The organism is Azospirillum sp. ST 5-10 (assembly GCF_051225715.1).
Lineage (GTDB): Bacteria > Pseudomonadota > Alphaproteobacteria > Azospirillales > Azospirillaceae > Azospirillum.
Window position 1 is genome coordinate 346,170 of record NZ_JBPJSP010000002.1, and the last position, 90,041, is coordinate 436,210.

The 90,041-nt window shown below is 73.6% G+C and carries 77 protein-coding genes and 1 riboswitch (1 of these 78 only partly in view); of the genes, 42 read left to right on the plus strand and 35 right to left on the minus strand.

The annotated features are described in order from the left end of the window. Positions 1-190, plus strand: partial view of a 2Fe-2S iron-sulfur cluster-binding protein gene (locus ACSBPG_RS03940; RefSeq protein WP_435535803.1) — the 3' end only. The gene continues 926 nt to the left of window position 1, outside the view; the window shows 190 of its 1,116 coding nt (coding positions 927-1,116); its start codon lies beyond the left edge, outside the window; its stop codon occupies positions 188-190. A gap of 20 nt (positions 191-210) precedes the next feature. Here ACSBPG_RS03940 and betI read toward each other — a convergent pair whose 3' ends face one another. After that, positions 211-807, minus strand: coding sequence for a transcriptional regulator BetI (gene betI / locus ACSBPG_RS03945; protein WP_435535804.1), 597 nt, complete (start codon positions 805-807; stop codon positions 211-213). Between the two features lie 318 nt (positions 808-1,125). On the opposite strand from betI, the gene choX (ACSBPG_RS03950) reads away from it, so the two are divergent. The 3 genes from choX (ACSBPG_RS03950) to betA all read left to right on the plus strand — a co-directional run bounded on the left by choX (ACSBPG_RS03950) (position 1,126) and on the right by betA (position 5,355). Beyond that, positions 1,126-2,076, plus strand: a complete 951-nt coding sequence (gene choX / locus ACSBPG_RS03950; RefSeq protein ID WP_435535805.1) for a choline ABC transporter substrate-binding protein — start codon at positions 1,126-1,128, stop codon at positions 2,074-2,076. Between the two features lie 77 nt (positions 2,077-2,153). After that, positions 2,154-3,623: a betaine-aldehyde dehydrogenase gene (betB, locus tag ACSBPG_RS03955; protein WP_435535806.1), complete on the plus strand. Its 1,470-nt coding sequence runs from the start codon at positions 2,154-2,156 to the stop codon at positions 3,621-3,623. Positions 3,624-3,660: 37 nt separating this feature from the next. After that, on the plus strand, positions 3,661-5,355 hold the full coding sequence (betA, locus tag ACSBPG_RS03960) for a choline dehydrogenase (RefSeq protein ID WP_435535807.1): 1,695 nt from the start codon (positions 3,661-3,663) through the stop codon (positions 5,353-5,355). 166 nt (positions 5,356-5,521) lie between these two features. Here betA and choX (ACSBPG_RS03965) read toward each other — a convergent pair whose 3' ends face one another. Both choX (ACSBPG_RS03965) and betC read right to left on the minus strand, forming a co-directional pair. After that, entirely contained in the window at positions 5,522-6,442 is a 921-nt protein-coding gene (gene choX / locus ACSBPG_RS03965; RefSeq protein ID WP_435535808.1) for a choline ABC transporter substrate-binding protein, read from the minus strand. A 79-nt stretch (positions 6,443-6,521) separates the two neighbouring features. Next, positions 6,522-8,048: a choline-sulfatase gene (gene betC, locus ACSBPG_RS03970; RefSeq protein ID WP_435535809.1), complete on the minus strand. Its 1,527-nt coding sequence runs from the start codon at positions 8,046-8,048 to the stop codon at positions 6,522-6,524. Positions 8,049-8,204: 156 nt separating this feature from the next. Between betC and ACSBPG_RS03975 the strand changes: the two genes are divergently transcribed. After that, positions 8,205-9,122: a choline sulfate utilization transcriptional regulator gene (locus ACSBPG_RS03975; RefSeq protein WP_435535810.1), complete on the plus strand. Its 918-nt coding sequence runs from the start codon at positions 8,205-8,207 to the stop codon at positions 9,120-9,122. A 7-nt stretch (positions 9,123-9,129) separates the two neighbouring features. Here the strand turns inward: ACSBPG_RS03975 and ACSBPG_RS03980 are convergent, their stop codons facing one another. Beyond that, positions 9,130-10,242 carry a GlxA family transcriptional regulator gene (locus ACSBPG_RS03980; protein ID WP_435535811.1) on the minus strand — a complete coding sequence of 371 codons (1,113 nt, stop codon included), beginning with the start codon at positions 10,240-10,242 and terminating at the stop codon, positions 9,130-9,132. A 455-nt stretch (positions 10,243-10,697) separates the two neighbouring features. On the opposite strand from ACSBPG_RS03980, the gene ACSBPG_RS03985 reads away from it, so the two are divergent. The 8 genes from ACSBPG_RS03985 (at position 10,698) to ACSBPG_RS04020 (ending at position 21,256) form a co-directional block, all read left to right on the plus strand. After that, positions 10,698-11,825, plus strand: a complete 1,128-nt coding sequence (locus ACSBPG_RS03985; RefSeq protein ID WP_435535812.1) for a GlxA family transcriptional regulator — start codon at positions 10,698-10,700, stop codon at positions 11,823-11,825. 199 nt (positions 11,826-12,024) lie between these two features. Further along, on the plus strand, positions 12,025-14,070 hold the full coding sequence (locus tag ACSBPG_RS03990; protein ID WP_435535813.1) for an FAD-dependent oxidoreductase: 2,046 nt from the start codon (positions 12,025-12,027) through the stop codon (positions 14,068-14,070). Positions 14,071-14,073: 3 nt separating this feature from the next. Further along, positions 14,074-15,999 (plus strand): DUF3483 domain-containing protein, encoded by a 1,926-nt coding sequence (locus ACSBPG_RS03995; protein WP_435535814.1) that lies wholly within the window; start codon positions 14,074-14,076, stop codon positions 15,997-15,999. Further along, on the plus strand, positions 15,996-17,201 hold the full coding sequence (locus ACSBPG_RS04000; RefSeq protein ID WP_435535815.1) for an electron transfer flavoprotein subunit alpha/FixB family protein: 1,206 nt from the start codon (positions 15,996-15,998) through the stop codon (positions 17,199-17,201). The genes ACSBPG_RS03995 and ACSBPG_RS04000 overlap by 4 nt, the downstream gene beginning before the upstream one ends. Further along, complete coding sequence (locus ACSBPG_RS04005; RefSeq protein ID WP_435535816.1) at positions 17,194-17,982, plus strand: electron transfer flavoprotein subunit beta; 789 nt, start codon at positions 17,194-17,196, stop codon at positions 17,980-17,982. The genes ACSBPG_RS04000 and ACSBPG_RS04005 overlap by 8 nt, the downstream gene beginning before the upstream one ends. Positions 17,983-18,046: 64 nt before the next feature. Then, positions 18,047-19,366 carry a glycine betaine/L-proline ABC transporter ATP-binding protein ProV gene (gene proV / locus ACSBPG_RS04010; RefSeq protein WP_435535817.1) on the plus strand — a complete coding sequence of 440 codons (1,320 nt, stop codon included), beginning with the start codon at positions 18,047-18,049 and terminating at the stop codon, positions 19,364-19,366. A 3-nt stretch (positions 19,367-19,369) separates the two neighbouring features. After that, positions 19,370-20,254: an ABC transporter permease gene (locus ACSBPG_RS04015; RefSeq protein WP_435535818.1), complete on the plus strand. Its 885-nt coding sequence runs from the start codon at positions 19,370-19,372 to the stop codon at positions 20,252-20,254. Positions 20,255-20,377: 123 nt separating this feature from the next. Continuing rightward, the gene (locus ACSBPG_RS04020; RefSeq protein WP_435535819.1) at positions 20,378-21,256 is read left to right on the plus strand and encodes a glycine betaine ABC transporter substrate-binding protein; all 879 of its coding nucleotides are present in this window, start codon (positions 20,378-20,380) and stop codon (positions 21,254-21,256) included. 194 nt (positions 21,257-21,450) lie between these two features. Here ACSBPG_RS04020 and ACSBPG_RS04025 read toward each other — a convergent pair whose 3' ends face one another. The 11 genes from ACSBPG_RS04025 to ACSBPG_RS04075 all read right to left on the minus strand — a co-directional run bounded on the left by ACSBPG_RS04025 (position 21,451) and on the right by ACSBPG_RS04075 (position 33,899). Then, entirely contained in the window at positions 21,451-22,731 is a 1,281-nt protein-coding gene (locus ACSBPG_RS04025) for a D-tagatose-bisphosphate aldolase, class II, non-catalytic subunit (protein ID WP_435535820.1), read from the minus strand. Positions 22,732-22,769: 38 nt separating this feature from the next. Then, the gene (locus ACSBPG_RS04030) at positions 22,770-23,852 is read right to left on the minus strand and encodes an ABC transporter ATP-binding protein (protein ID WP_435535821.1); all 1,083 of its coding nucleotides are present in this window, start codon (positions 23,850-23,852) and stop codon (positions 22,770-22,772) included. 84 nt (positions 23,853-23,936) lie between these two features. Then, entirely contained in the window at positions 23,937-24,890 is a 954-nt protein-coding gene (locus tag ACSBPG_RS04035) for an SIS domain-containing protein (protein ID WP_435535822.1), read from the minus strand. Between the two features lie 31 nt (positions 24,891-24,921). Next, a complete protein-coding gene (locus ACSBPG_RS04040) occupies positions 24,922-25,794 on the minus strand; it encodes a carbohydrate ABC transporter permease (protein ID WP_435535823.1) in 873 nt (290 codons plus the stop codon). Positions 25,795-25,796: 2 nt separating this feature from the next. Further along, positions 25,797-26,696, minus strand: a complete 900-nt coding sequence (locus ACSBPG_RS04045; protein WP_435535824.1) for a carbohydrate ABC transporter permease — start codon at positions 26,694-26,696, stop codon at positions 25,797-25,799. 158 nt (positions 26,697-26,854) lie between these two features. Then, positions 26,855-28,105 (minus strand): extracellular solute-binding protein, encoded by a 1,251-nt coding sequence (locus ACSBPG_RS04050; protein WP_435535825.1) that lies wholly within the window; start codon positions 28,103-28,105, stop codon positions 26,855-26,857. A gap of 27 nt (positions 28,106-28,132) precedes the next feature. Next, positions 28,133-29,080: an N-acetylglucosamine kinase gene (locus tag ACSBPG_RS04055; RefSeq protein WP_435535826.1), complete on the minus strand. Its 948-nt coding sequence runs from the start codon at positions 29,078-29,080 to the stop codon at positions 28,133-28,135. Then, a complete protein-coding gene (locus ACSBPG_RS04060) occupies positions 29,077-29,883 on the minus strand; it encodes a DeoR/GlpR family DNA-binding transcription regulator (RefSeq protein ID WP_435535827.1) in 807 nt (268 codons plus the stop codon). The genes ACSBPG_RS04055 and ACSBPG_RS04060 overlap by 4 nt, the downstream gene beginning before the upstream one ends. Before the next feature lie 222 nt (positions 29,884-30,105). Beyond that, positions 30,106-32,016, minus strand: a complete 1,911-nt coding sequence (locus ACSBPG_RS04065; RefSeq protein ID WP_435535828.1) for a sensor histidine kinase — start codon at positions 32,014-32,016, stop codon at positions 30,106-30,108. Next, complete coding sequence (locus ACSBPG_RS04070; protein WP_435535829.1) at positions 32,017-32,694, minus strand: response regulator; 678 nt, start codon at positions 32,692-32,694, stop codon at positions 32,017-32,019. 170 nt (positions 32,695-32,864) lie between these two features. Continuing rightward, positions 32,865-33,899, minus strand: a complete 1,035-nt coding sequence (locus tag ACSBPG_RS04075) for a LacI family DNA-binding transcriptional regulator (RefSeq protein WP_435535830.1) — start codon at positions 33,897-33,899, stop codon at positions 32,865-32,867. Between the two features lie 178 nt (positions 33,900-34,077). Here ACSBPG_RS04075 and ACSBPG_RS04080 point away from each other — a divergent pair, with 178 nt between their 5' ends. Next, complete coding sequence (locus ACSBPG_RS04080) at positions 34,078-35,304, plus strand: MFS transporter (RefSeq protein ID WP_435535831.1); 1,227 nt, start codon at positions 34,078-34,080, stop codon at positions 35,302-35,304. Between the two features lie 2 nt (positions 35,305-35,306). Here the strand turns inward: ACSBPG_RS04080 and ACSBPG_RS04085 are convergent, their stop codons facing one another. Continuing rightward, complete coding sequence (locus ACSBPG_RS04085) at positions 35,307-36,056, minus strand: SDR family oxidoreductase (protein ID WP_435535832.1); 750 nt, start codon at positions 36,054-36,056, stop codon at positions 35,307-35,309. A gap of 235 nt (positions 36,057-36,291) precedes the next feature. Between ACSBPG_RS04085 and ACSBPG_RS04090 the strand changes: the two genes are divergently transcribed. After that, positions 36,292-36,624 carry a cupin domain-containing protein gene (locus ACSBPG_RS04090; protein ID WP_435535833.1) on the plus strand — a complete coding sequence of 111 codons (333 nt, stop codon included), beginning with the start codon at positions 36,292-36,294 and terminating at the stop codon, positions 36,622-36,624. Positions 36,625-36,629: 5 nt separating this feature from the next. Then, positions 36,630-37,865, plus strand: a complete 1,236-nt coding sequence (locus tag ACSBPG_RS04095) for an MFS transporter (RefSeq protein ID WP_435535834.1) — start codon at positions 36,630-36,632, stop codon at positions 37,863-37,865. Between the two features lie 61 nt (positions 37,866-37,926). Here the strand turns inward: ACSBPG_RS04095 and ACSBPG_RS04100 are convergent, their stop codons facing one another. Then, positions 37,927-39,726, minus strand: a complete 1,800-nt coding sequence (locus ACSBPG_RS04100) for a gamma-glutamyltransferase family protein (RefSeq protein ID WP_435535835.1) — start codon at positions 39,724-39,726, stop codon at positions 37,927-37,929. Between the two features lie 212 nt (positions 39,727-39,938). Then, positions 39,939-40,853, minus strand: a complete 915-nt coding sequence (locus ACSBPG_RS04105) for a helix-turn-helix domain-containing protein (protein WP_435535836.1) — start codon at positions 40,851-40,853, stop codon at positions 39,939-39,941. A gap of 247 nt (positions 40,854-41,100) precedes the next feature. Between ACSBPG_RS04105 and ACSBPG_RS04110 the strand changes: the two genes are divergently transcribed. The 13 genes from ACSBPG_RS04110 to ACSBPG_RS04170 all read left to right on the plus strand — a co-directional run bounded on the left by ACSBPG_RS04110 (position 41,101) and on the right by ACSBPG_RS04170 (position 54,394). Continuing rightward, positions 41,101-42,228, plus strand: coding sequence for a transporter substrate-binding domain-containing protein (locus ACSBPG_RS04110; protein WP_435535837.1), 1,128 nt, complete (start codon positions 41,101-41,103; stop codon positions 42,226-42,228). A gap of 41 nt (positions 42,229-42,269) precedes the next feature. Then, complete coding sequence (locus ACSBPG_RS04115; protein ID WP_435535838.1) at positions 42,270-42,926, plus strand: ANTAR domain-containing response regulator; 657 nt, start codon at positions 42,270-42,272, stop codon at positions 42,924-42,926. A gap of 272 nt (positions 42,927-43,198) precedes the next feature. After that, entirely contained in the window at positions 43,199-44,356 is a 1,158-nt protein-coding gene (locus ACSBPG_RS04120; protein ID WP_435535839.1) for a substrate-binding protein, read from the plus strand. Between the two features lie 67 nt (positions 44,357-44,423). After that, positions 44,424-45,260, plus strand: coding sequence for a branched-chain amino acid ABC transporter permease (locus ACSBPG_RS04125; RefSeq protein WP_435535840.1), 837 nt, complete (start codon positions 44,424-44,426; stop codon positions 45,258-45,260). Then, entirely contained in the window at positions 45,253-47,118 is a 1,866-nt protein-coding gene (locus ACSBPG_RS04130) for a branched-chain amino acid ABC transporter ATP-binding protein/permease (RefSeq protein ID WP_435535841.1), read from the plus strand. Before ACSBPG_RS04125 ends, ACSBPG_RS04130 begins: the two co-directional genes overlap by 8 nt. After that, positions 47,115-47,828 (plus strand): ABC transporter ATP-binding protein, encoded by a 714-nt coding sequence (locus tag ACSBPG_RS04135; protein ID WP_435535842.1) that lies wholly within the window; start codon positions 47,115-47,117, stop codon positions 47,826-47,828. Before ACSBPG_RS04130 ends, ACSBPG_RS04135 begins: the two co-directional genes overlap by 4 nt. Positions 47,829-47,841: 13 nt before the next feature. Continuing rightward, entirely contained in the window at positions 47,842-48,582 is a 741-nt protein-coding gene (locus tag ACSBPG_RS04140) for a DUF1028 domain-containing protein (protein WP_435535843.1), read from the plus strand. 20 nt (positions 48,583-48,602) lie between these two features. Then, on the plus strand, positions 48,603-48,812 hold the full coding sequence (locus ACSBPG_RS04145; RefSeq protein ID WP_435535844.1) for a hypothetical protein: 210 nt from the start codon (positions 48,603-48,605) through the stop codon (positions 48,810-48,812). After that, entirely contained in the window at positions 48,809-50,248 is a 1,440-nt protein-coding gene (locus tag ACSBPG_RS04150) for an amidase (protein WP_435535845.1), read from the plus strand. The genes ACSBPG_RS04145 and ACSBPG_RS04150 overlap by 4 nt, the downstream gene beginning before the upstream one ends. After that, positions 50,241-51,119, plus strand: a complete 879-nt coding sequence (locus ACSBPG_RS04155; protein ID WP_435535846.1) for a nitrilase family protein — start codon at positions 50,241-50,243, stop codon at positions 51,117-51,119. The genes ACSBPG_RS04150 and ACSBPG_RS04155 overlap by 8 nt, the downstream gene beginning before the upstream one ends. Before the next feature lie 201 nt (positions 51,120-51,320). After that, the gene (locus ACSBPG_RS04160; RefSeq protein WP_435535847.1) at positions 51,321-52,448 is read left to right on the plus strand and encodes a M20 family metallopeptidase; all 1,128 of its coding nucleotides are present in this window, start codon (positions 51,321-51,323) and stop codon (positions 52,446-52,448) included. Beyond that, a complete protein-coding gene (locus ACSBPG_RS04165; protein ID WP_435535848.1) occupies positions 52,445-53,746 on the plus strand; it encodes an amidase in 1,302 nt (433 codons plus the stop codon). The genes ACSBPG_RS04160 and ACSBPG_RS04165 overlap by 4 nt, the downstream gene beginning before the upstream one ends. Before the next feature lie 33 nt (positions 53,747-53,779). Then, positions 53,780-54,394: a glutathione S-transferase gene (locus ACSBPG_RS04170; RefSeq protein WP_435535849.1), complete on the plus strand. Its 615-nt coding sequence runs from the start codon at positions 53,780-53,782 to the stop codon at positions 54,392-54,394. 25 nt (positions 54,395-54,419) lie between these two features. On the opposite strand, the gene ACSBPG_RS04175 is transcribed toward ACSBPG_RS04170, so the two are convergent. The 4 genes from ACSBPG_RS04175 to ACSBPG_RS04190 are packed head-to-tail and all read right to left on the minus strand — an operon-like array spanning position 54,420 to position 58,783. Then, positions 54,420-55,211 carry an ABC transporter ATP-binding protein gene (locus ACSBPG_RS04175; protein ID WP_435535850.1) on the minus strand — a complete coding sequence of 264 codons (792 nt, stop codon included), beginning with the start codon at positions 55,209-55,211 and terminating at the stop codon, positions 54,420-54,422. Next, positions 55,208-56,248, minus strand: coding sequence for a FecCD family ABC transporter permease (locus ACSBPG_RS04180; RefSeq protein ID WP_435535851.1), 1,041 nt, complete (start codon positions 56,246-56,248; stop codon positions 55,208-55,210). The genes ACSBPG_RS04175 and ACSBPG_RS04180 overlap by 4 nt, the downstream gene beginning before the upstream one ends. Then, positions 56,245-57,264 carry an ABC transporter substrate-binding protein gene (locus ACSBPG_RS04185; RefSeq protein ID WP_435535852.1) on the minus strand — a complete coding sequence of 340 codons (1,020 nt, stop codon included), beginning with the start codon at positions 57,262-57,264 and terminating at the stop codon, positions 56,245-56,247. The genes ACSBPG_RS04180 and ACSBPG_RS04185 overlap by 4 nt, the downstream gene beginning before the upstream one ends. Positions 57,265-57,310: 46 nt before the next feature. Further along, positions 57,311-58,783, minus strand: a complete 1,473-nt coding sequence (locus ACSBPG_RS04190) for a cobyrinate a,c-diamide synthase (RefSeq protein ID WP_435535853.1) — start codon at positions 58,781-58,783, stop codon at positions 57,311-57,313. A 28-nt stretch (positions 58,784-58,811) separates the two neighbouring features. Between ACSBPG_RS04190 and ACSBPG_RS04195 the strand changes: the two genes are divergently transcribed. Continuing rightward, positions 58,812-59,939, plus strand: coding sequence for a cobalt-precorrin-5B (C(1))-methyltransferase (locus ACSBPG_RS04195; RefSeq protein ID WP_435535882.1), 1,128 nt, complete (start codon positions 58,812-58,814; stop codon positions 59,937-59,939). On the opposite strand, the gene cobM is transcribed toward ACSBPG_RS04195, so the two are convergent. Genes cobM through cbiE form a run of 3 tightly spaced genes read right to left on the minus strand, consistent with a single transcriptional unit; the run spans position 59,918 to position 62,321 of the window. After that, positions 59,918-60,679: a precorrin-4 C(11)-methyltransferase gene (gene cobM / locus ACSBPG_RS04200; RefSeq protein ID WP_435535854.1), complete on the minus strand. Its 762-nt coding sequence runs from the start codon at positions 60,677-60,679 to the stop codon at positions 59,918-59,920. The two genes, ACSBPG_RS04195 and cobM, sit on opposite strands and share 22 nt — an antisense overlap. After that, the gene (locus ACSBPG_RS04205; protein WP_435535855.1) at positions 60,676-61,080 is read right to left on the minus strand and encodes a cobalamin biosynthesis protein; all 405 of its coding nucleotides are present in this window, start codon (positions 61,078-61,080) and stop codon (positions 60,676-60,678) included. The genes cobM and ACSBPG_RS04205 overlap by 4 nt, the downstream gene beginning before the upstream one ends. After that, positions 61,077-62,321, minus strand: a complete 1,245-nt coding sequence (cbiE, locus tag ACSBPG_RS04210; RefSeq protein WP_435535856.1) for a precorrin-6y C5,15-methyltransferase (decarboxylating) subunit CbiE — start codon at positions 62,319-62,321, stop codon at positions 61,077-61,079. Before cbiE ends, ACSBPG_RS04205 begins: the two co-directional genes overlap by 4 nt. A gap of 32 nt (positions 62,322-62,353) precedes the next feature. On the opposite strand from cbiE, the gene ACSBPG_RS04215 reads away from it, so the two are divergent. After that, complete coding sequence (locus tag ACSBPG_RS04215; RefSeq protein WP_435535857.1) at positions 62,354-63,103, plus strand: cobalt-precorrin-6A reductase; 750 nt, start codon at positions 62,354-62,356, stop codon at positions 63,101-63,103. A 53-nt stretch (positions 63,104-63,156) separates the two neighbouring features. Here ACSBPG_RS04215 and cobJ read toward each other — a convergent pair whose 3' ends face one another. The 7 genes from cobJ to hutC form a co-directional block, all read right to left on the minus strand. Then, positions 63,157-63,921 carry a precorrin-3B C(17)-methyltransferase gene (gene cobJ, locus ACSBPG_RS04220; RefSeq protein ID WP_435535858.1) on the minus strand — a complete coding sequence of 255 codons (765 nt, stop codon included), beginning with the start codon at positions 63,919-63,921 and terminating at the stop codon, positions 63,157-63,159. Continuing rightward, positions 63,918-64,661 carry a precorrin-2 C(20)-methyltransferase gene (locus tag ACSBPG_RS04225; RefSeq protein ID WP_435535859.1) on the minus strand — a complete coding sequence of 248 codons (744 nt, stop codon included), beginning with the start codon at positions 64,659-64,661 and terminating at the stop codon, positions 63,918-63,920. The genes cobJ and ACSBPG_RS04225 overlap by 4 nt, the downstream gene beginning before the upstream one ends. Next, a complete protein-coding gene (locus ACSBPG_RS04230) occupies positions 64,658-65,296 on the minus strand; it encodes a precorrin-8X methylmutase (RefSeq protein WP_435535860.1) in 639 nt (212 codons plus the stop codon). The genes ACSBPG_RS04225 and ACSBPG_RS04230 overlap by 4 nt, the downstream gene beginning before the upstream one ends. Then, positions 65,289-66,671 (minus strand): precorrin-3B synthase, encoded by a 1,383-nt coding sequence (gene cobG / locus ACSBPG_RS04235; protein ID WP_435535861.1) that lies wholly within the window; start codon positions 66,669-66,671, stop codon positions 65,289-65,291. Before cobG ends, ACSBPG_RS04230 begins: the two co-directional genes overlap by 8 nt. 36 nt (positions 66,672-66,707) lie before the next feature. Beyond that, entirely contained in the window at positions 66,708-67,748 is a 1,041-nt protein-coding gene (gene cobW, locus ACSBPG_RS04240; RefSeq protein WP_435535862.1) for a cobalamin biosynthesis protein CobW, read from the minus strand. 304 nt (positions 67,749-68,052) lie between these two features. Next, positions 68,053-68,268, minus strand: a riboswitch (cobalamin riboswitch). Positions 68,269-68,434: 166 nt separating this feature from the next. Continuing rightward, the gene (locus tag ACSBPG_RS04245) at positions 68,435-69,562 is read right to left on the minus strand and encodes a THUMP domain-containing class I SAM-dependent RNA methyltransferase (protein ID WP_435535863.1); all 1,128 of its coding nucleotides are present in this window, start codon (positions 69,560-69,562) and stop codon (positions 68,435-68,437) included. 139 nt (positions 69,563-69,701) lie between these two features. Next, complete coding sequence (hutC, locus tag ACSBPG_RS04250; RefSeq protein ID WP_435535864.1) at positions 69,702-70,469, minus strand: histidine utilization repressor; 768 nt, start codon at positions 70,467-70,469, stop codon at positions 69,702-69,704. A gap of 269 nt (positions 70,470-70,738) precedes the next feature. Between hutC and hutF the strand changes: the two genes are divergently transcribed. The 10 genes from hutF (at position 70,739) to ACSBPG_RS04300 (ending at position 82,821) form a co-directional block, all read left to right on the plus strand. Continuing rightward, a complete protein-coding gene (gene hutF, locus ACSBPG_RS04255; RefSeq protein ID WP_435535865.1) occupies positions 70,739-72,118 on the plus strand; it encodes a formimidoylglutamate deiminase in 1,380 nt (459 codons plus the stop codon). Positions 72,119-72,146: 28 nt separating this feature from the next. Then, complete coding sequence (locus ACSBPG_RS04260; RefSeq protein ID WP_435535866.1) at positions 72,147-73,181, plus strand: ABC transporter substrate-binding protein; 1,035 nt, start codon at positions 72,147-72,149, stop codon at positions 73,179-73,181. A 143-nt stretch (positions 73,182-73,324) separates the two neighbouring features. Next, complete coding sequence (locus ACSBPG_RS04265) at positions 73,325-74,182, plus strand: ABC transporter permease (protein ID WP_435535867.1); 858 nt, start codon at positions 73,325-73,327, stop codon at positions 74,180-74,182. After that, the gene (locus ACSBPG_RS04270; protein WP_435535868.1) at positions 74,175-75,011 is read left to right on the plus strand and encodes a quaternary amine ABC transporter ATP-binding protein; all 837 of its coding nucleotides are present in this window, start codon (positions 74,175-74,177) and stop codon (positions 75,009-75,011) included. The genes ACSBPG_RS04265 and ACSBPG_RS04270 overlap by 8 nt, the downstream gene beginning before the upstream one ends. Then, positions 75,004-76,512, plus strand: coding sequence for an HAL/PAL/TAL family ammonia-lyase (locus tag ACSBPG_RS04275; RefSeq protein ID WP_435535869.1), 1,509 nt, complete (start codon positions 75,004-75,006; stop codon positions 76,510-76,512). The genes ACSBPG_RS04270 and ACSBPG_RS04275 overlap by 8 nt, the downstream gene beginning before the upstream one ends. After that, positions 76,509-77,732 (plus strand): imidazolonepropionase, encoded by a 1,224-nt coding sequence (gene hutI, locus ACSBPG_RS04280; protein ID WP_435535870.1) that lies wholly within the window; start codon positions 76,509-76,511, stop codon positions 77,730-77,732. Before ACSBPG_RS04275 ends, hutI begins: the two co-directional genes overlap by 4 nt. Then, the gene (gene hutG / locus ACSBPG_RS04285; protein WP_435535871.1) at positions 77,729-78,538 is read left to right on the plus strand and encodes an N-formylglutamate deformylase; all 810 of its coding nucleotides are present in this window, start codon (positions 77,729-77,731) and stop codon (positions 78,536-78,538) included. The genes hutI and hutG overlap by 4 nt, the downstream gene beginning before the upstream one ends. Further along, positions 78,535-80,208 carry a urocanate hydratase gene (gene hutU / locus ACSBPG_RS04290; protein WP_435535872.1) on the plus strand — a complete coding sequence of 558 codons (1,674 nt, stop codon included), beginning with the start codon at positions 78,535-78,537 and terminating at the stop codon, positions 80,206-80,208. Before hutG ends, hutU begins: the two co-directional genes overlap by 4 nt. A 60-nt stretch (positions 80,209-80,268) precedes the next feature. After that, positions 80,269-80,892: a HutD/Ves family protein gene (locus tag ACSBPG_RS04295; RefSeq protein WP_435535873.1), complete on the plus strand. Its 624-nt coding sequence runs from the start codon at positions 80,269-80,271 to the stop codon at positions 80,890-80,892. Positions 80,893-81,129: 237 nt separating this feature from the next. After that, the gene (locus ACSBPG_RS04300) at positions 81,130-82,821 is read left to right on the plus strand and encodes a methyl-accepting chemotaxis protein (protein ID WP_435535874.1); all 1,692 of its coding nucleotides are present in this window, start codon (positions 81,130-81,132) and stop codon (positions 82,819-82,821) included. On the opposite strand, the gene ACSBPG_RS04305 is transcribed toward ACSBPG_RS04300, so the two are convergent. Genes ACSBPG_RS04305 through ACSBPG_RS04315 form a run of 3 tightly spaced genes read right to left on the minus strand, consistent with a single transcriptional unit; the run spans position 82,808 to position 88,952 of the window. Next, on the minus strand, positions 82,808-84,013 hold the full coding sequence (locus ACSBPG_RS04305) for a sensor histidine kinase (RefSeq protein WP_435535875.1): 1,206 nt from the start codon (positions 84,011-84,013) through the stop codon (positions 82,808-82,810). The genes ACSBPG_RS04300 and ACSBPG_RS04305 overlap by 14 nt on opposite strands. Next, a complete protein-coding gene (locus tag ACSBPG_RS04310) occupies positions 84,010-87,447 on the minus strand; it encodes a response regulator (protein ID WP_435535876.1) in 3,438 nt (1,145 codons plus the stop codon). The genes ACSBPG_RS04305 and ACSBPG_RS04310 overlap by 4 nt, the downstream gene beginning before the upstream one ends. After that, entirely contained in the window at positions 87,444-88,952 is a 1,509-nt protein-coding gene (locus ACSBPG_RS04315) for a bifunctional metallophosphatase/5'-nucleotidase (protein ID WP_435535877.1), read from the minus strand. Before ACSBPG_RS04315 ends, ACSBPG_RS04310 begins: the two co-directional genes overlap by 4 nt. A 352-nt stretch (positions 88,953-89,304) precedes the next feature. On the opposite strand from ACSBPG_RS04315, the gene ACSBPG_RS04320 reads away from it, so the two are divergent. Continuing rightward, on the plus strand, positions 89,305-90,041 hold a 737-nt coding region (locus ACSBPG_RS04320; protein ID WP_435535878.1), incomplete at its 3' end, for an aldehyde dehydrogenase family protein.

The window sequence follows — 90,041 nt, forward strand, 5'->3', positions numbered from 1 at the left end:
GGCCGAGGCCGCCGGCATCCGGCTGCCGGTCTCGTGCTCGCAGGGGCTGTGCGGGACCTGCAAGACGAAGCTGCTGTCCGGCACGGTGGAGATGACCCACAAGGGCGGCATCCGCAAGCGGGAGGTCGACCAGGGCCTGGTCCTGCTGTGCTGCAGCCGGCCGACCAGCGACGTGGTGGTCGACCGCTGAGGTCATGCCGCCGGCCGGGATCAGCGGGCGCCGGCCGGCGCGGCGGTGTCGAGCTGCAGGGCAAGGTAGTCGTGCAGCAGCGCCCGGGCGCGCCGCGCGTCGACCTCGCCGGTCAGGGCGGAGCGCAGCCACACGCCGTCGATCAGCGCGCCCATACCGTGGGCGGTGGTCTCCGCCCGCTCGGCCGGCAAGAGGGCGCGCAGGCTGTAGAGCAGGTTGGAGTGCAGCCGCCGCACGTTGATGCGCTGCAACTGGGCGAGCGCCGGGACGTGGGGCACCTGGGCCCAGAACGCCAGCCAGGCGTTCACCACCCCGGGCGCGAACTGCTCCGTGGCGAAGTTGCTGTCGATCACCGCCGCCAGGCGCTCGTGGTGGGAGCGCGCGCCGGCCAGCCGGCGCACCGTGTCCATCCGCAGCTCCTCCATCATGGAGCGCATGGTGGCGGCGAGAAGCTGATCCTTGCCGCCGAAATAATGCTGGATGATGCCCGGCGACACGCCGGCGGCGTCGCTGATGGTGCGCACGGTCGTGTCGGCGAAGCCGCGCTCCCCCATGGAGCGGATGGTGGCCTCGATGAGCTGGCGCCGGCGGATCGGCTGCATCCCGACTTTCGGCATCGTGGTCCTCGCTGACGGCCCGTCTCCCTCCGGGCGGGCGGGAAGTCGGGAAGTCCTAGCACACCGGGCCGGCCGGGGTCTCCCGGTTCGGTGTCCGGGTTTTTCTTATTTGATCGTTCAAAAAAGATACGTTAATCTGCTCGGCGAATCAACGAACGGACAACGTTCGGCTCCGCGGCGCTCCGGCGCCGGGATCAAGGCGGTCGGCGAACGGCCGCGCGAACGGCGGGGTCCATGCCCGGACCGGTCCGCCCCGCGGGGCGGCGGGGCCGGGACCCGCCGTGCTTTCCGAATCCTCCGAACAGGGAGAGTGAGATCATGCTGAAGGCTATCCGCACCGTGGCCGTGGGGGCCGGTCTCGTCCTGGCGGGCGCGACCGCGGCCCAGGCGGCCGATCCGGCGTCGTGCCGGGCCGTGAAGATGGGCGACGTCGGCTGGACCGACATCGCCGCGACCACGGCGCTCGCCACGGTCACCCTGGACGCGCTGGGCTACGAGCCCTCGTCCAACATCTCCTCGGTTCCCGTGGTCTATCTCGGCCTGAAGACGAAGTCGCTCGACGTCTTCCTCGGCAACTGGATGCCGACGATGGAGAGCTTCCTGAAGCCGGTTCTCGAGGACGGCTCGGTGGAGGTGCTGCGCGCCAACCTCGAGGGGGCGAAGTACACCCTGGCCGTGCCCAGCTACGCCGCCGCCGAGGGGCTGGCCTCCTTCGCCGACATCGCCAAGTTCAAGGGCAAGCTGGACGGCAAGATCCACGGGATCGAGGCGGGCAACGACGGCAACCTGATCATCGACAACATGATCAAGAAGGACGCCTTCGGCCTCAAGGACTTCAAGCTGGTGGAATCCAGCGAGGCCGGCATGCTGGCCGAGGTGAAGCGGGCGACGCGCTCCAAGAAGTGGATCGTCTTCCTCGGCTGGGCGCCCCATCCCATGAACAAGCACTTCGAGCTGACCTATCTCGCCGGCGGCGACGACTGGTTCGGGCCTGACTTCGGCGGCGCCGTCGTCAACACCAACGTGCGCAAGGGCTATGTCGAGGAGTGCCCCAACGTCGGCCGCTTCTTCAAGAATCTCTCCTTCACCCTGGAGATGGAGAACGCCGTCATGGACGACATCCTCAACAACGACCTGCGCGCCAACGATGCCGCCGCCGCCTACCTCAAGGCCAACCCGGCGGTCCTCGGCGCCTGGCTCGACGGCGTCACCACCTTCGACGGCAAGGACGGCCTCGCCGCGGCGAAGGCCAAGCTCGGCGTGAAGTGACACCGCCGCCGCCCCTCCCCGGAGGGGCGGCGTCCGCCAGCCGCCCAGGTTTCCCACCGCTTGCGACGAGTGCACCGATGGCCCGGTTCGAACGGCAGACCCATTACATCCACGGCCGCCCCGACGCCGGCGAGGGCGCGGAGGCCTTCGTCACCACGAACCCGGCGACCGGCGAGGCGCTGGCCGAGGTCCCCCAGGCGACCGCCGCCGACGTCGACCGCGCCGTCGCCAGCGCCGCCGAGGGGCAGGCGGTGTGGGCCGCCATGACGGCCATGGAGCGCGCGCGCGTGCTGCGGCGCGCCGTCGACCTGCTGCGCGCCCGCAACGACGAGCTGGCCGAGCTGGAGACCCTGGATACCGGCAAGCCGATCGCCGAGACCCGCGCGGTGGACATCGTCACCGGCGCGGACGTGCTGGAGTACTACGCCGGCCTGACCACCACCCTGGAGGGCCAGCAGATCCCGCTGCGCGCCTCCTCCTTCGTCTACACCCGGCGCGAGCCGCTGGGGGTGGTCGCCGGCATCGGCGCCTGGAACTACCCGGTCCAGATCGCCCTGTGGAAATCGGCGCCGGCGCTGGCGGCCGGCAACGCGATGATCTTCAAGCCCAGCGAGGTGACGCCGCTGACCGCGTGCCGGCTGGCGGCGATCTACAGCGAGGCGGGTCTGCCCGACGGTGTGTTCAACGTGATCCAGGGCGACGGCCGCGTCGGCGCGCTGCTGAGCGCGCACCCCGGCATCGCGAAGATCTCCTTCACCGGCGGCGTGGAGACGGGCAAGCGGGTGATGGCGTCGGCCGGCGGTTCGACGCTCAAGGACGTGACCATGGAGCTCGGCGGCAAGTCGCCGCTCATCGTCTTCGCCGACGCCGACCCCGACCGCGCCGCCGACATCGCCGTCATGGCGAACTTCTTCAGCTCCGGCCAGGTCTGCACCAACGGCACCCGGGTGTTCCTGCACGCCGACATCCGCGCCGACGTGGAAGCGCGCATCCTGGAGCGGGTGGCGCGCATCCGCATGGGCGACCCGCTGGACCCGGACACCAACTTCGGCCCGCTGGTCAGCCTGGCGCACATGGAGAAGGTGCTGGGCTACATCGAGCGCGGCAAGGCCGAGGGGGCGCGCCTGCTGGCCGGCGGCGGGCGGGCGACCGAAGGCGCGCTGGCGCGCGGCGCCTTCGTGCGGCCGACGGTGTTCGCCGGCTGCACCGACGCCATGGCCATCGTGCGCGACGAGATCTTCGGGCCGGTCATGTGCCTGCTCACCTTCGAGGACGAGGCGGAGGTGGTCCGTCGCGCCAACGCCACATCCTACGGGCTGGCCGCCGGGCTGGTGACCCGCGACCTCGCCCGCGCCCACCGCGTCATCCACCGGCTGGAGGCCGGAATCTGCTGGATCAACACCTGGGGCGAATCGCCGGCCGAGATGCCGGTCGGCGGCTACAAGCAGTCGGGCATCGGCCGCGAGAACGGCGCCGCCACCCTGCACCACTACACGCGGCTGAAATCCGTGCAGGTGGAGCTCGGCGACTTCGCGTCCGTCTTCTGAGCCCCGCAGGCCCCCCTTTCGCCACGGAGGTGACCCCATGGCCCAGGCCACCGAGTTCGACTACATCGTCATCGGCGCCGGTTCGGCCGGCAACGTGCTGGCGGCGCGCCTCACCGAGGACGCGGACGTGCGCGTCCTGCTGCTGGAGGCGGGCGGGCCCGATTACCGGCTGGACTTCCGCACGCAGATGCCGGCGGCGCTCGCCTTTCCCCTGCAGGGCCGGCGCTACAACTGGGCCTACGAGACCGAGCCCGAGCCGCACATGAACAACCGCCGCATGGAGTGCGGCCGCGGCAAGGGGCTGGGCGGCTCGTCGCTGATCAACGGCATGTGCTACGTCCGCGGCAACGCGCTGGACTACGACGGCTGGGCCGGGCGGCCGGGGCTGGAGGACTGGTCCTATCTCGACTGCCTGCCGTACTTCAGGAAGGCCGAGACCCACTGCCTCGGCGCCGACGACTACCACGGCGGCGACGGGCCGGTGCACGTGGCGCGCACCGGCGTCAAAGGCAGCCCGCTGTTCGACGCGATGGTCGAGGCGGGGGTGCAGGCCGGCTACCCGCGCACCGACGACCTCAACGGCTACCGCCAGGAGGGCTTCGGCCCGATGGACCGCACGGTGACGCCCCGGGGCCGGCGCAGCAGCACCGCGCGGGGCTATCTGGACATGGCGCGCGGCCGGCCGGGCCTGACCATCGTCACCCACGCCCTGACCGACCGTGTCCTGTTCGCCGGCCGGCGCGCCGTCGGCGTCGCCTACCGCCACCGGGGGGAGACGGCCACCGCCCACGCCGCGCGGGAGGTGCTGCTGTGTGCCGGCGCCATCGCCTCGCCGCAGATCCTGCAGCGTTCCGGCGTCGGGCCGGCGGACGTGCTGCGCGAGCTCGACGTCGCGGCGGTGGCCGAGGTGCCGGGGGTCGGCGAGAACCTCCAGGACCACCTGGAGGTCTACATCCAGTACGCCTGCACCAAGCCGGTGTCCCTCTACCCGGCGCTGCAGCCGTGGAACCAGCCGGCGATCGGCGCGCAGTGGCTGTTCCTCGGCACCGGCATCGGCGCCAGCAACCAGTTCGAGGCCGGCGGCTTCATCCGCAGTCACGACGATTTCGCCTGGCCGAACATCCAGTTCCACTTCCTGCCGGTGGCGATCAACTACAACGGCACCGACCCGGTGAAGGAGCACGGCTTCCAGGCGCACATGGGCTCCATGCGGTCGCCCAGCCGCGGCCGGGTGCGCGCCCGCTCCCGCGACCCCCGCCAGCATCCCTCCATCCTCTTCAACTACATGGCCGACCCGCAGGACTGGCGGGAGTTCCGCGCCGGCATCCGCATCACCCGCGAGATCATGGCGCAGCCCGCACTCGCCCCCTTCCGCGGGCGGGAGATCAGCCCCGGCGCGCACCTGACCACGGACGCCGAGCTGGACGCCTTCGTGCGCGCCCACGGCGAGACGGCGTACCACCCCTCCTGCTCCTGCCGCATGGGGACGGACGACATGGCGGTGGTGGACGGCCAGGGGCGGGTGCACGGGGTGGAGGGGCTGCGGGTGATCGACGCCTCGATCATGCCGCTGATCACCACCGGCAACCTGAACGCGCCGACCATCATGATGGCGGAGAAGATCGCCGACGCGATCCGCGGCCGTCCGGCCCTGCCGCGCGCCGCCGTCGCCTATTTCGTCGCCGGCGATGCGCCGGCGCGCCGTCCGGCGGCGGCTGCCGCAGCGGGGTGAGGGGCCGGCGGGATGAGAAGAGGTCCTGCCTCGAAGCCGGTCACGGAAAGCGGTTGACCCGGGCCCCCACCCAACCCTCCCCCCGTCGACGATGGGGGGAGGTCGGGAGGGGGCCAACGCCACCACGGTTTCGTTGGCGGCGACCCGTGCCCGCCGTCGCGTGCGCCTACTTCAGGCCCAGCGCCGTCTTGACCGCCGGCAGGCCCGGCTTGCCGTCCAGGGTGGTCACGCCCTCGACCCAGCCGGCGATGGGCTCGGGATGGGCCTTGAGGTAGGTGGTGGCCGCCTCGCGGGCACTCTTGCCCTCGTCGATGGCGTCCATGATCGTGCTTTCCATCGCCACCGTGAAGCTGAGCTGCTCGAACAGCTTGGTGGCGTTGGGGCAGTCCTTGGCGTAGCCGTGCCGCGACAGGGTGTTGATGGTGGTGCCGCCGTAGTTGGCGCCGAAATACGCGTCGCCGCCGGAGAGGTAGACGAGGTCGAGCTTGGTGTTCATGGGGTGCGGCTGCCAGGCCAGGAAGACGATCCATTCCTTGCGGCGGTTCTTGCGGATGGCCTGACTCAGCATGCCCTGCTCGCTCGACGGCACGAGTTCCCAGCTCTTCAGGCCGAAGGCGCCTTCCGAGATCATGCGGTTGATGTTCTGGTTGGCCGGGGCGCCGGGATCGATGCCGTAGATCTTCTTCTCAAACTTGTCCGGGAACTTCTGCAGGTCGGCGAAGTCCTTGACGCCGGCGTCGGCGACGTAGGCGGGGACGGCCAGCGTGAACTTGGCGTTCTCCAGGTTGGCGTGGATCAGGTCCGCCTCGTTGTTGGCCAGCAGCGGCTCGGCCAGATGCTTCTGGGCCGGCATCCAGTTGCCGAGGAAGACGTCGATCTGATTGGTCTTCAGCCCCTGGAAGGTGATCGGCACGCCGACGGTCTCGACCTTCTGCGTGTAGCCCAGCGCCTCCAGGAGAATGCCGGCGATGGCGTTGGTGGCGGTGATGTCGGTCCAGCCGGGATCCGACATGCGGACCGTTTCGCAGGAGGCGGGGTCCGCCGCCTGCGCCGAACCGAACGCGACGGAGGCCACCAGGGCCCCCACCGCCACACTCCCGACAAAGCTCTTCCCTGTCATCGTTCGATTCCCTTCTTGGTTGTCGAGCCATCGGCCGGCGGGCGGGTCACCTCGTCGGCGTGGGACGGGGGAAGCGCGCCAGCGCCTCCAGATCGTCAAGGTCGATGTGGTTGCGCATGTACGCCTCGCTGGCGTCGCGGACCGGCTGGTGGTCCCAGGACCGGCGTGCACCCCGGCACAGCGAGTCGTACACCAGGCGCCGCCGCCGCTGACTGGCCAGCACCTGTTGGTGCAGGGCGGCGAGATCCCAGCGCTGCGCGACCTCCGCGCGGTAGGCGGCGACGGCCGGCGCGCAGGCCGGCGCCGCCGCCAGGTTCTCCAGCTCGTCCGGGTCGTCGGCGAGGTCGTAGAGCTGGTCGGGATCGGCGGGGGAGTGGATGAACTTCTCCGTGCCCCGCCGGATCATGACGACGGGCGCGATGGCGCCTTCGCCGAGGTACTCGCCGATCACCTCGTCGTGCCCGCCCGTGCCGTTGAGATGGGGCAGCAGGCTGCGGCCCTCAACGGGGGTGGCGTAGGGCACGGCCGGCGCGCCGTCGCCGGCCAGCTCGACGAGGGTCGGCAGCAGGTCCATGGAGGACACCGACGCCGCCACCCGGCCGGCGCGCAAGCGGCCGGGGGCGTGGACGATCAGCGGGATGCGGGTCGACGGCTCGAAGAAGCTCATCTTGTACCACAGCCCCTTCTCCCCCAGCATGTCGCCGTGATCGCCCACCAGCACGATGATGGTGTCGCCGGCCTGGCCGGTGTCCTCCAGCGCCTGCAGGATGCGGGCGATCTGGTCATCGACGAAGGAGACGGCACCGAAATAGGCATGGCGGGCGTTGCGGATCTGCTCCTCGGTGACCGGGGTGCGGTCCATGTCCGAGACGTGGCGCAGGCGGCGGGAGTGGGGGTCCAGAGCCTCCGGCGGGACGGCGACCCGCGGCAGCGGGATGTCCTCGTGCCGGTAGCGGTTCCAGTACTCCGCGGTGATGGCGTACGGGTCGTGCGGGTGGGTCAGGGACACCACCATGCAGAACGGCCGCTCGTCGCGGCCGCGGGCGAGGTCGAACAGCTTCTGCCGGGCGGCGAAAGACACCTCCTCGTCGAAATCGAGCTGGTTGGTGCGCACGCACACCCCGGCGTCGATGACCGAGCCCATGTTGTGGTACCAGGTGGGACGCCGCTCGAAGTCCTCCCAGTCCGGGGTCCAGCCGAAATCGGCGGGGTAGATGTCGGTGGTCAGCCGCTCCTCGAAGCCGTGGAGCTGGTCGGGCCCGCAGAAATGCATCTTGCCCGACAGGATCGTGCGGTAGCCGGCGGCCCTGAGGTAATGGGCGAAGGTCGGCACGTCGGCCGGCAGGTCGGCGGCGTTGTCGTACGCGCCGATGGCCGAGGGCAGCCGTCCGGTCATGAAGACGTAGCGCGACGGGGCGCACAGCGGGCTGTTGCAGTACCCCCGCTCGAAGACCACGCCGTCGGCCGCGAGGCGGTCGATCGCCGGCGTCTTCGCCGTCCCGCCATAGGCGCCCAGCACCCCGGGCGTCATCTGATCGGCCATGAGTATCAAGAGATTCGGCCGGCGCACCATCAGGTCTGCCCTCTTGCTCGATTGCGTGGAAAAAGGCCGGCGGCGCTTGCGCTCTGACGCATAAACATACCGATGTGCCCCGGCGTGGGGATAGAATCCGCTGGAATCGCGGGCCTGTGAACCCCGGGTTTGCTCATGAAGGTATGAGGACAGTTCATGGTTAACAGGCGCGCGTGGCTGCAGCCGCTGGCCTTTTTCGAGGCCGCGGGACGGCACCTCAACTTCAGCGCGGCGGCGCGGGAGCTCGGCGTCACCCAGTCCGCCGTCAGCCATCAGGTGGGATGGCTGGAGGCCGATCTGGGCGTGGCGCTGTTCCGCCGGCTGCACCGCGGCGTCGCCCTGACGGTCGAGGGGGCGCGCCTGTTCGACGTGGTGCGGCGGGGGCTGGACGACATCGACCGGGTGATGAGCGAGCTGCGGGTCGGCCGCAACAAGCGGGTGATGACGGTGGCCACCGATTTCGGCTTCGCCGCCTGGTGGCTGGTGCCGCGCCTGCCGCGCCTGCGCGAGCGCATGCCGGACCTCGACGTGCGCATCCTCACCACCCAGGAGATGGTGGACGTCCGGCGCGAGCCGATCGACGTGGCCATCGGCTTCGGGGCTGGCGCCTGGCCGGGGTGCCGGGCCTGGCCGCTGTTCCCGGAGATCGTCGTGCCGATCTGCAGCCCCGGCTTCCGCGACCGCCTGGCCGCCCGGCCGGGGGTGGCGGAACTCGCGGCGCTGCCGCTGCTGCATGTGGACAGTCCCGGCACCGCGGTGTGGCTGTCCTGGGCCGACTGGTTCGACCTGCACGGCATCGGCCGCCGCCGTGCCGGCGGCCTCGATCTCAGCTTCAACAACTATCCCCTCGTGCTGCAGGCGGCGATGATGGGACAGGGGGTGGCGCTGGGCTGGGTGCCGCTGATCGACACCCTGCTGGAGGGCGGGCAGCTCGTGACCCTGGCCGACCGCATCGTGCGGTCGGCCTACGGCTACTTCCTGGTCGAGGCCGACAGCGGCGGCGGCAGCGGCGGCCGGGGCAATCTGGAGGTCTTCCGCACGTGGATCCGGGCCGAGGCGGCGTCCGCGGCCTGACGTCCGGTCACAGCGCCGCCAGGGCGCCGTCCGGCGGTTCCGCGCACGGGGCATGGACCATGGCGGCCGGAGCGTGCGGCCGGGCGAGCGGCGGCAGCCCGGCGCCGCCGGTCCAGCCGCGGCGGAACAGCGTGGGATGGGCCGCCGTCGGACGGTGGCTCTGCTGGTCGTCGCGCGGCGGCACGCCGAAATGGTCGCGGTAGCACTTGCTGAAGTGGGTCGCCGAGACGAAGCCGCAGCTGACGGAGACCTCCATCACCGACATGCGGGTCTGGCACAGCAGCTGCCGCGCCCGCTTCAGCCGCAGATGCAGGTAGTACTTGGCGGGGCTGCAGTTCATGTATTTGCGGAACAGCCGCTCGACGTTGCGCCGCGACTGTCCCAGGGCGTTGGAGAGGGTGAGGAGGTCGAGCGGTTCCTCGATGTTCTTCTGCATCATGGCGACAGCGGCGGTCAGCTCCTCGTGGTCCATGGCGGGATTGCCCTGCAGGGTCTGCTGCCGGGTCTCGCCGGAGCGGATGTTGACGTGGAGGAGCTGCTCGGCCACCTCCACCGCGAGGGCCTCGCCGTGCGCCTGGGCGATGCGGTGCAGCATCATGTCGGCCGCCGCCGTCCCGCCGGCGCAGGTGAAGCGGTTGCGGTCCACCGTGAACAGCTCGCCGGTCGCCTCGATGTCGGGGAAGGTCTCGCAGAAGCTCGCCATGCTGTCCCAATGCACCGTGCAGCGGTAGCCGTTCAGCAGCCCGGCCCGGGCGAGGATGTGCCCGCCGGTGCACATGGCGCCGAAGGCGGTGCCCTGGGCGGCGGTGCGCCGCATCCACGACAGCACCGCGCGGTCGTCGTACCAGTGGCCGTCGATGCCGCTGCACACCACCACCGTGGGCAGCGGCGGCGCCTCGGCGAGGCTGTGGTCGACGGCGACGGGGATGCCGTTGCTCGCCCGCTCGCTGCCGCCGTCGCGGGACAGCAGCACCCAGCGGTAGAGCGTGCGGCCGCTGACGTGGTTGGCCAGCCGCAGCGGCTCGACGGCCGCGGCGAACGCGATCATCGAGAAGTCGGGCACCAGCAGGAATCCGACCGTCTCGCACCCCTCCAACCCCTGCGCGCCGGCGTTCGCCATGGACGGTATCCTTCATTTTCGTCAGGGCAATGTTCGAGCGGCGCGTGAGGAGGGGCGAAGTGTTGAGCCGCCATCGTTCCCCGCCCTGACCATAGCGGCCATTCCCTAAGCAGAACGTGCATGACATTTAAGCAGTGCATGATCTTTCCTGAGGCGATGGTGCTATCAGAACGATTGTGGCACCGCTTTCGTTTCCTTCCGGCCTTCTCGATCCTTAGACTATAACGCGCGAACGCGGGGGACCAGATTGAACGCCGTCGCCCACGTTCTTGAACCGATGCGACATCGCACCGCGCGGCGAAAGGACGCGGAGCCGGCGTCCCGGCCGGCCCCGTCCGGCCGCCCCCGCCGAGCCGGCCGACCGTGTGGCACGGGAATTGTTAGAGGACCGGCCGATGGGCCTTTATTGATCGGTTGAACAACTATAATGTAGACCGATCGTCAGGAGGGTACACATGGCACAGACGACCACGCTCGCCCGCCGCTCCACGGGCACCGGCACGTCCGCCGCCCCGCCGCAGCCGTCCTTGTCGGTGGGCTTCGTGCTCGCCAACAACTTCACGTTGACGGCGCTGGCCACCTTCCTCGACGCGCTGCGCCTGGCGGCCGACGACGGCGACGGCTCCCGCCAGATCCGCTGCCACTGGACGATCATGGGAACGCGCCCCGATCCGGTGCGCTCGAGCTGCGGCGCCTGCGTGGCGCGCTGGGAGCCGCTGCGGGCGCCGCGCGACTTCGACTACATCGTGGTGGTCGGCGGGCTGCTGCACCAGGGGCCGGCGCTGGACGACGAGACCGTGGCCTATCTGCGCGGCGCCGCCGCCCAGGGCGTCACCCTCGTCGGCGTGTGCACCGGCGGCTTCATCCTGAGCCGCATCGGGCTGATGACGAACCGCCGCTGCTGCGTCAGCTGGTACCATCACCGCGACTTCATCGAGGAGTTTCCCGATCTGGTGCCGGTGGCCGACCAGCTCTTCGTCGTCGACCGCGACCGCATCACCTGTTCGGGCGGCGCCGGCGTGGCCGATCTCGCCGCCCACCTGATCGAGCGGCATCTCGGCCGGGCGGCGGCCCAGAAGACCATGCACATCATGCTGATCGACAAGGCGCGGCCGGCCAACCAGTCGCAGCCGCAGCCGCCGACCGAGACGGAAATCGCCAACGAGCGGGTGCGCCGCGCCATCCTCCTCATGGAGCAGAACCTGACCGATCCGCTCAGCGTCGAGGAGATCGCCCGGCGCCTCCACGTCAGCACGCGCCAGTTCGAGCGGCTGTTCCGCGTGTCCACGGGGAGGAGCCCGGTCGCCTTCTACCGCCTGCTGCGGCTGCGCTACGGCTACTGGATGCTGCGCAACACGCGCCGCTCGGTGACGGCGATCGCCATGGAGGCCGGCTTCGCCGACTGCGCCCACTTCTCCCGCCAGTTCCGCGAGGAGTTCCACGTCAGCCCGTCCGCCGTGCGCGGGGCCGCCGGGACGGCGGGGGAGGGCGCGCCGGAGTCCGCCACGCCGCCACCCCCGGCGGTGTTCCGCTCCGGCGTCGGCCTGTCCATGGACCTGCCCGACCGCCGCCTGTTCGAGTGACCGGTCTCGCGTGACCGGTCCGGCCGCCTCCTGAACGCCGACCGCGCATCGCGCGGCCGGCGTTCCCGTGTCCGCGGCACGCCGGTGCGGGCGTCGTACGGGCGGTCGCAAAAGCGCACTTCTTCGTCGCGGGCGCACAGGTGACGCTGGGCGGAGCGGGCGATCATCGGGACAGTGCTGTTCACGGATGCGCCCGCTCATGCCCTCGCCCGCCGAAACCTTGCTCCGGCCCCTCCAGATCAAGCGTTTGACCATCCGCAACCGGGTGATGAGCACGAGCCACGCCCCCGGCTACGGGTCCGACGGCAAGCCCAAGGAGCGCTACCAGCTCTATCACGAGGAGAAGGCACGCGGGGGCATCGGCCTGACCATGTTCGGCGGGTCCTCCTCGGTCGCCGTGGACAGCCCGGCCGCCCCCTGGAACCAGATCTCGGTGGCCGACGACAGCGTGATCCCCTTCTTCCGGGAGTTTGCCGAGCGCGTCCACCGCCACGGCGCGGCGCTGATGATCCAGCTCACCCACATGGGGCGCCGCACCCGCTGGGACACCGAGAACTGGCTGCCCACCCTTTCCGCCTCGCCGGCGCGCGAGCCGGCGCACCGCAACACGCCCAAGGAGATGGAGGACTTCGACGTCCGCCGCGTCATCGCCGCCTTCGCCGCGGCGGCGCGGCGGTGCAAGCTGGGCGGGCTCGACGGCTGCGAGCTGTCGGCCGCGCACGGCCACCTGCTCGACCAGTTCTGGAGCCCGTCCGTCAACACGCGCACGGACAAGTACGGCGGCAGCCTGGAGAACCGCATGCGCTTCGGCATCGAGGTGTTCGAGGCGGTGCGGGCCGAGGTGGGGGACGACTACGTCGTCGGCCTGCGCATGTCCGGCGACGAGCTGCTGGAGGGCGGGCTGACCCACGAGGACTGCGTCGCCATCGCCCGCACCTACGCCGAGCGCGGCCTGATCGACTTCGTCAACATCCTCGGCGGCCAGGCGCGCGACCACATGGCCCACGCCGTCTCGCTGCCCAACATGGCGTTCCCCGTCGCCCCCTTCCTGGCGCTGGCGAGCGGCATCAAGCGGGAGGTCGGCATCCCCGTGTTCCACGCCCAGCGGGTGACCGACCTGGCCACCGCGGCGCGCGCGGTCGAGGAGGGGCACGTCGACATGGTGGCGATGACGCGCGCCCACATCGCCGATCCCCATCTCGTGCGCAAGATGATGGAGGGGCGGCTCGACGAGGTGCGCCAGTGCGTCGGCGCCGGCTACTGCATCGACCGCATCTACACCGGCGGCGACGCGCTGTGCATCCAGAACGCGGCGACCGGCCGCGAGGCGACGATGCCGCACGTCCACCCCAAGGCGCCGCGGCGGCGCCGGGTGGTGGTGGTCGGCGGCGGGCCCGGCGGGCTGGAGGCGGCGCGGGTGTGCGCCGAGCGCGGCCACGAGGTGGTGCTGTTCGAGAAGGCGGCGGCGGCGGGCGGCCAGATCGCCATCGCCGCCAAGGCGACCTGGCGGGAGGCGCTGACCGGCATCACCCGCTGGCTGGTCCAGCGGGTCACGGCGCTGGGCGTCGACCTGCGCCTCGGCGTCGAGGCGACGCGCGAGCTCATCGAGGCGCAGGCGCCCGACGTGGTGATCCTGGCCACCGGCGGCCGCCCCGACCGCGGCGCCTTCCCGGGCGCCGATCTCGCCGCCACCACCTGGGAGGTCCTGACCGGAACGGTCGAGCCGACGGGGACGGTGCTGATGTACGACGGCACCGGCCTGCACCACGCCGCGTCGTGCGCCGAGTTCATGGCCAGGCGCGGCGCCCTGGTCGAGATCGCCACCCCCGACCGCATGGTCGCCGAGGAGGTCGGCACCACCAACCAGCCGATCCACCTGCGCGAGCTCTACCGGCTCGGCGTCATCATGACGACCAACCAGCGGCTGATCGAGATCTACCCCGAGGGCAACCGCCGCGTCGCCGTGCTGCGCAACGAGTACACCCACGAGGAGGAGGAGCGGCTGGTCGACCAGATCGTCGTCGAGCTCGGCACCCTGCCCAACGACGCGCTGTACTTCGACGTGAAGGAGCACAGCCTCAACCGCGGCGAGATCGACCTCGACTGCCTGATCGCCGGCCGGCCGCAGCCGGTGCAGGCCAACGGGCACGGCGGCTACGCCCTCTACCGCATCGGCGACGCGGTGTCGGGCCGCAACATCCATGCGGCGATCTACGACGCCGCGCGCCTCTGCCGGGACATCTGAGCGGTGGCCGCGCCCGCCCTCCTCGCCGTCCTCGCCGCGGCGCTGTCGCTGGGGGTCGTGCTGGCGGCCCTGCGGGCGCGCCGCTGGCTCGCCGGCCGGCCGGCGGCGGTCGCCCTGGCGGCGGGGCTGCGGGCGATGCCGGCCCGCTACCTCGTCGACGTGCACGCGGTGGTCGGCCGCACACCCTTCAACGCGCGCTTCCACGCCCTGACCGCCGGCGGCTTCCTCGCCGCCCTGGCGCTGGCGCCGACCGCCGCCGCGCTGTCGCTGGGCGGGGCGGCGGCGGCCCGGCTCGTCTGGGGCCTCGCGGCGGCGGCGCTCGCCGCCATGCTGGCCGGTGCCCTGATGGTGCTGCACCGCCGGCGGCGACGGCGGCCGGCCGAACTGTCCGGCGGCGGTTTCGCCCGGCTGCCCTGGGCGCTGCTGGCCTGCGCCGGCGCGCTGCTGCCGGTGGCCGTCGACCGCGCCGCCGGCGGCGTGCTGCCCGATGCCCTCGCCCTGGCCCTGGTCGCGGTCGGCGGCGCCGGGCTGGTCCACATGGTCGCCGGCGTCGGGCGGGGGCCCCTGAAGCACGCCCTGAACGGCGCCCTGCACCTCGCCTTCCATCCGCGCCCGGCGCGTTTCCATGACGGGGCGGGGCGCGACACCGGGCTGCGGCCGCTGGACCTCGCGGACGCGGCGCCGGCCGCCGCCGGGCTCGGGGTCGAGCGGCCGCTGGATTTCGCGTGGAACCGGCTGCTCGGCTTCGATGCCTGCGTGCAGTGCGGCCGCTGCGAGGCGGCGTGCCCGGCCTTCGCCGCCGGCCTGCCCCTCAACCCGAAGAAGCTGGTGCAGGACATGGTCCTGGCGCTGGAGCCGGCGGCCAGCGACACCGCCTATGCCGGCCGCCACCACCCCGGCCGCGTCGCCGGGCAGGCGGCGGGCGGGCCGGCGCTGCCGCTGGTCGGGCCGGGCGCGATGATCCATCCCGACACGCTGTGGGCCTGCACCACCTGCCGCGCCTGCGTGCAGGAGTGCCCGATGATGATCGAGCACGTCGACGCGGTGGTCGACCTGCGCCGCTTCCAGACCCTGGAGCGCGGTGCCGTGCCGGCCAAGGCGGCGGCCATGCTCGACGAGCTGCGGGCCACCGACAACCCCGGCGGCCGGCCGCTCGCCCGCCGCCTCGACTGGGCCGCCGACCTCGGCCTGCGCCGCCTGGAGGAGGGCGGGGCGTGCGACGTGCTGCTGTGGCTGGGCGACGGCGCCTTCGAGCTGCGCGGGCAGCGCGCGCTGCGCGCGCTGGTCCGCCTGCTGCGCCGCGCCGGCGTCGACGTCGCCGTGCTCGGCGAGGCGGAGCTGGACTGCGGCGACGTCGCCCGCCGCCTCGGCGACGAGGCGACGTTCCAGGACCTCGCCCGGCGCAACGTGGCGGCGCTGAACGCCCGCCGCTTCGCCCGCATCGTCACCGCCGATCCGCACGCGCTGCACACCCTGCGCAACGAGTACCCGGCCTTCGGCGGCCGCTGGACCGTGCTGCACCACTCGGCGCTTCTGCTGGAGCTGGTCCGTTCCGGGGCGCTGCCGGTGACGGCGCCGCAGGCGATCGCGGTGACCTACCACGACCCCTGCTATCTCGGCCGCTACAACGGCGAGACCGAGGCGCCGCGCGCGCTGCTCGACGCCCTCGGCGTGGAGCGGCGGGAAATGGCGCGGGCCGGCCTGCGCGCGAGCTGTTGCGGCGGCGGCGGCGGGGCGCCGCTCACCGACGTGGCCGGCGAACGGCGCATCCCCGACGTCCGCATGGACCACGCGCGCGGCACCGGGGCGGCCGTCGTCGCGGTCGCCTGCCCCAACTGTGCGCTGATGCTGGAAGGGGTGGTGGGCCCGCGGCCCCAGGTGGCCGAACTTGCCGAGCTGGTGCTGGCGGCGACGGAGGGCACGGCATGACGGGTGCCCGCCGCCGCGTCGATCCGCGCGCCGTCCTGGCCGCCCGCGCCGTCGCCGGGAAGGGCCGGCCGCGTCTCGTCCTCGCCCCCGCGGCGGCGGTCGGCGGCAAGCGCCGCGACCCCCGGGCGGTTCTGGCCGCCGCGTTGGTGCGGGCGCGGCCGCGCCGCCGCTACGACTGGACGCAGGAGGCGCCTCCGGCGGTGCCGACGGCGGCGCCGGCCACGCCCGCCGCCGCGCCCGAACCGCCCCTGCGGATCATTCCCGCCCCCGCCTTCCTGGTGCTGGCGGTGCTCGACCGGCCGGGCGGAGACCTCACGGACCACGACCGGCAGGTGGTCGCCGCCGCCCGCCGGCTGGCCGACCCCGGCGGCGGGGCGGTCGTCACCGTGGCGACCGGACCGGAGGACGGGCTGGCGGCGGCCGGCGCGGACCGGCACGTCGCCCTGCCGGACGCCTGGGCCGCCGACTACTGCCCGGAGGCGCGGGCCGCCGCCGTGACGGCCCTGCTGGCGGACCTCGCGCCGCGCCACGCCCTGTTCCCCGAGACGGCCGACGGCGGCGACGTCGCCCGCCGGGTGGCGGCGATGGCCGGCGAGCGGCTGTGGGCGGGGGCGGAGAGCGTGTCGGCGGGCCAGGTCGCCCGCCGGGCGCGCGGCGGCACGGCGGAGCTGCGCCACGCGCCGCCGCGCCTGATCACCGTCGCCGCCGACGCGGTGGCGCCGCTGGCCGGCGTGCGGCACGAGGCGCGGCCCCTGGAGGCCACGCTTCCCCGGTCCATGCCCCGGCTGACCGGCCCGCGGCGACTCGCCGTGGACGCCGACGCGCTGCCCCTGGCCGAGGCCGATCTCGTCGTCAGCGCCGGCAACGGCGTCACCGACTGGAGCGGCTTCGCCGCGGTGGCGCGGGCGCTGGGCGGCACGCGGGCGGGCAGCCGGGTGGTGTGCGACGCCGGACACCTGCCGCGCGACCGGCAGGTCGGCGCGTCGGGCACCGTCGTGACGGCGCGCAGCTATCTCGCCTTCGGCATCGCCGGGGCACCGCAGCACCTGCAGGGGATCGCCGGGGTCGGGCACGTGATCGCCGTCAACACCGACCTGCACGCCGAGATGATCAAGCGCGCCGATCTCGCCGTGGTCGCCGACGCCCAGGCGGTGATGCCGGCGCTGCTCCGCCTGCTGGAGGAGGAGGGGCGCCATGGTTGAGGTGGCCGTCCTGCTCTCCGTCGGGCGCCATCCCGCCTCCGGTCGCGGCCGCCGCGCCGACACGGACGCCCGCGCCCTGGAGATGGCGCTGGGGCTCGCCCAGGACCCGGCCGTGGCGCCGGACGGCGCGGCGGTGCACGCGCTGCACGCCGGCGATCCCGCCGACGTGGCGCTGCGCGACTACCTCGGCATGGGCCTGCCCGCGCTGACCGTGCTCGGCCTGGCGTCGGGATGCGATCCGGTGGGGCCGCTGGTGCGCCACCTCGGCGCCCGCCGCCCCGGCATCGTCCTGGCCGGGCGGCGGGCGGAGGGCGGCGAGGACAGCGGGATGGTGCCCTATCTCGTCGCCCACGGGCTCGACGCCGCCCTGGTGCCGGACGTGATCGGCATCCGCCCGCAGGGGGATGGCGGCGCCGAGGTCCTGCAGGCGCTGCCGCGCGGCCAGCGGCGCGCCGTGCGGGTCCGCCTGCCCTTCGTCGCCACGGTGCATCCCGCGGCCCCGCCGCCGCGTCCCGTCGCCTACGGTCCGGCGCGCCGGGGCGTGATCGTGGCGGTGGCGGCGGAAGGGCCGGTGGACGGCTTCCTCGCCGCCTGCGAGGTCGCGCCGTGGCGGCCGCGGCCGAAGCTCATGGCCGCCGGCGGTGGCGGGTCGGCGCAGGACCGCCTGCGCGCGGCGACGGAGAACAAGGCCGGAAAAGGCCGACTGATGGTGGGGGTCGACCCGGAGGAGGCGGCCCGCGCCATTCGCGACAGTCTCGTCGAACAGGGGGTTTTGCGATGAACGAAGAACAGGGTCCGCCAACGCGCGGCGCGCCTCGGCGCCGCGACAGAGCGGAGAGCCGTCGATGACGGCGGCGGCTGGGCAACAGGCCGCGGCCGGGACGCCCCGCGCGGCCATGGCGGCGCCCGTGACGGCGCCCACGGCGCCCACGGCGGCAGGCGGCGCCAGGGCCGCCGCACCGGCCGCCGCGCCCGGCGAGATCCGGCTCGCCGTCCGCAACGTCTCCAAGGTGTTCGCGCCGGATCCCGGCCCGGCCCTGGCGATGCTCCGCGACGGCGCGGACAAGGCCGCCGTCCTCGAGCGGCTCGGCGTCAACGTCGGCGTCGTCGACGCCAGCTTCGACGTGCGCGCGGGCGAGATCTTCGTGATCATGGGCCTGTCCGGGTCCGGCAAGTCGACCATGATCCGCCTGCTCAACCGGCTGATCGAGCCGTCGGACGGCGCGATCCTGCTCGACGGGCGCGACCTCGTGCGCATGTCCAAGCGCGAGCTGGTGCAGGCGCGGCGCCGCGACATGAGCATGGTGTTCCAGTCCTTCGCCCTGCTGCCCCGCCGCTCCGCGCTGGACAACGCCGCCTTCGGCCTGGAGGTCGCCGGCGTGCCGAAGGCCGAGCGGCACAAGGCCGCCATGGCGGCGCTGGAGGCGGTGGGCCTCGGCGCCTACGCCGGACGCCTGCCGGGGGAGATGTCCGGCGGCATGCAGCAGCGCGTCGGCCTCGCCCGGGCGCTCGCCAACAACCCGACCATCATGCTGATGGACGAGGCGTTCTCGGCCCTCGACCCGCTGATCCGCACCGAGATGCAGGACGAGCTGCTGCGCCTCCAGCGCGAGCACCAGCGCACCATCGTCTTCATCAGCCACGACCTGGACGAGGCGATGCGCATCGGCGACCGCATCGCCATCATGGAGGGCGGGCGGATCGTGCAGATCGGCGCCCCCTACGACATCCTGCGCAACCCGGCCGACGCCTACGTCCGCTCCTTCTTCCGCAACGTCGACGTGTCGAAGGTGCTGCGCGCCGGCGACGTCGCCCGCTTCGAGGCGACCAACACCATCATCCGCATCCCCGGCGAGCTGATGCCGGCGCTGCGTCTCCTCCAGGAGAACGGCCACACCTACGGCTACGTGCGCGACGACGAGGGGCGGTTCCAGGGCGTGGTGTCCCGCGAGACGCTGGAGCGCGAGCTGCGCACGCCCCAGCCGCGCTTCCTGCACGCCTTCCTGTCCGGCGTGGAGACGGTGCCGAGCGCGGCGCCGGTCCACAACCTGCTGCGCGTCGTCGCCGCCACCGACTGGCCGGTGCCGGTGGTGGACGAGGCCGGCGCCTTCGTCGGCGCGATTTCCCGCGCCCTTCTTCTGAACACCCTGGATCGGGAGGGCTGAGCCATGGACGTCGAGATCCACATCGGCAACGTCGTCGAGGACCTTGTCGAGTTCATGCTCGACCACTTCCAGCCCACGCTCGACGTCATCGCCTCGATCGTCGACGGCTTCGGCGGCGCCATCGACGCCGTGCTGGTCGGCACGCCGGCGTGGCTGCTCATCGCGCTCCTGGTCGGCCTGTCGGTGTGGCGCCTCGGGCTCGGGTTCGGCGCCTTCGCGCTCGCCGCCCTCCTGCTCATCTCGGGCATGGGGCTGTGGACGGAGACGGCCGCCACCCTCGGCCTCGTCCTCTCGGCGACGCTGCTCAGCCTGGCCATCGGCATCCCGCTCGGCATCCTGATGGTGCGCAGCCGCGCCTTCGAGAGCGTGGCGAAGACCACGCTGGACTTCATGCAGACGATGCCGGCCTTCGTCTACCTGATCCCGGCGGTGATGTTCTTCGGCCTGGGCCGGGTGCCGGGCATCCTCGCCACCGTCATCTTCGCCATGCCGCCGGCCGTGCGCCTGACGGCGCTGGGCATCCAGCAGGTGCCGGGCGAGATCATCGAGGCCGGGCGCGCCTTCGGCTGCATGGACCGCCAGCTCCTCTTCAAGGTGCAGCTGCCCAACGCGCTGCCCTCCATCATGGCGGGGGTCAACCAGACCATGATGATGGCGCTCTCGATGATCGTCATCGCCTCGATGATCGGCGCCGGCGGCCTCGGCAACGTGGTGCTGCAGGGCATCCAGCGGCTCGACATCGCGCTGGGCTTCGAGAGCGGGCTGAGCGTGGTGCTGCTGGCCATCATCCTCGACCGCATCACCCAGAGCTTCGGCACCGGCAAGGCGACGCGGCCCGTGCCGGGAGCTTCCTTCCTGCGGCGTCTCATCCCCGTCCCGGCGCGCTGAGCCAGATCGCTTTTGGCCGATCCGGCCGAAAGCGATCTTGCTCCAAACATTCGAATTTAAGGCCAGACCGCCGCCGGGCGCCGGTTCCCCAGGCTCCGACCTCCAACGAAAGGACCATCACGCATGGGTGTTTTCCAAAGGATCGCGCACGCCCTGTCGGCGGCGGCGCTCGCCACCGGCCTGCTCGTCGGCACCGCGTCGGCGGCGGACACGACGGTGAAGATCGGCTGGACGGCGTGGTCCGACGCCGAGGCCGTCACCAAGCTGGCCGCGAAGCTCATCGAGGAGCGGCTGGGCACCAAGGTCGAGCTGATCATGGCCGACATCGGCATCCAGTATCAGGGCCTGGCCGCCGGCAAGCTGGACGCCATGCTGATGTCGTGGCAGCCGCTGACCCACAAGCCCTACCTGGACAAGGTGGGCAAGGATCTCGTCGATCTCGGCCCGCTCTACACCCGCGCCAAGCTGGGCTGGGCGGTGCCGGACTACGTCCCCGCCGCCGAGGTGTCGAGCATCGAGGACCTCAAGAAGCCCGACGTGATGAAGAAGCTGGGCAGCCGCATCCAGGGCATCGATCCCGGTGCCGGGCTGATGCAGGCGTCGGAGACGGCGCTCAAGGAGTACGGCCTGTCCGGCTACCAGCTCGTCTCGGCCAGCGACGCCGGCATGCTGGCGGCGCTGGAGCGCGCGGTGAAGCGCGACGAGTGGATCGTCGTCACCACCTGGTCGCCGCACTGGATGTTCGCCAACTGGAAGCTGCGCTACCTCGACGACCCCAAGGCGACGCTGGGCGGGCTGGAGAGCGTCAACGCCCTGGTGCGCAAGGGCTTCTACCAGGACCACCCGGAGGTCTTCGAGTTCCTGAACCGCATGGTGATGCCGATCGGCGATCTCGAGGCCATGATGTACGAGGCCAAGCAGACCAGCTACGAGCAGGCGGTCGACACCTACATCAAGAACAACGCCGCGCGCATCGACTACTGGGTGACGGGCAAGCTCTGATATGGTTCGCGGATGATCGGTTCGATCATCCGCAAACCGTAAAACCCGGCAGATCAATGCAATAGCATTGATCGAGAGGGGCATGCGAATGAAGCCTTCAGGCGGAATTCGTATGATCCCCTCGGGCGCCGCCGGGGCACGTCCGGCGGCGCCGCGGCAGGGCCGGCCGCCACGGCGCGGCGACCAGCCGATCGTCATCGGCAGGCGCTGAAATAGTCCTCCAGCACGATGTCGACCATGCCGATGGCGAGTTCGTGGGCCGTGGGCGTCACCGCGCCGCTGCGCACCCCCGCATAGCAGGCGCGAAGGTACTGGCTGACCAGCGTTTCGGGGACGGCAGCGCCGTCGAGGAGGGCGAACAGCGTGTCGACCGCCCGCGCCACCTCGGGCTGCGGCCAGTAGTAGCGGATGCGGTCCGAATAGCTGAAGTGCCGTTGCACGCGCTGCTCGTCGGCCGTCCCGGGGTAATATTTCGCCCAGTCGCCGGGACGGGCGAGCATCACCCGCTCCACGGTCTCCCGCAGCGTTTCCGCGCGCCGCCCCGGGAACAGCACCTCGGCGATCTGGTCGAGGCCGTAGACGGCCTCGCGCAGCGCGAACGTCAGCGCCGGCCCCACCTTGAGGATGGCGAAGCCGTCGTGAACCAGCGCCCTCAGCGCCGCGGGGGTCTGGTAGTCCGTGGAATGCGCCTCGAACACGAACCCCGGCAGCTCGTCGAGCACGGCGCTGAGGGCGGCGGTCCTGCCGGGATCGTAGGCGACGACGTTGTGGTTGCCGAATTCGACGCCCGGCTGCACCACCGCGGCGATGACGCGCTCGAAGGCGGCGGCGGCCCCCGCCGCCGCGAAGGCTTCGCGATGCCGGCGGACGGTCTCGCGCGCGGCGTCCGGCCGCGTGACGTCGAGCGCCGCGATGTCCTCCATCGCGCCGCCCGGGATCGGCACCTCGGTGCCGATCACGTAGACCGGCTTCACCGCCGCGTTCGCCGTCGCCGCCTCGGCGACCGCCGCCAGGCGTGCCGCCCGTTCCGCCGTCACGACGTCGCCGAGCGCCACGGGCTCCCCGGCGCATCCCATCGAGGTGTCGAGATGGAGCTTGGTGAAGCCGGCTTCGGCGAAGGCCCCGATCATCGTCTCGGCCTTCGCCATCGCCTCGTCCGCCGGCAGCGTCTTCCAGGGGTTGGGACCGAGATGGTCGCCGCCGAGGATGACCCGGTCGACGGGAAACCCGACGCGTGCGGCGACCGCCGCCACGAAGTCCCGGAAGCCCTTCGGCGTCATGCCGGTGTAGCCGCCGTCCTGGTTGACCTGGTTGCAGGTCGCCTCGATCAGCACCGGGCAGCCGCGGCGCGCCGCGTGCCGCATCGCCGCCTCGATCACCAGCGGATGCGCCGAGCAGACGGACGGCATGCCGCGCCTGCCGGACGGATGTGACCGCCGGGAGGCGGACAGGGTTTCGAGCGGGTTCGCGGTCATGGGAGAACCGTCCTTGAAGATGGTGGTCGCGGGTGTGGTCACGCCGTCGGCTCGATGCGTGTGCCGCTCGCCCGGTCGAAGAGGTGGATGCTCCCCGGCTTGAGGGTGACGAAGGCGTGGTCCAGGCCGGCGACGCGTCCGGTCTCGCTGACCACCACCTCGTGGCTGCCGAGCCGGCCGAACACATGGGTCTCGGCGCCGGTGGGCTCGATGAGGCTGATCGCGAGGGGGAGCGCGTCCGGCGCCGGCTCCGTCGCGAGGTCGAGATGCTCGGGCCGCAGCCCGACGGTGACCGGCGTTCCGTCGGCGATGCCGGCGTAACGGTCGAGCGGCAGGCCGAGCCCGTCGTCGGCCACCGCGCGAAGGCGGCCGCCGTCGCTGCGCACCGTCGCCTCGATCAGGTTCATCGCCGGCGAGCCGATGAAGGTCGCGACGAACAGGTTGGCCGGCCGGTCGTAGACGTCGAGCGGGGCGCCCACCTGCTCGATCCGCCCGCCGTTCAGGATGACGATGCGGTCGGACATGGTCATCGCCTCGATCTGGTCGTGCGTGACGTAGATCGCCGTGGTGCCGAGCCGCCGCTGCAGCGCCTTGATCTCGGTTCGCATCTGCACGCGCAGCTTGGCGTCGAGGTTGCTCAGCGGTTCGTCCAGCAGGAACACCTGCGGCTTGCGCACGATCGCCCGGCCCATGGCGACGCGCTGGCGCTGGCCGCCCGACAGCGCCTTGGGCAGGCGGTCGAGATAGGGCGTGAGGCCGAGCAGTTCCGCCGTCTCGGCGACGGCCCGCGCGATGTCCGCCTTGGGCACTTTGCGCAGCTTCAGGCTGAAGCCCATGTTCTCCGCCACGGTCAGGTGCGGGTAGAGGGCGTAGTTCTGGAAGACCATGGCGATGTCGCGGTCCTTCGGCGCGACGTCGTTGATGGCGCGCCCGTCGATGGCGATCGTGCCGTCGGAAATGTCCTCGAGCCCGGCGATCATGCGCAGCAGGGTCGACTTGCCGCAGCCCGACGCGCCGATCAGGGAGACGAACTCGCCGTCGCGGATCGACAGGTCGATGCCGCGGATCACCTCGACGGTGCCGTAGCGTTTGACGAGACGGTGGATGTCGACGGCGACCATGGCGGGTCAACTCCTGCAATACGGATCTTCGTGCCGGGGGCGCCCGGGGCCGTTGCCGTGCGCAACCGGCCCCGGGGCGGCGGTTCAGGCGAGCGTCACGACCTTCGTGAGGTTGCGCGGCGCGGTGCTGTCGATGTTCTTGGACTGGGCGATCCGTTCGCCGAGGATCTGCAGCGCCGGCAGCATTTCCAGCGCGCGCTGCAGGCCGCGCGTCCTCGTCGGCAGCGCGAGATCGCCGGGGCCGCCCAGGCCGACGACCTTGGCGCCCTTGGCCTGCAGGTCGCGGACGAGCCGGGCGTCGTTCTCCGGCGTGTCCTCGCCGTAGAGCACGACGGCCAGCATGGTCTCGTCGGCGAGGCTGATCGGTCCGTGCCGGTATTCCATGGTGTGGAACGGCTGCGAGACGCTGATGCTCATCTCCTGCAGTTTCAGCGCACCCTCGGACGCGACGCCGAAATAGGCGCCGGTGCCGAGGACGACGAACTTGTCGCGCCCGGCGACCAGGGCCGGGGCCGCGGTGCCCATGGCGTCCAGGTTGGCGCGCGCACCGGCGACGGCCGCGGCCTCGACGGTCTCGCCGGCCATGCGCAGGCCCATCAGCAGCATGAGGCTCGCCGACGACGACATGACGATGCCCTCGTCGGGATGGGTCGGCGCGAAGGCCACCACGTCGGCGATGCGCGCCATCGCGCTGTCCTTCTCGCAGGTGATGGCGACGACCGGCAGGCCGAGCTCGCGGCTCGCGCGGACCGCCTGCACCACCTCGGTCGACTCGCCGCTGCGGGACACCCCGACGACCGTCGCCCCCGCGAGGTCGGGCAGGTAGGCCTTGTGACGCTGGGCCCATTCGCTGCCGGGCACGGCGATCGCGCGCTTGCCGTTGAGGTTGAAGGCGGCCGCGAGGCTCTGCGCGATGTAGTAGGAGGTGCCGCAGCCGACGAAAACGCGGGTGTCGGCGTCGACCTCGGGCAGCGCGATCTCCAGCGCCTTCTCCCAGAAGGCAAACTGCTCGACGATGACGCGTTCGGTGGTGTTCATGAGACGAGGTCCTTGTTGAGGGGGTGCGCGATCACTTGGTCGCGCCGGCCATCAGTCCGCTGACGAGGTAGCGGTTGAGAAAGAGCACGAGCAGAACGGGCGGGATGATCGCGAGGATGCCGGCGGCGTTCATCAGCCCGAAGTCGATGTAGTTGCGGGTCACGAACTCGGGGATCAGCACCGTCAACGGCTTGGTCGCGAGCGTCGGGGAGAACACCAGGGGCACCATGAACTGGCCCCAGGCGCTCAGGAAGGTCAGGATGGCGCTGGCGATGAGGCCGGGCGTGGCGAGCGGCAGCACGATGTGGACGAGCGTGTAGAGCCGTCCGGCGCCGTCGAGCCGGGCGGCCTCCTCGAGCGAGACCGGCATCGCTTGGTAGACCGACCGCATCAGCCAGAGCGCCAGCGGCAGGAAGGCCGACACGTAGATCAGCGTGATGCCGAGATAGGTGTCGATGAGCCGCAGCGCGATCATCAGCCGGTAGAGCGGGATCATCACCGTGTAGGCGGGGATCGCCAATGTCGCGACCACCAGGGCGAACAGCAGGCCGCGCCCCGGGAACTCGAGGCGGACGAAGGCGTAGGCGCCGAAGGCGGCGACCAGGACCGTCACGACCGTCGCCGCGAGCGACGTGACGAGGCTGTTGACGAGGGCCGCCGAGAACTGCGGCCAGACCGACTGGACGGCGTTGCCCTGCGAGACGCTCGTCGCTCCCAGCAGCTTGCCGTAATGTTCGAGCGTCGGGTTGCGCGGCCAGAAGGATGGGGTGCCGACCAGGTCGACCGGCGGCGTCAGCGAGGTGACGAGCGACCAGTAGACCGGCCCCAGCGACCAGACGATCAGGACCGTCGCGGCGGCGGCGATGCCGGCGTGGCCGATCAGGGATGACGTGGCTTTGCGCATGGTCAGTCGAACCTCGTTTCGCGATAGACGCGCAGCACGTAGAGGAGCGAGACGAGCAGCGACGCGAGCATGGCCAGGATCGACAGGGCCATCCCGCTGGAGAACCGGAGGTTCTGGAAGGAGGTCAGGTAGACCTGGACGATCACCGACCGCGTGTCGAGGCTGGCCCCGGAGAGGATCCAGGCTTCGTCGAACAGGTTGAAGGCGAAGACGGTCGACTGGCTGAGCGCGATGGCGAGGCCGCCCGAGATCAGCGGCAGGGTCACCAGGCGGAAGCACTTGAACGGGCCCGCCCCGTCGAGGCGCGCCGCCTCGTAGAGATCGCGCGGGATGCTCTGCAGGGCGGCCAGCAGGATGACGGCGGTCAGGGGCATCATGCGCCAGACGTGCACCAGCGAGATCAGGAACAGCGCCGTCGCCTGGTCGTTGAACCAGACCTTGCGCTCGGACAGGAGGCCGAGCCCCAGCAGCACATGGTTGAGCAGCCCGTAGCTGGGGTTGAAGATCCACATCCAGACGACGGCGTTGACCACCGGCGGGAGGCACCAGGGCAGCACGGTGATGGCAAGCAGCCATTGCCGGCCGTAGCGGACGCGGTTGAGCAGCAGCGCCGCCCCCAGCCCCCCGGCGGTCTCCAGCGTCACGGCCATGGCCACGTAGGCGAGGGTGTTGATCCACGACGCCCGGACGTTGCCGTCCGTCACGAGGTCGGCATAGTTGCGCAGGCCCACGAAGGGCGTGCCCGGCCGCATCGGATCGATCCGGTAGAGGCTGTCCAGCGCCGATGTGGCGAGCGGCCAGAACACCAGGCCTCCCATGATGACGACGATGGGCACGACGAGGGCGGCGGCCAGGACGACCTCGTCCCGCTTGTAGCGGCGGCGGCAGGGTGGGCTCGGCATCGGCGTTTTCGCTTTTCGCGGCGTACGGCGCGGCGGCAACGGCCGCCGGTCCGGCCATCCGCCGGCGCCGTGGGAAGGAGGGACGGGGGGCGCGGCAGGGCGCCCCCCCCTCGGGTGCACGGCGTCCCCTGACCGGGTCCGCCTTTCACCGGACGACGTCAGTTCCTCTGCGCGTCCGCCGCCGCCTTGGCGATTTCGGCGACCGCCGCGTCGACGCTGAGCTGGCCCTTGGCGGCCTGGTTGATGGCGCTCGCCACCGCGGTCGAGAACTGCGGATACCAGGCGGGCGTGCCCTGCGCGAACAGCGGCTCGACCAGGGACGCCTGCTGGAGCAGCACGTCGCCCTGCTTGAGCTTGCCGGCCTCGTTGAGCCGCTTCAGCACCGACAGGCGCGGCGGCAGGTTGCCGAGGGTCTCGTAGCTGGCGATCTCGTTTTCCGGCTTGGCCAGCCACGCGATGAAGGCCTGCGCCGCCTTGGCGTTGGTCGAGCCGACGGGAATCCCCACCGCTTCCGGCAGGCCGAAGGTGCGCGACGTGCCGGTGACCGAGGGCATCAGCGCCGCGGCCACGTCGGCGGCCACCTGCGACTTGCCCGGATCGCTGTAGACCGCGAGGTTGCCGGCCCAGCCGGCGACGTCGAAGGTGATCTTGCCGCTCTTGAACAGCTCGTGCACCTCGACGTCCTTGAGACCGGTGGCGGCCGGGTCGATCAGGCCTTCCTTGAGCGCGGTCATCTCGAAGGCGAGCGCCTTGTAGCCGGCCGAATCCGGGCTGGTGAACAGCGGCTTGAAGTCCTTGTCGAAGAGGTCGCCGCCGAAGACCTTGGTGAGGAGGTACCAGGCGGTCGAGGTGCCTTCGGACGCCGACAGCGGCAGGCCGATCGGATGGTCGGCGATCTTCGCGGCCTTGACCGCCCTGGCCGCGGCGAGCAGCTCGTCCGGCGTCTTCGGCGCGGCGGCGACGCCGGCCTTGTCGAGATGGCCCTTGTTGTAGATCAGGATGCGGAAGTCGTTGGCGTAGGGGATGGCGAGCAGCTTGCCGTCGAAGCGGAAGATCGACGCGGTCGGGATGTCGGCGACCACGTCGGCGTCGATCTTGCCGTCGAGCGGCTGGTACCAGGACGCCGCGCCGAACTGGCCGACCCACGACCAGTCGACTTCCGTGGCGTCGGCGGGGGCGGTCCCGGCGATCATCGAGGTGATGATCTTGGTGCGGATCTCGTCCCAGCCGAGCGTCTGGGCGTCGAGCGACACGCCCGCTTCGGCGGCGAAGCGGTCGGTCATCTCCTTGGGCAGCGTGCCCCAGGGGGGCAGCAGGACCGTCAGCGTGTCGGCCGCGAGGCTTGCGCCGGCAAACGAGCCCAGGAGCGGAAGGGCCAGCGCCAAAGCCGCAAAATCACGTCTTCTCATTCTGTATTCCCCCTGTTCTTCGTCGTTTCATGGAGCGAAGGCCGTCCGGAGCGCCGCCGCGAGGCGGCCGATCCAGGCGTCGTCGATCGGCCAGCCCGCCTGTCGGGCGGCTCGCAGGACCGCCCCGCCGACCGGCGGCAGGCGCGGTTGCGTCGGCCGGACGCCGAGACGCGCGGCCATGCGGTCGGCCATCTCGGGCGCGTTGAAGACGCCGCCGGCGTAGCTCCAGCGCAGCGGCGCCGTGCCGCCGCACAGCCGCCAGGCGGCGGCGAGCTGCTCGCAGAGCTCGTCGGCCGCGCGGTCCATCAGCCTTTGCGCCGCCGCCTCGCCGTCGGCGGCGATCGCCGCCACGTGGCGCGCGAGCCCGGCGACGCCGGCGCGGCGGTTGGCGAGCCCGTAGCACCAGGCCGACAGCTCGTCCGGGCCGATCGCCATGGCGGCGAGCAGGCGCCCGGCGAAGCCGGGGGCCGGGGCCCGGCCGTCGACGTGGCGCGACAGCAGGGTCAGCGCCTCGCGGCCGATCCAGTAGGCGCTGCCCTCGTCGCCGAAGACATCCCCCCAGCCGCCGACCCGCACGTGCGGGCTGTCCGGACCGGCGAGGCTCGCCCACGCCATCGACCCGGTGCCGGACAGGCTGAGGGCGCCGGGACCGCACGCGAAGGCACCGTCGAACGCGATGCGGACGTCGTTCTCGACGGTCGCGCCCTCCGGAAAATGCCGGCGCACCGTCGCCCGCTGGGCGGACGAGAAGCGGTCGATCTCGCCGTGGAACGGCAGGCCGAACACGGCCGCCTCGATCCGCGGTCCGCCGGGGCCGGCGGCGAGCCGGGCGATCTCCTCCCGCCAGCCGTCGCCGGCCGTGGGATCGAGGCTCGCGAGCCGATCGCGGGAGAGGATGGTGGCGTCGGCCGCCACCACGACGGCCAGCGTCTTGGTGCCGCCGCCGTCCACCCCGAGGACGCCGCCCGCGGTCACGGCTCGTCCTCCTCGGGATCGGGGGCGTCGCCGGCGTCGGCGCCGACCAGCGTCGTCCGGCAGCCGGCGCGCTCCAGCGTCTCGACCCACGGCGCGGCAAGGCTGTGGTCGGTGATCAGTTCGAGCCGGTCGTCGAGCCGGATGACCCGATAGGTGGCCCGCCGCCCGAACTTGCTGGCGTCGGTCAGAACGGCGGTGCGCGCCGCCCGCGTCACCATGATCTCGTTGAGGCGCGCCTCGTGCTCGTCGGTCGTGTAGGCGCAACCGTCCTCGCCGATGGCGCTCACCCCGAGAAACAGCTGATCGAACCACAGCCGCTCCAGCGTTCCTTCGGCGAGCGCGCCCAGCAGGGACGCGTTCCGCGACCGCAGCCGGCCCCCCAGCAGAGTCACCGACACGTCGCGGACGTCCGTCAGGATCTGGGCGACCGCGAGGCAGTTGGTGAACACCGACAGCGGCATCGGGTTGATGCGGATGCGGCGGGCCACCTGGAGCACCGTCGTTCCGGCGTCGAGAAACACCGCCGTCTCCGGGCGCAGTCTCCCGTACGCGGCAAACCCGATGGCCCGCTTGGCGGCGATGTTGGCCTGCTCGCGCACCTCGAAGGCCGCCTCGATCTCGGCGATGTCGGTGATGCGCGCCCCGCCGTGGGTGCGCTGGATCGAGCCTTCGCTCTCCAGCGTCAGGAGGTCGCGGCGCACGGTGGGCAGCGAGGCCCCGACCGCCTCGGCGATCTCATGGATCGAGGCCGACGTCCTCTCGAACAGGTAGCGACGGATCGCCGAGCGGCGGTCGGTCCTCATGGAATGATCCTTTCTGATCGCACGGAGAAGTGTATCCGGCGAAGTGATCAGAAACAATCAAAATTGGACGCCATTTTTGATCGGTCCGCCGTATTGCCGAACGCCGCCCGGACCGCCGGCCGGTGCCGTCGCCGCCGGCGCCGGGGTGGGAACGGGCCGTCGCCGACGGCGTCGCGGCGGCAAGGAGCCGACGTTCACGGCATCGTGCGGTGGCAGGGGGCGTCAGGAGTGGGGCAGGCGTTCCGGCAGGTCCAGGACCACCATCGTTCCGTCGGGCCCGCTGCGGATGTCCAGGCCGGCGCCGAGACGCTCGGCGCGCCGCCGCATGCTGGACAGGCCGTAGCCGCCGTTCCGGCCGACGGCGCCGCCCCGGCCGTGGTCGCGCAGGGACAGGCGGACGCCGCAGCCCGGCCGCGGCGACGGACCCGCCGCGAAGGCCAGCGTCGCCGAGCCGCTGTGGCGGAAGGCGTTCGTCGCCGCCTCCTGCAGGATGCGGTAGATGGCGAGCACCTGTCCCGGCTGCAGGCCCTGCAGGTCCGGCACCCCGGCCGTCCGCCAGAGCAGCGTCACCCCGTGGGCGGCGGCCTGCGGCTCGATCCGCTCGCGCAGCACCGCCAGCATCACGCCGAGGTCGTCGCCGTAGTCCTCCAGCGAGGCGACGATCAGGCGCAGGTCGGTCAGGGCGGCGCCGACCGCGTCCGTCACCTCGTCCCGCTCCCGCCCCTGGAGCTCGCACAGCGACAGGATGGAGACGAGCTGGCCGGCAAGGCCGTCGTGCAGGTCGCTCATCAGCCGCACCCGCTCGGCCTGCACCGCCACGGTGCGGGCCTGCGCCTGCTCGCGCGCGAAGCTGCGGCGCAGGGCGTCCTCGGCCGCCGCCACCTCGCGCGCCAGCCGGGCGCTGAAGCGGTCCAGCGCCGTCATGGTCTGGGCGAAGCGCCACAGCAGCACGGCGCTGACGGCGGCGAGGACGATGGGCACGGCGAAGCGGCCGACCATCACCTGGCGGTCCCCCAGGTCCTGGCGCAGGATCAGCACGTCATGGCCGGCGGTCAGGAGCGACGTCAGGAACGCGCCGAACAACAGCGCCGCGGCGCTGTCGCGGCGGACGAGGGCGGCGCGCAGGACGACCGCGATGCCCCACGCCATGACCACGACGCCGCATGGAAGCAGCAGGGTGCCGACCAGCCAGAGATGGGCCTGGGTGGACACCAGGGGCTGCAGGGCGGCCACCGCCAGCCCCGGCACGACGAACCACCAGACGGGAACCGGCGGGCGGCGGCCGACGAACAGCCAGGCCAGCGGCAACACCAGGTAGCTGCTGATCGCCTTGCCGTGGTTGAGGAACCGGTACACGCCCTCGTCGACGCCGTCGCCCAGCAGCGCCGGCAGGGTCTGGGTGGCGTTGATCATGAACAGGACGCCGCACAGCAGGAAGATCGGCTCCTGCCGGCGGGCGAGCCACAGGACGAGGAGCGCCAACCCCATCGCCAGCTGCCAGCCGTCGATCATCCGCGGCAGCGTGGTGAAGAGGAAGGTGCGGCGGTCGTGGTCGGGACGCAGCCGGGAATCCGGCGCGATCGCCACCGGGCCGAGGAAGCCGGCGATCGTTCCCCGCTTGGTGAGGACGAGGTCGAACACGTTGTCGCCCGGCCGCAGCAGGGGCGGCGGCAAGGTGACCAGCATCGGGCTGGCGGCCGTGATGTCGGCGGCCGACCGCTGCCAGCGGCTGTCGGCGATGGCGACGCCGTTCAGGCGGACGGTCAGCCCGCCCAGGAAGGAAGGCACGTAGAGCGACCACAGCTCCCCGTCCGCCGGCTCGGCCCGGTGGACGATCCGCAGGGTGACGGCGCACCCGCCGGGGTCGGGCACCGCCGGGCAGTGATAGGGGAGGGCCACGGTCCGCCAGGACCCGGCGCCCCCGGCCGCACCGCCCGGAACCGCCATCGCCGCCTCCTGGCGGAACAGGGCGGCGAACGCCGAGGTGTCCGGGCGGTCCCAGAACAGGACGAGGGCCATCATCGCCGGGAACGCCAGGGCGACGGCGAGCGCCAGGCGCCACCGCCGGTCCTCGCGGCGCGCCGCCGGCCCTGCCCTGAGGCCGCCCCCGGCGGCGAGGCCGTCCGTCGACAATCAGGGGCCCAGGTTGATGATCTTGTGGTTGATGGCGGTGAACACCGCCTCCCCACGGGAATTGACCTCGAGCTTGCGGTAGATGTTCTTGATGTGGGTGAGCACGGTGTTCCGCGAGATGCCCAGCTGTTCGCCGATGTCGGCGTAGGTCAGGCCCTTGGCGATGCCCCAGAGGATGTCGGTCTCCCGCTCCGTCAGGGCCGGCAGCGGGCTCTCCCCGGCCGGGGTGTCGGGCGGCGCCTGCTGGATGCGGCGCACGATCGTGCGGGCGATCGAGGTCGAGATCGGCGACTGGCCGGCGACCAGGTCGAGCACCGAGCCGACGAGGTCGACCGGGCTGGTGTCCTTGAGGATGTATCCCGCCGCCCCCGCCTCGACGGCGGCCAGCACGCTGCGCTCGTCCCCCAGCACCGACACCACCATGATGTCCATGGCGGGATAGAGGCGCCGGGTTTCGCGGATGAGGTCGACGCCCGAGCCGTCGGGCAGCTTCAGGTCGGTGACCAGCACCCCCGGCACCTGGGCGGCGCAGAGCGCCCGCGCCTCCGTGACGGTCGCGGCGACGCCCACCAGGTCCAGGGCGTCGGAGCCCCGCAGGATCGCCGCCATGCGGTTGCGGATCGGCGCGTCGTCCTCCACCAGCAGGACGCGGATTCGGTGATGCTTCGGTCCGGACATGAACGGCTCGTCTCTCCGCGCGCCCGAGGCGCCGCCCCGCGGCATGGCCGAGGATAAGTGGCGGGAAAGACACCGCACAATACCCAACCTATGTGAGGGTCCGACCCCTGCGGGACCGTCCCGCCGGCGCCGTGCCGACGGCCGTCCGGCCGGCGCCCCGGCGGCCGGCCTCATCGCGGCGGGCCGGCCGGCCGGCGGGCGTGTCCGGAGCGTCCCGCGGTGCTGGACCGCTCCACGAGGACGGGGGCGACCGTCGCGGACGGGCCGGCGTCCCAGTCCCCGTCCAGCATGCCGACGGCGAGGCCGACCATCGTGTCGACGCGCTGGTCGAAGGTCGTCAGGTCGTAGGCGGGCCAGGCCGCCGCGTCCACGTTGTCGTAGCCGGCCACCAGCACGTCCCCCGGCACGGCGAGGCCGAATTCGCCGCGCAGCGCGTCGATCAGGCCGAAGGCGGTCAGGTCGTTCGCGCAGAACACCGCGTCGGGCGGGGCGGCGGCGGAGAACAGGGCGCGGGCCGCCGCCCGGCCGCCGCCGTGCCGGTAGTCGCCCGGGGCGCGGGCGCAATCGGCGATCCCCAGCCCGGCGAGCCCGCGGCGGAAGCCGGCTTCGCGCTGGCGTTGCGACAGGCTGTCGGCCGGGCCGGCGACGTAGCCGAAGCGCCGGCCGCCCCGGTCGTGCAGCAGCCGGGCGATCCGCTCCCCGGCGGCCTCGTTGTCGGAGATGATCGTCCCGCTCCAGGCGCTGGTGAGGGCGGAGTTGAGCGTGACCACCGGGATGCGCATCCGGTCGATGGCCGCCGCCACCTCCTCCGATTCGACCTCGTGCGCGCTCACCACCGCATCGACGCAGTAGCCGGCGAGCCGGCCGACCGCCTCGCCGAGGGTGCGCTCCGTGTCGGTCTGCACCAGCATGACCTGCTTCCCCGCCCGCTGGAGCGCGCGCGAGAACGCCTCCAGCGCCCGCGTGTGGTAGGGGTTGTCCAGGCTGCCGACGACCACCGCGACGATGTTCGAGCGGTGCTTGCGCATGATGCGCGGGATGACGTTGGGCCGGTAGCCGATGGCGTCGGCGGCCGCCATCACCTTCGCCCTGGTCGGCGCCGACACGCTGGCGCCCGGCGTGAAGCTCCGCGACACCGCGGACTGCGACACGCCCGCCAGCCTGGCCACGTCGATGGAGGAGGGTGGTTTTCCGGCCCTGGCCATGTCGGCCGCTCATCTCGCATCTGCAAAAAGTTTCTGGCCGGTCCGGTTGCCGACGGACGGCGCCGACAAATATGATGCGTCGGCGCATAGCTATGCAACCACTTGCATAGCTATGCAACACGGGATCGACGCCACGGCAGGCCGCCGCGCTGCCGTTCTGTAGCCGGAGATGAGAACGATGTCCTCTGTCGGTCGCGACGACCGCCGCCCCGCCGCGGGTGTCAGCCCGGCGGCCCATCCGGGACTGGTGCTTCTGGCGCTCGCCATGGGCGGCTTCGCCATCGGCACCACCGAATTCGCGTCCATGAGCCTGCTGCCCTACTTCGCCGACGGCCTCCGGGTGGACGAGCCGACGGCGGGGCACGTCATCAGCGCCTACGCCCTGGGCGTGGTGGTGGGGGCGCCGGTGATCGCCGTGCTCGGCGCCCGGCTGCCGCGCCGCACCCTGCTGATCGGGCTCATGGCCCTGTTCGCGGTCGCGAACGTGCTGAGCGCGCTGGCCCCCTCCTACGGCTGGATGATCGCCTTCCGGTTCCTGAGCGGCCTGCCGCACGGCGCCTATTTCGGCGTGGCGGCCCTCGTCGCCGCCTCCCTCGTGCCGCCGCACCGCCGCGCCCAGGCGGTGGCGCGGACGATGCTGGGCCTCACCGTCGCCACCATCCTCGGGGTGCCGCTCGCCAATTGGATCGGGCAGGCGCTCGGCTGGCGCTGGGGGTTCGGCGTCGTCGGCCTGCTGGCGCTGCTCACCGTCGCCCTGGTCTGGGCCTATGCGCCCAGCCAGGGCCCGCAGGCCGGCGCCAGCCCGCTGCGCGAGTTGGGGGCGCTGCGGCGCCGGCAGGTGTGGCTGACCTTGGGGATCGGCGCCGTCGGCTTCGGCGGGATGTTCGCCGTCTACACCTACATCGCGTCGACCCTGATGGCGGTGACCCAGGTGTCGCCGCACGTCGTGCCGATCGTCCTGTGCGTCTTCGGGCTGGGTCTGACGGCGGGAACCCTGGCCGGCGCCTGGGCGGCCGACCGCGCGCTCATGCCCACGATCGGCGGCATCCTCCTGTGGAGCGCCGGCGCGCTGGCGCTGTTCCCGTTGGCCGCCGGCGACATCTGGACGGTGTCGCTCGTGGTCTTCCTGATCGGCGGCGGGGGCGGCCTCGGCACCGCCCTGCAGACCCGGCTGATGGACGTGGCGGAGGACGCCCAGACGCTCGCCGCCGCGCTCAACCACAGCGCCTTCAACGCCGCCAACGCCCTGGGGCCGTGGCTCGGCGGCATGGCGATCGCCGCGGGCTGGGGGTGGACCTCCACCGGATGGGTGGGCTGTGCGCTCGCCCTCGGCGGCTTCTCCATCTGGGTCGTGTCGCTGTTGGACGAGCGCGCCGGCGCCGCCGCGTCGGAAGCGGTCGGCTGAGGCTACACCCCGCCGGACACCCGCAGCACCGCCCCGGCGACGTAGCTCGCCTTGTCCGACAGCAGCCACAGGGCGGCCTCGGCGATCTCGTCCGGCTCGGCGATGCGGCCCAGGGGCACGCGGGCGACGATGCGGGCGGGCCGGTCCGGCTCGCCGGCGGCGGCGTGGATGTCGGTGTGGGTCGTCCCCGGCGACACGGCGTTGACCCGGATGCCGGATGCCGCGACCTCGCGCGCCAGGCCGACGGTGAAGGCCTCGACCGCCGCCTTGGCGGCGGCGTAGTGGACGTACTCGTGGGCGGCGCCCAGGGTCGCGGCGACCGAGGAGACGTTGACCATGCGTCCGGGCGTGCCGCCGGCCTGCCACCGGCGCACCGCTTCCTGCGCGCACAGCATGGTGCCCAGCACGTTGACGTCGAGCACGCGGCGCAGGGTGTCGTGGGAGGCGTCGCGGAACGCCCCGATGGGGCCGGTCACGCCGGCGTTGTTGACCAGCGCCGTGACCGGGCCGAGGTCCGCCTCGGCCCGCTCGAACAGGGCGCCCGCCGCCGCCGGATCGGCGACGTCGCCGCGGACGGCGACGGCGCGCCCGCCGCGGCCGCGCACCTCCCGCAGCAACGCCTCGGCCGCGGCGTCGTCCCGTGCGTAGCTGAAGCAGACGGAATGGCCGTCCCGCACGGCGAGGCGGACGATCGCGGCGCCGATGCCGCGGCCGCCGCCGGTGACGATGAGGACGCGGGTGCCGTCGGTCATGGAGGCTCCTTCCGTTGGCGGCCAGGGGGCGACGTCGGGACCAGGATGGGGCAGCGGCGGCCGCTCGGCAAACGAGTTGCGCTGGGGTGTGCGGTGAGGGATCCTCACGCGAAGGCCGCCGGCAAAGCGCCGATCGATTGCGTCGGGCTGACGCGACGATGAGCCGTATTCGCTTGCCGCGGCCGCCGCCGCCCGTCCACGGTCGTTGCCGTCCCGCCCCGCAGCCGAGGTCCCGATGATCGAACAGGCCGCCCTGCCGCTCGCCGCCGCGATGGAGGCCCTGGCCGCCGCCGGCGGTCCCTTCCGGTCGCTGTACGCGTCCGGCCATCTGGAGGTCGAGCTCTATCGGCCGGAGGGGATCGACCGTCAGACGCCGCACGACCGCGACGAGCTGTACGTGGTGATCTCGGGCGAGGGCGACTTCCTGTGCGGCGGCGCGACGCGGCCGTTCGGTCCGGGCGACGTCCTGGTCGTGCCGGCCCACGTCGAGCACCGTTTCGTCCGCTTCGGCGCCGACTTCGCCACCTGGGTCATCTTCATCGGCCCGCCCCGGCCGCCGGCCGGCTGACGGCCGTGGACGCGACGCTCCTCGGGATCGGCCTCAGCCGGTTCGGCGCCGGCGTCGCCAAGATGGTCTACGCCGGTGCGCTGCCCGTGCTGATCGTCGCCTGGGACATGACGGCGACGGAGGCCGGCACGGTCCAGGCGGTGTTCAACGCGGCCTACGCCGTGTCGCTGCTGGTCGCGTCCTGGCTGGCCGACCGGATCGGGGCGAAGCGCGTCTTCCTGGCGTCGGTGTGGGCGACGGCGCTCGCCTTCGCCGCCTTCGCCGTCTTCGCCCGCTCCGCGGAGGGCGCGCTGGTGCTGCTCGGCCTGGTCGGCCTGTCCCTCGGCGGGTCCTACACGCCGGCCCTGATGATCGTGGCCGGGCACGCCGCCGCGGCCCGGCGCGGCCGCGCGGTGGGGTGGCTGCACGCCGCCTCGTCGCTCGGCTACTTCGCCGCCCTCGTCGTGGCGGGGACGGCACCGCTGTGGCCGTCCTACACGGTGATGCTGCTGGCCGCCGCCGCCGTCCCCGTCCTCGGCGCCGCCGCCGGCGCCGCGGCGGTCCGCGGGCTGTCGGACCGGGCGCCCGGCCACGGCCATGAAGACCGGCACGATGACGGGCTCGGCGACACCCGGCGGGGCGGCGCCGGCCTCGCGGCGGACATGCGCTCGCGGCGCTCGGTGCTGCTGACCGCCGGGTACGCGGCGCATTGCTGGGAGCTGCTGGGCGTCTGGGCGTGGGCACCGGCGTTCCTCACCCTGGCCCTCGCCGAGGGCACGCCGTTCGCCGGGCTCGGCGCCGCCGCGGCGGTGGCGGCGTCGCTTCATCTGACGGGCGCGGTCTCGACCTACGTCGCCGGAGCGGCGTCGGACCGCTTCGGACGCCGCCGGATCCTGGTCGCCGTGGCGCTGCTGGGCGCCGCCCTGTCGTTCGGCATCGGCTGGATGCCGGCGTTCGGGCCGGCCGTCCTGCTGATCGCCGCCTCGGCCTACGGCTTCGCCGTGATCGGCGACACCGGCGTCCTCTCCGCCGCCATGACGGAGGCGGTGGCGCCGCGCCATCTCGGCTCGGTGCTGGCGCTCCGGTCGCTGCTCGGCTTCGGCGCCGGGGCGCTGTCGCCGATCGTCTTCGGCTGGGTGCTCGACGCGACCAACGCCGCCGGGGCGCCGCCGACCCGGTGGGGCTGGGCGTTCGCCACGCTCGGCGTCGGCGGCGCCCTGGCCGCCCTGTGCGCCGCGCTGCTGCCGCGCCGGGGCGTCTAAAGCGGCCGATCCGGCAAAAAGCGATCTTGCTCCAAACAGTCGACTGTGGAGCGGTGGTCCGTCAGCAGGCCAGGGCCAGCGCCGGGAACACTTCCGACTTGGTTCCCCGCGGGTCGGCGCCGGCCTCCAGCATGCCGGTGCGCGGGTCGCGCTCGGCGGCGCACAGGAACCCTTCGGACCAGGACGGGGCGACGTCGACGTCATGCCCGCGCCGGCGCAGCTCGTCGAGCGCCGCCTCGCCGACCTCCGGCTCGATCCGCACCCGGTTCTCGAAATGGTCGTGCGGGGCGAAGATGCCGGGGAAATGCTCGCTGCTGAACTTCGCCGCCTCGATCGCCTGCTGGATCGGCATCTCGAAGACGACCCGGTTGAGGAAGAACTGGAGCTGCCACTGGTCCTGCTGGTCGCCGCCCATGCTGCCGAAGGCGAGCCACGGCCGGCCGTCGCGCACCGCCAGGGAGGGGCTGATGGTGGTCCGCGGCCGCTTGAAGGGGGCGACGAGGTTGGGGTGGCGGTCCGGGCCGAGATAGCAGTTGGCGAGGCGCACGCCCAGGGGAAAGCCGAGGGCGGGGATCACCTCCGAAGACCGGATCCAGCCGCCGCTCGGCGTGAAGGCGGCGACGACGCCGGCGGCGTCGACCGCGTCGACGTGGACGGTCCCCGGCCCCCACGCCGCACCGCCCAGCCGCTCCGGCACCGGCAGGAGCGCCGCGCCGGTCCGCGCGTCGCCCGGACGGATCTCCCGGTCGGCGGCGGCGCCGACGAGGGCGGCCCGGCCGGCGGCGTACGCGTCCGACAGCAGCACCTCCAGCGGCACGGCCACCTGCCGCGGGTCGCCATAGTACTGCTCGCGGTCGGCGAAGGCGAGCTTGATCGTCTCGATCAGAACATGCAGGTAGTCGGCCGAATTGTGCCCCATCGCCCGCAGGTCGAAGCGTTTCAGGATCGCCAGGGCCTGCAGCACCGCCGGGCCCTGGGTCCAGGGGCCGCACTTGTGCAGGGTGACGCCGCCGAACGTCGTCGACGGGCTGTCCTCGACGGGAATCGCGAAGGCGTCGAAGTCCGATCGCTCCAGCAGGCCGCCGCGCTCCTGCACGAAGGCGACGATCTCGCGCGCCACGTCGCCCTTGTAGAACGCGTCGAACACCGCCCTCAGGCCCCGCTCGCGGCTGCCGCCGGCGGCCCGCTCGGCGGCGGCGAGGTGCTCGTAGGTGCCGGCCAGGGCGGGGTTGCACAGCCGCTCCCCTTCGCCGGGCATCCGCCCGTCCGGCAGGTAGAGCGCGGCGGTGCCCGGCCAGCGCGCGCGGAACTTGTCGAGGTTGTCGCGGATGCCGAACTTGTGCTGGCGCAGCAGGCCGGAGTGCACGGGGAAGCCGTCGCGGGCCAGCTCGACCGCGCGGGCGCTGACGTCGGCGAAGCTCATCCGCCCGAAGCGGGCCAGCGCCTCGACGATGGCGCCCAGCGCGCCGGGGACGCCGGCGGCGAGCACGCCCTCGTCGGGGATCGCGGCGTGGCCGAGCGCGCGGAAGCGCTCCGGCGTCGCCGCACCCGGCGCCGCCATGTTGCCGTTGATGCTGACGACGCCGGCGCCGTCCGGCGCGCCGACGAGGATCGGCAGCTCGCCGCCGATGGAGTGCATCTGCTGGTTGACGACCCCCTCGACGAGGACGGCGGCGGCCGCGGCGTCCACCGCGTTGCCGCCCGCCTTCAGGACGTCGAGCCCGGCCTGCGCCGACAGGTAGTGGTGCGAGGAGACCGCGCCCCGCGTGCCGAACATGCGGGGGTAATGGGTGACGTCCCGCGTCGGTTCCGCGCGGAAGCTCCGCGCGCTCCGGTTACCGCCGGTGTGATGCTGGGCCATCGCTCGCCTCCGCCGCTGCCGCCTCCTGGTCGTGACCCGGATTAAGGAGGGCGGAAAGGGGGAGGGCTAGAACGTTCTTGCCCGAATCGTCCGCCTCAGCAGGCTTGCCCAGATCGGGCCACAGATGGCCCGGCCTGGGCAAGCCTGCGGACTCTCTGGTTTTGCAGGTTTTCCGAGCCCGCCCAAAGGTCGGCGGAGTTCGGAAAGCCTGCTTAGCCCGCGATGGCGGCGGGGCGGTCCGGGACGGCCCGCGGCGCGCCCGCCCGCCCGGTCACGCTGCGCTGGTATTCCGCCGGGCTGAGCCCGACGGTCCGCAGGAAGTGCCGGCCGAAATGGCTCTGGTCGGCGAACCCGAGCTCGGCCGCCACGTGCGCCGCCGACAGCCCGCCGGCCAGCAGCCGGCGGGCGCGGACCAGCTTGGCGCGCACCTGGTAGGCGTGCGGCGGCAGCCCGCAGGCGGCGGTGAAGCGCCGGACCAGGTGGAACTTGCTGAGCCCGGCTGCCGCGGCGACCTCGTCGAGGGTGAGGGCCTGCGACAGGTTCGCCTCGATGAAGGCGCGCGCCCGGTGGACGGCGCCGTGCCCCGGCGGGTCCGGCGCTCCGGCGGCGGGGCGGACGTGCCGTGCGACGAGCCGTTCGAGGAAGGCGTCGAGGACGGCCGCGGCGTCCGGGCCGTCCCGCTCCAGCCCCAGGTGGGCGGCGCGGTAGAGGGCCACCGTCGCCGGATCGGCGATCTCGAAGGCGAAGGACGGCGGGTCGTCGCGGCCGCGGACGTCGCGGTGCACCGCGACCAGCCGCTCGGTCTCCACGTGCATGGTCCGGAACGACGTGCCGTCGCGCGACAGGAAGCGGACGGCGTGCGGCTGTCCGGGATGGACGACCGTCAGGCGCTCGGCGCCGACCGAACGGGTCTCCCCCGGCAGGGTGAACGCCCGTGCCCCGGCCTCGACCAGGTCGAACTGGTAGAGGTCGTGGAAGTGGATGGGCAGGTCGTAGCCGACGATCGCCACGCCGGCCTGCAGCTCGATGCCGGGCGTCCGTTCCGGGCGCCAGAGCGCGTAGCGGGCGGCGGGGCCGGCGCCGCGCGGGCGGGAGGTGTGGGGGCTGTTCGCGGCGTGCGGCGTCATCCGCAGGCAGCGTAGAGGGGGGCGACGGTTTTGAGAACCGGTTTGTGCATCCCGGCGCCGGGATCAACGCGCAGGCAATTGCCTGCGCAATGGGCAGAATGGCGGCGCGGGACGGTGGCGGCGCCCCGCCGGGGCGGACGGTTGCGGCCGCGGGATGCGCGGCCGCCCCCGCCGCGCGCGCTCGATGGCACGGTGATTGCGACATGGCGGCTTCCGATCCGTTCCGGCGGAACACGAAGGACGCACGATGGCCCAATCCGGCGAGCCCTGGACCGTGGGGGTCCTGTTCTCCCAGACCGGCGTGACGGGGTTCGTGGAGCGCACGCAGCTCCAGGGCACGCTGCTGGCGGTGGAGGAGATCAACGCGGCCGGCGGCCTGCTCGGCCGGCCGATCCAGCCCGTCATCTACGATCCCGGGTCGGAGCCCGAAGGGTTCCGCCGCTACGCCACCAAGCTGCTGGCCGAGGACGGCGTCACCGTCATCTTCGGCTGCTGCACCTCGCGCTGCCGCAAGCCGGTGCTGCCGCTGGTCGAACGGCGCAACGGCGTGCTCTTCTACCCCGCGATCTACGAGGGGTTCGAGTACTCGCCCAACGTCATCTACACCGGCGCCGCCCCGAACCAGAGCAGCGTGCAGCTCGCCCGCTTCCTCACCGAACGCTACGGCAAGCACTTCTGCTTCGTCGGCTCCGACTACGTCTATCCCCGCGAATCCAACCGGGTCATGCGCGAGCTGGTCGAGGACCACGGCGGCGAGGTGCTCGACGAGATCTACATCGACATCCACGCCGGGCGGGAGGACTTCGACCCGATCGCCCGGCGGATCGTCGCGCGGCGGCCGGACGTGGTGTTCTCCACCGTCGTCGGCGAATCCACGGCGCACCTCTACGAGGCGTGCGCCGCCGCCGGCCTGGACGCCATCCGCACCCCGATCGCCAGCCTGACCACCAGCGAAGCCGAGGTGGCGCTGATGGACCGCGCGGCGGCCACCGGCAGCATCACCGCCGCCCCCTATTTCCAGAGCGTCGCGACGCCGGAGAACCAGCGCTTCGTCGCCGCCTTCAAGCGCCGCTTCGGGCCGGCCGCGACGACCAACATGAGCGCCGAGGCCGCCTACTTCCAGGTCCACCTGTTCGCCCGGGCGCTGGCGATGACCGGCAGCATGGACCCCGACCACCTGATCCCGGCCGTGCTCGGCCTGCAGCTCAACGCGCCGCAGGGGCGGGTCTCGGTCGACCCCGACAACAACCACACCTTCCTGTGGCCGCGGATCGGCCGGGTGAACGGCGACGGCCTGTTCGACATCGTCGAGGACGCCCAGCAGGCGGTGCGCCCCGACCCCTACCTCGTCAGCTACCGCTGCATCCCGGCGTGACGCCGATGCAGGGACGGACCCCAGCGGGAGGGCGTGACGGCATGAACAGCAAGGGCCTACTGCGGACGTTGCGCGAGCTGCGGGTGCTCGTGCTGCACCCGGAGGACCGGGACGGCGAGGAGCTCGTCCGCCAGCTCCGCCGCATCGGCTGCCGCACCCAGACGCAGTGGCCGCCGCCGGCGCGGATCGATCCGGCGGTCGACGTCGTGTTCCTGCTGATGGACCGGGCGATGCCGCCGCGCGACCTGCTGGGCGACGAGGCGGAGCCCTTCGCCCTGGTCGGCATCATCGACTACGAGGACCCGGCCGTGCTCGACCAGATGATCGACGCCGACGTCCGCGGCGTGGTGACCAAGCCGATCCGGGCCTTCGGCATCCTCAGCACCCTGGTCACCGCGCGCGCCGCCCACCGCCAGGCCACGCGGATGCACCAGCGCCTGCGCAAGCTGGAGGACACGGTGCGGGCCCGCCGGGAGATCGAGCGCTGCGTGCGCATCCTGATGGACGGCCAGGGCCTGTCCGAGACCGACGCCTACCGCCTGCTGCAGCAGAGGGCGATGGAGCAGCGCCAGTCGCTGGGCACGGTGGCCGCCAGCATCGTCAGCGCCCACGCCGTGTTCGCCAACCTCGGCCTGATGAGGGAATCCTCCGGGGAATCGGACGGATCAAGGCGCTTGACACGGCGCGCGGAAAAGTGACAGCATTCATACCGGCTTATGAAGTAAGCCGCCAGCGGCAATAGCGCCGTCGAAAATTCAGGCAATCAGGCCCCTCGGATCTCGCAGCCACGGCTGCGCGGATGGCGAGGGGTTTTGTTTTTGGTTCTCACGGGTTCCGCTTGAACGGACACCGGCTGGCGGAGTCTGCCTGCCGCCGATGGTTGGCGTCCATTTGCCAGGCATGCCCGCGAGCGATGCGAATTTCTTCATTGTGGCGACAGAGCGAAGGGGATCACGGAATGAACAGGAGCATGAAGCGTAGCGCCGCCGGGGTGCTGGTCACCGCCGCCCTGCTGGCCGCCCTGCCGGCCGGCGCCGCCGAGGACCCCATCCGGATCGGCGTGCCGGTCGGGCTGTCGGGCGCCAACAGCGTCGTCGCCCCGTCGGTGGTGCAGGCGTCGGAGCTGGCGGTCGAGGAGATCAACGCCGCCGGCGGCATCCTCGGCCGCAAAGTGGTGCTGGAGGTGGCGGACGACGGCAGCGGCGCCGCCGGGGCGCAGAAGGCGTTCGATTCCCTGATCTTCCAGAAGGAGGTGGACGTCCTGATCTCGATGGAGACCAGCGCCGCCCGCAACGCCGGGCTGCCCATCGTGGGGCGCGGCAAGGTGCCCTACATCTACACCTCCTTCTACGAGGGCCGCTCCTGCAGCCCGCAGATGTTCGTCAACGCCTGGGTGCCCGACCAGCAGGTGGCGCCGATCGTCGACTACTTCATGAAGGAGAAGGGGGCGAAGAGCTTCTTCCTGATCGGCAGCGACTACGCCTTCGGCCGCGGCATGCTGGAGTTCACCCGCCAGTACATCGAGGCATCGGGCGGCACGGTGCTCGGCGAGGAGTACCAGCCGATGACCGCCAGCGACTGGACGGCGGTCATCTCCAAGCTGCGCAGCGCCAACCCCGACGCCCTCATCACCTCCACCGCCGGGGGCGCCCCCAACGTCACCCTGACCAAGCAGCTCCGCGCCGCCGGCATCAAGGCGCTGTACGGCAACCTGGCGGTGGACGAGGGCACGGCCAAGAGCATGGGCGCCGACGCCGAGGGCATCTACATCTCCGCCTCCTACCTGACCAGCGTCGACACCGCCAAGAACCGGCAGTTCCTCGCCGCCATGGAGAAGAAGTTCGGGGCGGACCTGAAGACGCCCAACGACCTGTCGGTGCCGCAGTACGAAGGCGTCTACCTCTACAAGGCCGCCGTCGAGAAGGCCGGCAGCACCGACAACGCCGCCGTGCTCAAGGCGCTGCCGACGGTGCAGGTGGAGGGGCCGCGCGGCACCATCGCCATGTCGAAGCAGCATCATGCGCCGCTGACCATGTACCTGGGTCAGGTCCAGGGCGACGGCGGCGTGACGGTGCTGAAGAGCTTCAAGGACGTCGATCCCGGCGAGCAGTGCCCGAAGCTGAAGTGACGAGCGCCGGCCGGCGCCGCCGCGGCGCCGGCCGGGACACCCGACGCGCAACCTCCGCGAGACCGCCATGTCGGCCCAATTCCTCGACATCGTGACCACCGCCGCGATCCTGTACGCCGTCGCCGCCGGCCTGCTGATCATCTTCGGGGTCATGAAGATCATCAACTTCGCCCATGGCGGATTCCTGACGCTGGGCGGCTATTCCGCCCTGCTGGTGACCCAGGCCGGGTGGAACCCCTGGATGGCCCTGCCGGTGGCGGCGCTGTCCGGGCTCGTCGTCGGCGCCCTGGTCGAGCGGTTCGTCGTCCGGCCGCTCTACAACCGGCCGCTCGACGCCATCCTGGCGACCTGGGGGCTCGGCATCATCATCGGCCAGCTCATCACGCTCGGCTTCGGCCGCGAGGTGCAGTTCGCCCAGGCCCCGGTGCAGGGCACCGTCGAGCTGCTGGGCGGGAGCTACTCGCTCTACCGGCTGCTGCTGGTCGGCGGCGCCCTGCTGATCGGCGGGCTGCTGGCCGCCCTGCTGCACGGGACGCGGCTCGGCCTGCTGACGCGGGCGGTGATCATGAACGAATCCCTGGCGCGCGGGCTCGGCATCAACAGCGGCTTCGTCCGCTTCGCCACCTTCAGCCTGGGCGCGGCGCTGGCCTCGCTCGCCGGTGCGCTGATCACGCCGCTGTCCAGCGTCGATCCCGGCATGGGCGTGCCCTGGCTGGTCAACGCCTTCATGCTGGTCATGGTGTCCGGCGCCTCGCTGGTCAGCCTGATGCTCTCGACCGTGGTGCTGGGCGGCGCCCAGGTGCTGATCAGCGTCTACGGCAGCCCGGTCCTGGGCGGCCTGACCATCGTCGTGCTGGCCGCCGTCCTCCTCCGCATCCGTCCCCAGGGGTTTGCCCGTGATTGAGAGCAGCGACGCCCCATCCCGGCCCGCCCTGTCCCCGTCGGCCCTGTCCCCGTCCGGCGGCACGCTCGGCGGTCCGGCCCGGCGCTCCGGTCTGGCTCCGGTCGCCGCGGTGACCCTGCTGGCGCTGGCCGCGGTGGCCGCGGCGCCCTTCGTGCTGGACACCTACACCGTCAACATCCTGATCCGCTCCCTGCTGTACGCCACCGTCGCGCTGACGGTCGACCTGCTGTGGGGCTACGCCGGCATCCTCACCTTCGGCCAGTCGGCCTTCTTCGGCATCGGCGCCTACGCGCTGGGCCTCGCCTCCACCCATCTCGGGTTCGACGGCGGCACGATGCTGGCGGCGCTGGCCGGCGGCGTCGCCGTCGCCGCGGCGGTGGCGGCCCTGACCGGCTGGCTCGCCTTCGGCTACGGCGTCTCGCCCCTGTACATCTCGGTCGTCACCCTGGTGCTGCCGATCGTCGTCACCCAGCTCGTCTTCTCCGGCGGCACCTTCACCGGGTCGAGCAGCGGCCTCTCGGGGTTCGAGACGTTCGACCTGTCGCTCGAGGGCTGGTTCTGGGCCGCCGGCAGCGGGCTCGTGCTGCTGACCTCCGCCGCCTGGCTGTTCACGCGCAGCGACGCCGGCCGCCTGCTGGTCGCCGTGCGCGAGAACGGGCAGCGCTGCGACTATCTCGGCATCTCCACCGCCAAGGTGAAGATCCTGCTGATGGTCGTCGCGGCGATGATCGCCGCCGTCGCCGGCTACGGCTACGCCGGCTTCACCGACGTGGTGGCGCCCGAGCTGACCGGCTTCGTCTTCGGCACCGAGCTGGTGATCTGGGTGGCGCTCGGCGGCCGCGGCACCCTGCTGGGGCCGGTGCTGGGGACCATCGTCATCGACGTGACCAGCGCCTATCTCAGCGGCAGCCTGCCCTTCGTCTGGCAGCTCTTCATCGGCGTCGCCTTCGTCGCGGTCATCGTCTTCCTGCCGCGCGGCCTCCTGCCGGTGGCGGTCACCGGCTGGAACCGCCTGCGCGGGCGGACCGGCGAGGCACCGCGTCCGGTGCCCGCCCTGCGCCCGCTGGCCGAGGCGGCCGCCCCCGTCGGCAGCGACGGGCCGGCCCTGCGCCTGGAGGGCGTGGCGCGCCAGTACGGCAGCCTGCGGGTGCTGCGCGACGTCACCTTCACCGCGCGGGCCGGCGAGCTGCTCAGCCTGATCGGGCCGAACGGCGCCGGCAAGACGACGCTGATGCGCTGCATCAGCGACGGCCACGAGCGCAGCGGCGGGACGGTGGCCGTCAACGGCCACCTCATCGGCCGCCAGGGGCCGGAGCGCTGCGTGCGCTACGGCCTCGGCCGCAAGTTCCAGACGGCCAACGTGTTCGACAGCCTGACGGTGGCGGAATGCCTGCGGCTCGCCCGCAGCCGCCGCGAGCGGCCGAGCCTGTGGAGCCGCGCCGACGTCCTGCACCTGCCGCCGGCGGCCATCCGGGTGATCGCGGCGACCGGGCTGGCCGAGCATCTCGGCACCGCGGTGCGGCACCTGTCGCACGGGCTGAAGCAGGCGCTCGAGCTGGCGATGGTGCTGGCGCTGGAGCCGGACGTCGTGCTGCTCGACGAGCCGACGGCCGGCCTGACCAAGCCCGAGCGGCAGCTCATCGGCTCCATCCTCGTCGAGCTGACGCGCCGCGACGGCCTGTGCGCCCTTCTGGTGGAGCACGATCTGGACTTCGTGCGCGACATCAGCTCGCGCGTCATCGTCATGCACCAGGGCAGCATCGTGCTCGACGGCACCGTCGCCGACGTCGTCGGCTCCCCCCTGGTCAAGGCGATCTATTCCGGCGAGGACGCCGGCGCAGAGGAGGTGCCGGCATGACCGCCACGATCCCGGCGCTCGCCCTGACGCGGGTGCGCAGCGGCTATGGCGAGGCCACCGTCATCCGCGACGTCGACCTGACGCTCGGGCCGGGCGAGATCGTCGCCCTGCTCGGCAAGAACGGCATGGGCAAGAGCACGCTGCTGAAGACGATCATGGGCTACCTGCCGGTGATGGCGGGCGAGGTGGCGCTCGCCGGCGAGCGCATCAGCGGCCTGTCGCCGCACCGCATCGCCCGGCGCGCGGTCGCCTACAGCCCGCAGGACCAGCCGCTGTTCCAGGACCTCTCGGTGCTCGACAACCTGCGCGTCGTCTGCGCCGACGACCGGGCGCTGCACGAGACGGTCCGCCATCTCGGCCGCTTCTTTCCCTTCCTGCCGGAACGGCTCGCCCAGCGGGCCGGCACCCTGTCGGGCGGCGAGCAGAAGATGCTGCTGGTGGCGCGCGCCCTCGCGTCGCGGCCGAAGATCATGCTGATGGACGAGATCACCGAGGGCCTGCAGCCCTCCGTCATCCACCGCCTGACCGAGGTGCTGCGGGCGGAGCGCGCCCGGCTCGGCCTGTCGATCCTGCTGGTCGAGCAGAACGTCCGTTTCGCGCTGGCCGTCGCCGATCGCTACGCGGTGCTGAAACGGGGCGAGATCATCGACGCCGGCCGTGTCGACGACCCCGGCGCCGAGGCCCGCATCACCGACCATCTGAGCGTCTGAGCCGGGAGACCCCATGCCGGAACTCACCACCTTCTCCATCGTCGCGCGCTGTCCGCGCAGCGGCATGCTGGGCGTCGCGGTCGCCACCGCGGTGCCGGCGGTCGGCGGCCTGTGCCCGTTTCTGCGCAGCGGCGTCGGTGCCGTCTCCACCCAGTCCTGGGTCAACCCCTACCTCGCCATCGGCGTCCTCGACCGGCTGGCGGCGGGCGAGCCGGCGCCGGACGCGCTGGAGCGCGTCCTCGCCGGCGACGAGGGGCGCGACCTGCGCCAGATCGGCGTGGTCGACGCCGCCGGGCGCGCCGCCGCCTGGACCGGCGCCGGCTGCACCGGCTGGGCCGGGCAGATCGCCGGCGACGGCTGGACGGTCCAGGGCAACATGCTGGTGGGCGAAGCCACGCTGCGCGCCATGGGCGAGGCGTTCGACCGCGCCGCCCCGCTCGGCCTCGCCGAACGGCTGCTGCTGGCGCTGGAGGCCGGCCAGGCGGCCGGCGGCGACATGCGCGGCAAGCAGTCGGCCGCCCTGCGGGTGCACGGCGACGAGGACTATCCCTGGCTCGACCTGCGGGTCGACGAGCACCGCCACCCGGTCGCCGAGCTGCGCCGCATCCACGCCATCGCCGGTCTGCAGCTGCGGCCCTTCATCGACGGGATGCCGCGGCGCGGTGCGGCGGCCGGCGCCCTGGCGCCGGCGGTAAGCGCCATGCTGCTGACCCCGCCGCCCTTCCGGCCGGGCGGCGGCGGCAGCGCCCCCTGACGCGAACAGGAGCACGGACCATGACCGAACCCGCCGGGGGAGCGCCCCTCGACGCCTACCGCGACGTCCTCGGCGTCGCCCTGCCGCCGGAGCGGCTGGCGGCCGACCTGCGCGCCTACGCCGACATCCTGGAGGCGATCCGCGCCCTGAGGACGCTCGACCTCACCGACACCCATCCCGCGGTCGTCTTCGACCCGACCCTTCCCTACCGCGGCGGCGGCCTGCCATGAGCGGCACCCCCGCAACCCGTTCCCCGTGCGAGGAACCGATCGAGACCCTGGCGCCGCGGCTGCGCGCCGGCCGGCTGTCGCCGGTGACCCTGGTGGAGGCGTGCCTGGAGCGCATCGACCGCGAGGACGGTCGGCTCGCCAGCGTCGTCGCCCGCGCCGGCGACTCCCTGGAGGCGGCCCGCGCGGCCGAGCGCGAGATCGCCGGCGGCGGCTGGCGCGGGCCGCTGCACGGCATCCCCGTGGCGGTGAAGGACAACTACCAGACCCGCGACATGCCGACCCTCGCCGGTCTCGACGATCCCGGCGCCGCCTGGCCGCGGACCGACAGCCGGGCGGTGGAGCGGCTGCGCGCGGCCGGCGCCATCCCCATCGTCAAGACCCGGCTGCACCAGTTCGCCTGGGGCACCGTGACGCCGCCGACGCGCAACCCCTGGAACCTCGGCCGCGTGCCCGGCGGGTCGAGCGGCGGGACGGCGGCGGCCGTCGCCGGCGGGCTGTGCGTCGCCGGGCTGGGCAGCGACACCGGCGGGTCGATCCGCATCCCGGCCAGCCTGTGCGGCATCGTCGGGCTGAAGCCGACCTTCGGGCGGGTGAGCCGCGCCGGCATCGTGCCCCATTCCTGGTCGCTCGACCACGCCGGGCCGATGACGCGCAGCGTCGCCGACGCCGCCCACATGCTGGCGGCGCTGGCCGGGCCCGACCCGGCGGATCCGGCCTGCGCCGACCGCCCGGTGCCGGACTACGCCGCCGCCCTCGGCCAGCCGATCGCCGGGCTGCGGCTGGGGGTATGCCGCAACCACTTCTTCGGGCGCAACCAGCCGGCCGTCGAGGCCGCGGTGGAGCGGGCGATCGACGCGCTGGCCGCCGCCGGGGCGACGGTGGTGGACGTCGAGGTGCCGCTCCTCGCCTACGGGCTGGGCGCCATCTTCGCCATCGAGCTGGCGTCCTCGACCGCCTGGCACGACGTCGCCCTGCGGGCCGGCCGCACCGCCGGCTACGCCGACGACGTCCGCACCCTGGTGGAGATCGGCCGCTTCGTCACCGCCGCCGACTACCTCAAGGCGGAGCAGTTCCGCCACCGGCTGGCGGACGACTTCCGCGCGCTCTTCGAGCGGGTCGACGCGATCGCCGGCCCGACCACGCCGCTCACCGCCTGGCCGGTCGACCGCGCGACGCTGGACGTCGGCGGCCGGCCGGAAAGCGCGCTCGCCGCCTCGTGGCGGCTGACCTACCCCTACAACCTGACCGGCCTGCCGGCGATCTCCATCCCCTGCGGCTTCGACCCCGACGGCCTGCCGATCGGGCTGCAGATCGCCGGCCGCCCCTTCGACGAGGCCACCGTCCTCCGGGTCGCCCACGCCTACGAGCGCGATCATCCCTGGAGCACCGTGGCGCCGTCGGCCACCGCCACCCCGCCGGAGCCCTCCGATGCCTGACCCCCGCGATCCCGCTGCAGCCACGACCCGCATCGCCTGCATCCAGATGGAGCCGGTGATCACCGCCGTCGAGGCGAACGTCGCGCGCAGCCTCGCCCTCCTCGATCAGGCGGCGGCCCGGGGCGCCGTGCTGGCCGTCCTGCCGGAGCTCTGCAACACCGGCTACGTCTTCGCCTCGCGGGAGGAGGCCCTGGCCCTGGCCGAGCCGGTGCCCGACGGCCCGACCACCGGCGCCTGGGCGGCGGCGGCGCGCCGCCACGGCCTGCACGTCGTCGCCGGCATCGCCGAGCGCGACGGCGACCGGCTCTACAACAGCGCGGTCGTCGTCGGCCCCGACGGCCCGGTGGGCACCTTCCGCAAGAACCATCTCTGGGGCGACGAGAACCGCGTCTTCGACCGCGGCGACCGTGGCTTCCCGGTCTTCGACACGCCGCTCGGCCGCATCGCCGTCGCCATCTGCTACGACATCTGGTTCCCCGAGACCTTCCGCCTCGCCGCCCTCCAGGGGGCGGACGTGCTGTGCGTGCCGACCAACTGGGTGCCGATGCCCGGGCAGCCGGACGACGCCCCGCTGATGGCGAACGTGCTGGCGATGGCCGGCGCCCACGCCAACGCGCTGTGCGTCGCCGCGGCCGACCGCATCGGCACCGAGCGCGGCCAGCCCTTCCTCGGCCGCAGCCTGATCCTCGACCACACCGGCTGGCCGGCGGCCGGCCCCGCCAGCGCCGACGGCGAGGAGATCGTCATTGCCGACGTCTCCCTCGCCGACCCGCGCCGGCGGCCGAAGCTGAACGCCTTCAATCATGTGGTGTGGGATCGCCGGACGGACCTCTATGATGGCATGCTCGGCACCGGCCTCGCCGGCGTGTGACGCCGTGGAGAGAAGACGCTGACGCATGGCTTGCCCCCACCCTCCCCATGCTGCGCATGGGTCCCCTCCCTCCCCCGCTTCGCAGGGGAGGGCCCCATTTCCCTCCCCTGCGAAGCGGGGGAGGGCCAGGGTGGGGGCACCGGTCTGCCGGAGCGTCGACTCCCGCGAACGGACGCGGTTCAACCCCTCGGAGACGGACCCATGACCCTGTCGACGGCCGTGGACCTGACGCGCGCGCTGGTGCGCCAGGACACCATCAACCCGCCCGGCAACGAGGAGCGCTGCGCCGCCCTCCTCGCCGCCCGCCTGGAGGACAACGGCTTCGCCGTGACGACCGTCGGGTTCGGCGCCGGGCGGGCCAGCCTGGTCGCCCGGATCGGCGGCCGTGACGGCGCCCTGCCGCTCGCCTTCACCGGGCACATCGACACGGTGCCCCTGGGCATGCGGGCGTGGTCGGTCGATCCCTTCGGCGGCGAGATCGACGGCGACCGGCTCTACGGCCGCGGCTCCAGCGACATGAAGGCCGGCGTCGCCGCCTTCGTCGAGGCGTGCATCGCCCACCGCGCCACCCTGGAGGCCGGCGCCGGCGCCCTGCTGATCATCACCGCCGCCGAGGAGACGGGCTGCGAGGGTGCCTACCACCTGTGCCGGCAGCCCGACCTGCTCGGCCGGGCCGGCGCCCTGGTCGTCGCCGAGCCGACCTCCAACCGGCCGCTGGTCGGGCACAAGGGGGCGCTCTGGCTGACCGCGGTGGCCGAGGGCGTGACCGCCCACGGCTCGATGCCGGAGCGCGGCGTCAACGCCGTCGCCAAGGCGGCGCGCGCGGTCGCCCGGCTCGACGACTTCGACTTCAACGAGCGGCGCCACGAGGTGCTGGGCGCCCCGACCCTGAACGTCGGCACCTTCCATGGCGGCATCAACGTCAACTCCGTCCCCGACCGCGCCGAGGTCGGGCTGGACGTCCGCACGGTTCCCGGCCAGCGCCACGGCCGCGTCCGCGAGGCGCTGGGCGCCTTCCTCGGGCCGGAGGTGGCGATCGCGCCGACGGTCGACGTCGAGGCGGTGTGGACCGACCCGCTCGATCCCTGGATGCGCCGCGTCTTCCGGATCATGACCCCGCTGCTGGGCGAGGCGCCGGCGGTGCAGGGGGCCACCTACTTCACCGACGCCTCGGCCCTGACGCCGGCGCTGGGCGGCCTGCCGACCGTCATCCTCGGTCCCGGCGAGGCGGCCATGGCGCACCAGACGGACGAATATTGCCTGGTCTCCCGCATCGACCAGGCGGTCGAGGCCTACGGCCGCATCATCGAGGACTGGCACGCGCCATGACCGCCATTCCCACCGCCATCCCGACGGCCCTGGAGGCGGCCCGGCGCATCGCCGACGGCCGCCTGACCTGCGAGGCGCTGGCCCGCGCCTGCCTGGACCGCATCGCCGCGCGCGAGCCGGAGGTGCTGGCGTGGCAGCACCTCGATCCCGACGCGGCGCTGGCGGCGGCGCGCCGTCTCGACCGCCACGGCTCCGGTCCGCTGAAGGGGATTCCCGTCGGCGTGAAGGACAACATGGACACCGCCGACATGCCGACCGGCTACGGCTCGCCGCTCTACGCCGGTTTCCGGCCGCCGCGCGACGCGGCCGGCGTGGCCCTGGCGCGCCAGGCCGGCGCGCTGATCCTCGGCAAGACGGTGACCACCGAGTTCGCCTTCTTCCAGCCGGGCGGGACGCGCAACCCGCGCGACCCCGGCCGCACCCCCGGCGGCTCCTCCTCCGGCTCGGCGGCGGCCGTCGCCGACGGCATGGTGCCGCTGGCATTCGGCACCCAGACCGCCGCCTCCGTCGTCCGGCCGGCCAGCTTCTGCGGCTGCGTCGGCTACAAGCCGAGCTTCGGCCTGATCGACCGGACCGGCGTGCGCCCCTTCGCCGACAGCCTCGACACGGTGGGCGTGTTCGCCGCCACCGTCGAGGACGCCGCCTTCCTCGCCTCGGTGCTCACCGCGCGCCCCGCCCTGCGGATCGACGGGGCCGGGACGGAGGGCGGCGGCCGACCGCGCGTCGGCGTCTGCCGCACCCACGAGTGGGCGGCGGCCACGCCGGCCGCGGCGGCGGCGCTGGAGGAGGCGGCCGGCCGCCTGCGGCGGGCCGGACTGGCGGTCCGCGAGGCGGCCCTGCCGGAGGGGTGGCAGGGGCTCGCCGCGGCGCAGGCGACCGTCATGGCCTACGAGGGGGCCCGCGCCTGCGCTCCGGAACGGCTGACCGCGCCGGACCGGCTCAGCGCGACGCTGCGGGGGTTCCTGGACCTCGGCGCAGCCGTCGCGCCGGACGCGTACGACGCGGCCCGTGCGGCGGCGGCCGAGGCGCGGGCCGGTCTGGCGGCCGTGCTGGACGACCTCGACGTGCTGCTCGCCCCGGCCAGCACCGGCGAGGCGCCGCAGGGGCTGGAGGCGACCGGCGACCCGGTGTTCAGCCGGGTGTGGACGCTGCTCGGCGTCCCGTCCGTCGCCGTGCCGGGCCTGAGCGGGCCGTCCGGCATGCCGGTGGGCGTGCAGGTGGTCGGCCGCGCCGGCGACGACCGCCGAACCCTCTGGGCCGCCGCGGCGATTGCGGGCATTCTCGGCGGAGCGGCCTGAGGGCCCGCGGTCCGGCAGCGGAGGAGGCGAAGGATGCGTCTGATCGGTATGATGGATTCCCCCTACGTCCGGCGTGTCGCCGTGTCGTTGCGCATGATGGACCTGCCGTTCACCCACGAGCCGGTCTCGGTGTTCCGCCACTACGACGCGTTCGCCGCGATCAATCCGGTCGTCAAGGCGCCGACCCTCGTCACCGACGACGGGGTGGTGCTGATGGATTCCACGCTGATCCTCGAGCACGCGGAACGGCTGGTGCCGGCCGAGCGCCGCCTCAGCCCCGCCGAGCCGGATCGCCACGCCCGCGCCCAGCGGGTGGTCGGGCTGGCGCTGGTCGCGTGCGAGAAGACCGTGCAGATCGTCTACGAGCGCGACCTGCGGCCGCCGGAGAAGCAGCACCAGCCGTGGATCGACCGCGTGCACGGGCAGCTTCTGGAGGCCTACCGCCTGCTCGAGGCGGAGGTGGGGACCGGCGAGTCCTGGCTGTCCGGGGAGCGGCCGCTGCAGCCCGACGTCACCGCGGCGGTGGCCTGGAGCTTCACCCGGCACATGCTGTCCGACCTCGTTCCGCAGGACGGCCACCGCGGGCTGGCGACCCTCGCCGCGCGCGCCGAATCCCTGCCCGCCTTCGCCGCCGCGCCGATGGTCTGAGGCGGTGTCCGGATGATCGGACCGCTCATCCGGACACCGCAAGGCCCGGCGGATGGTCCGGCAGGTAGTGGACGTGCAGGCGGCCGTTGTGCGCGGAGCGCTCGACCCTGGCCTCGACGCGGAAGACGGCGCGGATCATCCGCTCGGTCAGGACGTCGGCGGGATCGCCCGCGGCGACGACCCGGCCGTCCTGGAGCACCGCGATGGCGTCGCAGAACATGGCCGCCAGGTTGAGGTCGTGCAGCGCCACGATGCTGGTCGCCGGGAGCCGGCGGACGAGGGCGAGGATCTCCAGCTGATGGGCGATGTCGAGATGGTTGGTCGGCTCGTCCAGCAGCAGTTCGCTCGGCGTCTGCGCCAGGGCGCGGGCGATCTGCACGCGCTGGCGCTCCCCGCCGGAGAGGGTGTGCCACGGCTGGGCGCGCCGGCCGCTCATGCCGACGTGCGCCAGCGCGCTCTCCACCGCCGCCTCGTCCGCCGCCGCCCAGGGGGCGAAGGGGCCGCGGTGGGGTGTGCGGCCGAGGCGGACGACGTCGACGACCGTGACGTCGGCGTCGGTGGCCGCCTGCTGCTCGACCAGGGCGACGCGTCGGGCGATCGCCCGGTTCGGCAGGGCGGCGATGTCCGTCCCGCCCAGCGTCACCACGCCGGAGGCGACGCGGCGCAGCCGGCAGAGCAGGCGCAGCAGGCTGGACTTGCCGGAGCCGTTCGGCCCGATGAGGCCGAGGACCTTGCCGGGCGCCGCCGCGATCGACACGCCGTCGACGATCATCCGGCCCGCCGCCGCCCAGCGCACGTCGCGTGCCGTGATGGTCATGCCGGCCGCCGCGCCCGGAAGAGGATGACGGCGAAGGCGGGCGCCCCGAACAGGGCGGTGACGACGCCGATCGGCAGGACCTGCTGCGGGACGATGGTCCGCGACACGACGTCGGCGAGCACCATGAAGACCGCGCCCATCATGAAGGTGGTGGGCAGGAGCCGCGCGTGGCCCGGCCCGACGAGGAAGCGCGCGGCGTGGGGAACCACCAGCCCGACGAAGCCGATCGAGCCGACGATGCTGACCATCGTCGCGGTCATGGCCGCCGTCAGCCCGAACAGGACGACGCGGACGCGGCCGACCGCGACGCCCAGGGCGGCCGCGGCATCGGTGCCGAAGGTGAAGGCGTCGAGCGCGCGGACGTGGACCAGGCAGGCGGCGGCGCCGAGCACGGCCACCGGCGCCGCCAGATGCACGTCCGGCCAGCGCACGCCGCCGAGGTTGCCGAGCAGCCAGAACATCACGCCGCGCGCCTGCTCGGCGTTGGCGGAGGTGGTCACGAGGTAGGAGGTGACGGCGTTGAAGAGCTGCGAGCCGGCGACGCCGGCGAGGATGATGCGGTCCAGCCCGCCACCCGCGCCGGCCGCCAGGAGGGCCACCAGCGCGAAGGCCGCGACGGCGCCGGCGAAGGCGCCGCCGGACAGGGAGAGCGCGCCGCCGCCCAAGCCGACGATCATGACCGCCACCGCCCCGGTCGACGCCCCGGCGGAGATGCCCAGCAGGTACGGCTCCGCCAGCGGGTTGCGCAGCAGCGCCTGCAGGACGGCGCCGGACACCGCGAGCGCCGCGCCGGCGCTGGCGGCGACCAGGGCCCGGCTCAGCCGGTACTCCCAGATCACGCCCTCGTGGATGGGGTTGAGCAGGAAACCGGTTCCCAGCAGGCCGTTGCTCACCGCCTTGGCGGCCGTCCCTAGCGCGATCGGCATCTCGCCGATCGACACGGCGAGGGCGACGGCGACCGCCAGGACGGCGAGCGCCAGCAGGGCGGCGGCGGCGCGCACGCGCCACCCGGCGCCGGCGGGCGGCGTGCGCGTCAATTCAGCAGCCCGAACCGGGTGATCCCGGCGGCGAGCGCCTCGATGCCGTCGACCGTGCGGATCGATGGGTGCATCGCCTCGACGTCCATCAGGACGAACCGCCGGTTCCGCACCGCGTCGAGCTTGCCGACGACCGGATCGGTCTCGAGGAAACGCAGCTTCGCCGCGGTGTCGTCCGCGGCGTAGCGCCGCCGCGACATCTGCGCCATGACGATCACGGTGGGATCGGCGGCGCTGATGCTCTCCCAGCTCGTCAGCGGCCACTCGTCGTCGACGGTGATGACGTTGCGGGCGCCGAGCGTCTTCAGGAGATAGGCGGGGACCCCGTTCGCCCCGGCGACGAAGGCGTCCCCCTGGACCTCCTTGCTGGAGAACCAGACCACGGCCGACACGTCCCGGGCATCGATGCCCTTCACCGAGGCGACGGCGTCGGCCTCGCGCGCCGCGAGGTCGGCGATCAGCGCCTCGCCGCGGTCCCGGACGTCGAAGATCGCCGCGAGTTCGCGGATCTCCTGGTGGACGAGGTCCATGGCGAACGGCGCCTTGCGCGTGCCGTCGCCGCCGGTCGTGTTGTCCTTGGCGCAATCGGCCGGCGACACGTAGGTCGGGATGCCCAGGCGTGCGAACTGCTCGCGGGTGGCGACGGACCCGTTCGGGCCGACGTGCCACTCGAACTGGGCGGTCACCAGCTCGGGCTCGCGGGCGACCACGGCCTCGAAGCTGGGGTCGTTGTCGGCGAGGCGTTCGATGCCGGCGTTCGCCGCCGCGAACCGCTCCAGGACCGGGCTGAACCACACCGCCGTTCCCACCATCCGCGTGGCGAGGCCGAGGGACAGCAGGATCTCGGTGCTGCTCTGGCCGATCGAGACGACCCGCTGCGGCGCCCTCTCGAAGGTGACGCTCACCCCGCAGTTCCGCAGGGTCAGGGGGTAGCGGGTGGCCATGTCCGCCAGCCCGGCCGACGGGGCGAGGACGGCGGCGGCGAGCAGCAGCAGCGCGGGGAGGGTGTTCGGCATCGGCACTTTCCATGGAAGGGGGCGACGGCTCCCGGAGGGGGAAACGTTATGTTATAACATTACGTTTGTCGGAAGATGGCTCCGCCGCGGCGTCGCTGTCAAGCCGCAAGCGGTCCGCCGGCGGGGCGGCGGTCGGCCGGGTGTCGGCGATGAGGTGGACGAACGAGCCGGCGGCGAATCCCCGCCGCCCGCCGGCGGCGGCGAGGTCCGTCCCGTCGGCCGCGGTGCAGGCGAACAGGGGCGGGTCGCCGCCGCCGTCCACCGTGGTGGCGTAGTGGAATTCGTGCCCGGTGAAGGCGTCGCCGGCGCGCCCCAGCGGCGTGTCGGCCAGCAGCCGCACCCGGCGGTAGCCGAGGTGCAGGCGCCGCCGCGCGAAGGAGGTGCGCAGGCCGAGCAGGCCGGTCATGGGATGGACGGTGCCGTCGGCGCTCTCCAGCGTCTCCCCCATGACCATGTAGCCGCCGCACTCCCCGTACACCGGGCCGGTGCGGGCGGCGGCGCGCAGCCCGGCGCGGAAGCGCGCGGCGGCGGCGAGGCGGCCGGCGTGCAGCTCCGGGTAGCCGCCGGGCAGGAAGACGGCGTCGACGTCGGGCGGCGGCGGCTCGTCGGCCAGCGGCGAGAAGAACGTCAGCTCGGCGCCGGCCTGGCGCCAGCCGTCCAGCAGGTGCGGGTAGAGGAAGGCGAAGGCGACGTCGCGGGCCACGGCGATCCGTTGGCCGAGCGGGGGCAGGGGAGGGCGGGCGGCGGCCGGCGGCGTCGCCGTCGCCGTGGCCAGCGCGGCCACCCGGTCCAGGTCGACGTGCGCCGCCACCAGCCGGCCGAGCCGGGCGATGCGCTCCGCCAGCCCGGCCGTCTCCTGGGCCTGGACGAGGCCGAGGTGGCGTTCCGGGAGGACGGCCGCGGGGTCGCGGGGCAGGGCGCCCAGCACGGGCACGCCGGTCTCGGCCAGGGCGGACTCGACCATGGCGCGGTGGCGCGGGCTGCCCACGGCGTTCAGGATGACGCCGCCGATCCGCACGGCGCGGCGGTGGCCGGCGAAGCCGCGCACCAGCGCCGCCGCGGAGTGGGACTGGCCGCGCACGTCGACCACCAGGACCACCGGCCACCCCGTGCGCGCCGCGATGTCGGCGGTGGCGCCGTCGCCGGCGACGCCCGGGCCGGCGGCGCCGTCGAACAGCCCCATCACCCCTTCGCACACCACCAGCCCGACGCCGGCGCCGGCCTGCGCGATCAGGCCGTCCAGCAGCGGCGGGGCCATCGCCCAGCTGTCCAGGTTGAGGCCCGGGCGGCCGCAGGCGGCGGCGTGGAACGCCGGGTCGATGTAGTCCGGCCCGACCTTCGCGGCGCCGACCGCCAGGCCGCGGGCGCGCAACGCGGCGAGCAGGCCCAGGGCGACCGTGGTCTTCCCCGCCCCGGAGGCCGGGGCGGCGACGACGAGGCCGCGCGGAATGATCGCGCCGTGGACGGCGGCAGCCCCTTGCCGTAGACCGTGTGGGGAGAGCGGGCCGGACGGGATCATGACGGGACACTCAGCCGGGAACGACGGGATGGACGAAGGCGCGCCGGCCGACCGGCCGCTGCGCCACGGCTGGACGACGGGAACCTGCGCCGCCGCCGCGGCCGGCGCCGCGGCGGCGGCGCTGTTCGGCGGCGCCTTCCCGGATCCGGTGACCGTCGTCCTGCCCGGCGGCCGGACGCCCGCCTTCGCGCTGGCCTGGACCGACCGCGGCGACGGCTGGGCGGCGGCCGGCGTGGTGAAGGACGCCGGCGACGATCCCGACGTGACCCACGGCGCCGAAGTGCGCGCCCGCGTCGCCCGCGGCCCGGCCGGCGGCGGCATCGCGTTCCGCGCCGGCGAGGGGGTCGGCACCGTCACCCGGCCCGGCCTGCCGGTGCCGGTGGGCGAGCCGGCCATCAACCCGGTGCCGCGGGCGATGATCCGCCGCGCCGTCGAGGCGGCGGCGGCCGCCGCCGGGGTGCCCGCCGACGCGGTGGTGGAGGTCTCGATTCCCGGCGGGGAGGCGCTGGCGCGGCGCACCATGAACGGCCGCCTGGGCATCGTCGGCGGCCTGTCGATCCTGGGCACCACCGGCATCGTCGTCCCCTATTCGTGCGGCGCCTGGATCGCCTCGATCCACCGCGGCATCGACGTGGCGCGGGCCGGCGGGATCGGCCACGTCGCGGCCTGCACCGGCGCCACCTCGGAGGCGGCGGCGGTGCGGCGCCACGGACTGCCGGAGACGGCGCTGATCGACATGGGCGACTTCGCCGGCGGCACGCTCAAGTACCTGCGCCGCCACCCGGTGCCGCGCCTGACCCTGGCCGGCGGCTTCGCCAAGTTGAGCAAGCTGGCCCGGGGGGCCCTCGATCTCCACTCCAAGCGCAGCGCCGTCGACCTGGACTGGCTGGCCGGCCGGCTCGCCGAGCTCGGCGCCGGGACGGAGCTGGCCGGCGCGGCGCGCCGTGCCAACACCGCCGCCCAGGTGCTGGAGATGGCGCGCGGCGCCGGCCTGCCGCTGGCGGACCGCATCGCCGCGTCGGCGCAGGCGGTGGCGCTGGGCGTGCTCGACGGCGCACCGGTGGCGGTCGAGGTGCTGGCCGTCGACCGGTCCGGCGGCATCGCCGGCGTGGCGGACTGGCGCGGCCCGGCCGGTCACGGATCGAGCCCGCGGTAGCGGCGCGCGTGCGTGCCGTCGTAGAGGGCGCTGCAGCGGAAATCCTCCGACCCCAGGACCGGGCCGACCAGGATCAGCGCCGTCCGCTCGATCGGCGCCGCCGCCACCTGCCCGGCGATGGTCGCCAGGGTGCCGGTCAGCACCCGCTCGTCGGGCCAGGAGGCGCGGTAGACCACGGCGGCCGGGCAGCCGGCGCCGTAGAGCGGGGTCAGCCGCTCCACCACGCGGTCGAGGGCGTGGATCGACAGGTGGATGGCCAGCGTCGCGCCCGTGGCGCCCAGCGCCTCCAGCGTCTCGCCCTCCGGCATCGCCGACGCCCGTCCGGCGGTGCGCGTCAGGATCACGGTCTGGCCGACCTCCGGCAGCGTCAGCTCGCGCCCCAGCGCGGCGGCGGCGGCGGCGAAGGCCGGCACGCCCGGGGTGATCGTGTAGGGGATGCCGCGCTCGCGCAGGCGCCGTGTCTGCTCGCCCACGGCGCTGAACACGGAGAGGTCGCCGGAATGCAGCCGCGCCACGTCCTGCCCCGCCGCGTGGGCCCGCTCCATCTCCTCGATGATGCCGTCGAGCGTCAGCGGCGCGGTGTCGACCAGCCGCGCCCCCGCCGGCGCGTGGGCGAGGACCGCCTGCGGCACCAGCGACCCGGCGTAGAGGCAGACCGGGCACGCGGCGATCAGGTCGCGGCCGCGGATCGTCAGCAGGTCCGGGGCGCCGGGTCCGGCGCCGATGAAGTGGACGGTCATGGCGGGGTCTCCGGCACGGCGAGGGCGCAGGTGGCGCGCGGGGTGGACAGCCGCGGCAGCAGCAGGCGGCCGCCGGGGCCGGCCCCGGCGAGCGCCGCCGCCTCGGCGACCGACGGCAGCCCGACCGCCGCGGCGACGCGGGCGGAGCGCGTGACGGTGCGGCCGGCGACGGCGGCCAGGGCGTCGCGCGGCAGGAAGCGCAGGGGCAGGGCCAGCCGGCGGGCGGCGTCGGCCAGCCCCGGCTCGTCACGCTTGGCGTCGGGCGCGAACAGCACGGTGGCGGCGCGCGCGCCGTCGTCGAGGCCGGCGGCGGCGAAGGCGGTGCGCACCAGCCCGGCGATCTCGCGGCCGTCGCAGCCCCGGCGGCAGCCCAGGCCGGCGGCGATGACGGTCCGCCTCACGACGGGCTCCACGGCTTGTCGGCGCGCCACAGGGTCACCGGCGCCAGCGGCCGCCAGCCGAGGAAGCCGCCCAGCGGCGCCGCCCGGCTGACCGCCACCCGGGTGAGCGCGCCGCCCAGCCGGTGCGTCCAGGCCGCCAGGGCCGCTTCGCCCTCCACGGTGACGGCGTTCGCGCACAGCCGGCCGCCGGGCCGCAGGGCGGCCCAGCACGCCTCGACCACGCCGGGCTCCGTCAGCCCGCCGCCGATGAACACCGCGTCGGGGGCGGGGAGCCCGGCCAGCGCGTCGGGCGCCCTGCCGCACACCAGCTCCAGGGCGGGCACGCCGAAGGCGGCGGCGTTGACGGGAATGCGCGCCGCCCGGTCGGCCCGCGCCTCGACGGCCACCGCGCGGTTGGCGGGATCGGCCAGCATCCATTCCACGCCGATGGAGCCGGCGCCGGCGCCGACGTCCCACAGGCGCTCGCCGCGCCGCGGCGCCAGCAGCGACAGGGTGAGGGCGCGCACCTCGCGCTTGGTGATCTGGCCGTCGTGGGCGAACCAGTCGTCGGGCAGGCCGGGGGCGCGCGCCAGCACCCGCGCGCCCGGCCCGGCGAGGCAGTCCACCGCGACGGTGTTCAGGTCGTCGGTGCGCGCCTCGTCCCAGGCGGCGGCGGTCGCCGCCGACAGCCGCTCGCGCGGGCCGCCCAGCCGTTCCAGCACGGTGAGGCGGGCCGCGCCGAAGCCGTGGGCGCTGAGCAGCGCCGCCAGCCGCGCCGGCGTCGTGCCGTCCCAGCTCAGGACCAGCAGGCGGGCGCCGGGCTGCAGGTGCGGCAGCACCGTCTCCAGCGGCCGTCCGTGCACCGACAGGCAGGCGACGTCCTGCAGCGCCCAACCCAGCCGGGCGGCGGCGAGGCTGAAGGCGGACGGCGTGGGGACGACCAGCATTTCGTCGGCCGGGACGGCGCGGCCGAGGGTGGCGGCGACGCCGAACCACGAGGGATCGCCGCTCGCCAGCACGCAGACCGGGCGGCCGCGGCGCGCCAGCAGGGCCGGGACGGCGTCGCCCAGCGGCGACGGCCAGGTCAGCCGCTCCTGGCCGGGCCGCACCGGCACCAGCGCGAGATGGCGGGCGCCGCCGGCGAGCAGCCCGGCGCCCTCGACCAGGGCGCGGGCGGCCGGGGCCAGCCCGTCCCAACCGTCCTCGCCGAGGCCGACGACCGACAGCCAGCGCTTCACCGGAACGGCGGATGTGCTAGTCATGGACGCTCTCCGCCCTGGGAAGCGAGCGTCCGATGAAGGTCCTGATCCTCGGCGGCACCACGGAGGCCACGGCGCTGGCCCGTCGGCTGGCCGGCCATCCCGCGATCGCCGCGACGGTGTCGCTGGCCGGGCGCACGGCCAATCCGGCGCTGCCGCCCCTGCCCACCCGCATCGGCGGCTTCGGCGGCGTCGACGGTCTGGCGGCTCACCTGGAGGCGCACGGGATCGCCGCGGTGATCGACGCGACGCACCCGTTCGCCGCCCGCATCTCCGCCAACGCCGTGGCGGCCTGCGCGTTGCGCGGCGTGCCCCTGCTGGTGCTGAGCCGCGCCCCGTGGACGCCACGGCCGGGCGACCGCTGGATCGCCGCTCCCGGCATGGCGGCGGCCGCCGACGCGCTGCGCGATCTGGGCGAGCGGGTGTTCCTCACCGTCGGCCGGCAGGAGCTGGCGCCGTTCGCGCGGGTGCCGGAGAAGTCCTACCTGATCCGCGCCGTGGATCCCCCCGACCCGATGCCGGCGCTGCCCCGCTGCACGCTGGTGCTCGACCGCGGCCCGTTCGCCCTGGAGGGGGAACTGGCGCTGCTGGAGGCGCACGGCATCGACGTCCTCGTCAGCAAGAACAGCGGCGGCGCGGCGACGCGGCCGAAGCTGGACGCGGCCCGGCGGCGCGGCATCCCCGTGGTGATGGTGGACCGGCCGCCGGCCGGCGCCGCGCCGGTCGTCCACGACGTGGCGGCGGCGCTGGAATGGCTGGACGGCGCCCTCGGCCGTTCCGGGTGAGGGCGGGGGGCCGCGGCGGCGCGGGCGGGCGGCGACGGGACGGCCGGGCACGCTCATCCTGCGCTCCCGTAGCGGCGCGGGGTGTAGACCCAGGGTGCTGCGCCGTCGCGGGCGACGGTGCGGGTGTGGGAGGCGCCGACGATCACCACCGTGCGCATGTCGGCGGCGGCCGGGTCGACGGCGGCCAGCGTGGTGACGGTCAGCCGCTCGTCCGGGCGCCCGACGGCTTGGCCGAGGATCACCGGCGTCTGCGGTGCGCGCACGGTGCGCAGCGCCGCCAAGGCGGCGCCGAGCTGCCAGGGGCGGGCGCGCGAGACCGGGTTGTAGAGGGCGATCACGAAGTCGGCCTCGGCGGCGAGGCGCAGCCGGCGCACCACCACCTCCCACGGCTTCAGGTTGTCCGACAGCGAGATGGCGCAGAAATCGTGGCCGAGCGGCGCACCGGCCCGCGCCGCCGCGGCCTGCATGGCCGAGACGCCGGGGCACACGCGGATCTCCACCCCCGGCCAGCGGGCGTCGCCGCCCGTCTCCAGCGCCTCGAACACGGCGGCGGCCATGGCGAAGACGCCGGGGTCGCCGCCCGACACCACCGCCACCCGCCGCCCGGCGGCGGCGAGGTCGAGCGCCAGCCGGGCGCGCTCCAGCTCCGCCCGGTTGTCGGAGGCGTGGCGGACCTGCGGGCCGGCGGGCAGCCGGTCGAGGTAGGGGCCGTAGCCGACGAGGTCGCCGGCCTCGGCCACCTCGCGCCGCGCCTCCGGCGTCAGCCACTCGTCGGTTCCCGGCCCCAGGCCGACGATGGCGATGCGGCCGCCACTCATCGCCGCAGCCCCCGGCCGGGGAGCAGAACCATGGAGAAGTAGGGCGCGCCGTCGGCCGGCGCCTCGGCCAGCGGCAGCACGCGCTGGTCCGCCATGGTGCCGCGCTCGACGTACCACGCCCGCTCCGCCAGGCCGGCGGCGTGGACGGCGCGCCGCACCTTGGGCAGGTTGTGGCCGAGCTTCATGACCACGGCGGCGTCGGCGTCGGCCAGCGCGCGCACCAGCTCCGCCTCCGGCAGGGTGCCGGGGATGACCGACAGCACGTCGTCGCGCATGGTCAGCGGCGACGGCAGCAGCGCCGCGCAGCCGGCCACCGAGGTCACGCCCGGCACGACCTCCACCGGGAAGCGGCCGGCGAGGCGCAGGAACAGGTGCATGAAGGAGCCGTAGAAGAAGGGGTCGCCTTCGTTGAGCGCCGCCACCGACCGGCCGGCCGCCAAGTGTTCCGCCACCGCCTCGGCCGAGCGGTCGAAGAAGTCCTCGATCCGCCGGCCGTAGTCGGGATCGTCGACCGCCAGCTCGGTGGTGACGGGATAGACCAGCGGCACCTCGGTGTGTTCGGCGCCGATGAAGCCGTCGGCGATGCGGCGGGCGTTGCCGCGGCTGCCGCGCTTGCAGAAATAGGCCACCACCGGGCAGGAGCGCAGGAGGCGCACGGCCTTCAGCGTCATCAGCTCGGGGTCGCCGGGGCCGGTGCCGATGCCGTAGAAGGTGCCGGTGGGGATCGTCGCCGTGCTCATTCGTCCTCGCTCGCCAGCGCGTTGACCGCGGCCGCCGCCATGGCGCTGCCGCCCCGCCGGCCGCGCACGGCGAGATAGGGGATGCCGAGGGCGCTCTCGGCCAGCGCCTCCTTGCTCTCGGCCGCCCCGACGAAGCCGACGGGGAAGCCGAGGATCGCCGCCGGCCGCGGGGCGCCGTCCTGCAGCATCTCCAGGAGACGGAACAGCGCCGTCGGCGCGTTGCCGATGGCGACCAGCGACCCCGCGAGGCGGGGCCGCCACAGCTCCAGCGCCGCCGCCGAGCGGGTGTTGCCGACGGCCCGCGCCAGATCCGGCACGGCGGGATCGCGCAGCGTGCACAGGACGGCGTTGCCGGTCGGCAGCCGGGCGCGGGTGATGCCGTGGGCCACCATCTCGCTGTCGCACAGGACGGGCGCGCCGGCCTGCAGCGCGGCCCGGGCGGCGGCCGCCACGTCCGGCGAGAAGGCGAGGTCGGCCGCCACCTCCACCATGCCGCAGGCGTGGATGATGCGCACCGCCACCGGCCGCAGGTCGTCGGGCAGGTGGTCCAGCGCGGCCTCCGCCCGGATGGTGGCGAAGGACTGGCGGTAGATGGCCGCCCCGTCGCGGACGTAGTCGTAGCGCGGCTCAGGCACCGGCGGGCTCCTCCCGGATGAAGGTCTGGGCAAGGTCGGGGGCGAGGCGGGCGAGCGCCGCGTCCGCATCCTCTCCCGGCCGGCGGCGGGCGTCGAAGAGGCGGTCCAGGGCGGCGACGGCGGCGACCGCATCGGCCGGCGCCAGGCCGCGGCGCAACGCCGGGCCGCCGGGGGCGGCGCGCACGCCGAGGTCGTAGCGCCCGTCGCCGGCGGTCAGCGTGACGGTGGCGGGCGCCGGATGGGCGCAGCCCTTCCCGCAACCCGCGAGGTGGGCGACGGCGCCGGCCGCCAGCAGCGCCGGCGCGGTCCGGGCCAGCGCCAGGGCGTCGGCGTGGGTGTCGGTGGTGCCGGCGTCGCAGCCCGCGGCGCCGCTGCACGCGCTCACCCGCAGGCGCGGGTCGCCGTCGTCGAGGACGGCGCCAAGGCGCCTTGCAGGGTCGGCCGCGGCGGCGCCGACTCCGGGCAGCAGGAGCGCCCGCCAGGGGGTGAGGCGCAGCTCGCCGGTCCCATGGGCTTCGGCCAGTCCCGCCAGCGCGTCGAGGGCGGCGGCCGTCAGCCGCCCGAAGGGGAAGGCCACGCCCAGCCAGCCGGGACGCGCGCCGAGCGCCGCGCGGGCCGGGCGCACCGGCGGCGCCGGGTCGTCGAGCGGGGCGAGGCCGGCGACGCGGGTCCGCAGCCCGGCCGCTCCGCACGCCGCCACCAGCCCGGCCATGCGCCGCGGCGGTTCCGCCAGGGCGGAGCGCAGCTCCAGGAAGGCCGTGGCGGCGGCGGCCGCGGTCGCCACCAGGGCGTCGGGCGCGCACAGGCCGAGCGGCACGGCGTCGGCCAGGGCGCCGCCGGCCGCCACCCGGAAGCGCGCGCCGTCCGGCGTCGCGACGGCGTCGAAGCGCAGGTCGGCGCGGCTGTCGGCGAGGTGGGCGCGGCCGCCGCCGTCGATCACGAAGCCGAACTTGGGCGGCAGGCGGTGCAGGCCGGCATCGGCCGCCAGGCGCGCGTCCAGCGCCAGCGCCAGCGGCCGCACGTCGAGCAGCGCCTGCCCGTCGATGCCGGCGGCGGGGGCGGACAGGACGTTGCGCACCGCCTCGCTGGCCGCATCCGCCGCCACCAGGCCGAGGGCCCCGAGGACCTCCGTCACCGCCGGCATGGACGCCGTCCGCACGCCGCGGATCTGCAGGTTGCCGCGGTGGCTGAGCTCCAGCAGGCCGTTGCCGTGGCCGGCCGCGAGGGCGGCGACGCGCCGCGCGGCGGCGGCGGGCAGCGCGCCGGCCGGCACCCGCAGGCGCACCAGCAGCCCGTCGCCCACCGCCATGGGCGCCAGCACGCCGGGACAGGCGCCGCGCCGTCGCGGCCGGGACGCCGCGGTCGGGCCGGTCATGACGATCTCTCCCCTCTCCTTGGACAGCCGCATGGATCAGCCGGCGAGCGCCGCCTCCACCGCCGCGCGGTCCAGCCCGGTCTCGCCGATCACCACGAGCCGGCCGACGCGCGGCTCGCCCGGCGTCCACAGCCGGTCGAAATGGGCCTGCACGCGGACGCCCACCCCCTGCACCAGCAGCCGCATGGGCTTGCCCGGCACGTCGACGAAGCCTTTCAGGCGCAGCACGCCGTGGGCGGCGGCGATGCCGCGCAGGCGCTCCGTCAGCGCCTCCGGATCGGCCTGCGGCGCCAGCTCGACGACGAAGCTGGTGAAGTCGTCGTGGTCGTGCTCGTCGGCGCCGTCGTGATGGCTGGGGCGGCGCGCCAGGTCGTCCTCCGCCGCCGCGGCCAGCCCCAGCAGGACGCGCGGGTCGGCGCGGCCGCCGGCGGTGCGCACCAGCTTGGCTTCGCGCGGCAGGGCGGCGCGGATCAGCGCCTCCACCCGGTCCAGCCCGGCCTCGTCGACCAGGTCGGTCTTGTTGACGACGATCAGGTCGGCACAGAGGAGCTGGTCCTCGAACACCTCCTCGATCGGCGTCTCGTGGTCGACGGTGCCCGCCTCCCGGCGCTGCGCCGCCAGCGCCGCCGGGTCGGGGGCGAAGCGGCCCTCGGCGGCGGCGGCCGCGTCGACCACGGCGACCACCCCGTCGACGGTGACCCGCGTCCGCACCGCCGGCCAGTTGAAGGCCTTGACCAGCGGCTTGGGCAGGGCCAGCCCGGACGTCTCGATCAGGATGTGCTCGGGCGGGGCGGGGCGGGCCAGCAGCGCCTCGATGGCCGGCACGAAGTCGTCGGCGACGGTGCAGCACAGGCAGCCGTTGGCCAGCTCGATCACGTCGTCGTCGCGGCAGCCCTCGACGCCGCAGGCGCGCAGGATCTCACCGTCGACGCCGACGTCGCCGAACTCGTTGACGATGAGCGCCAGCCGGCGCCCGTTCGCCTGCTCCAGCAGGCTGCGGATCAGGGTGGTCTTGCCGGCGCCGAGGAAGCCGGTGACGACGGTGGCGGGGACCTTCGCGCGAAGGGCAGCGGTCATGGGAGGCGTCTCCGGCGGGAGGAACGGTCGGCGCCGGCCGGCCACCGGCGCGCGGCGGACGGCGCCGCGCCCGCGGTCGGGTCCGCGGGCACGGCGGCCGGGAAGGGCCGCCCGACCATGGTCGGGGGGTCAGCGACGGGGAAGGGGCGCGGACGGCTGCCCGCCGGACGGCGGGAAGGCGCCCGGCGGTTCGGCTCCCGCCGCGGCGGCAGCGGGTCCGGTCGGGCGCACGGCAAGGGGCCTGCCGGCGAAAGCGGCGACACACGGCATGGGTCAACGTCCTCTCTCCGCCCACCCGGCGGGTTGGATTGATCGGACGATGGCAGGTTTCCTGGCTCGCGGGTCGCCGCCCGCCCCCCGACCTTCCCAGCCCCGCAGGGGGCCAGTGGTTTCGTGGAGGGTGGGCTCGCCGCTCACAGTTGCGGGGGCAGCCTCGGCTTCGGACGTCGCCGTCCTCACCGCGTTCCCTTTTACCCCCCGGACCCGACGGTTCGGGGGCACCATCGCCGCCACCATCGCAGGCCCCGCGGCGGATTGCAAGAGCCGGCGGAGCGGCCGGCAGGGTCACCGCACTTGAATTTGGCTCTTGTGGCGGACGCTGGAATTCTCCCTCTCCCGGGGCGGGGGAGGGCAAAACAACCAAATGCGATCACCCTGCCCGGCCGCTCCCGGCGGCCGCCCCGCCGTCACGCCAGCGGGCCGGTCTGGAACAGGGACACGCGCACGCCGCCGTGCGACGCCGTGACGGCCGGCGGCGCGAAGGGCAGGCCCGACGCCTTGGCGAGCGACGGCTCGCTCGTCACCAGCCCCACCCTCCAGCCGGAGAACCGGGACAGGAGCGTCTGCCCGAGGGCGTGGTAGAGGGCGTGCAGGGGCTTCTTGTCGCCGATGCGGGTGCCGTAGGGCGGGTTGACGATGACGAGGCCGGGCGGCCCCTCCGGCGGGACGAGGTCGCTGACCGCGTGCTGGCGGAACTCCGTCAGCCCGGCGACGCCGGCCCGCTCCGCGTTGGCCCGGCTCATGGCGATCGCGCCGGCGTCGCGGTCGCTGCCGTGGAAGCGGACGGCCGGGACGGTCCCGGCCGCGGCGCCGGCGCCGGTGCCGCGCAGGCGCTGCCAAGCCGCCGCGTCGAAGGTCGCGAGCCGTTCGAAGGCGAAGCGCCGCGACCGGCCGGGGGCGAGGCCGGCGGCGATCTCGGCCGCCTCGATGACGAAGGTCCCCGACCCGCACATCGGGTCGACGACGGGCTCGCCGCCGTCGTAGCCGCACTGGCGCAGGAACAGCGACGCCAGGGTCTCCCGCATCGGCGCCTTGTGCACGGCCTCCTTGTGGTTGCGCTTGTGCAGGGACTCGCCCGACGTGTCGACGCTGATGGTGCACAGGTCGTCGTCGATGCGCGCCTTGATGCTGACGTCGGCGTCGGGCGCAACCGGGGCGCCGAGTTCCTCGTGGATCGCCCGTTCGATGCGCTGCGCCGCCGCCCCGGCGTGGTAGATGCGGGACCCCTTGCAGGCCGCCTCGACGCGCACCGGCACGTCGGGCCGCAGCACGTCGCCCCACGCCAGGCGGCGCGCCCGCTTGTCGAGCTGGGCGAGATGGAAGGCCCGGAAGGCGCCGATGCGGGCGAGGACGCGGGTGGCGCCGCGGACCTCGAGGTTCGCCCGCCAGACCTCCGGCCAGCCGCCGCGGACCGTCACGCCGCCCTTGACCGGCGTGGGCTCGGCGAACCCCTTCGCCCGCAGTTCGTCGCAGAGCACGGCCTCCAGGCCCGGCGAGGTCACCACGAAGATCTCGAAACCGTCGTCTGTGTTCATCCCGCCTACATAGCGCGCCGGCGGGGCGTCATCGACATCTTTCTCCGGCGGCCGACCGGCCGTCCCGGACCCGTCGCCGGCGGGGTGCGGGGCGTCCGGTCGCCTCGCGGCGCGCGCTCCGGTCCGCCTTGTATGTACATCACCCCTCGGCGCCGGCCGCCGCGGCGCTTTCCAGGCGGTAGCGCGAGCCGGGATACAGCAGGCGGACGGCGGTGATCTTGCGCGGACCGGACCACGTCGTCCGCCGCACCATCAGGCACGGCTCGGCGCGGGAAATCGCCAGCAGCTTGCATTCCCAGGGCTGCGGCGAGACCGCCTCGACCACCTGCTCGCTTCCCGTGATCGGCGCGACACGGGTCAGGTAGGCGTTGGGCGTGAGCGTGAGGAAGTCCTGCTCCATATAGGCGGGCACCGCGTCCGGGCTGACGAACCGGTCCTCGATCTGGATCGGCATGTCGTTCTCGTAATGGACGATGATGGTGTGGAAGACGGCGCCGCCGATCTCCACGTCCAGGGAATCGGCGACCTCGGGCAGGGCCCTTTCCTCGTGGTTGAGAACGATCCTCGCCGTGTGCTTGTGGCCGCGCCGGGTGATCTCGTCGGCGATGTTGCGGATCTCGAGGAAGGGCGAGCTGCCCTTCTTCGGGGCGACGAACGAGCCTTTCCCCTTGATGCGGACGATCGCCCCCTCCGTGGCGAGCTCGCGCAGCGCCCGGTTGGCGGTCATGCGGCTGACGCCCAGCGTCGAGACGATCTCGTTCTCCGACGGGATCTGGTGGTGGGCCGGCCATTCGCCGCTCTCGATCTGGTCGCGGACGAACCGCTTGACCGTCTCGTAGAGCGGCGCCCCGCGGCCCGGCCCGGCATCGCCGTCAACGCCGACGGGGCGCGCTACCGCAGTTGTCATGACATGCTCTCCGTTGGCGGGCGCGAGCGAGGGCGCGGTGCGCCCCCGACGACTCGCGCGATCGTCGCTAAACCTATGCGTCCTTCTCGCCGCAAAATCAACGATCCCGTGATGATTGGAGCGGGTTTCAGGCGCGTTCCCGGGGACCCAGGCGCTCAACCGCGCGCCACATTGAGCAAAGAATGGGCAACTTGGGATGTGCAAATTTTTCTTGCAAAGGCGCCCTGTCCTGCTCATCCTCCCTATACAACTTACGACGGATTTCGACGATGCCCAGCCCCAGCCGACGCATCTTTGCCGAAACCGCCCTGCTCGACGAGGGGTGGGCGGGCGACGTCGCGGTCACGCTGGACGAGACCGGCCGCATCCTCGCGGTGGAGCCGGGCGCGGCGGTCGGGCCGGGGGACGAACGGGCGGCCGGCCCGCTCCTGCCGGCCCTGGCCAACCTCCACTCGCACGCCCTGCAGCGGGCGATGGCCGGGCTGGGCGAGGTCGCGGGCAGCGGCGAGGACAGCTTCTGGACCTGGCGCGAGGCCATGTACCGGCTCAACGCCGCGGCGTCGCCCGACGACGTCGAGGCGATCGCGGCGAAGCTCTACATCGAGATGCTGAAGGGCGGCTTCGGCCACGTCGCGGAATTCCACTACCTCCACCACGCCGAGGACGGCGCGCCCTACGCCGACCCGGCGGAGATGTCGCGGCGCCTCCTCGCCGCCGCGCGGACCGCCGGCATCGGCCTGACCCATCTGCCGGTCTTCTACGCCCACGCCGATTTCGGCGGCGCCGCGCCGAACGCCGGCCAGCGGCGGTTCGTCCACGGCGTCGACCGCTTCCTGGCGCTGCTGGAGGCGCTCGCCCCGGCCTGCCGCGACCAGGGCGCCACGCTCGGCCTGGCGATCCACTCGCTGCGCGCCGCCACGCCGGACGAGATGGCCGCCGTGCTCGCCGGCGAGGCGACGGGCGGCCCGATCCACATCCACGTCGCCGAACAGCAGCGCGAGGTCGACGCCTGCCTGGCCTGGAGCGGGCGGCGCCCGGTGGAGTGGCTGCTCGACTCGCTGCCGGTCGGCGACCGCTGGTGCGCCGTCCACGCCACCCACATGACGCCGCCGGAGACCGCCGGGCTGGCCGCCTCGGGCGCGGTCGCCGGCCTGTGCCCCCACACCGAGGCCAACCTCGGCGACGGTCTGTTTCCGGCGGTCGACTACCGGGCGGCCGGCGGGCGTTTCGGCATCGGCACCGACAGCCACGTCGCCACCGACGCCGCGGCGGAGCTGCGCCTGCTCGAATACGGGCAGCGGCTGCGCGACCGGGCGCGCAACCGGCTGGCCGCCGGCCCCGGCGCGTCGGTGGGGCGCACCCTGTTCGACGCCGCCCTGGCCGGAGGGGCGCAGGCGTGCGGCCTCGGCCGGCCGGGCATCCGCGCCGGCGCGCGCGCCGACCTGGTCGTGCTCGACGCCGCCAGCCCGTACGTCGCCGCCGCCCGCGGCGACCAGATCCTCGACCGCTGGATCTTCGCCCTCGGCGACCATGCGGTGCGCGACGTCATGGTCGCCGGCCGCTGGGTCGTGCGCGACCGGCGCCACGACGCCGACGACGCCGTCGACCGCGCCTTCCAGCGGGTCCTGCGCAAGATCACCCGCCCGTAGACCACCCACCCCACCGCGAGGAGCCTCCATGCGAATCCGTCACCTGAACTCCGTCCTGGCCGCCGCCGGGCTCGCGATCGGCCTGTCCGCCGGCACCGCGCAGGCGTCGTACTGCAGCGACGGCAAGACCGTCACCTTCGCCGGCATCGACTGGGAAAGCGGAGCCTTCGTCACCGAAGTGGTCAAGACGATCCTCGCCGAAGGGTACGGGTGCACGGTCAACGCGATCCCCGGCAACTCGGTGATGCTCGAGCAGGCCACCGCCAACAACGACGTGCAGATCTTCGCCGAGGAGTGGCTCGGCCGCTCCGACGTCTGGAACAACGCGGTCGCGGCCGGCGCGGTGACGGCGGTCGGCAAGACCTTCGTCGGGGCCAGCGAGGGCTGGTTCGTTCCGGACTACGTCATCAAGGGCGATCCCGCCCGCGGCGTCAAGCCGATGGCGCCGGACCTGAAGAGCGTCCAGCAGCTCGCCGATCCGAAGTACGTCAAGCTCTTCGCCGATCCCGAGGAGCCCTCCAAGGGGCGCTTCCTCAACTGCCCGTCGGGCTGGACCTGCGAGGGGGTCAACACCGCCAAGCTGAAGGCCTACAAGCTCGACGACGCGTACGTGAACTTCCGCCCCGGCACGGGGACCGCGCTGGACGCCGCCATCAGCTCGGCCTACCTGCAGCGCGAACCGCTGCTGTTCTACTACTGGTCGCCGACCGCCATCATGGGCCGGTACGACCTCGTCCAGCTCGAGGAGCCGCCCTACGACGAGGCCTGCTGGACCGAGCTCACCAGCGCCTACGGCAAGCGCGAGCGCGGCTGCGCCTTCCCGAGCGTGGAGGTCGCCTACGGCCTCAACAGCGCCTTCGCCAAGGCGGCGCCGGAGATCGTCGCGATCCTGGAGAAGGCGACCTTCCCCCTGGACGAGCTGAACCGGAGCCTGGCCTACATGGTGGACAAGAAGGTCGATGCCGCCGCCGCCGCCAAGCAGTTCCTGAAGACCAAGGGCGACGTGTGGGGCCCCTGGGTGTCGGCCGACGCCAAGGCGAAGATCGAAGCCAGCCTGAAGTAAGGGCCGGCGCCGGAACCCCGCTGGGCGGCCGCGTCCGGCTCCCCCCTTCCCCCGGGAGGGGGGAGCCCGGGTCGGATCGCCCGCCGGCCTGAGTTCGAAGCCCACGCGCCAGGCCCCGGGCCCTGCGACCGAAGGACGTCACGATGTTCCCCGATTCCCTGCACGTTTCCATCCGCGAGCCGATCAACGCGTTCGTCCAGTTCCTGGTCATCCACTACGGCTTCGTCTTCAAGTCCATCTCGCAGACGATCCTGCAGGCGATCCTGGCCGTCGAATGGGTCCTGCGCGGGCTGCCGTGGTGGGTCGTCATCCTCGCCTTCGCCGGCCTGGCGTGGCAGGCGACGCGCCGGCCGGCCCTCGCCGTGGCGGTGGCCGTGCTGCTGTTCCTGGTCGGCGTCCTCGGCCTGTGGGACCTCACCATGCAGACCCTGGCGCTGATGCTGATGGCGACGGCCATCTCGGTGCTGGTCGGCGTCCCCATGGGCATCTGGCTCGCCAAGAGCACGGTCGTGCGCAACGTCACCCTGCCGGTGCTCGACGTCATGCAGACCATGCCGAGCTTCGTCTACCTGATCCCGGCGATCATGCTGTTCGGCCTCGGCAAGGTGCCGGCGGTGCTGGCCACCATCATCTACGCCGTGCCGCCGCTGATCCGCCTGACCGACCTCGGCATCCGCCACGTCGACCGCGAGGTCGTCGAGGCCGCCAAGGCCTTCGGCGGCGGGCGGGCGCAGCTCCTGTTCGGGGTCGAGCTGCCGCTGGCGACGCCGACGATCATGGCCGGCCTGAACCAGACGATCATGATGGCGCTGTCGATGGTCGTCGTCGCCTCGATGATCGGCGCGCGCGGCCTGGGCGAGCAGGTGCTGAACGGCATCCAGACGCTCGATGTCGGCAAGGGCCTGGAGGCCGGGCTCGGCATCACCATCCTCGCCATCGTCCTCGACCGCGTCACCCAGGGCTTCGGGCGCCCGCGCAACCACGAGCAAGGCCATGGCTGACATCGAAATCCGCAACGTTTACAAGATCTTCGGGTCGCACGCCGAGCGCGCCCTGGCGATGGCCCGGGACGGCGCGGACAAGGACGAGATCCTCGCGCGCACCGGCTGCAGCGTCGGTCTCAACGACGTCAGCCTGGACATCGGCGGCGGCCGCATCTTCGTCATCATGGGGCTGTCGGGGTCGGGGAAGTCGACCCTGGTGCGCCACGTCAACCGGCTGATCGAGCCGACCAGCGGCGAGCTGCGCTTCGACGGCCGCGACATCCTCGGCCTCGACCGCAAGGCGCTGCGCGAGTTCCGCATGCACCGCGTCAGCATGGTGTTCCAGAGCTTCGGCCTGCTGCCCCACCGCACCGTGCTGCAGAACGTCGTCTACGGCCAGCGCGTGCGCGGCGTCTCCAGGCGCGACGCCCGCCCCATCGGCATGAAGTGGATCGAGCGGGTGGGGCTCGCCGGCTACGAGGACAAGTTCCCGCACCAGCTCTCCGGCGGCATGAAGCAGCGGGTCGGCCTGGCCCGCGCGCTCGCCGCCGACACCGACGTGATCCTGATGGACGAGGCGTTCAGCGCACTGGACCCGCTGATCCGCAGCGACATGCAGGACCAGCTCCTGGAGCTGCAGCGCGACCTGAGGAAGACCATCGTGTTCATCACCCACGACCTGGAGGAGGCCCTGCGGATCGGATCGGAGATCGCGATCCTCAAGGACGGCCGCGTCGTCCAGGTCGGCGCGCCGGAGGACATCCTGAAGAACCCCGCCAACGACTACGTCGCCCGCTTCGTGCGCCGCCGGGGACAGTTCCAGGCCGACGGGGCCGCCCATGCCTGACGTGGTGTGCCTCGACGCGCCGCTCGGCTGGCGCGAGGTCGCCGCCGTCGCCGAGGGCGCGGCGCTGGAGCTCTCCCCGGCCGCGCGGCAGCGCGTCGCCCGCTCGCGCGCCCTGGTCGACGCCCTGGTGGCGCGCAACACCCGCGGCTACGGCATCAACACCGGCGTCGGCGCGCTGTGCGACGTGGTGATCGACCTGGAGCGCCAGCAGGCGCTGTCGCGCAACATCCTGCTCAGCCACGCCTGCGGCGTCGGCGCGCCGCTGGGGCGGGCGGAGACCCGGGCGGTCATGACGGCCCAGGTCGCCAACTTCGCCCACGGCTATTCCGGCATCCGCCTGGAGGTGGTGGACGCGCTGCGCGCGCTCCTGGCGGCGGACGTCCTGCCCGTGGTGCCGGCGCGCGGGTCCGTGGGCTATCTCACCCACACCGCCGCCGTCGGCATCGTCCTCATCGGCGAGGGCTTCGCGGTCCACCGCGGCGAGCGCATCCCGGGCGCCGAGGCCATGGCGCGGGCCGGCCTGCGCCCGCTGGTCCTGGGCGCCAAGGAAGGGCTCAGCCTGGTGAACGGGACGCCGTGCGCCACCGGCCTCGCCTGCGTGGCGCTGGCCCGCATGGCGCGCCTGCTCGACTGGGCCGACGCCGTCGCCGCCATGACCTACGAGAACCTGGGCTGCCAGGCCGAGGTCTTCGCCGAAGGGGCGCTCGCCCTGCGCCGCTCGGCCGGGCTGCAGGAGGTCGGTGCGCGCATGCGGGCCTTGCTCGGCGGCAGCGCCATGCTGGCGGGGACGGCGGGGTCGCGCACCCAGGACCCCCTCAGCCTGCGGGCGACACCCCACGTCCACGGCGCGGCGCGCGACGTCTTCGCCCAGGTGGCGGACACCGTCGACCGCGAGCTGGAGAGCGTGACCGACAACCCCGCGGTGAGCGGCACCCCGGAGGCGCCGCTGGTGCACTCCCAGGCCCACGCCGTCGGCGCGGCCCTCGGCCTGGCGCTCGACTCCCTGGCGACGGCGGCGGCGCAGCTCGCCGTCATCGCCGAGCGCCGGCTCGACCGGCTGGTCAACCCGCTGGTCAGCGGCCTGCCTCCCTTCCTGACCGGCAGCAGCGGGGTGACGTCGGGCTTCATGATCACCCAGTACACGGCGGTCGCCCTGGTGGCGGAGAGCCGCCGTCTGGCGGCGCCGGCCAGTCTCGACGGCGGCATCACCTCGGGCCAGCAGGAGGACATGCTGACGCACGCCACCCCGGCGGCGCTGAAGCTGCTGTCGATCCTCGACAACGTCGAGCAGATCCTGGCCATCGAGGCGCTGGCGGCGGCCCAGGCGTACGACCTGCAGCCGGCGCCGCGGCCGCGGGCGGCGGGCACCGACGCCCTCTACCGCTTCGTGCGTGCCCACATTCCCGCCTACGCCGACGACCGCCCCATGAGCCTGGACCTCGCCGCCATGGCGGAGTCCCTGCGCCTCCACCCTCCCGCCACGCAAGAGGGCACCCGATGAAACGGCTGCTGACCAACGCGCGTCTCGCCACGCTCGCCGCCGACCGCCCCGGGCTGGGGGTCGTCGAGGACGGCGCCGTCCTGATCGACGGCGAGCGGCTCGGCTACGTCGGGCCGCGGGACGGCCTGGCCGGCGCCCTGGCCGGCGGCGCGGCCGACGAGACCGTCGACCTGGCGGGCCGCTGGGTGACGCCCGGGCTGGTGGACTGCCACACCCATCTGGTGCACGGCGGCAACCGCACCAACGAGTTCGAGATGCGCCTGAACGGCGCCGGCTACGAGGAGATCGCCCGCGCCGGCGGCGGCATCAACGCCACCCTGCAGGCGACCCGGGCGCTGTCGGTCGACGCCCTGGTCGCCGAGGCGCTGCCGCGCCTGGACGCCCTGCTGGCCGAAGGGGTGACGACGGTGGAGGTGAAGTCGGGCTACGGCCTCGACATCGACTCCGAGTGCCGGATGCTGGAGGCGGCCCGCCGCCTCGAGACCCATCGGCCGGTGCGCATCGTCACCAGCTGGCTCGCCGCCCACGCCACGCCGGCGGCGTACAAGGGGCGCAACGCCGACTACATCCGCGAGGTGGCGATCCCCGGCCTCGACGAGGCGCACCGCCGCGGGCTGGTGGACGCGGTGGACGGGTTCTGCGAGGGCATCGCCTTCTCCGCCGCCGAGATGGCCGAGCTGTTCGCCCACGCCCGCGCGCTCGGCCTGCCGGTCAAGCTGCACGCCGAGCAGCTCTCGCACCAGGGGGGGGCGCGGCTCGCCGCCTCGTTCGGCGCCCTGTCGGCCGACCACCTGGAGCACTGCGACGCCGAGGACGCCGCACGGATGGCGGCCGCCGGCACGGTCGCGGTGCTCCTGCCCGGGGCCTACTACTTCCTGCGCGAGACCCGCCAGCCGCCGGTCGCGCTGTTCCGCGCGGCGGGAACGCGGATGGCGCTGGCCACCGACTGCAATCCCGGGACGTCGCCGCTGACCTCGCTGCTGCTGACCATGAACATGGGCGCCACCCTGTTCCGGATGACGGTGGAGGAGTGCGTCGCCGGGGTGACGCGCGAGGCCGCCCGGGCGCTCGGCCGCCTCGGCGAGATCGGCACGCTGGAGGCCGGCAAGGCCGCCGACCTCGCGGTCTGGGACATCGGCCGGCCCGCCGAGCTGGTCGGCCGCATCGGCTTCAACCCCCTGCACAGCCGCTTCTTCCGCGGCCGGAGGATCGACCCATGACCCCCGTCGAGATCCAGCGGGGCGGATCGCCCGTCATCCTGGCGTTCCCCCACACCGGCACCGACGTGCCGCCCGACGTCGCCGAGCGCCTGAACGACGAGGGACTGCGGCTGCGCGACACGGACTGGCACGTCCACCGTCTCTACGCCGGGCTGCTGCCCGGCGCGACCACCGTGCGCGCGACCTTCCACCGCTACGTGATCGACGCCAACCGGGACCCGTCGGGGGACAGCCTCTATCCCGGCCAGAACACGACTGGGCTGGTGCCGACCACCGACTTCGACGGCCAGCCGATCTGGCTGCCGGGGCGGGAGCCGGACGCGGCGGAGATCCGGCGCCGGACCGCGGCCTTCCACGCGCCCTACCACGCGGCGCTCCGGGCCGAGATCGACCGGGTGAAGGCGCTGCACGGCGTCGCCGTGGTGTACGACTGCCACTCGATCCGCTCGCGCGTCCCCTACCTGTTCGACGGCGTCCTGCCGGACTTCAACATCGGGACGGACGGCGGCCGCACCTGCGATCCCCGGCTGCAGGGGCACGTGGCGGCGACGTGCGCCGCCGCGGCCGGCTACACCAGCGTGGTGAACGGCCGCTTCCGGGGCGGCTGGACGACGCGCCACCTCGGCCGCCCCGAGACCGGCGTCCACGCCGTCCAGATGGAGCTCGCCCAGTCCACCCACCTGGCCGCCGAGGAACCGCCCTTCGGCTACGACGACGAGAAGGCCGGGCGTCTGCGCGGTGTCCTGCAGGCCGTGCTTTCCGGGCTCGAGACGATCGCCCATTCACTCAAAGGACAGACCCCATGAGCAACCCGCGTCACAACGTTCGCGAGATCCGGGCGCCGCGAGGGACGACGCTGACGGCCAAGAGCTGGCTGACCGAAGCCCCGCTGCGCATGCTGATGAACAACCTGGACCCGGACGTCGCGGAGAACCCGAACGAGCTGGTCGTCTACGGCGGCATCGGCCGCGCGGCCCGCACCTGGCGCGACTTCGACACCATCGTCGCCACCCTGCGCGCGCTGGACGAGGACGAGACGCTGCTGGTGCAGTCGGGCAAGCCGGTCGGCGTCTTCCGCACCCACAAGGGGGCGCCGCGGGTGCTGATCGCCAACTCCAACCTGGTGCCGCGCTGGGCGACCTGGGACCATTTCAACGAGCTCGACCGGCGCGGCCTCGCCATGTACGGCCAGATGACGGCGGGGTCGTGGATCTACATCGGCACCCAGGGCATCGTCCAGGGGACCTACGAGACCTTCGCCGAGGCGGGGCGCCAGCACTACGACGGCAGCCTGCGCGGCCGCTGGCTGCTGACCGCCGGCCTCGGCGGCATGGGCGGCGCCCAGCCGCTGGCGGCGGTCATGGCCGGCGCCTGCTGCCTCGCCGTCGAATGCAACCCGGAGTCCATCGACTTCCGCCTGCGCACCCGCTACGTCGACGAGAAGGCGGAGACGCTGGACGAGGCGATGGCGATGATCGAGCGCTGGACGGCGGCCGGCGAGGCCCGCTCGGTCGCCCTGCTCGGCAACGCCGCCGAGGTCCTGCCCGAGATGGTGCGGCGCGGCATCCGCCCCGACCTGCTGACCGACCAGACCTCCGCCCACGACCCGATCAACGGCTACCTGCCCGCCGGCTGGACCATGGCGCAGTGGAGGGCCAAGCGCGAGAGCGATCCCAAGGCGGTGGAGGCGGCCGCCCGGGCGTCGATGCGCACCCACGTCGAGGCCATGCTCGCCTTCTGCAAGGCGGGCGTGCCGACCTTCGACTACGGCAACAACATCCGCCAGATGGCCAAGGACGAGGGGCTGGAGGAGGCCTTCGCCTTCCCCGGCTTCGTGCCGGCCTACATCCGGCCGCTGTTCTGCCGCGGCATCGGCCCGTTCCGTTGGGCCGCCCTGTCCGGCGACCCGGAGGACATCTACCGGACCGACGCGAAGGTCAAGGAGCTGCTGCCGGACAACGACCACCTGCACCGCTGGCTCGACATGGCGCGCGAGCGCATCGCCTTCCAGGGCCTGCCGGCGCGCATCTGCTGGGTCGGGCTCGGCGACCGCCACCGGCTGGGGCTGGCCTTCAACGAGATGGTGCGCAACGGCGAGCTGAAGGCGCCGGTGGTGATCGGCCGCGACCATCTCGACTCCGGCTCCGTCGCCTCGCCCAACCGCGAGACGGAGGCGATGAAGGACGGCTCCGACGCCGTCTCCGACTGGCCTCTGCTGAACGCGCTGCTCAACACCGCGTCGGGCGCCACCTGGGTGTCGCTGCACCATGGCGGCGGTGTCGGCATGGGCTACTCCCAGCATTCCGGCATGGTGATCTGCTGCGACGGCACGGCCGAGGCCGACGAGCGCATCGCCCGGGTGCTGTGGAACGACCCGGCGACCGGGGTGATGCGTCACGCCGACGCCGGCTACGACATCGCCCTGGACTGCGCGCGCGAACACGGGCTGCGCCTCCCCGGCATCCTGGGGACCTGATACGGCCGGGCCGCCCGTCGCCGACGGGCGGCCCGCCGCTCCGCAACGGATGGAAGACCCATGCAGATCCTGCGCGCGCGCGACCACAAGCGCATGCCCTGGAAGAACGGGGGCGGCGAGACGACGGAGGTCGCCGTGTTCCCGGAAGGAGCCGGGCTGGACGATTTCGGCTGGCGCGTCAGCATGGCGCGCGTCGCCCAGGACGGCCCCTTCTCCGTGTTCCCCGGGGTCGACCGCACCCTGTCGCTGCTCGCCGGCCGCGCCATGGATCTCGACGTCGACGGACGCGGCACGCACCGCCTGACTCCGCACGCGCCGCCGCTCGCCTTTCCCGCCGACGTGCCGACCGCGGCCCGCCTGCCCGACGGCCCGATCCTCGACCTCAACGTCATGACCCGGCGGGACCGCTACCGGCACGCCGTCCGCCGGAGCCTGCCGTTCGATCGCGACACTTTCGTCGCGACGAGCCCGTGGACCCTCCTGTTCCTCCTCAGCCCCCGCGTGATCGAGACGGAGCAGGGGGTGTGCGCGGCCGGCGCCCACGACGCGGTGGTGCTGCGGCAGGGCGAAACCTGCGTCGTCCGCTCCGACGACCCGACGGCCGTCCTCTACATCGTCGACGTCGACCGCGCGTCCGGAGGCGGAGCGGCACCGGACGAGGAGCGGGCGGCGGGCGGGCGTTGACGGGCGCCGCCGATTCGCAAAGCGCACCGCAGTTTGCCCGCACCCGCCGATCCTGGGCAAAGCGCGACGGCGCAAGGCCGGCCCGGGTCTTGCGCCGCCTGGGGACACGCGGACGAACGGTTGGCACACCGCTTGCTGGCAGAACCGGCACCGACCCCGGGATCGCCGGCGCGCCGACGCGAGCGTGGAAAAGGCGTCCCGGAATCCATGGTGTCCATTCAATCCAGGGGGTATTCGATGGGCCGGGCGTCCGACATCAGCGTTCGAGTGAAGGCCATAGCGGCGTTTCTTGTGATCATCGTCTCCGTCGTCGGGCTTGGGGCGTTCTCCGTCAACCGTCTGTCCACCGTCAACGCGGAAGCCGCGGAGGTGCGCGACAACTGGTTGCCGAGCGTCGGCCTGATCGGCATGATCCTCGGCAACGTCGAATATTATCGAATCCTCGAGAGCGCTCACGTCACGTCCACCTCGCAGGACGCCATGGCCACCGAGGAGAAGACCATGGCGTCCGCGCTGGAGGAGCTGGCGTCGCAGCTCGCGCAGTACGAACTGCTCATCACGCCCGGCTACGAGGCGGAAACCTACCGGAAATTTTCCGAGAACTGGCAGCGCTACCTGACGCTCAGCCGGGAGAAGCTCCTGCCCTTGTCACGCCAGAACGACATCGCGGCGGCCGGTGAACTGTACCGCGGCGACTCGCGCGTCGAGTTCCGGCAGGCCAGGACGCTGCTCCAGGACCTCGTCGCGTTCAACGTCAAGAATGGCAAGGACGCGGCGGATCGGGGTGCGGCCGTCTACGACAGCAGCAAGGGGATGATCGCCGTCATGGTGGCGCTGGTCGCGGCGGTCTGCCTGCTGTCCGGCTGGATCATCATCGCCACGGTGTCGAAGCCGATCCAGCTCATGACCGGGATCATGGAGCGTCTCGCCGGACGCGAGCTGACGACCGAGGTCGTCGGGACCGAGCGCAAGGACGAGATCGGCGCCATGGCGCGGGCGGTGCAGATTTTCAAGGACGGGCTGATCCGGGCCGACCGTCTTGCCGCCGAGCAGGCCGCCGAGCAGGCGGTCAAGGAGCGGCGCGCCGAGGCCGTGGACCGTCTGGTCGCCGATTTCGAAGGGATGGCGACGGCGGCGCTGCGGACGGTGGCCTCGGCCGCCTCGGAGCTGGACGCCACGGCCCAGAGCATGGCGGCGATGGCGCACCAGACCAACACCCAGTCGGCCGCCGTGGCGGCCGCGGCGGAGCAGACGAGCGCCAACGTGCAGACCGTCGCCACGGCATCGGAGGAGATGGCGGCGTCGATCCGGGAGATCGGGCAGCAGGTGACGCGGTCGTCGGAGATCGCCGGACGGGCGGTCGCGGAGGCGGGCCGCACCAACGACACGGTCCAGGGGCTGGCGGAAGCGGCGCAGAGGATCGGCGACGTGGTCGGCCTGATCACCAACATCGCCGCCCAGACCAACCTGCTGGCCCTGAACGCGACGATCGAGGCGGCGCGCGCCGGCGAGGCCGGCAAGGGATTCGCGGTGGTCGCCGGCGAGGTGAAGAGCCTGGCCAGCCAGACGGCGCGGGCGACCGAGGAGATCTCGGCGCAGATCGCCGCGATCCAGGCGGCTACCGGCGGCGCCGTCGACGCCATCGCCGGCATCGGCGGCACCATCGGCCAGATCAACGACGTGTCCGCGGCGATCGCCGCGGCCATCGAGGAGCAGGGGGCCACGACGACCGAGATCTCGCGCAACGTCCAGCAGGCGGCGTCCGGAACCCAGGAGGTCTCCACCAACATCATCCAGGTGACGCACGCCGCCCGCGAGACGGGCGCCGCGTCCCAGCAGGTCCTCGGCGCCGCCGGCGAGCTGGCCCAGCAGGCGGAGACGCTGCGCGGCGAGGTCGAACGGTTCCTCGCCGCCATCAAGGCGGCGTGACCGCCGGCGGGCGGGCCGGCAGACGCAGGAGCATGCGCGTCCCGGTGCCTTGCTCGGCGGCGGTGGCCTCGATGGCGCCGGCGAGCCGGTCGGTGACCAGGTTGTAGACGATGCTGAGGCCGAGCCCGACCGAGCCGGCGGCGCGGCGGGTGGTGAAGAAGGGCTCCCAGATGCGGTCGGCCAGCTCCGGCGGTAGCCCGCCGCCGTCGTCGGCGACCGCCACGGCGACGCCGTCCGCTCCGTCGGGCGCGGCGCTGAGGGTGATCCGGCCGGCCGTGCCGGGCGCGTAGGCGTGCTCGACCGCGTTGCGGACGAGCTGGTCGAGGACGGCGGCGAGCACCGCCGGTTCGCTCTCCATGGTCAGGCCGGCGGGGCAGACGACGCCGAGGCGGTGGCCGGCCGCGGAGGCCAGCGGAACCAGGCCGGCCGCGGTCTCCTCCAGGAAGGGCGCGAGGGCGAAGGTGCGGCGACGCCCGTGCAGGTCGGCGCTCACCTCCTTGAACAGGCGCACCAGGTCGCCGGCCCGGGCGATGTTGGTCGACAGCAGCGCCGCCAGATCCCCGGCGGTCGCCAGGAACCGGGTCAGATCGGCGCGGCGCAGGCTGTTGTCCGCCGCCTGCCGCGACAGCGCGGCGACACGGTCGGCGAGGTGGGAGGCGCTGCCCAGCGCCACGCCGATGGGGGTGTTGATCTCGTGCGCCACCCCGGCGACGAGGCGGCGCAGCGCGGCCATCTTCTCCCGCTCGGCCTGCGCCAGCTTGCGCGTGCGCTCCTGCACCAGCTCCTCCAGGTGGCGGTTCTGGTCGCGCAGGGACCGGCTGGCCCGGCGCAGCGACAGGTGGGTGGCGACCCGGGCGCGCACGATCGCCGGGCTGAAGGGCTTGGTGACGTAGTCGACGGCGCCGGTCTCCAGCCCCAGGGCCTCCTCCTCGGGACTCGCCAGCGCGGTGATGAAGATGACGGGAACGTCGGCGGTCGCCGGGTCCGCCTTCAGGCGGCGGCACACGGCGTAGCCGTCGAGGCCCGGCATCACCACGTCGAGCAGCACCAGCTCCGGCGGATCGGCGGCCGCCAGCTCCAGGGCGCGGGCGCCGGCGGTGGCGAAGCGCACCTCGTGGGCGTCGCCCAGCAGTTCGCTCAGCGCGCGGATGGTGGCGGTGTCGTCGTCGACGACCAGGATGTGGCCGCTCACTGCGGCACCTCGTCCGCCGCCAGCTGGGCGGCGAGGCCGGCCAGCGCCGTCTCGGCGGCGGCGAAGTCGAGGGCGTCGACCGCCGCGCCCAGTGCCTCCAGCCGCGCGTCGCAGCCGCGCCCGGCCAGGGCCGTGCGCAGCGCCGCCAGGTGCCCCGGCGCCTTCATGCTGCCGGCGCGCAGCGCCGCCGCCAGCGACTCCAGCAGCGCCGCCGCCGCCGCTGGGTCGCCGCCGGCCGCGGCGGGCGCCGCGGCGGCACCGCCGTCGCCGGCCAGCGACGCGGCGGCGGCGAGGGCGGGCTCGAGCACCGCCGCCAGGACGGCCAGCCGCTCGGCCGCCTCGCCGGTGCGGCCCTCGCGCAAGGTCGCCTCAAGGGCGCCCGCCGCCGCAGATACGGCCGCGGCACCGACCGTTCCCGCCGTTCCGCGCACCCCGTGGGCGATCCGCTCCATGGCCGTCCAGTCCTCCGCCTCGTGCAGCCGGCGCAGCATAGCCGCGGCCTCGCCCCAGCGGGCATGAAAGTCGGCGATGGCCGCGCGCAGCGTGCGGGCGTTGCCGTTCATGCGCGCGAGCGCCGCGGCGAGGTCGAAGCCCGGCAGCGCGTCCGGCAGCGGCGCGTCCGGCAGCGGCGGGGCCGGCGCCGTCGTCGCCGGCCGGAGCGGTGCGGCCGCCGCGGCGGGGCGCGGCGTCAGCCAGCGGTCGAGGACGGCGACCAGGCGCTGCGGCTCCACCGGCTTGGCCACGTGGTCGTCCATGCCGGCGTCGAGGCAGCGGCGGCGCTCCTCCTCCAGGGCGTGGGCGGTCATGGCGATGATCGGCAGGCGGTCGGGACCGATCCGGGCGCGGATCGCCCGGGTGACCGCGTACCCGTCCATGTCGGGCATCTGCACGTCGGTCAGCAGGGCCGCGAAGTCGGCCCCGGCGGCGAGGGCCAGGTCCACCGCGGCGCGTCCGTCGCCGACGACGGTCGCCTGCAGCCCGGCGTCCTCGAGGATCTCGCGGGCCACCTGCCGGTTGATGGCGTTGTCGTCGGCGACCAGCACGCGCAGGCCGCGCAGCGCCGCCGCCACCCGCGGCACCGCGACGGCGGCCGGCGCCGCGCGGCGGCTGCCGGCCGCGCCGAAGAGCTCGGCGATGCTGTCGTGCAGCACCGAGGCGTTGAGCGGCTTCAGCAGGAATCCCTGGACGCCCAGGTCGGTGGCGGCGGCCATGATCTCCTCGCGCCCATGGGCGCTGACCATCAGCACGGCCGGCCGCGGCCCGGTGTCCGTCGCCGCCTGCAGGCGGCGCACCGTCTCCAGCCCGTCCATGCCGGGCATGCTCCAGTCCATCAGCACCAGCCGGAATGGCTGGCCCCGGCGGCGCGCCTCCGTTATCGCCGTCAGCGCCGCCGGGCCGGAGGCCGCCGTCTCCACCGCCAGCGACCAGGAGGCGAGGATCTCCGCCAGCATGGTCCGGGCGGTGGCGTTGTCGTCCACGACGAGGACGCGCAGGCCGGCGGGCAGCGGGCCGGGCGGCGGGGCCGCCTGCGCCGGCGCGGCGATGCCGGCGCGGACCGTGACGCGGAAGGTGCTGCCGTGCCCGGGCGCGCTCTCGGCCGTGACGTCGCCGCCCATCAGGAGGGCGAGGCGGCGGCTGATCGCCAGCCCCAGCCCGGTGCCGCCGTAGCGGCGGGTGGTCGAGCTGTCGGCCTGGGCGAAGGACTGGAACAGCCGCTCCATGGCCTCGGCGGTCATGCCGATGCCGGTGTCGCGCACGGCGATCTCCAGCACCGCCTCGTCGCCGTCGCGCGCGGCGAGCCGCACGGTGACCACCACCTCGCCCCGTTCGGTGAACTTGACCGCGTTGTTGACGAGGTTCAGCACCACCTGGCCGAGCCGCAGGGGATCGCCGACCAGGGACGGCGGCACGTCGGCGGCGACGTGGAACAGCAGCTCCAGCCCCTTCTCCTCGGCCCGCAGCGCGACCACGCCCGCCACGTTCTCCAGCACCGCGGCGAGCTCGAAGGGGGTGCGCTCGACGCTCAGCATGCCCGCCTCGATCTTGGAGAAGTCGAGCACGTCGTTGACGATGCCGAGGAGCGCCGTGGCCGAGGAGCGGATGCGGGCGAGATAGCCGCGCGGCCGCTCCGGCAGGTCGCCGCGCAGGGCGAGGTGGCTGAGGCCGAGGATGGCGTTCATCGGCGTGCGGATCTCGTGGCTCATGTTGGCCAGGAACTCGCCCTTGGCGCGCGACGCCTCCTCGGCGCGCCGGCGCGCCTCCTCCACCTCGCGCTGGCGGCGGGCGATCTCGTCGAGGAAGTGGCGGATCGAGCGGGAGATGGTGGCGATCTCGTCGCCGCCGCCCTCGGGCAGCGGCGTCTCGCGCCCGTCGACGCGGTCCAGCACCGCCTCGTTGAGGCGCACCAGGCGCGACGTCAGGAAGCGGCGCAGGTAGAGGTGGACGCCGAGCGCCGCCAGGAAGCCCAGCGCCGCCAGCCCGACGAGGACGCGGTTCTGCCGCGCCACCGTCTCGGACAGGGCGGCGGCCTCGTCCGCGGCGGCGGCGTTGACCCGGTCGAACAGGGAGCGGGACAGCTTCACCACCTCTTCGACCATCACCAGCGCCTGGTGGGTCAGGGCGCGGGAGCGGGCGATCGCCGTCTGCCGCTCGGCCAGCGTCGGCAGCAGCCCCTCGGGCCCCAGCAGGACCGTCTCCAGACGCCCGTTGAGCGCCGCGAAGCGGTCCCGCCGCGCCGGCGTCAGCGCCTGGTAGCGCTCGGGCAGGGCCGACAGGGTGGCGCGGGCCGCCCGCTCGATGCGGCGGACGTCGCGCTGGTAGCGCGACGTGCCGGCGTGGATGGCGTCGCTCAGCAGGCGGTTGACCTCGCTGGTCCAGGCGGTCAGCGACTCCATCCGGTCGGGCGGCAGGCCGGGCAGCGTCTCGGCCACCAGGGCGCCGGCGTCCTCCGACAGGGTGCGGGTGGCGTCGAGGGCGGCGTCCACCTGCGCCGCCGCGTCGATGCGGCGGGCCACCAGCCCGTCCAGGTCCTGGACGGTGAGCGCCAGGGTGCGCAGCACGCCGGGCAGGGTCTCGCCGCCGGCCGTGCCCGCCAGCTCGCCCGCCGTCCTGATGACGGCGTCGAGCTTGGTCGTCAGCTCCGCCAGGACGACCCGGCGCTCGGGGTGGCTGGCGGCGGCGCCGAGGCGGGTGATCTGCGACAGGAGCTGCTGCAGGTCGCCGGTCAGCACGGCGCCGCTGGTGATGCGCGGCAGCGACGCCGTCGCCAGGGTCGACAGCGCCTGGCGGAACTGGCCGAGGTCGTAGAGCGCCGTGCCGGAGACGCCCAGCAGCACCCCCGCCATCACCAGCAGGCCGATGCCGACGCGGCGGCCGACGCCGCCGCGCACGGCAAGGCCCCCGAACCGCCCGCCGCCGCTGCGCCGCCCGGTCATTTCAGGGCGATGCGGCCGTCGAGCTGCGGGGCCACCGTGCCCTTCTCGGTCAGGTGCTGCGCCATGATCTCCCACAGGAGCTTGCCGTTCTCGCTGGGCGACACCGCACCCGGGGCCTTCAGCATGGCATAGGCGTCGCCCCCCTGGGCCAGGTATCCGCTGAGCGCCACGGAGTAGGCGGCGGCCGGGTCCAGCGGCTTGCCGCCGACGGTGACCGAGACGACGCGTTGGCCGGCCGGCTGCTCCAGGTCGTAGACGACGCGCAGGTTGGAGGGATGCAGGAACGAGCCCTTGAGGGTGTCGACGCCGGCCGCGCTCAGCTCCAGCGCCTCGCGGATGGCCCGGCCCGTCAGGGTCACGCGGGTGATGAAGTCGCGGAACGGCAGCTCGCGCTGGATGTCGCGGCGGGTCAGCACGGTGCCCGCCTCGTAGCGGCGGTTGCCGCGGATCGAGCCGCCGTTGAAGAACGCCACGTCGGTGCCGAGGATGCCGCGCATGGCGTCGGCGACCAGCGAGCCGAACGCGTTCTCGCGGCTGCGCACCGCCTCGCGCGTGGTGTCGAGCTCGGTGGCGGTGGTGCCGACGGTGACGTCCATCAGCTCCGACAGGCGGGCGAGATAGCGGCCGATCCGCTCCTCCATGGCCGGATCCGGCGCCAGGGTGGCGAGCTGGACGACCTCGCCCGCGGCGACCGCCGGCGGGGCGGCGGCGCCGCGCTCGAGCCGCAGCAGGAACGCCGAGCCCTTGACGTTGGTGTGGACGCCGAAGGCGCGGCCGCCCGCGACGTCCAGGCTGTCCTTGCCGGCGGCGGCGAGCTGGAGCAGCACGTCGATGGCGGGCTCCCGACGCAGCGCCTCGACGTCCTCGGGCGTGTTGTCGAGGATGGCGACGACGAACTCGGCCCCTTGCGCGCGCAGCGCCCGGGCCTCGGCCGCCAGCGTCTCGGCCGGCGGGCGCACGGCGATGCGCGGCACGATGTACTGCACCGTCAGCTCCGGCGAGATGGCGGCGGCGATGCCGATCTTGCCGACGGCGGTGTCGAGCAGCAGGCCGCGCTCCAGCCCCTCCAGCACCGCGCCGGTGGCGCGGTCGACGGCGTTGACGCTGAGCAGGGGGAAACGGGCCTCGAAGGCGCGCAGGGTCAGCTCGTCCTCGCCGAAGGCGAAGTCGCGCTTGGTCGCCGCCATCATGTCGGGCTGCAGGTCGTTCAGCAGGTCGATCATGTGGGCGCCCTTGTCGAAGGTCGACAGGACGCCGGCGGCGAGCGAGGCGCCGCCGTGCAGGAACAGGGTCGGGCCGGCGGCGCGGCGGTCCTTCAGCAGGGTCGCCAGGTGCGGCAGCCCGCCCTCGTCCTTCACCGGCTCGATGTCGGCCATGGTCGAGGTGAAGACGAGCGACAACTCGGCCGCCCCGGCGCGCGGGCCGGACAGCGCCAGCGCCGCGACGGCGAGAAGGGCTCCGGCCAGCAGGCGGCGGGCGCGGCGGACGGGGTGGTGCATCGACATGGGGCCAGTCTCCGGATTGCCGATCCGTTCATCCGGCATTGGCCCCTTCGCGTTCAAGAGATATTCGCGCGCGGGGCGCCGCCGCCGGGCCTGTGGTCCCGCGGCAATGGAGAATTACTACAGATACCGGCGCCGTCGCCGCCTCGGCCGAGCCCCCGCCGGGACCCCTTGGCGGCGGCCGCAGCGGCGGTTTGTCGCAGCCTGAAGGCGCCGATTCCCAGGGGGTTCGCCGCTCGCGGCCCTTGCCCGGCGGACGGAAACGCCATAATGTAGCTTTACTACATCACGAGGTGCCGCTCTCTCCCGCCGAGCGCCGTGCTCGGGCGTCACCTTCCGAACAAGGACGAAGGCAATGGCCGTTTCGACTCCCGCCGAACTCGACGAACTCGTCGCCCGGGTGAAGGTGGCCCAGCGGGTCTACGCGGGCTTTTCCCAGGATCGGGTGGATCTGATTTTCCGGTCTGCGGCTCTGGCGGCGGCGAACGCGCGGATACCGCTGGCGAAGCTTGCGGTTGAGGAGACGGGGATGGGGGTTATGGAGGACAAGGTGGTGAAGAACCACTTTGCCTCGGAGTACATCTACAACAAGTACAAGGACGAGAAGACCTGCGGGGTTCTGGAGGAGGACGCCGAGGCTGGGATCCTGACGATCGCCGAGCCGGTCGGTCTGATCTGCGCCATCGTGCCGACCACCAACCCGACGTCGACGGCGATCTTCAAGGCGCTGATCGCGCTGAAGACGCGCAACGGCATCGTCTTCTCGCCCCACCCGCGGGCGCGCCGGGCGACCTGCGAGGCGGCCCGCCTGGTGCTTGCGGCGGCGGTGGCGGCCGGCGCGCCGGCCGACATCATCGGCTGGATCGACGAGCCGACGGCGGAGCTGTCCAGCGCCCTCATGCACCATCCCGACATCAACCTGATCCTCGCCACCGGCGGGCCGGGCATGGTCAAGGCCGCCTACTCCTCGGGCAAGCCGGCGATCGGCGTGGGGGCGGGCAACACCCCGGCGGTCATCGACGAGCACGCCGACGTCAAGCGCGCGGTGGCCTCGATCCTGATGTCCAAGACCTTCGACAACGGCGTGGTCTG

Coding starts and splice junctions, on each gene's coding strand:
- betI (WP_435535804.1), bottom strand. CDS start 807: ATGCCGAAAGTCGGGATGCAGCCGATCCGCCGGCGCCAGCTCATCGAG.
- choX (WP_435535805.1), top strand. CDS start 1,126: ATGCTGAAGGCTATCCGCACCGTGGCCGTGGGGGCCGGTCTCGTCCTG.
- betB (WP_435535806.1), top strand. CDS start 2,154: ATGGCCCGGTTCGAACGGCAGACCCATTACATCCACGGCCGCCCCGAC.
- betA (WP_435535807.1), top strand. CDS start 3,661: ATGGCCCAGGCCACCGAGTTCGACTACATCGTCATCGGCGCCGGTTCG.
- betC (WP_435535809.1), bottom strand. CDS start 8,048: ATGGTGCGCCGGCCGAATCTCTTGATACTCATGGCCGATCAGATGACG.
- ACSBPG_RS03975 (WP_435535810.1), top strand. CDS start 8,205: ATGGTTAACAGGCGCGCGTGGCTGCAGCCGCTGGCCTTTTTCGAGGCC.
- ACSBPG_RS03980 (WP_435535811.1), bottom strand. CDS start 10,242: ATGGCGAACGCCGGCGCGCAGGGGTTGGAGGGGTGCGAGACGGTCGGA.
- ACSBPG_RS03985 (WP_435535812.1), top strand. CDS start 10,698: ATGGCACAGACGACCACGCTCGCCCGCCGCTCCACGGGCACCGGCACG.
- ACSBPG_RS03990 (WP_435535813.1), top strand. CDS start 12,025: ATGCCCTCGCCCGCCGAAACCTTGCTCCGGCCCCTCCAGATCAAGCGT.
- ACSBPG_RS04000 (WP_435535815.1), top strand. CDS start 15,996: ATGACGGGTGCCCGCCGCCGCGTCGATCCGCGCGCCGTCCTGGCCGCC.
- ACSBPG_RS04005 (WP_435535816.1), top strand. CDS start 17,194: ATGGTTGAGGTGGCCGTCCTGCTCTCCGTCGGGCGCCATCCCGCCTCC.
- proV (WP_435535817.1), top strand. CDS start 18,047: ATGACGGCGGCGGCTGGGCAACAGGCCGCGGCCGGGACGCCCCGCGCG.
- ACSBPG_RS04015 (WP_435535818.1), top strand. CDS start 19,370: ATGGACGTCGAGATCCACATCGGCAACGTCGTCGAGGACCTTGTCGAG.
- ACSBPG_RS04020 (WP_435535819.1), top strand. CDS start 20,378: ATGGGTGTTTTCCAAAGGATCGCGCACGCCCTGTCGGCGGCGGCGCTC.
- ACSBPG_RS04025 (WP_435535820.1), bottom strand. CDS start 22,731: ATGACCGCGAACCCGCTCGAAACCCTGTCCGCCTCCCGGCGGTCACAT.
- ACSBPG_RS04030 (WP_435535821.1), bottom strand. CDS start 23,852: ATGGTCGCCGTCGACATCCACCGTCTCGTCAAACGCTACGGCACCGTC.
- ACSBPG_RS04035 (WP_435535822.1), bottom strand. CDS start 24,890: ATGAACACCACCGAACGCGTCATCGTCGAGCAGTTTGCCTTCTGGGAG.
- ACSBPG_RS04040 (WP_435535823.1), bottom strand. CDS start 25,794: ATGCGCAAAGCCACGTCATCCCTGATCGGCCACGCCGGCATCGCCGCC.
- ACSBPG_RS04045 (WP_435535824.1), bottom strand. CDS start 26,696: ATGCCGAGCCCACCCTGCCGCCGCCGCTACAAGCGGGACGAGGTCGTC.
- ACSBPG_RS04050 (WP_435535825.1), bottom strand. CDS start 28,105: ATGAGAAGACGTGATTTTGCGGCTTTGGCGCTGGCCCTTCCGCTCCTG.
- ACSBPG_RS04060 (WP_435535827.1), bottom strand. CDS start 29,883: ATGAGGACCGACCGCCGCTCGGCGATCCGTCGCTACCTGTTCGAGAGG.
- ACSBPG_RS04070 (WP_435535829.1), bottom strand. CDS start 32,694: ATGTCCGGACCGAAGCATCACCGAATCCGCGTCCTGCTGGTGGAGGAC.
- ACSBPG_RS04075 (WP_435535830.1), bottom strand. CDS start 33,899: ATGGCCAGGGCCGGAAAACCACCCTCCTCCATCGACGTGGCCAGGCTG.
- ACSBPG_RS04080 (WP_435535831.1), top strand. CDS start 34,078: ATGTCCTCTGTCGGTCGCGACGACCGCCGCCCCGCCGCGGGTGTCAGC.
- ACSBPG_RS04085 (WP_435535832.1), bottom strand. CDS start 36,056: ATGACCGACGGCACCCGCGTCCTCATCGTCACCGGCGGCGGCCGCGGC.
- ACSBPG_RS04090 (WP_435535833.1), top strand. CDS start 36,292: ATGATCGAACAGGCCGCCCTGCCGCTCGCCGCCGCGATGGAGGCCCTG.
- ACSBPG_RS04100 (WP_435535835.1), bottom strand. CDS start 39,726: ATGGCCCAGCATCACACCGGCGGTAACCGGAGCGCGCGGAGCTTCCGC.
- ACSBPG_RS04105 (WP_435535836.1), bottom strand. CDS start 40,853: ATGACGCCGCACGCCGCGAACAGCCCCCACACCTCCCGCCCGCGCGGC.
- ACSBPG_RS04110 (WP_435535837.1), top strand. CDS start 41,101: ATGGCCCAATCCGGCGAGCCCTGGACCGTGGGGGTCCTGTTCTCCCAG.
- ACSBPG_RS04115 (WP_435535838.1), top strand. CDS start 42,270: ATGAACAGCAAGGGCCTACTGCGGACGTTGCGCGAGCTGCGGGTGCTC.
- ACSBPG_RS04120 (WP_435535839.1), top strand. CDS start 43,199: ATGAAGCGTAGCGCCGCCGGGGTGCTGGTCACCGCCGCCCTGCTGGCC.
- ACSBPG_RS04125 (WP_435535840.1), top strand. CDS start 44,424: ATGTCGGCCCAATTCCTCGACATCGTGACCACCGCCGCGATCCTGTAC.
- ACSBPG_RS04135 (WP_435535842.1), top strand. CDS start 47,115: ATGACCGCCACGATCCCGGCGCTCGCCCTGACGCGGGTGCGCAGCGGC.
- ACSBPG_RS04140 (WP_435535843.1), top strand. CDS start 47,842: ATGCCGGAACTCACCACCTTCTCCATCGTCGCGCGCTGTCCGCGCAGC.
- ACSBPG_RS04145 (WP_435535844.1), top strand. CDS start 48,603: ATGACCGAACCCGCCGGGGGAGCGCCCCTCGACGCCTACCGCGACGTC.
- ACSBPG_RS04150 (WP_435535845.1), top strand. CDS start 48,809: ATGAGCGGCACCCCCGCAACCCGTTCCCCGTGCGAGGAACCGATCGAG.
- ACSBPG_RS04155 (WP_435535846.1), top strand. CDS start 50,241: ATGCCTGACCCCCGCGATCCCGCTGCAGCCACGACCCGCATCGCCTGC.
- ACSBPG_RS04160 (WP_435535847.1), top strand. CDS start 51,321: ATGACCCTGTCGACGGCCGTGGACCTGACGCGCGCGCTGGTGCGCCAG.
- ACSBPG_RS04165 (WP_435535848.1), top strand. CDS start 52,445: ATGACCGCCATTCCCACCGCCATCCCGACGGCCCTGGAGGCGGCCCGG.
- ACSBPG_RS04170 (WP_435535849.1), top strand. CDS start 53,780: ATGCGTCTGATCGGTATGATGGATTCCCCCTACGTCCGGCGTGTCGCC.
- ACSBPG_RS04175 (WP_435535850.1), bottom strand. CDS start 55,211: ATGACCATCACGGCACGCGACGTGCGCTGGGCGGCGGCGGGCCGGATG.
- ACSBPG_RS04185 (WP_435535852.1), bottom strand. CDS start 57,264: ATGCCGAACACCCTCCCCGCGCTGCTGCTGCTCGCCGCCGCCGTCCTC.
- ACSBPG_RS04190 (WP_435535853.1), bottom strand. CDS start 58,783: ATGATCCCGTCCGGCCCGCTCTCCCCACACGGTCTACGGCAAGGGGCT.
- ACSBPG_RS04195 (WP_435535882.1), top strand. CDS start 58,812: ATGGACGAAGGCGCGCCGGCCGACCGGCCGCTGCGCCACGGCTGGACG.
- cobM (WP_435535854.1), bottom strand. CDS start 60,679: ATGACCGTCCACTTCATCGGCGCCGGACCCGGCGCCCCGGACCTGCTG.
- cbiE (WP_435535856.1), bottom strand. CDS start 62,321: ATGACTAGCACATCCGCCGTTCCGGTGAAGCGCTGGCTGTCGGTCGTC.
- ACSBPG_RS04215 (WP_435535857.1), top strand. CDS start 62,354: ATGAAGGTCCTGATCCTCGGCGGCACCACGGAGGCCACGGCGCTGGCC.
- cobJ (WP_435535858.1), bottom strand. CDS start 63,921: ATGAGTGGCGGCCGCATCGCCATCGTCGGCCTGGGGCCGGGAACCGAC.
- ACSBPG_RS04225 (WP_435535859.1), bottom strand. CDS start 64,661: ATGAGCACGGCGACGATCCCCACCGGCACCTTCTACGGCATCGGCACC.
- cobG (WP_435535861.1), bottom strand. CDS start 66,671: ATGACCGGCCCGACCGCGGCGTCCCGGCCGCGACGGCGCGGCGCCTGT.
- cobW (WP_435535862.1), bottom strand. CDS start 67,748: ATGACCGCTGCCCTTCGCGCGAAGGTCCCCGCCACCGTCGTCACCGGC.
- ACSBPG_RS04245 (WP_435535863.1), bottom strand. CDS start 69,562: ATGAACACAGACGACGGTTTCGAGATCTTCGTGGTGACCTCGCCGGGC.
- hutC (WP_435535864.1), bottom strand. CDS start 70,469: ATGACAACTGCGGTAGCGCGCCCCGTCGGCGTTGACGGCGATGCCGGG.
- hutF (WP_435535865.1), top strand. CDS start 70,739: ATGCCCAGCCCCAGCCGACGCATCTTTGCCGAAACCGCCCTGCTCGAC.
- ACSBPG_RS04260 (WP_435535866.1), top strand. CDS start 72,147: ATGCGAATCCGTCACCTGAACTCCGTCCTGGCCGCCGCCGGGCTCGCG.
- ACSBPG_RS04265 (WP_435535867.1), top strand. CDS start 73,325: ATGTTCCCCGATTCCCTGCACGTTTCCATCCGCGAGCCGATCAACGCG.
- ACSBPG_RS04270 (WP_435535868.1), top strand. CDS start 74,175: ATGGCTGACATCGAAATCCGCAACGTTTACAAGATCTTCGGGTCGCAC.
- ACSBPG_RS04275 (WP_435535869.1), top strand. CDS start 75,004: ATGCCTGACGTGGTGTGCCTCGACGCGCCGCTCGGCTGGCGCGAGGTC.
- hutI (WP_435535870.1), top strand. CDS start 76,509: ATGAAACGGCTGCTGACCAACGCGCGTCTCGCCACGCTCGCCGCCGAC.
- hutG (WP_435535871.1), top strand. CDS start 77,729: ATGACCCCCGTCGAGATCCAGCGGGGCGGATCGCCCGTCATCCTGGCG.
- hutU (WP_435535872.1), top strand. CDS start 78,535: ATGAGCAACCCGCGTCACAACGTTCGCGAGATCCGGGCGCCGCGAGGG.
- ACSBPG_RS04295 (WP_435535873.1), top strand. CDS start 80,269: ATGCAGATCCTGCGCGCGCGCGACCACAAGCGCATGCCCTGGAAGAAC.
- ACSBPG_RS04300 (WP_435535874.1), top strand. CDS start 81,130: ATGGGCCGGGCGTCCGACATCAGCGTTCGAGTGAAGGCCATAGCGGCG.
- ACSBPG_RS04310 (WP_435535876.1), bottom strand. CDS start 87,447: ATGACCGGGCGGCGCAGCGGCGGCGGGCGGTTCGGGGGCCTTGCCGTG.
- ACSBPG_RS04315 (WP_435535877.1), bottom strand. CDS start 88,952: ATGTCGATGCACCACCCCGTCCGCCGCGCCCGCCGCCTGCTGGCCGGA.